This is a genomic window from Zunongwangia sp. HRR-M8 (assembly GCF_027594405.1).
Classification (GTDB): Bacteria; Bacteroidota; Bacteroidia; order Flavobacteriales; family Flavobacteriaceae; genus Zunongwangia.
In genome coordinates this window covers 1795693-1911035 of the sequence record NZ_CP115161.1, presented here as the reverse complement: position 1 = coordinate 1911035, position 115343 = coordinate 1795693, and the positions used below count along the sequence as shown (strand labels likewise).

Sequence of the window (115343 nt, the reverse complement as noted above, 5' to 3'; positions counted from 1 at the left end):
ATAAAAGAAGCCTTAGAAGATCACGGCTTCTACATGCCGGCAGACATACAGGAAATAAAGCTCTATGGTGGGGAAACAGAATTTCCTGTGCGATTAGCCAAGGATATAAAAAAGGGAGAATAATTATTTATCTCCCAAACGATCTTTTACATATTCTACCTCTGTTTTTCCGTGAGGCTTTGGCTTTCCATTTTCGTCTAAACCAACCATAACAATTTTGTCCACCGTAATAATTGTTTCTCTGGTCATTTTATTCCTAACCTCACATTTTAGAGAAATAGAAGCCGATCCAAATTTCACAACTTCGATACCAATTTCAATGATATCGCCTTCTTTGGCCGAACTTTTAAAATCTATTTCACTCATATATTTGGTTACCGTCTTAGGATTTTCAAGCTGAATGATGCTATATAAAGCACATTCTTCATCAATCCATTCTAACAATCGGCCACCAAAAAGGGTTCTATTTGGATTTAAATCTTGGGGTTTGATCCACTTTCTTGTATGAAATCTCATTTTTTTATTTTCAAAATTACGAAGAATTCATCCAAAAAAATAGCTCAGCGATGTCCTATAATGATATTTAGATAGAGTACGAATATTGATCAAATTTGTTAATTCCATATTATAAATATTGATAAGCTGTTTTTATGATCTCATCATGATCAAAAGCTAATTTTGGTAAATTATCAATACTAAACCATCTTGCATCTGCCGCATCACTATCTCCTTTTAATTTTTCTTCTGAATTTATTAAACTTAAGTATACCACTGAAATCATTCGGCCACGCGGATCTCTATTTGGTTTTCCAAAAGTTCCCACCTGTTCGTTATTCTCTACAATCAAACCGGTTTCTTCTTTAAGCTCTCGTTTTGCAGCATCGGGCAAGTCTTCATTTTCCTCTACAAAACCTCCTGGCAATGCCCATTTTCCCTTAAAAGGATCATTTTTGCGCTTTATTAGCACAATTTTAAACCTATCCTTAGATTTACATAATATTACATTATCTACTGTAACAGCTATTTCTGCACTCATAATTTATTTTTTAGGTGGTAAAGTCTTTGGAATCACAATATCGGTTCCAAACTTTTTATTGAACTTTTCAATAAAATATGCTGAAAGTAACGGAGAGGCTTCTTCAAGATTTTGATGCACATAGAAATAAAGCTGCTTTAATCCCTGCTCGTACCACTCTCCTATTCTTTCCAGCCAGTCATCTAACCTTTCATAATCAGATGGGTGATTAGCTCCGTTATATCGAATAAATGCAGTATCATTTGTTAGTCGCATATGCAACAAATCTCTTCTCCCTGCAGCATCTACAATAATGCTCGAAATATTATACTTAATTAATAACGCATTCAATTGATCTGCAACTTCGGCATCGTTATGCCATTCGGTATGGCGTAATTCTACGGCTAATGGGATCTCTTTAGGCCAATGCTTTAAAAAAGGCTCTAATCGCTCTATCCACTTCGGCATAAAATTATCTGGCATTTGCAGGAAACAGCAACCAAGCTTTTCTTTTAAAGGCAGCATATTGGCAACAACATCATCTACTAAACGTTCAGTGTCGTTAAGACGTTTTATATGACTAATGATTCTTGGAACTTTAGGCGAAAACTGAAAATCGTCTGCAGCTTTACCATACCAGGTTTCAAACTGTGTATCTGGAAAGATTCGGTAAAAAGAAGCATTTAATTCAATGGCATTAAATTGCGTTGCATAGAATGTCAATTCATCTTTTGTGCCGCGAGGATAAAAGTTTTTTAGATCCTGTCGATTCCATTTCGCACAACCAATTCTAACATTCTCAAATTTCGAGGTCTTTTGTTTATTTAAAATTTCTTTTGTTTGAGGATGATCTTTTGGAAGCGTGAAATCTACGCTTCCCGGATCATCAACTTTTCCAAATTTCATGGATTGTTCTTTAAATTAATATTTGTTGAAATACACTGTTTTTCTATTCACAAATTCCTGAATTCCGTGAGAAGAAAGTTCTCTACCGTATCCCGAAATTTTAGTACCTCCAAAAGGCAATCTGGGGTCACTTTTTACAAGCTCATTTACAAAGACTGCTCCGTCTTCAAACTCAGAAATAATTCCTTCAGCAAAATCAAAATCTTCCGTAAAAATGGAAACTCCCAATCCAAAATCTGAATAATTTACGAGATCTATAGCTTCCTGATTTTCTTTAAAAGTCGTAACTGAAATTGCCGGGCCAAAAGTTTCTTCATCAAAAACTCGCATACCTTTTTTCACATTGGTTAAGATAGTAGGCTCAAAATAGGCTTTATCGCGCTTACCGCCAAGTACGATTTTTGCTCCTTTTTCTACAGAATCTTTAATTTGGGATTCTAAATCTTCAGCTAAATCTTCACGCGCTAGAGTACCTATGTACGTATCTTCATCCATTGGATCTCCACTTTTTAGCTCTCTAACCTGTTTAACGAACTCTTCCATAAATTGATCTTCGATGCTTTCGTGCAATAGCAAACGTTTACCGGCAATACAACTTTGCCCGGTATTTTGGTATCTTGCCTGCACACAAGTTTCTACGGTTTTTTGAATATTTGCATCCTTAAAAACTACCAGCGCATTACTACCGCCAAGTTCTAAAACCGATTTCTTTATCTCGCTACCAGCTGTAGCGGCTACTGCACTTCCTGCAGGTTTACTTCCCGTAAGCGTCACTGCTTTTACGCGATCGTCCTTTAAAATCTCTTCTATTTTACTACTTGAAATTACTAAGTTTTGAAAACAGTCTTTTGGAAAGCCGGCTTTTTCAAAAACTGTCTGAATATTATTTGCAGAGCGCATCACATTACTTGCATGCTTTAAAAGCCCAATGTTTCCTGCCATTAAAGCTGGTGCCGCAAATCTAAATGCTTGCCAGAATGGGTAATTCCATGGCATAATAGCTAAAACAACTCCAATTGGTTCGTAACTAACATAGCTTTTTTGTGCATCTGTTTCAATCGTTTCGTTTGCTAAGTGATTTTTTGCATTTTCAGCATAATATTCGCAAACCCAGGCGCACTTTTCAATTTCTGCCATGGCTTGTGAAATAGGTTTGCCCATTTCTGTAGTAATATCTTCGGCATAAGCTTTTTGATTCTCACGCAGTTCTTTCGCTGCATTCAGCATTAAATCACGTTTTTCCTCATAACTTACCTTACGCCAGGTTTTAAAACGATTATCAGCTCTTTCGATTGCTGCATTTACTTCTTCCTTTGTATATTCTTTAAATTCCTCTACAACTTCTCCTGTATAAGGATTTTTTGAAGTGATCATAAAACAATTTTTAAATGGTTTTTCTTAAAGGTAACAAGAAGAAAACAGCACAAGCGAACGATTAAGACGATTTTAACTCACTTTGTACCAATGATGAATGTTGATTAGGCAAAATCCAATTACACTTATTATCGCTGGGATAGCGCTGTTTTGTTTATAACCGGTTTACAAGTAAAATTTGCGTATGATTTATGCAGCCTAATAATTAGTATATTAGAGCAAACGCCTTTATTATGAATCCACGTGATTACCAATTAACCCAACTAAGGCCAGAAATCCCTTCAGCTAAAGTTTCGGAAAATATGAGTGCTGAAGAGAAATTTCAAAACGGGACTCTTCGGCCTATTGTAAAACTTCAAAATGATTTACTGGTAGCAGCTTTTAGAAACTACATAACGAAGCATAAAAATGCATTTTATGAGCTGGGCATCGATAAACGTTTGATGTATATAGAAAATGCGATACAGCGAGATATAAAATTTCGTAATAGCCTAAAAGGTATGATAATAGGACAATTCACTATTGAAGAATACCAAAGCTATATCGAAAATTCTTCTGCCTTAAATAAGCGAATGATGAATTTGGTTAGGCAGAGGTTACAGGATAATATTCAGCTTTTAGAACGCGATATGGCGTACTAACAATCCTATTATAATTGTAATCGAAAAACTCATAAGTGTCCCGATAAGCACATACTCTGTTTGTTTACGGGCACTTGCTTCATTTTTATCTGCAAATCTTAAAATAGATTTTGCGGCTATAAGAAAACCGATGGCTGAAAAGTTATCGGTTAAGATTAAAGTTAGCACTAAAATACGTTCAAAAATACCAATATAGCGTCCCGCAGCTTTCAGGCTTAAAGATTCTTTCGTGTTCTTAAGAATCTCATCATTCCATTTTTCTGTCGCTTTACCAATTATAAAACCTACCGGAAAAATGACTAATAGATAAGCGACTAGTATAGCTAAAAATACATTCGATTCTAACAGTGATATTAAATTTGGCACTACGGTATTAAATCCTGAAATTAAATACAGATATGCGATTGTAATGATTACGATATGGAATAATTGATCGAGTAAAAAATAGGTAAGATTATCCCTTTTTTGATTTAATTTCCATAAGTCTATTAAAAAATGGGTAACACTTATAAAAACAGGAACAAGAAATTGCTCCCAATCTCGCATAATTAGATAAGATAATAGACCGGCCAAAAATGCATGAACATAGAGAAATACAGATTTAGATTTTTTCTTCTGCTTTTGCTTAACCCATTTTGTAGTTTGAAAAACAAAATCGGTAAGAATATGTGCTAGAAGAAGTTGTAAAAAAATCATTCTTGTTCTTTAAATGTTTCTGAAATTTTCTCTTTAAAACGTGTCAATAAATCTGAAATAGGGTCCCAGCCCGCAGTTTTTTTCCGTTGATTAACCGCACTTTGACTAATACCCAGAATCTTTGCAATTTCCTTTTCCTTATAATCCTGAAGCAAATAATAAATAACTTCAGCAGACGCGGTACTCCATCGGTCTGCAATAAAATCGAATAAGGCTAGACTAGTATAAAACTCACCATTTAAATCGATGTTAGGCGTTTTCAGCATTAATTTTCGTCCAGTAAATTTCATTTCATCTAGAGTTCTTCCTGAAAGCTGAAAGGCTTTTCCGTTACTTTCAGAAATTTCATCCCGCTTTAAATCAATACTTCCAATCCCTATAGCGATTCTTAAATCTGCTTTGATTGCTGAATCCTTTTCATATTCAAGCTTATTTAAAGCTGTTTTTAAAAATAGAGAAAATAACAAGGCATTTTCTGGATTGGTTAGCATCCCCTGGACGCTATCTCCTCTGTATATCTTAAAATTACTCTTTTCTTCTGAAAAATATTTGGCGAAAAGATCAAATTCTTTTTGCATAGTTTCTATCACCAAATCCAGAAATTCTGTTGGGTAAGATGAAGAATCTATCAAATCTGCGCTAATTACTGCTACCATATTTCCAAAGATATAAAATATAAGTCAAATAACTAATATTTTATAATTATAAGCTTTTAGACTTATAAATTCACATTATAAGCTTTAGGGCTTATTTAATTAAATTTCCAGATTTAGCAGATACTAAACTTTTATTAATTCTTAGAATAGGCAAAAACAGATAAGTATTTTTAGAAAAATTAAAAAAATTACAATGAAAACTAATAAAAAAGAACTGTATTATAATTGCATTGACATGATTAATGCTAAGATCGAACAACATCAAAATCGCATGGACGAAATTAAACAGTCTATGGAAAATAACGATATAAAAACTGATTATGATGAGGATAACAAGGGGCAAATGCTTGGAGATTTCGAAAAACATGCAGGTTATCTAAGCGAAGCTCAAGAACAGAAAGAAGAACTAAGCAAAATAGATCCAGAGCATAAAAATAATATCATAGGATTAGGCAGCGTAGTAGAAACAGATAGAAATTATTATTTTGTCTCTGTTCCTCTAGGTGAAATAAATATGGAAGATGGAAGCCAGATCTTTGCGATTTCTACGAAAGCTCCTATTTATAAGGAATTAGAGGGCAAACAACCCGGAGATAAATTCACCATTAATGATGAAGAACACGAAATAAAAGGAATTGAATAATTCATTATTCGGGATATTCGATACGTAAATGATAGATATTCTTAAGTTTACGCTTAAGAATTTTTTTGATCATTTGAATTTCTTTGAATGTAATATTAGCATTTAAGAATTGTCCATCTTCCATTTGCTTATTGATGATTTTTTCTACAAAACTATCTATAAGTATGGAAGTTGGTTCTTTTAAACTTTTACTGGCCGCTTCAACGCTATCACACATCATTAGAATAGCAGTTTCCTTACTAAAAGGAATAGGACCGGGATATCTAAAATCGTTAGCATCAACTTCATCATCCATCTCTTTAGCCTTCATATAAAAATAATAAACCGTACTCGTACCGTGGTGTGTGCGAATAAAATCGATTACGCGATCTGGTAAATTATTTTTTCTAGCAGTTTCTATTCCCAAAATCACATGATCGATAATAATCTGCGCACTTTCCTGCGGTGCAAGATCGTCGTGAGAATTTACCGAGGAAATCTGATTTTCGGTATAATATGTAGGATTTTCCATTTTCCCAATATCGTGATACAAAGCTCCTACCCTAACTAGCATGGCGTTTGCGTTAATTTCGTTTGCTGCGGCTTCAGCAAGATTAGCAACATTTAACGAATGGTGAAATGTGCCTGGCGCTTTTTCAGAAAGTTGTTTTAATAGTGCACTATTAGTATCAGATAACTCCAACAAAGACATATCTGAAACCATCCCGAAAATCTTCTCATAAATATAGATTAAGGGCTGCACAAATAATGTAGCTAAACCGCCTAATAAAAACGTAAGAAAAACTTCAGCTTTAATATCTTCTATCGTTCCTTCCTGAATAATAGTAAATGCAAAATAAGAAATAATGTAAACCAGTGTAATTTGACCTACAGATATAAAAAGATTTGCTCTTTTATATAATTCTGAAATTGTCAAAATCGTTACTATTCCTGCAATAATCTGCAAGAACATGTACTCGTAACTATTCGGAACGATAAAGCCCAAGAGTAATACTGTAATTACGTGCGTAAACATTCCCAAGCGAGCATCAAAAAATGCTTTTAAACTTAAAGGCAGGATACAAAGCGGAACTACGTATACATAATTCACATCAAAATTTACTACCAGGGTCGTCAACATCACCATAAAAATGATGTTGAAAAAGATGAAAGTAACTTTTACATTATTCTCAAAAATCTCTCTACGATACTTTTGTATAAATAGGAGTAGCATCAATAAAGCCATAGCCACTAGAGCACTATAGCCTACAATTATCCAATTATAATTTGATTTGCTCCAAACCTGTGACTCATATTCAGCTTTTAAGGAACGTAAAATATCATACTTATTACCTTCTACAACTTCGCCTTTAGCAATTACTCTACTACCTTGCTCTATATTTCCACGGGTATAAGAAATGTTATCAAGTTTGCTCTGTAACACACGATCGGTAAATTCGTTATCATAGAACATATTTGGACTAATACTATTAAAGAAAACCTCTAATAAATCATTGCTAAACCTGTCTAAATTAGCATCATAGATCTTTTGATTGATGTAATCTCTAATTTCTCTCTGTTTGAATACATTTTGATAAGGAATTTCGAAAGCCTCATTACCTTTACGCAAATAGATAAGATCGCCTGGTTCCATACGATCATTTTCCTGAGCCAGACCATATCGATAAATATCGTCTAACCTAGAAGTTACAAAATTGGTGATTAGGTTACGATTATTATCTAGAATACTGTCTCCAAATACCTCGTTAATCTCTTCTAAGGCTTTATTTTTAACCCTATCTGCAATTTGTTGATCGTATTCGTAATAAGGAATATTATTGGCAGAAATAGCTTCTCTTTCTAATTTGAGCTCTTCGTCAGATTTTAGAATTGCAAAATCAAAAGGAGCATAAAGACTCTCATGCTGCCATGGTTTTCCTTTAGGAATTTCATATTTGAATTTTCCTCCCTTGGGCAGCAAATAAACAATTAAAACTGCCGTTAGTATGAATAAGAATACCTTGTAAAAAAGCGCCTGATTTTTGTATAGCTTGTTTACGAAATCCACCATATAAGTCGAAGTATTCGCCAAATGTACTAAAAATTAGTGGTCATTAGGGAGGTCTTGTCAAGTTCCTTATAAAATCACTAAATTCGCAAAATAGGAATAGCTAAATTACAAAATTATGAATAATGAAGTAGTAATTGTAAGTGCTGCTCGAACGCCAATTGGTAGTTTTTTAGGTAGCTTATCGAATATACCAGCCACAAAATTAGGATCGATCGCAATTAAGGGAGCTTTGGATAAAATAAAACTTAAGCCAGAGTTAGTAGAAGAAGTTTTAATGGGTAATGTGGTACAGGCTGGTACGGGCCAGGCTCCAGCTCGCCAAGCGGCTTTGGGAGCGGGGATTCCAAATACTGTTCCTTGCACGACTATCAATAAGGTTTGTGCTAGTGGAATGAAAGCAGTAATGCAGGGAGCTCAGTCTATTATGCTAGGCGATGCCAGTATCATTGTTGCCGGTGGAATGGAAAACATGAGTATGATTCCGCATTATCTTCATTTACGCCAGGGTAAAAAATTTGGTGCTGCAGAAATGGAAGATGGCATGCAAAAAGATGGATTAGTAGATGCTTATGATAAAAACGCCATGGGCGTTTGTGCAGATTTATGTGCTCAAGAATATAATTTTAGTAGAGAAGATCAAGATGCGTATGCGGTAAAATCTTACGAACGTTCTGCTGCTGCTTGGAAAGCAGGAAAATTTGATGACGAGATTGTTTCGGTTGAAGTTCCGCAGCGGAAAGGTGACCCTATCATTTTTAAAGAAGATGAAGAATATAAAAATGTCAGAATGGACAAAATTTCGTCTTTACGTCCTGCTTTTAGTAAAGATGGTACTGTCACAGCAGCTAATGCTTCTACAATAAACGATGGTGCGGGCGCAGTTATTCTTATGAGTAAAGCCAAAGCCGAAGAATTAAGTCTTGAAATTTTATGTACAATTAAAAGTTTTGCTGATGCGGCTCAAGAACCAAAGTGGTTTACTACAGCACCTGCAAAAGCACTACCAAAAGCTTTAGCAAAAGCCGGAATTTCGCAAGATCAAATCGATTTTTTCGAATTTAACGAAGCTTTTTCAGTGGTTGGATTGGCGAACATGAAAATCTTGGGCTTATCTGATGAAAATACAAACGTCAATGGTGGTGCTGTATCTTTGGGACATCCATTAGGTTGTAGTGGTGTGCGAATTTTAATTACATTAATTAATGTTCTTAAACAGAACAATGCTAAATTTGGCGCTGCTGCCATTTGTAATGGCGGAGGCGGCGCGTCTGCTATGATTATTGAAAGAAATTAGTCCTAAAAATTGAAATTTACCTTTTAAATGCAATATGGTATTTGCCCTCTAAGCATTGTGCCACTTCGTTTAGCTCCCTCAGATGAAAGCGAAATGGTTTCACAGCTTCTTTACGGAGAACATTTTAAAATACTAGAAGAACGTGCAAAATGGAGCCGAATTCGTGTTGCATTTGATGCTTGCGAAGCGTGGGTGCGAAATAAACAAATTCATAGAATAGAAGAGCAATCTTATATCAAAATAAATTCTGAAGCTCCATTGCTTACTGCCGATTTGATTGAGTTCGTAGTAAACGAAAATCAGCAATTAACTCCGGTTCCTATGGGGTCACAGCTTAATGCCAATTTCTGTCTTCGTAATACATTTGATGGACATACAGTTTCTGGTATTTCAGCAAAAGAAAATATTGTAAAAACGGCGCTATTTTATCAAAATAGTCCGCATTTGTGGGGAGGAAAATCTCCTTTGGGAATAGATTGTAGTGGATTTACTCAAATGGTTTATAAGCTGAATGGTTATAAACTTCAGCGAAATGCCTGCGATCAGGCAAAACAGGGCGAAGCTTTAAGTTTTATTGAAGAAAGCGAGGCTGGTGATTTAGTGTTTTTTGATGATAATGAAGGGATTATAAATCACGTAGGCATTATGATGCAGGATAATTATATTATTCATGTAGATGAAAAAGTAAGAATAGATCGAATTGATCATTCCGGTATCTTCAATACCGAATTACGCCGGCATACCCATAAATTAAGAGTGATCAAAAAAGTGATTTAAAATCCTTATTAAAAAAATAACGCATAAAAAAAAGCCGCTTTAATAGCGGCTTTTTTTATGCGTTTCAATATATAATTATTGCTCTAGCATAGCTTTCATTTCAGCAGCTTTTTCTTTATTTCCAACTTGTGTGTAAATATTCATTGCTGTTCTGATCGCATCTGTATTATCAGGATTTTTCTTTACAGCAGCTTCTAGGTACGGAAGCGCTTCCTGATAAATTTCTTTACGCTGTTCAGATAATTCTTCATAACGCTTATTATCTTCTTTGCTCATTCCAAGACCATTCATCTCTTCAATGATTTCGCGCTCTTTGCTTAAGATAACAGCTGCGATATTCATTCGGGCATTATTCATATCAGGATCAATTTCCAATGCCTTTTTGTAATATTCCACCGCTTGTTCTTGATCACCTAATTCTGCAGTACTAACACCTAAATTGTAATATAGATTGGCATCATTAGGATTTTTCTTTACTAGCTCGTTCATCAATTTATTATACTGCTCCTTATCACCCATTTGGTAATACATATTGGCTTCTGCCTGCAATAATCCCAAATCGTCAGGATTATTTGCTTTAGCATCGTCCATAGCCGCAATTGCTTTATCATTATTTCCTTCTTGAATATAAATTAAAGCAATATTCTTCGCAATTTCACCTCTTTTAGAGGGTTGCTTTTCGTCTTTAGGATCTGTGTAATTGTCTGTTTTGGCCATTAAATCCCTTTGTTCCTTAGAACCAAAAGATTCAGTTTCGCCACTCTCCTTATTTACGGCAGTATAGGATACTGTTGCACCATCAAAATTTAGATCTTTTAATTCCTCGTAATATTTAAGAGCATCATCATAATTTTGACCATTAAGAGAATTTGCTGCAGCATAATATAGATAAATAGTATCTTGCTTATTCAATTCGTAACTCGCTACTAATTTATCTGCGGCACTTTTATATTCCTCAGCATTTTGGTCATCAATAGCACTTTGTACTAATTGATTTCTAAGTTTAGACATTCCTTCCTGAGCTTCGTCGCTACCCATTTCGATAGCTTTTTTGTAAGCATCTCCAGCAGTTTTGTAGTCATCTACTGAAACCCCTTTGCCATCAGCTAAGTAAGCTTGAGCTTTATATAAATAAAATCGCTCTGTCCACTTGCTGTTAGCTTCAGAAAGTTTTTGCTCTGCAGTTGCTAATTCGGTTTTAGCCTTGTCGAAATTACCATCTTCGATAAAATCTTCAGCATTTTTAATTTCATCTTTTTGAGCTATTGCTGAAAGACTAATGAATGACAATAGCGACAATGTCAAAATATTCCTTTTCATTGTATTGGTTTATTTATTTAGTTTATTCTTCTGAATCATCTTGAACAATATCTGTGCCATCCGTAGGTTCCGTTGGATTTTCTAGTTCTTCAGCATCTTCAGCTAAATCTAATTCTTCATCTTCATGCATCACTTTCGCAACAGCGGCTATAGAATCTTTTCCTTTAAGATTTATTAATCGAACTCCTTGTGTAGCTCTACCCATTACACGAAGATTACTAACCTCCATCCTAATAGCGATACCAGATTTGTTGATAATCATAAGATCATCTTCATCGGTTACATTTTTAATAGCAACAAGACCTCCGGTTTTTTCAGTAACAGAAATTGTCTTAACTCCTTTACCACCACGATTTGTTACCCTATAATCCTCTAGGCTAGAGCGCTTTCCATATCCTTTTTCTGATACTACAAGAATATTTGAATCCATATCGTCTACAGATACCATGCCCACAACTTCATCATTGTCGTCGGCTAAAGTAATTCCTCGAACCCCTGAAGCATTTCTTCCCATTGGTCTGGTTTTACCTTCTTCAAACCTAATTGCTTTTCCGCTTCTTACAGCAAGCATAACCTGGCTATCCCCTGTAGTTAATTTAGCTTCTAATAGTTCGTCGCCATCTTTAATAGTAATAGCGTTAATACCGTTAGTTCTAGGACGAGAATATTGTTCTAAAGAAGTTTTTTTAACCTGGCCTTTTTTAGTGGCCATAATCACAAAATGATTGTTGACATATTCCTCATTTTTGAGGTCTTCTGTACATATAAAAGCTTTTACGCGATCATCTGGCTCGATGTTAATAAGGTTTTGGATTGCTCTACCTTTGGAAGCTTTACTACCTTCTGGAATTTCGTAAACTCGCATCCAGAAACATTTACCTTTCTGAGTGAAGAAGAGCATGTACTGGTGATTGGTTCCAGAAAATAAGTATTCTAGGAAATCTTCATTTCTTGTTGTGGAACCTTTCTGACCAACTCCTCCTCTATTTTGTCGTTTATATTCGTTAAGAGATGTCCTTTTTATATAACCCGCATGTGAAATGGTAATAATTACGCTTTCATCTGGGATCATATCTTCGATACTAAGATCGCCTCCGGCGTATTCTATTGTAGATCTTCTGCTGTCGCCATATTTCTCTTTAACTTCAACAAGTTCGTCTTTAATCACCTGCATTCTGCGCTCTTTACGTGCCAAAATGTCTTTCAGGTCTTTAATAGTTTCTATAATCTCATCATATTCTGCTCTTAATTTATCCTGTTCTAGTCCTGTAAGCTGTCTCAATCGCATATCCACGATAGCCCTGGCCTGAAGTTCTGATAATTCAAAACGTTCTATTAATTTATTACGAGCTTCTTCCGCGTTACTAGAACCACGGATAATGGCAATCACTTCATCAATATTATCTGATGCAATGATTAATCCTTCTAATATGTGAGCACGATCTTCAGCTTTTTTAAGTTCGTATTCGGTTCTACGAACAACAACCTCATGCCTATGTTCTATAAAATGAGCAATAATGTCTTTGAGGTTTAACATTTCTGGTCTTCCATTAACCAGTGCAATATTGTTTACACTAAAGGAAGATTGTAGTGCTGTATGCTTAAACAGTGTATTTAAAACAATGTTAGGAATTGCATCACGCTTTAATTGATATACGATTCGCATACCATGGCGGTCAGATTCATCTCTAATAAGACTAATTCCCTCAATCTTTTTCTCATTAACTAGATCGGCAGTTTTCTTAATCATGTCTGCCTTATTCACTTGATAGGGGATCTCTGTCACTACAATACACTCGCGACCTCTAACCTCTTCCAAGCTACTTTTAGCGCGCATAACTATACGTCCACGCCCTGTTTTGAAGGCTTCACGAACTCCATCGTAACCATAAATAATTCCTCCTGTAGGGAAATCTGGCGCTTTAATATGTTGCATTAAAGCATCAATCTCGATATCGTGATCTTCTATATAAGCAATTGTTCCGTCAATAACCTCAGATATATTATGCGGCGCCATATTTGTGGCCATACCTACAGCAATACCACTAGCTCCATTAACCAGCAAATTCGGAATTCTGGTAGGAAGAACTATTGGTTCATTTAAGGAATCATCAAAATTTAATTGGGTATCAACGGTTTCTTTGTCAATATCAGCAAGCATATCCTCACTGATTTTTCTCATTCTAGCCTCGGTATAACGCATTGCAGCTGGACTATCCCCATCGACAGATCCAAAGTTACCCTGGCCGTCAACAAGCATGTATCTCATACTCCATTCCTGCGCCATTCTAACCATAGTGTCGTAAACCGAAGAATCGCCATGTGGGTGATACTTACCTAGAACCTCACCTACAATTCTCGCTGATTTTTTATATGCTCTATTTGATAGTACGCCTAATTCGTACATTCCAAAAAGTACTCTACGATGTACCGGCTTAAGACCATCACGAACATCCGGCAACGCACGTGACACAATGACCGACATTGAATAATCAATGTAAGCCGACTTCATCTCTTCTTCAATGTTGATAGGAATAAGCTTTTCTCCTTCAGCCATATTTCAAATTGTTTAGTTCACAAATCTAACGTGGCAATTTACATATTTTCTATATGTTTCATGGTAGATTACCCTATGTTTTCGTATTTTTTATTAACAAAATTTTATTGGGTAAAAGTTGATAAGTTAACACCGTTACATTTTGATTTTTGAAAGTTATTTTGTCAATTAGCTATAGATTCAGCATTAGGTACAGTTTTTGGTCTATTCTGGATAAAAAATAATAAAGAGAGAAAGGAAAAAAACATGGATGATAATTTTTCACCAAGAGTAAAAGATGTTATTGCGTACAGTAAAGAGGAAGCTTTAAGATTAGGGCACGACTTTATAGGTACAGAGCATCTAATGCTCGGGTTATTGAGAGACGGTGACGGGAAAGCCATAAACATCCTAAATGCTCTGGATATTGATCTAAGCCATTTAAGACGAAAAGTAGAGATTCTAAGTCCTGCTAATCCAAATATGACCGCAGTTTCTAATGAGAAGAAGAACCTGCACTTAACAAGACAGGCTGAACGCGCTTTAAAAACTACGTTTTTAGAGGCTAAATTGTTTCAGAGCCCAAATATAAATACGGCACACCTGTTATTGTGTATTTTAAGGAATGAAAACGATCCCACCACTAAATTGCTTAATAAACTTAAGATCGATTATGATGGGGTAAAAGATCAATTTAAATTTATGATCGCAAACGACGACTCAGATTATACACAAGGTCCAGCAGCAGAATCATTTTCTGATGATGATAGCACAGATGATGCTACCAAGGATAACCCGTTTAGTGGAACAGGTTCTGCCGGTGGCGGAGGTTCTACCGGAAAAACCAATAAAAAATCTAAAACTCCGGTTTTAGATAATTTTGGTAGAGATCTTACAGCAATGGCAGAAGCCGATAAGTTAGACCCTGTTGTTGGAAGAGAAAAAGAAATAGAGCGTGTTTCTCAAATATTAAGTAGACGTAAAAAAAATAACCCGCTTTTAATCGGAGAACCCGGTGTTGGTAAATCTGCGATAGCTGAAGGTTTAGCGCTAAGAATCGTTAAGCGTAAAGTATCTAGAATACTTTTTGATAAGCGTGTGGTGACCTTAGATCTTGCAAGTCTTGTTGCGGGTACAAAGTATCGCGGGCAATTTGAAGAACGAATGAAAGCAGTGATGAATGAACTTGAAAAGAATGACGATATTATTCTTTTTATAGATGAAATTCATACCATTGTAGGAGCTGGTGGCGCAACAGGAAGTTTAGACGCAAGTAATATGTTTAAGCCTGCATTAGCCAGGGGTGAAATTCAATGTATAGGTGCCACTACTTTAGATGAATACCGCCAATATATTGAGAAAGATGGCGCTTTAGAGCGACGTTTCCAAAAAGTGATTGTAGAACCAACATCTGTGGAAGAAACCATTGAAATTCTTAATAATATTAAGGATAAATATGAGGATCACCATAACGTTGAGTATACTCAAGAAGCTATAGAGGCTTGTGTGAAGTTAACTAATCGTTACATGACCGATAGATTCCTTCCAGATAAGGCTATTGATGCTTTAGATGAAGCAGGATCACGTGTTCATATCACCAATATAGATGTTCCTAAACAGATTCTTGATTTGGAGCGTAAACTTGAAGAAGTTCGTGAAAAGAAGAACACTGTTGTTAAGAAACAGAAATATGAAGAAGCAGCTAAACTTAGAGATGACGAGAAAAATCTTGAAAAAGAGTTAGCAATCGCTCAAGAACGTTGGGAAGAAGATTCTAAAAAGCATAAAGAAATTGTTAGTGAAGACAGCGTTGCTGATGTGGTTTCTATGATGACTGGCGTACCGGTTAACAGAATCGCGCAAACAGAATCTAATAAACTGGTTGAGCTTCCTAAAAAGATTAAAGGCAAAGTCATTGGACAGGATGATGCTGTTGCTAAAGTTGTGAAAGCTATACAGCGTAATCGTGCCGGACTAAAAGATCCTAACAAACCAATTGGTTCATTTATATTTTTAGGTCAAACAGGGGTAGGTAAAACACAGTTAGCTAAAGTTTTAGCTAGAGAGCTTTTCGATAATGAGGATACCCTCATAAGAATCGATATGAGTGAATACATGGAAAAGTTTGCCGTATCTAGATTAATAGGTGCACCTCCGGGATATGTTGGCTATGAAGAAGGTGGACAACTTACAGAGAAAGTTAGAAGGAAACCTTATGCTGTAATTCTTTTAGATGAGATCGAAAAAGCCCATCCAGACGTATTCAACATGATGCTACAGGTATTAGATGATGGTTATCTAACAGATAGTCTTGGTCGAAAAATTGATTTTAGAAATACGATCATTATCATGACCTCTAATATTGGTGCAAGAAAACTCAAAGATTTTGGTCAGGGCATTGGATTTGGCACACAATCACAACGTGCACAGGCTGATGAAAACACTAGAGGCGTTATCCAAAATGCGCTTAAAAAAGCTTTTTCACCGGAGTTTTTAAATAGAATTGATGATGTAATTGTATTTAATGCCTTAGAAAGAGAGCATATTCACAACATTATTGATATTGAACTTGCAAAACTTTATGGAAGAATTGGTGGTTTAGGATACGAACTTAAATTATCAGATGATGCCAAAGATTTTATTGCTGAAAAAGGTTTCGATAAACAGTATGGTGCTAGACCATTAAATCGTGCAATTCAGAAGTACATCGAAGATGCTTTAGCTGAAGAAATAATTAATTCTAAAATATCTGAAGGTGATGTAATCGAGATGGATTATAAAGAAGGTGATTCAGAATTGTCAATTAAAGTTCAAAAAGGTAAAGATACAGAGGAATCTGAACCGAAAAAATAAAATAAGAATCTTTAATGATTAAAAAAGCCTCATGTTTCTTCATGAGGCTTTTTTATTGATCTTTAGTGATTAATTCAAATTGCTTTTTATTTGAAATACTATTCTAATAGATTTTTTTAATCGCAGTAAAGAGGAACATATTTCAACATAAATAATCCTCAGAATTGATATATTCTTCCAAAAATATTTTAGATTGTTTAATAAAAGGAGCCATCATTACGTCCTCGGTAACTATCGGAACTTCTTTTCTAAAATTGGTTAAAGTTTCTTGTATTTTTTCTGAAGAATTTAATTCTTTTCTAAAATGTAATGCTTGTGAAGCGTTGAAAAGTTCGATAGCTAATAAAGAATCTACATTTTCCATAACTTTGGTAAGTTTTGTAGCCGCATTAGCTCCCATACTTACATGATCTTCCTGTCCATTTGATGAAACTATAGAATCTACCGAGGCTGGGGTACACAACTGCTTATTTTGGCTAACGATACTTGCCGCGGTATATTGCGGAATCATAAAACCACTATTTAAACCAGGATTCTCGACTAGAAAATTAGGTAAACCTCGCAAACCAGACACTAATTGATAAACCCTTCTTTCAGAAATATTACCAAGTTCGGCTATAGCTATCGCTAGATAATCCATCGCTAAAGCCAAAGGCTGCCCATGGAAATTGCCTCCTGAAATAATTTTATCTTCTTCTACAAAAACATTTGGATTATCGGTAACTGAATTAATCTCTGTTTTAACCGTTTTATGCACAAAATCTATAGTATCCTTTGTCGCCCCATGCACTTGAGGCACACATCTAAAGGAATAAGGATCCTGAACATTTTCTTTTTCTCGACTAGCTAATTGACTTCCTTGTAAAAACTCCCGAATTCTTTTTGCTGTTTTAATCTGACCTCTATGAGGTCTAACCAAATGAACCAACTCGTCGAAAGGAGATAGATTACAATCGAAAGCGTCCATCGATACTGCACTAATCAAATCGGCACAATAAGATAATTTATAAGCTTTTATCAAAGCATGGACAGCGTGAGCACTCATAAATTGTGTTCCGTTTAATAATGCTAAGCCTTCCTTAGATTGCAATTTTACCGGCTGCCAGCCATATTTGTTTAAGATTGTAGCTCCACTAATTACATTTCCTTTATAGTACACTTCTCCTTCTCCAATAAGAGGTAAAGCCAAATGTGCAAGCGGCGCCAAATCGCCAGAAGCTCCTAAAGAACCCTGCTCATAAATAACAGGTAAAATATCTTCGTTAAAAAAATCAATCAGGCGTTCTACGGTTTCTAACGCAACGCCGGAGTTTCCATAACTTAAGGATTGGATTTTTAACAGCAACATCAATCTAATAATTGGTTTTGCTATTTTTTCTCCTGTTCCGCAAGCGTGCGATTTCACTAAATTTTCCTGTAAAACTGTCAATTTTTCAGGAGTTATTTTTATATTACATAAAGCACCAAAACCTGTATTGATGCCGTAAACGGGAACACTGCTTTCTTTTAATTTTTTGTCAAGATAATTTCTAGATTTTTTAATATTTAATCTAGCTTCATCACTAAGTGCTAGTTTTTTGCTACTATCGATGATATCTCGAATATTTTCTAGATCTAAAATTTTTGAAGATATATAATGCGTATTTTCCATTTAATGGATTTGTTTTTTAATAGTATCAATTTGCTGTAGTATGCAAAATTCCATATTCAAAAAATTGAATCCAAATTTTAATAATTTTAATGGGACTTTCAGTTTTAGACTCTCGTAAAGTCAATAAATGGTTTTCTATATTTCAAGCTTAATCGGCAAATAAAGATTGATATGCAGCTCCCATATTTTCAGCAATATCACCAGAAATAAGTGCCTGGTAAGATTTATTTTCAGCAACAATATCGCCGGATAGTCCATGAAGATACACCCCAAATATTGCTGCAGCTAAAGGTTCGTATTGTTGGGAAATTAACCCGGCTATAATTCCTGATAGCACATCTCCACTACCTGCGGTGGCCATTCCCGGGTTTCCACTATTATTTATATAAATCTTCCCTTCTGCACAAGTAAATGTATGAGATCCTTTTAGAACCAAAATTATATTATATGTTTTGGTAAATGTTTCAATTTTTTGAAGCTTATCAAAATCATCCTCCCATTCCCCTATCAAACGCTCTAATTCCTTTGGATGCGGAGTTAAAACTGATTTTTTCGGAAGAAGATTTAGTAATTCTTTGTGCTCTGAAAGCATATTAAGCCCATCGGCATCAATTAGCATAGGTTTATCGATATCTTGAAGCAGCTTTTTAAAAGCTTCAATGGTTTCGGGATCTTTCCCTGCTCCCATTCCAAAACAGATTACAGAAGGCTCCATGCAATGATCGATATTGGTTAATTTTTCTTCGTTTTTATCTGTGATCACCATGGCTTCTGGCAAAGCAGTTTGTAAAACTATATATCCACATTTAGGCACAAAAGTACTAACCAATCCTGCTCCTGTTCTAAGTGCTGCAGTGGTACTTAATACAACACTCCCTATTTTACCATAGCTACCGCCAACTACAAGCGCGTGACCATAATTTCCTTTATGCGAATTTGTTTTGCGAGGCTTATATAAAGCTCGCGCTTCGTGTTTGCTTATAAGATTAGCATTTGTTTTTTCAGAAGTAAGAAATTCTCGGTCTAGGCCGATATCCAAAACCTGTAAATCCCCTACATAATCCATAGTTTGTGGCAAAAAGAAAACAAGTTTAGGTGTTTGAAAACTTATTGTGAAACTGGCTTTAATTAGTTGATCTTCTTTCCCGGGAATTTTGTCTGAAAACAATCCAGAAGGCATATCGATAGCCAAAATAAAAGCTTTCGTTTTATTTATGTGTTTCACTAAATTAGCCACCCAACCTTCTAAAGGTCGATTGAGACCTATCCCGAAAATCGCATCGATAATAAAGTCGTTTGTATTCAATTCAGGGAAATCGCCCTCGTCTTTTATATATTCTGGCCAATCGTTTGTCGTCTCTTTTAAACGATCATAATTCACTAAAAAATCATCAGATCTTTTATCGGTATAATTCACCACAAAAACTTTAACGTGGTAACCTTTTTCAATCAAAAGTCTGGCTATCACTAGTCCGTCTCCACCATTATTGCCTACACCACAAAATATTTTTATGTTTATATCGGCGTTTTGAAGTCGCTTGTGTATTTCTTCAGTAGTTAAACTCGCGGCTCTTTCCATTAATTCCGTAGAAGTAATATTCTGGTTTTTAATGGTAATGTTGTCTGCTTTTTTTAGCTGCGCTGCAGAAAAGATCTTCATAAACGATGATATTTAAAGGTTTTTCTCAAATATAACACATAGTCAAAGTATAAAATAAGGTTTGACATTTCCTTCACAATTTCATGGAATCTATGGTCAGTTCAGGCTTAATTCTATAAATTTGCAAAAATTAAATAATTAAGATGAAAGAAGTAGCACTAGCTGAAAAACATAAAGCTCTTGGGGCAAAGATGGTTCCCTTTGCAGGTTATAATATGCCTGTTTCTTACGAAGGTGTAAATGCAGAACATCAAACTGTTCGTGAACATTTGGGAGTTTTTGATGTTTCGCATATGGGAGAGTTTTTAGTCACCGGCGAACATGCTTTAGAACTTATTCAGTCAGTTACTTCTAACGATGCTGCAAAATTGGTAGATGGGCAAGCACAATATACCTGTATGCCCAATGAAGATGGTGGTATAGTGGACGATTTGATTATTTACAGATTTGATGCCGAAAAATTTTTGCTGGTAGTGAATGCTGCTAATATCGAGAAAGATTGGAATTGGATAAGTAAGCACAATTCTATGGATGCGCATTTAACAGATTTAAGTGATGATATGTCTCTTCTAGCTATACAAGGACCAAAAGCTGCAGAAGCGATGCAATCGCTAACCAATGTAGACTTAAGTGCTATGAAGTTTTATACTTTTGAAGTGGCAACATTTGCAGGCATGGAAAAAGTAATTATTTCGGCAACAGGTTATACCGGTAGCGGCGGATTCGAGATTTATTTTAAAAACGAATGTGCTGAAGAAATCTGGAACAAAGTAATGGAAGCCGGTGCAGATTATGGTATTAAGCCAATAGGTCTTGCTGCTCGTGATACACTGCGATTAGAAATGGGATTTTGTTTGTACGGGAATGATATCGACGATACAACTTCTCCTATTGAAGCAAAATTGGGATGGATCACAAAATTCAATAAAGAGTTTGTAAATTCTGAAGCTTTAAAAAAGGAAAAGGAAGAAGGCGCTAAACGTAAACTTGTTGCGTTTGAACTTGATGAACGAGGCATCCCAAGACAGGGATATGAAATCGTGAATGAAAAAGGAGAGGTTATAGGAAATGTTACATCGGGTACCATGTCACCTTCGTTAGAGAAAGGTATTGGTTTAGGTTACGTAAAAACTGAATATGCAGGTTTTGGAAAGAAAATTAATATTCAGATACGTAAAAAAGCAATTCCAGCTACACAGGTGAAATTGCCCTTTTATAAAGGATAAATTTATTTGGAACGTATTTTAATTTTAGGAGCTAGCGGCTTTATTGGCAATGCCATATATAAAGAGCTACGCTCCTTTTTTGATACCCACGGAACATATTTTAGAGATGATCCCGGCTTAGAAAGTAACAATCAGTTTCATCAATACGATATGGAGACTGATAGTTTAGATCTTTTACTTTATAATCTTAAGCCAAGTATTATCATCTCTGCAGTTCGGGGTAGTTTTGCTGCGCAACTGGCACTGCATTATTCTGCAATTAGTTATATTCTTACCAATCCTTGTAAACTTATTTTTTTAAGTTCTGCCAATGTGTTTGATGCGTTTACCAACTATCCAAGCTACGAATATGATAAGACTTTATCCCAAAGTGTGTACGGTCGATTTAAGATTAAAATCGAAAATGCTTTACTTCGGCTTCCAAATGATAAATACAATATTTTAAGATTACCAATGGTTTTTGGGAAAGGCTCTCCAAGAATTAACGAGATAAAGGCTTTATTAGACTTAGGAGAAGCTATAGAAGTTTTCCCAAACGTGGTTATTAATGTTACCGAAATTAATAAAATTACGCAGCAAATTCATTACATCATAAATAGAAAGCAACAAGGAGTTTTACATCTTGGTAGTAGTGATTTGGTACATCAAAAAGATTTTATACAAGATGTTTGTGAAATTTTGGGTTATGAAAATCCGCTTTTTAAAAATGTATACGATAGCAACGAAGATCGATATTTAGCTGTTTTACCCAAGGACAACCTCTTACCGCCTAATCTTCAGATTAATGTACAGCAAGTAGTAGAAGCTACCATTAAAAAATAGGTTAATCTTATATTAAACCAGCGCTATCATCCTGTTTTCACTTTTAGTATTATTAAATTGAATAACATAATTTAAACATTACAATAATGGAAAAGCTAACCGAAGATCAAATTCATAAAAAACTAGAATCCTTACAGGGCTGGACGTACGCAAAAGATGCCATTCATACTTCTTTTCAGTTTGAAGATTTTAAAGATGCTTTTACAGTGATGACGAGAATCGCTTTTGAAGCTGAAGCTTTACAACATCATCCTAATTGGGCAAATTCTTTTAATGAATTAGAAATTTCACTTTCTACGCATGATGCGGGCGGCGTAACAGCTAAAGATTTTGAAATGGCAAAGGCAATAGAAGATATTGTAGAGGCTAAATAACTTTAAAAAACAGTTAAAAAAAGCAATATTTTAGAAAGCTCCTAATTTGAAATCATTTTAGGAGCTTTTTTTATATTTTTGCCCGGATTTCATTTTTATTATCATGGGAAGAGCATTTGAATTTAGAAAGGCACGTAAGATGAAACGTTGGTCGGCAATGGCCAAAGCCTTTACTCGTATAGGAAAAGATATTGTAATGGCCGTAAAAGAAGGCGGGCCAGATCCAGACGCTAACTCTAAGCTTAGAGCAGTTATACAAAACGCGAAGAGTGTTAACATGCCGAAGGACAATATCGAAAGAGCGATCAAGAGAGCATCAGATAAAAGCCAGGGGGATTATAAAATTGTTCTTTTCGAAGGTTATGCTCCACACGGGATTGCTATTTTGGTTGAAACCGCTACAGATAACAATAACCGTACTGTTGCCAATGTTCGATCGCATTTTAATAAATGTGATGGGAATTTGGGAACTTCAGGATCTGTAGAATTTATGTTCGATCACACCTGTAATTTCAGAATAAATGCTGAAGGACTTGATGTTGAAGAATTAGAGCTTGAATTTATAGATTATGGAGCTGAAGAAGTTTTTGAAGATGAAGATGGAATACACATCTACGCGCCTTTCGAAAATTTTGGAAGTATTCAGAAAGAATTAGAAAATCAAAATATAGAAATTATCTCTTCAGGATTTGAGCGAATTCCTCAGGTTACAAAACAATTAAATCCAGAGCAAGCTGCAGATGTAGAGAAACTTTTAGAAAAATTAGAAGAAGACGATGATGTACAAAATGTATATCATACCATGGAAGAATCTTCTTCAGAAGAATAATATACTTCTTCGAGAAATTGAAAAAGTCTTGTTAGTTGCTAATTAACAAGACTTTTTTATTTATAGATCTCTATTTCTTTTTCTCAGCTTTATGCATAAAATAATGGTCTAGTGAATATTTTCCTGCACCTGTATAAAATAGCAATAGATACGAAAGCAAATACAAAAACGGTAATTCTTGTTTTGCCATACCATCTGGCATATGTACAATTATTGCCGCAATGCCCATCGTAATAATAAGTGGTATCGTAGCTATTCTAGTGGCTAGTCCTAAAATAATCATCACAGAACATACAAATTCGGCTAAAACTGCAATTGTAAACGTTAAAGTTTGGCCGGCACCCAAGGGATCTGCAAAAGTTATTTCATCCTCGGTAAAAAAAGTGATTAATTTCGGTACACCGTGGAAAAGCATCAATATCGATATACCAATTCTGAATATAAGTAATATAAAATCTAGTTTTGGAAGGTTTAAGCTGGTGGTGTAAGTGTTTTTCATAAAGTAGATGTTTTTTCTGATTTGATTTTGGAAATAACTTCTGATACTGTTTCAGGAATCTCTTTATTCACTTCTACCTTAATAGCATTTTTAGGTTCTTCTAAAGTTTCGAATTGAGATTTTAATAATTCGGGTTTAAAATAATGTCCCTTCCTAGCCATCATGCGTTTGTAAATAAGCTCATATTCTGCATATAAATAAATAAACACCACATATTCTTTTAAATTATGGGATAGTGCCGCTCTGTATTTGTTTTTTAAAGCCGAACAAGCTAAAACAGCACCTTCATTATCTTTCCATTTATCGATATTTTCAGCCAAAGATTTTAGCCAGGCTTTTCGATCTTCATCATTTAGGGCTATACCTTTTTTCATCTTTTCAATATTCGCTGGTGGATGATAATCGTCGGCATCAAAAAATGGAATCTCGAGCGTACTGGCGATTTCCCTGCCGATAGTTGTCTTTCCACTTCCAGAGACTCCCATTACAATATATACTTTCATATTTAATATGTGATTTCGAGAATTTCGAGTGTTCGTGTTTCGTTTCCTAATTTAAATTCTGTTGTATCTCCTATTTTTAAACCGGTCACCGCTCTAGCTATAGGTGCTACAAACGCAATTTTTTGTTTTTTTACATCAGCTTCATCAACTCCTACAATTTGAAATTCCTGAATACTTCCATTGGAATGATTTTTCAATTTTAATTTTGCTCCAAAACGTACTTCATCTTCAGGTTGTTGATTTGGATATATAATTCTAGCGGAAGCTCTACGCTCGGCCAATAATTTTAATTTACCATCGATAACTGCCTGCGCCCTGCGCTTTTCGGTCTCATTATCTTCAGGTAATTTTGTACGTTCTCGCTCTAAATCATGTTTTTCATTTTCTAAAGCCTCAAAACCTAATGGAGTAACATAATTAGTTGCTCCTACCGGTAATGCAGCTCTTGGTGGTATTACCGGAGCTTCTTCCTGATCTTCCTCTTTTACAAACCCTCTACTCATTTCATTTCCTTTTTCTAAATATAGAAGATACGAAATTTATCACAATTACTAATTCGTGCACTTCTTTTTAAATCTGTTGTAAAAAAGAAGCTTAATTTTGCTGAAATTGATAGATTTCAAACTTCATGAAGAAATTACTTGTTATTGGATATGTTTGGCCAGAACCAACTTCGTCTGCGGCAGGAAGCCGAATGCTACAATTACTGAAGTTCTTTCTGGAAGAAGATTATCACATTACTTTTGCAACAACAGCCACAACTTCAAAATATGCTTTCCAATTAGAATTATTAGGTATTGAAACCGCTAAAATCGAATTAAACAATTCTAGTTTCGATAAGTTTCTTTTAGCATTGGATCCTAAAATTGTACTTTTTGATCGGTTTATGATGGAAGAGCAATATGGTTGGCGGGTGGATAATCATTGTCCAAATGCGCTTAAAATTTTAGATACAGAAGATTTACATTTTTTAAGAAACGCTCGAAAAAAGCATTTAAATTCTAATCTCACATTAGAAGAAATCATACTAAATTCTGATTTGGCAAAACGTGAAATTGCGTCTATTTATCGTTGTGATCTTAGTTTAATTATTTCAGAATTTGAAATGGAATTACTTAAAACTCTTTTTAAAATTCCAGCTGAAATTATACAATATCTCCCCTATTTATTACCTGAAGCAGAGATCAAAAAAGCAGATTCTTCGCCAAATTTTTCAGATCGTAAAGATTTTATGTTTATAGGTAATTTTCTACATGAACCTAATTGGAATACCGTCCTCTATTTAAAACAAAACATCTGGCCAAAGATTAGAAAAGAATTACCAAATGCCCAATTAAACATTTATGGCGCCTACCCGAGTGAAAAAGTTTTTAACCTTCAGAATAAAAACGAGGGTTTTGTAGTGCATGGTCGTACCGAAAGTGTTGAAGAGGTTATGCAAAAAAATAGAATTTTGCTTGCTCCCATTCAATTTGGTGCCGGTCTTAAAGGTAAAATGATAGATGCTATGCAAAATGGTTTACCGTCAATTACAACGAAAATTGGTGCTGAGGGAATTTCAAAAAACAATGATTGGAATGGATTTATTTGCGACACTGAAGATGAAATTATCCAAAAATCAATTCAACTTTATACCGATCAAAAACTATGGTTGGAGAAACGGAAATGCTCTGAATCCATTTTAAAAGATCGATTTTCAGTATCAAAGTATATTCCTTTTTTGAAAACACAATTGACTAATTTAGAGATAAATATAAACGATCATCGAAATAAAAACTTTACAGGTAAAATGCTGAAATTCCATAATAATAGAAGTACTTATTTTATGTCGAAATTTATCGAAGAAAAAGAAAAGAATAAAAAATCAGGAACAATTTAAGAATATCAAAAAAGCCGCTTGAAAATTATTTCCCAGCGGCTTTTTTTTGCAAAAGAACTAAAATCTAAACCATCTGAGTGGCAAAACCTTCACTAAAAAGTTTTTGATTTAAACTTCTAAGAGTATCAATTTTATTTTGAGTATCAACTAAAATCGAAATATTATTGCTACTTCCGCCATAGCTTATCATACGTACAGGGATATCATTTAGCAATTCAAACAATTTATAAGTAGATTTATCTTCAATTACAGATTCTCCAACAACGCATATTATACTTTGATTACGATCTACGGTAATTTCACCATATGCATTTAATTCTTCAAGAATTTGGTCTAGATTACTCGTATTATCTATCGTTAGCGAAATAGCAATTTCAGAAGTAGTAATCATATCGATAGATGTTTCGTAATTATCAAAAACATCAAAGATTTTACGAAGAAAACCGTGCGCCATTAGCATTCTATTTGATTTTATTTTAATAGCGGTAATATCATCCTTTGCAGCGATGGCTTTTAATCCTTTACTTTTAATTTCTGAAGATATTCTTGTTCCTGTTTTCTCTGGTGTAAATGTATTTTTCAGAAAAATCGGGATTCCCTTACTAATTACCGGAGATACGGTTTGTGGATGAAGAATTTTTGCTCCAAAATAAGCTAACTCCGCTGCCTCTTCAAAAGTCAGTTCAGAAATTGGATGAGTTCCCTCTACATGCCGCGGATCATTATTATGAAAACCATCAATATCGGTCCAAATCTGCACCTCTGTTGCCCGCACTGCAGCACCAAGTATAGTTGCGGTATAATCACTTCCGCCCCGTTTTAAGGTGCTAATTTCGTTTCTCTTATTGATACACACAAATCCCTGAGTAATATAAAGATCGGCAGTTTGATTTGAAATGTAATCGTCCAAAAGTTTCCCAACCTTATCGGTATCTGGATTTTCGAGATTATGAACTTCCATAAATTCTTTAGCATCCAGCCAAACGTTATTTATACCTAAAGATTTAAAATATTGAGATACGATAAAAGTAAGCATGGTTTCACCATAAGTTACTATTTCAGCATAAACAACCTCGGTATGTTCCTTATTTGCAGAAAGTAATAAATCTTGTAAACGGCCCGAAACAAAAGTTTTAGTTTGTTTATTTAAGGTTTCATCATTAATCAATTGATCGATAGCTGAAAAATGGCGATCCTTAAGTTTATCTACGATATCCTGAACTTCTTCAGTTTTATTAGCCTGAACAAGATTAGATATTTCTACGAGCTCATTTGTAACACCACTCATGGCAGAAAGAACTAGTATTTTTCTTCCCTCTTCACCTAGAGTAATATTTTTTACATTCTGAATACTTTGAGGAGTACCAACAGATGTACCTCCAAATTTTAAAACTTTCATTGCTATACTTTTGATGCTGCATAATTAAAAATATAGCAACAGGAATTAAAAAAAATGATTCATTTTATATACATTTGTACAAAATGTGTAATAATTAACAATGAAAACGATAACTACCTGCGTACATGATATAATACGGCATCAACCATTTTTGGACGATGCTATCGCGAGAGATATCATAAATTTTAGCGGACTTGCAGAAGATTTAAGACCTGAAGTTGAGAAAGAAATGCGTAAACCTGTTAAAACAGGTAGTATAATTATGGCATTACGACGCTATGCTCCCAAGCGCACAAAAATTAATAAAAACAGTTTACGCGAATTGGGAGATATAATCGTGAGATCTGGAATAACTGAATATACTTTTCTAAATTCTAAAACTATTATTGCCAACAAATCAAGATTATTAGATGCGGTAAAAGATCAAACGGGTGTCTATCTAAACTACTCGAGCAATTATCAGGAAAGTAACATTTTAGTTTCTTCTTCCTTAACCGATTTGGTTGAAGATTATTTTAAAAATGAAGTAAGGGTTACTATTAAAGAAGAATTATCTTCGATCACTATTGCTTTACCAAAAAATAGTAGTCAATCTGTAGGACTTTATTTCTATATATTCAAATTATTAGCTTATGAAGGAATTCCTGTTTTCGAAATGATTTCGACTTCTAACTATTTTGCGCTATTTTTAGAACGCGAATATGTTAACAAAGCTTTTCTACTTTTAAATGAGATCAAAAAATAGTTAGATTCTACCAGTAATCAAAATACACACCCGTCATAGCAACTGCAGCAATAATAATTACTATTACAATAGCGATAAAGGTTGCCCCAAACTTTGTCTTTTTATTTTTTTGTAGAATGTAATCTTCAGATTTATTATCCTCCTTATCTCTAATTTGCATCTTAGTTTTTTAAATAATATTAAAATGAGTATTATTTTCTCAATCGTTTTTGTTGAAAACTTTGCAAAGTTAAATAAAACTTTTAGTTTTCAATTTGGCTAAATATGTAAATTATTCTTAAAAATAAATAAGGATTTCAAAATACAATGCCGTAATTAGTGTTATATTTTTACAAACTTAATTACGGTTGAGTTGAAGGAAAATCTTTTTATAGATAGACCTAGTTTTTTCATTTATATTCTTTGATTAGATTTTCCCACTCCATACTCTTAAGCATTCTTACCAAAGCAGGATTAATAATTTTTACCAAATCTGAATTTTTAGGAAATGCATAACTGTAATAATCCTTTTTTAAAGTTTGCTCTAAAACTTCAATATCTTTCCCCACTTCCATTTGTTCTATTGTGTAACGCAATATCGGTTCGTCGTAAACTAGCAGATCCAAATCATCATTTTGTATTAATTCTATTCCATCACTAACGCTGTTTAATTTTTCAGACTTAACGTTGTAAAGATCTAAAAGCTCTGCTGCACTACTGCTCACAACTGTTCCTACATTAAATCTATTTAAATCTGAAATTCCGCTAATCTCATCATTAATACTTTTTACCGTTAAGGAAGATGCAATACTTGCTGTAAGACTAGAGATAATGATAATGGCCATAAACATCCAAATTAGACCAACAATTCTACCACCAGTAGTTCTAGGCGATTTATCCCCATATCCAACGGTAGTCATCGTTACAGCACTCCACCAAAAGCCCTCTAACAACCCTCTTCCTTTACCGCCACCAAATTCTTCGGCATTCTTTTTTCTTTCAAAAATCCACACTAAAAAGCCAAAAATAAAAATCGTGCCTAATAGAGCTAATATTGCTGAAATAAACTCCCAACTCCATAAATTCTTCAGGATATTAAACACCTGAGACTCCTTCTTTTTTGCTACACCTGTATGTGATATAAAATAAGGCTGAGAAAAATCCATTCGCTCCATACGGTTATCGGTAACGGTAATAGGATTTATACTAAAATCTACTTCTCCACTTTCTACGGCATTTAACAGCGCTGCCAAACTTTCGTAGGTTTTATATTCAAAATTGTAATCTAAATTTTCGTTAACTAGATTCCAACTTTTAATACTTAAGCCATCAAAATTACCATTTGGTTTTTGAGTCACAAAGGGAGCAGTAAGCTGCACTCCTATTTTGTAAACTTCAGGAGTAGATTTTGTAGAATCCTGAAAAGTTTTGGCGCTAGTTATAGTAGTAAGAAACAGTGAGAAAAGGACTAGGTAGTATTTCATATAAATTTCTGAAATGATTGAAAAGTAAGTAGCGAAAATTAATCAATTACAATCCATTTTCAAAACTGAATTTATTCAGAAGCAACTTCAGCTTTCGTACTATCTTCTGGTTTTTTGTAATAAATCTCGAGTTTCTTTTTTCCAAAATTTTTAGCCCTTTCTATATCATTTCCCATATAAATATCTACGCGCTTTTTCCAGCGGTAATGCATTTTATCCTTCACGACAAAAACCGAATCTAAGCCAGCGATTTTTATCTCATCATTATGGTTTATTCCCAATCCTATAAGATCTCTGGAAATGGCAACCGCATTCATCCCGGGTTTTAGTGTATCGCCCCAGGCGGCTAAATTAGGATCTGATCCTGCTGTTTGATATTGAACTGAGTTAAAAGCAGAAACCGTTACTTTTAGTGTATCCCAATTTTCAGTAGACTTATCAGTTACTTTTTTAGCTGAAGAATTACAAGCAAAAAGCCCTAAACTTAAAAATAGAAATTGACAACACGTTTTTATTGAAATGGAAATAGAGTTCATTTTAATATCTAAATTGAGACCTAATGAGCTTCAATATAAATAATTTCTGTTTATCGTTATAAACTACTTGAAATTCAGATTTATACTTTCTTAAATTAAGTTTATAAGATAATGACCTCAAAATTCATCCAATTCTGTATCACTACTGAAACGGGTACTTAGTTATCAATCTACTAAAAATAGCGTTCAGAATTGAAGAATATTAAATAAGATTATGAATTAATTTGAGTATATCCATCTGTTTTTCAGCTCTTTCGATATTCAAAATGAATAAATAAAAGCTAAAGTTTGTTAAGAAATTACCAAGTAAACCGAATTAAATAGCAATATAGTTGTGAGTGCATTTGAGAGCTGTAACTTTGCAAACTTAATTGGCTGAAACCAAGAAGTAGGCCTTAATTAATCTTTGAAAAACAAATTTATGAGTCAAGTAAAGCAAGATGACACTGTAAAAGTTCATTACACAGGAAAATTAACCGATGGCCAAGTATTCGATAGCTCTGTAGATCGCGGAGAACCAATCGAATTTACTATGGGACAGGGGCAATTAATTCCTGGATTCGAAAAAGGACTTTTAGATATGGAAGTTAACGAAAAGAAAACTATAAATATCCCTAAAGAAGAAGCTTACGGAGAGCCAAGAGAAGAACTAGTTCAAGAAGTTGAAAAAAGCCAACTTCCAGAAGATCTTGAGCCTAAAGTAGGTATGGGACTTGTTTCTAAAACTCCAGATGGTCGCGAAATGAACCTAGTGGTAAAAGAAGTAAAAGAAGATTCTATTGTTGTAGATGGGAATCACCCATTAGCAGGGAAAGATTTAGTATTTGATCTTGAGGTAGTAGAGATCAAATAAGCAGTCTACCACAACAATTATAAAAAATCCCTTTTTGGTCAATTCAAAAAGGGATTTTTTTATGCAATTCATTTCGATTTCAAAAAATACTATTAAATCATTGACTCCAAGACTTAAGCTTTTTATAAAATTCTTTTCAGCAGCTTTTATAGATTGTATCTTTATTTCAAACTAAAACAAAAAATTATTATGATAAGAAAAGCGAGCGCAGTTTGGAAAGGAACATTAAAAGAAGGTAAAGGTAATTTATCTACAGAGAGTGGTGTACTTAACGAAACTCAATATTCGTACAAAACCAGATTTGAAGACGGAAAAGGAACAAACCCTGAAGAATTAATAGGTGCAGCACATTCTGGATGTTTTACCATGCAATTGTCAGCTTTTTTAGCTGAAGAGGATTTTCCTGCTGAATCTTTAGAAACAAAAAGTGAAATCACTTTCAAAGACGGAGTTGTTTCTAAATCACATCTTATTTTAGAAGGTAAAGTTCCAAATATTTCTGAAGAGAAGTTCCTTGAAATCGCTAATAATGCGAAAGAAAAATGTCCTCTTTCAAAATTACTTGATACCGAGATTACTTTAGATGCTAAACTTTTAAAGTAAGATTTAAAATATAGTGCAAAAAAAGTCCGGATAATTTCCCGGACTTTTTTTATGCTAATTATAGCGCTTAAAATACCTTGAAAAATAATTAGAAGTTTCCTACAAACTTGCCTTCAGACTATTTTTTATTTCGAACATTAAAGCTTTAGGAAAAGTATTCCTTTTTGCCATTTTTTGATTCACCTCCAACTCTATCCCAATGTAATTATTGGGAAATTTACGACGAAGATACGTTGTAAAACCATCTGCCCTTCCCAAATAAGGATAATTGAACCTGATTTTAATATCCAGCTCTTTGGTTAAATTAAGTTTCCAGATTTGAGCAAACTTTTTTTCAGCTTTACTCGATGGATCATAAAGCAATCCGATATCTGTTTTTCGCTCTACACCATTAAGAATTGGTGTAAAACTATGTACTGAAATATGTACGACTTCCTCTCCAACTTTAATTATTTCTGAAATACATTTCTCAACTTTATTTCTATATCTTAAATAGTATGAATTGATGAGATCCCCTTTTTCTTGCTTAGATAAAGATTTAGAATATTCTGAAAATAAGTTTGGATGATGCAAAGAGCGGTTTGGCTCGATCAATAATCGACTAAATTTATAGGTGAAACTGAAATCTGAAATTTCTAATAGCTCCTGAAATAATCTAAACGCTCCAGGATCGTAAGCGCGATGTGTTGTCCAAACCGTATCTTGGTCGTTCTTTAAATAAGCAAATTTTTGCGGCAATACATTACTCGCATGCTCGCAACTAAGTATTAGTTTCAAGGTTTGTAGAGCTCATTTTTAGCAAGACATTTCGCGATATCGGCATATACTTTACCTATATTTTCTTCGGAATAATTCCCTCTTAAACCACCTATAATTCGATTGGCAAGTGATCCTTTCTGAATAATATATTCGATTGATTGCTGATGTTTTTCAGAAATGTTATTTTTCACTCTTTCATATATATTCTTCCATACATCACCAATTTCTGAAGTTTCCGTCAATCCAAAAATTTTAAGATAAGCAATATTGCTAATCACACCTCGTTCAGCATCTTTTATAGCCTCATTCAGTATTTTGAGCAAATCGTCCTCTTTCCAACTTTTCTGATCTGCTAGAGAAATAAATTCTTCATTTACCAAAGCTTTTAAAGTTTCTATGATAAAAACTGCAATTGCGATGTCTGCTTTGGGGCATTCCTGTAAATCGATCACCCTAATTTCTATGGCACCACGATCAAATCTTGCGATTGCTCCTCTAGAATTTAGAAAATGATGTTCCAGGATTCCATTTTTATCATGGACTTTTATGGCCTTTTTTATAGGTTCAAAAATACCTCGGTGATATTCTTCTTTATTATAAAGACACTCGGGAATTACTTTCCCGGCCATCTCTGGTATTTCTTTTTGGTTGGTTTTATAAACTTCCATACGGCTATCCATAAAACCGGTTAATTGTCCTTCGAATATTGGTGAGGACGCACTAATCGCCGGGATAATTGGTAAAAGAATTCGTATAGCAGCGTGCAATTTTTCAAATTCAGCATCATCTGCAAATGGCAGATTTATATGCATGCTTTGTACGTTGCTCCATCCATGACCACTACAATCAAAAATTTGGTTGTATAGCTCATAAATATCATTATTATCGTGCTCCCATAATTTAGTTTCCTTTAAGGGATTCATTAGCGGATGTGCAGCTGTAGGCAACAATTGAGCATCTAAACCTTCTAAAAGCTTATTGATCTCAGAAACGTTTTCGGCAAATAATTCATCTAAATTTTCAATATTAGAAATTGGTACAGCTGTTTTTAACTCTACCACATGAGCTACTAACTCGTTACTCCATTCAATTTTACCATTAGCAACATCAGAAGTTAGCTTTCCTGTTTTTTCGATAAAAAGTTTATCAGTGATCGGCACAATTTTTAGCTGGCGATTTACCAGCATATATTCCAATTCTATTCCGTAAACTTCGAAAATATGATATCCCATATTATTTTTTCTCTAGCCTGTTTTTTAAGGCCGTGATGATTAACTTATACACTTCTTCGCCATAAAAACGATCCTCTACACCAAAATCGATATTTGGATTATCATTAATTTCGATCACCATAGCTTCTCCATTAATTTCCTTAATATCAATTCCGTAGAGCCCTTCTCCCATCAATTTAGTAGAGCGTAATGCTAAATCTAATATTTTTTCTGGAACTTCTTCTAAGGCCATCGTATCTGCATTGCCATCTTGATCGTGTTTATTTTTAGCATTCCAGTTGTATATTTGCCAGTGTCCTTTTGCCATATAATATCGACAGGCATAAAAAGCTTTTCCATCTAAAACACCGATTCTCCAATCGTAATCTGAAGGTGTAAATTGTTGTGCAATGATAAGCTCAGATTCCTTAAGCATTTTAGTTACAAGCTCCTGGTATTCTTCTTCGGTTTTTGCTTTTTTAACGCCAAAACTAAATGTAGAATCTGGAGATTTTAAGACTACCGGTAAACCAATTTCAGCCAAAATAGCATCTTTATTCTCTTTATGAATAATCATGGTTTTTGGCGTCAATATTCCGGCATTTTGTAAAGCTTCTGCCATAAATACTTTATTGCAACATTTTAAAATGGCATCTGGATAATCGATGATAGCGATACCTTCCTGTTGTGCTTTTCTGGCAAATGCATAAGCTTCATTGTGAACTTCGGTGCTTTGTCTTATAAAAAGGGCATCAAAAGAGGATAATCTTGATAAGTCTTTTGGGGAAAGAAATTCAACATAAAAATTCATCTTTTCGGCAACTTCTGCAAATTTCTTTAATGCCTTGGCATTACTAGGCGGTGCCGGATCGTCTTTTTGCACAAGAATAGCCAAATCGTAATCATACTGCTGCGGTTTTACAGTATCATACCTTTTTTTAGAAAAGTAATCACTGGCAAAAAAGTACATACTTTCTAAGTGATCTTCTGGAATTTCAGATTCAGATAAAGCTTTTATACTTTTAATATTCCACTTATTACTAAAACTGAACTTTACTTGTAAAAATGGAATCTGAAAATGTCTAAAAAAAAGTGAACTTACTTCTTTATATTTTTGAGCTACATTTTGCCCAAAATAAATACTAAGAACAAATTCCTGAGATTTGATAGATTTTAGTGATTTTTGAATCACATCATCAAATTCTTCAGAAATTACTTTCACCAATTTCGGCTCTCTTAGATCTACAAGATTTTTCACTGTGGGAATAGCCAAATGGCCTCTTGCTTCAGCTAAAAGAGAAACGTAATACCCTCTAGATTGATAATTATAATTTTTGGAAAGATTGAAAATACGTGCGTTTTTTATCTTAGCATATTTAGGATTGGTTAGATAATCCTGAGAAGATATAATATGCACATTTTCAAGTTTAACCGGCCACTTTTCAGGCTGATTTACTATTAAAAATTTATTCATTTATTATAAGAAATAATCAATCAAATGTAGCTGAAAAAATAATAGAAAATCATAAAATTTTGAGAATATATAGATTTCTCTGCAAATAAAAAGCCACCTTAAAACGAAAGTTTAAAGGTGGCTTTTTGATACTAAATTCTTTTTACTTTAGTGAAAAGAATACTGCAAGCCTAAAGTCCAGCTGCCATCATTTTTAAGTTGAATTCCGTTTAAATCCTGATATAATGGAAAAGCATATTCAACACCAATTCTTACATTTTTTAATGTTCCCTGAGGGATATAAAAATTAGCTCCAAAAGCCGAATTTATATATTTTCCACCCTGATTTTGCGTATTTGCGGTTGTTACCATCATTGGATTTAAATCTGCATAAGAATCATCAATCTTCCCTACTGTTTTAGCTTCTACCCTGCCCGAAACACTTAATGAATTTAAAAGTTTAGCAGCAATCCAGTTATTCCACATTAATTGATTCCCAAAGCGATAATCATGATCATTTTTGCCCAATCTTAATACTCCGTTTACTTGAGAACCAAAAGATAAAATTTGCCCTTGTAACAGATAAGTCACTGCAAGTTTTGGGTCCCAGGTGCCGCTACCTATTTGCATTGGATAAGGCAACGACATTTCCATAGGGGCACTCATAGGCGTTACATCTTTTTGATCTATGCTGCCGTTAGGAATACTTAAGCCAGCCGTTAAATGAATACTTTGTTGATTTTGATCATACATTTTAAACATTCCAGACAATTTTAAATCGCCAAATCCGGAAGAATTTGTGGTAAAGCTTTTTCCCATTTTATTGATCAATTGCATATCATTCTCAATAACGTTTGCCATTACCATTAATGTGAAATGATCAGACGGTGCGTACATCGCGCCTAGCATGTGCATTTTCATATCCATACTAAAAGGAGAAACCATGTAATCGTTAAAAACCGATTCCTGAGAAATTTCATCGCTACCATTATTCAGCCCTTCCATATCCATACTCATATATCGGTAGGAAAACATCCATTCGCCTTTGTGATGAACGTGATCGCGCATAACACCAATTGGTGCATGGCCATCTGGCCGGCTAGCGGTCCATTTTTCAGAAGAATTATCGTTTTGAGCAAATAAAGCCACTCCACAAAAGACGCTGGCTAACGCAAGAATTTTTTTTTTCATTTTTGAAGAATAGTTTTGTCTTTTCAGACTTTTGTAATTTATTTTTTTGAATGCTGAGTAGTTCTTCTATTTATGATCCGTTTAATGTATAATCACAATTAGAAAAACCATTGTAGCTTTTATAGCAAACTCATAAACTTGAAGTTTGGGTCTTCAGTAAAAAATTAACTACAACTTGGGGGATGTTCTATTCTTCTGTAATATGGATTGGAAATAAAATGTTTATAAAAAACAATCTTTTTATTTACTTTGAATAGCTCTAATTGGCTAAAATCAATATGCCTTGGAATTTCTAGATATAGAGGAAGAAAAGAATTGGCGATTCTGGCCGAAGTATTTGCTTTCTCCGTTTTGTTAGATTGATTCAGCTGCTGCATTAGATAGCATTTCCCATTGCAGTTAAGTGCCGGCTGATCTTGATTTACACAGTAATTCTCAATAATATAATCCAAATTAAATTGGTAATAAGAAATCTCTCCCATTTGGAAAACCGGGCGGTAAGCAAGAGAAACTAAAATTAAAATCGCTAAAAGTTGTTTCAACATCTGGATTTAAATTCTGCTTGCAAAAGTACGTTGAGAATTCAAAAAAAGAAGAGTTATTTTTAAGTTTTCTTAAAATAATGGATCAAATTTTTCTATTCAATATTCTACCTTTCAGTTCAAAAATTAATTCCTATTTTACCAATCTTAACCATAAATTAAATACATGAAAATAAGACAAATTGGCCTTTTTGCGCTGCTATTTGCGCAAGTAGGTTTCGCTCAAAACACCGAAAATGAAAAGTTAGTTGAAAAAGCAAGAAAAATTCATGAGAATGTAATTACCATTGATACGCACAACGACTTTAGTGTCAATAATTTTACCCACGATCATAATTATACAGAGAATTTAGACACTCAAGTAAATCTTCCAAAGATGGAAGAAGGTGGTATGGATGTTTCTTGGCTAATTGTTTATACAGGGCAAGGTGATTTAAATGCGGAAGGATATAAAAAGGCGTATGATAATGCGATGGCGAAGTTTAATGCGATCCATAAGCTAACAGAAGAAATAGCTCCAGATAAAATAGGTTTGGCTACAACTTCAAAAGAAGTAAGAAAACTGGTAAAAGAAGGTAAGAAAGTAGCCATGATCGGTGTAGAAAACGGCTATCCTATCGGTACCGATATCAAAAATGTTGAAAAATTTTACGATTTAGGAGCACGATATATGTCATTGGCTCATAATGGGCATAGTCAATTAAGCGATTCGAACACAGGAGAAGCTGATGATGTATGGTTGAACAATGGATTAAGTGATTTGGGGAAGGAAGTACTTAAAGAAATGAATAGATTAGGCATTATGATCGATGTTTCACATCCTTCAAAAGAAGCAATAAAGCAAATGTTTGAACTTTCTAAAGCACCGTTAATCGCTTCACATTCTTCTGCCAGAGCATTGTGCGATCATAGTAGAAATTTGGATGATGAGCTACTGGAACTTTTTAATGAACATGGTGGCGTAATCCAAACCGTCGCATTTAGTTCTTATGTAAATACTGAAAAAGATAAAGCTTTTGGTGACGCTAAGAATAAAGTGTACGAAGATAAAGCTGAAAAAATGGGTTTCGAAGTACTTTCTTGGGGAGAAGTTCGTGAACTTGATGAAACCGAAAGAGAATCTTATATCGAAAAATATAAAAAGCTAGTAGCAGATTCTGAAGAGGAAGTTGAAGCATTAAAACAAACCATAAGCCCGGTTAACGTTTCAGATTTCGTAGATCATATTGATTATTTGGTTGAAAAAGTTGGAATCGATCAAGTAGGAATCAGCTCAGATTTTGATGGTGGCGGCGGAATTGATGGTTGGGATGATGCCTCTGAAACTTTCAACGTAACTTTAGAATTGGTGAAAAGAGGTTATTCTAAAAAAGAAATTGCAAAACTTTGGGGAGAAAACTTACTACGGGTTTTAGATGAAGTTGAAGCGGTAGCTAAAGAAATTCAAAAGGCATAAAATCTCGAAAATTTTAAAAATCGTTATTCTAATTTGATGTTCTATAATTGGAATAACGATTTTTATTTCCGAAGAAATTATAAAATGCTGCGAACCTTAATCTTTATTTCGTTTCTTTTTGTCCCAAAAAACGTATAATCCAAAGAGCGCTAAACTTACCAGAGATCCCCACAATAAACCAGATTTTAACTGATCTGTACTTCTACCTAAAACAGCTATAAAAATGGTTAAAGGCGCAATACCAACCAGTGTTGCTCCTATAAATTTCCAATAGGTCATTTTTAAAATGCCGCCTACAAAACTAATGGCATCATTAGACAGAAACGGATTTAGTCTTGTAACGATTACGGCCCAAAAACCATAATCGTCAATAAAATCAGCAATTTTTTGCTCATTCTTCTCTCCTATTAATTTCTCAACGATTACAGGACCAAAATAACGGCCAATAATATACCCAATGCTACTTGCTAGGAAAACGGCCACAAAAACAATTAAACTTCCCCAAATTGGTCCGTAGGCAATAATAGAAACAACCATTAAAGCAACTGAAGGTATTACGATTAAAAACATCTGAACGATCATGGCTAATATTAGCATCAAAGGTCCAAACCAGCCAAATCGCTCTACCCAATTACTTATTTTTTTCTCGTCTCCGCTAGTAAGCACTCTCCAGGCTTCATCCATAAAATCTTGAACAGAAGGAACCAAAAAATAAGATGCCACTATAGCGGCAACAAGTGCTAGTGATACATACAAGGGTGTTTTACTCTTACTAACCGAAGTCGATTTTATTTCATCTTTCATAAATTAGTTTAGATTTACTCTAAGAATATTTGCTGGATCACTATGACCTTCATTTGAAATGAAAAGCTCTCCGTTCTTTTTGAAGGCAATACCCTCTGGCTGATAAAACTTTTCACGCTTTAACAAATAAAGTTTTTTAGACTCTCCATTAGGCGATAAAACCAATAATTTAGGATTTCTACCGTCGGTAATATAAATCTCTCCGGTAACCGGATTAATATTTACTTCAGATGGCATCATAACCATCAATTTATTTTTTCTTTTAACATCAGAAAATATGGGATCTTCAAGATCTATAGCATACGCCGGGGTTTGAAGTAATTTTTTAGTTTCAAGATCAAAAGCATAAATACCCTTTGTATTATTGCTAAGTGGATCACGATCTTTTACGGCGATTAACAATCGGTTATTTTTTAAATCGGCACACAATCCTTCAGCATTATGCTTTGCTTTTATAAACGTTTCGTGTTTAGTGACTTTTTTATTTTCATCTAGATAGTGCTGTACTTCAAATATTACACCATCACTGCGCAATACATAAGCATTATTCCCAATTAAAGCGAGTCCTTCGTAATCACCAGATTTACCAAATTTTATTTCCTGTTCAATTTTTTTAGAAAGAAGATTATAGATAAAAATAATTCCTTCTTCGTCTTGTATTGCGGCCATACGTTCGTCGTCCACAAAATCCATCCCCGATATTTCTTCTAATCGATTGGGAAGATCCCATTTTTGCTCAATTTCATATTCTTCCTCAAAATCTTTTCTTTCCAAACTAAAAGGAAAATCCATCGTAAAATAGATAAAGGCTACCAATCCTAAAATTCCAATTACAATGACTGCTGCAATTTTACTCATATACTTTTTCTTAATCTCTGTATTTATTAAAAGTCTAGGCTATTTTGAAATTATCCAGAATAATATTTATTGCTGAAGATTTCGATTACTTATTAAAGATGTATCATGCTTATATACAAAAATTTAATAGCACTTACTTGAATTATTTATTTCGATCAATAGAAATTTTATAATTCAATTATAACTAATTGATCCTAGATTTAATTTTGATAAATTAGGAATTTAACAAAGATAGAAAGCTTAAAACAAAAGTATACTTTTCACCTTTTAAAACTTTGATAAAAAAAGACACAACAGCAATTATATTAAAGCTCCTATTTATCCCATAGCTATAATGCAGCTAAATTTTCTCTACCAAATTTTCCAATTCTTTTGCGACAGATGTTCCCTTCAATCCAACCTTATTTTCTAAATATTTCAAAATTTCTACAGAAGTGAACTGATAAGTTTCCCGAAGTCCTAAGATAATTTTTTCTAAATAGAACGGATGTGGCGCATTAAGTTCCTCGCTCATAAACTTAGCGTTTGTAAAACTGAAAACCGGCATCTCATCATGAAATCCTAAAAATAGAATTCGGTCATACCAAACTTCGGTGGCCACATCTAAATATCCTTTTTTTATTACCTTTTCAAAATCGATAGACAAATCCCCTTCAAAAGCGATTTCTTGTTTTACCAGATCTACAAACTGGCCTTTAGATATACTATAGATCTTCCCGTAAGTTTTTGCAGTTTTATCCTCATTAGGCCTAATAAAAGCTGCGGCCCCGCCACTCCAAGTTTTGGAACTCTTTGCAAAATATAGTTCATGATTTATAATAAAAGATTTATTTGCTTTTGGTAATGCTTTATCTTCACAGCCAACATATGTTCTTTTCGCACCTTTTGGAGTTCCACCAGCAACATAGCAAAGAAAACGATCCTCCATTAAATTAGAGCCGTAGCAGGCATACCAAATCCTTTCAAAATTTCTCATAATTTGTTTTGAAAGAACTTACTAAAATTTGTTCGGAAATCGCCTAATCTTAACTATTCTTTCATATTTAATTAGATATTAAGAATACTTTGAAGCCAAATACATGCAAGCATAGTATATTACTTCTTTAAAATTACCTTAAAATCAAAAGTTAATATTCTAAGACTTTGTTTCTTTGCAGCTAATTATTTCAATTTTATGCTTTCCAGACTTAAAAAATCTCCCATTTTGAAATGGGCTTTACGAATATTTCTAGGTTTATTTGTTCTATTCATATTATTTTTCACAAGTATTTATTTTGGGATGTGGGGCAAAATCCCGTCTAAAGAAGAACTCAGCCAATTACAGCAAAATAAAGCCACTCAAATACTTTCTAATGATGGAAAATTAATTGGGAAATTCTATATTTTTGATCGGCAGCCTATTCAATTTAAAGACCTTCCCAAGCATTTAATTGAGGCCTTAATCGCTACTGAAGATGTTAGGTTTTACGAACATAATGGAATCGATAATCGTAGTTTAGGACGTGTATTTTTTAAATCTATTCTTTTGCAGGACGAGAGTTCTGGCGGTGGTAGCACAATCACACTTCAACTAGCTAAAAATATCTACGGAAGAAAAGATTACGGAGCGCTTGGGATTGTAGTGAATAAATTTCAGGAAGGCATTATGGCCAAGCGTATTGAAGATATTTACAGCAAAGAAGAAATAATTACGCTTTATTTCAATACAGTTCCTTTTAGTGATAATACCTACGGAATTGAAAGTGCTTCAATGAAGTTTTTTGGAAAGCATGTAAATGATCTTAATGTTGAAGAAGCAGCTGTTTTAGTGGGAATGCTGAAGGCTTCGCATCGCTATAATCCTAGAATTTTCCCTGAACGTAGTAGACTACGTCGTGATGTGGTGCTTACACAAATGGAAAAATACGGATATCTCACTGAAGGACAAAAAGAGAACTACATAAAAAAAGATCTAAAACTGAATTACAAAAATTATAGTAATAAAAAAGGTCTTGCTCCCTATTTTAGAGAACAAATTAGAAAAGATCTGAGTCAGGTTCTGGATACGATTAAAAACAAGGATGGTGAGAAATATAATATTTATAGAGACGGACTCATTGTTCACACAACTTTAGATTACAAATTGCAAAGTATTGCTGAAACTGCTATGAAAGAACATATGGCAAGTTTACAGCAAGAACATGAAGATTCCTATGGAAATCGCGCCCCTTGGTTAATCAACGACGCTATTCTAAAGGATGCGATCCATCGTTCTAAAGCTTATAAAAATTTAAAAGAAGATGGATTTTCTGAAGAAGAGATCATGAAAGAACTTCAGAAGAAAAAGCAAATGGAACTCTTTGAATATGAAGGAACCGTGACCAGGCAAGCAAGCACAATAGATAGCATCCAACACTATTTAAAATTCTTAAATTCAGGCTTACTTTCTGTAGATCCAAAAAATGGAGCTGTAAAAGCCTGGGTTGGTGGGGTAGATTTTAGATATTTTCAATACGATCATGTATCGCAAAGTAAACGGCAGGTGGGTTCAACGTTTAAACCTATTGTGTATACAACAGCTATTGATAAAGGTATTGAGCCTTGTACCTATTATTCTGGTCGTGCCGTAACTTATAAAGATGGATGGAAGCCTACAAATGCTTCAGCAGAGGAAGATGAGGAAGGTATGAATTACAGCATGAAATATGCCCTAAGCCATTCTATGAATACCATTGCCGTGAAAGTTTTATTAGACGCGGGAATCGCCAATGTGATTAAAAAAGCACATCAAATGGGAATAACTTCAGATCTTCCTGAAGTTCCGTCGATTGCCCTTGGTACTGCGGAATTGAATATGGAAGAACTTACAGAAGCCTATACAAGCTTTGTAAACCAAGGTCGACCTTCAAAACCATATTATATAACCAAGATTGAAGATGGATCTGGAAATCTATTAGCAGAATTCAAATCAAAGAGTCCTAAACAACAGGCTTATTCCGAAGAAACGAGACAAATTATGATCAATATGATGCAGGCAACGGTAAATGAAGGAACCGCTACCCGACTGCGTTATACTTACAGATTAAATAATGATATCGCCGGAAAAACCGGAACTACTCAAAACAACAAAGATGGTTGGTTTGTTGGGCTTACGCCAAATCTTCTTACGGTAACCTGGGTAGGAAGTGACGATCATCGTATTGGTTTTAGAAATACAAGAATTGGACAGGGAGCTAATTCAGCTTTACCAATTTTTGGAAGAATGATGCAAAAAATGAATGGCGATTCTTATTTCAATGAGATTACTAACGCTCGTTTTAAAAGACCATCGAGCGAAGTTGCCGAACTTTTAGACTGTGAACCAAAAAAAGAAGACAGTTTCCTTAAAAAGCTTTTTGGCAGCAAAAATGATGATGCACAAGAAATAGATATGGACAAAGCGGTAGAAGAGAAAAAAGAGAAGGAGAAAAAAGGCTTTTTTAAACGGTTATTTGGTGGCAAAAAGAAGGATAATTAGATTCTAAACTATGCTGAAATAGCTATTTTGTTGGAAATACTTTTATATACATAAGTCTTGATATTTTATATAAATATCCCGCAACGGGAAAATATAGACAAATACTGAATTTTTAATTTTAATCTACAATTCAACAGATATAAACCAAAATTATTTGTTCAACGAATTTTTGCTTTTTCGGTCTAATAATTTCTGCGGAAGTTAATTTTACTGCTCTATAAGCTGAAAAACCTAATCTAATTGGATCGTCCATCCCTGAAATACGCTCAAAACTGATAATTTCTAACCTTTTATAAGAACAACCCACTCTTATTCTGTAAAAGTATTATTCAATATTTAAAATTTTGATATACGGTTTATCCGGATTCAAAGAGTATAAAGTGGATTTTGCAAAATCCCTAAAAACGTGCTTTCTAATTTTATCGATCCTAATTTCAATCTAAACTAAAAGCCGCAAAATTTTATAACTTAAAGGCTTCAGCTACTTTTAGTTTCTTGAACATCGTCAGTTTCAAAATATAAATGGTAATGATTACTACATCCAGGATTAAAACTGGCATTACAGACTGGGCAGTTATTTCCCGATTCCATGTATTCGATTATACTAAGTTCGTGGCCACAAACACCGCATAAGATAGCCTTTTCAGAAAACTCATCTTTTGGCCATACCTCATGTCCATGATTCGTTGCTTCTTCATGGCAAGAAAAGCAAGGATAGTACCTATCACAACATTTAAATTTAATAGCTATTACATCTAGCGTACTATGCCAATGTACACAGCGAGTTTGATTATCTATGGATTGCCCGTAAACAGTTGTATTGTTAATCTGGAAAATATTTGTAGATTCTGGTTTCCTCATCTGAGAATAAGTAAAATTGAAATAAAACAAGCATATTAAAGCGCTCAACAAATATCTTGATTTCATCATTGCAAAGTCTTTTTTAAAATGGATTACTCCTTCCAAACTATATTTTTTTGTTTCAAATATACTAAGCATCTTATTAAAATTAGGACGGTTTTCTGAATTTTAAGATAAAAAAAGTACTTTTAAATTGTTGATTTTCATTAATTAAAAAATCAATGAAATAGTTCCAATCAGATATAATCTTCTATAGTAAAATGGCACTCAAAAGGGAACTCATATATCGACGGGAAGGATGAAACCGATAGGATCGAAAAATATTCGTACAAAGCTAACCGATGTGTTATCGTATTCAAAAACAGTAACAGAGAATTTGCTTATGGTAAAAACCGAGCCAAAATTATCAAAACTGCGGTTAGCAACGATGATGCTTTCGAGGTTTTCAAGTATTTAAAAGAAATTGCAGATGCGATAGGTCTAAAATCAGAAACTGGAAAGAATATACTTGCTAAAAGTTATGAGAGTATTTATGCCATTCCTGAAAAAAGTGTGCTTTCCAATTATATCAATGCTAATTTAAATTCGGGAAATTGTGATAGTTTAGATCTCAAATATTTCCCTAAAAGAATTGAACACTCGCAACAGTCTTTAAAAAACTTTTCTTTTGATGAAAAAATGAAAACGTATACAAACTACTGTATCTTTTGTTTGAAGCCGATTTCCATAAACGTTATAAAAAACAGCCAAGGAAAATATATAGTACTATTTATTGAAAGAAATAAAATCAACATCTAAAATCGACAATTTCTCTCAAAAAAAGAGACCCCAACGGGCCTCTTTACATGTAAAATTCACACTCAAAAACTATTTTAAAATGATATATTATTTCAAAATTATCGTTTTTGGCTTCTTAGATAACGGAATTTTATAAGATCCGTTCATTTTATCAAATTGTAGATCAAGTTCTTTGTTGGATCTCAAATATGCTTCCGGGCTATCCGCTTTTTTTTCTTTTAAAACCAATTCTATTTCTCCTGAAGAGGTATCATAAATCAATTTTTTAAAAGTACCAGCGTCTAGCGTTAACCATAACTCCTTTGGTTCAAAATAAATTTTACTTTTAGCAGCGGTGGTAAGCATTACCTTTATTTTATCGTCCTCTTTCTCGATATTTCCACCAAAAGAAAGCCATCCAAAATCTGGATTATCGATAATGTAAGTAGCCGAATTGATTGCATAACCAAAGAAGTTAGATCCATAATCACCAGATAAATAATCGATTCTCATCGTTGATGGATACGAGTGGAAAGCTGCAGATCCAAACCCGTCTTTTGTGATATTGGAGATCGCTCCTAAAGTTCCGCCATAGCCAACTTTCAGTAAATAAAAATCTGGATTATTTCTATACGCTTTCAACACAGGAATCGCATTTAAACCAGAGCCATAATGATGAATTTGGCGTTCTACTCTGGATAATTTACCTCCATAAAGGAAATCCCAATATCTACGTGCGTTACCGTTATACGCCCAGTGCGGCATTGTTGGCATGTACGCCAAAATCGCATTTAAAGTAACGTTTGCCTTTTGCTGATACCCAAAATAATCACTCCACATAAATACTTCTTCCTGCCCGGTAGAATCCCAAGGCATTTCACTACCAAATGGATAATTAAGAGACTTCCAGTGATCGGCTCTTTTCTTCATCGAAGCTTCTAAAGTAGTCGCCATCTCGGTTAATCCTTCCGCTTGTAGATCTTTTAGGATGTTTAGGAACACTGTTCCTTCCATTTGTCCAAAAACAGCATACCAAGGCGCTAATTCTGGCATCGTAACCGAGGTATGATACGCCTGCTCTAAGTACCACTTCCAATCGTGATTATTTACCAATCCTTTGTGATATCTGGATAAACGATACATTACCCAATAAGCGGCAGCAACGTGAGGATAGTTATAAGATCTTCCGGGGTCGTCTGCTCCTTCTTTATTCCATGCAGCCCATGTACTGTAATTTATGGAATCATTATACGTTCCTTTTGGTAACGAATCTGGCTCGTAAAAGAAAACACTTTTTTTAACTCCGTATTTTCTTTTTCCTTCATCATACTGAATACCACCCCAAAGTGTTTCATCAATAAACAATTCCAGTTTTTCGATCTCCGCTTTTTCTGGCTGAATTAGTTGTTTCATCATGGCTCCTAACCAGCTTCCTGCACCACCTTCATCACTTAAACCAGCTACCCATGCACGACTATCCTGAGTAATTTGTTTTTTATCTTCGTAATCGTAAGAGATCACAGAGTTTGTTCTTCCGAAGAATTCATCTGGTTGATCAAACCATTGTTCGGTCATCAAGAAGTGTCCAAAATCATCGACAACTTCGGTTTCTGGCTTAATGACTTTATAGTTGATCGTTTGTTCTAAACCATCTTTATAAGTTACTGTTACGCGGCTTCTACCCCATATTTTTCCTTCTACCTGATATTCGGTAAAACCAGATTCTTTTTTACCAATTTTGGTTATCGCAATCGCTCCTTTTGGTTCTACTAAAATATTTTCTACGTCTTCAGGATAATTAAGGAATAATTTTCCTTCAACATCCATTGGTAATACATAACCAGGGACACCAACTGCTACGGGTCTTTTTTCTTCGATTAATTTATCTTGAATTTTTTTTATGCTTGGTGCCAATACAAATTTCAATGCAAAATTCTGCGTTTCTCCTGCTCCAAGGCTTAGAGACGTTGGTTTATTCCATTGATCTTTATCTTTCCATTCTTTTTCTGCATAAGCTTTACTAAGCGCCATCCACTCGTGAACACCTTCAAAAACAATACTTCTTCTGCTAGGATCATCATTTAATGGCCGATAGGCTTCAAAAGGCATATTGTTTTCTGGTAATACTAATAATGCTTCGCCTTCTCCCGTAAGATGTTTTACTTCTAAATATCCGGCGTCGTTGCCAATATATGGATCAAAAAATACATTATCGGCATGGGTTTCATCCAAATGCTTTCCTTCTAAAATGTTATTGAAAGCCATTGGTGTTCCCAAAGCACCAATTTCAACCGATTTGCTTGTTGGGTTTGTAATTTCAAAACGTAATACCAAACCACCGTCCTTTTTCTCATAGTATCTTTTAATGCTAAGTGGATTTTCTTCGCCTAAAGTATTACTTAGATCGGCTGCTGCTAACACATTACCAGACAATGATAAAGCTTCTACTTTTTTACGATTCTTAGCAGTCGAAAATGATTTCCACTCGCCATCTGCTCCTTTTATTCTGAAGTTTAAATCGCCAATATAATAGATGCCATCTTTATCGCGAATTTCGATACGTTCACCCGGAGTAAAATCGAAATCTGGATCTGAATTTGGATATAATCCGGCTACCGTCTGCGAAGCATTTACCAGTTTTAAAGTAAATTCATCTGTTTTTAGTTCTGTAAAACCTTCATCGATCCCAAGAGTAGATTCCCTTTCTTTAAGGTTATCCCAATAAGTAGATTTTTCCTGTGCACTTGCTGTTATCGTTATCAAAAACAATAAAAGCAACGTCTGTAATTTAGTTTTCATTTTCATTTTTTACTCAATTCTCAAGAATTACATCCAAAAATGGCTAATCCTGACTTCTATTTTTAATGTTTATTTATTTCTTCTGCCGACTTATTTATTCACTTTAAACTTATAGATTCCTGCACTTTCCTTCGGAATTTCTATAGCTTTTTCTGAAATTTCTATCCCAGCTTCAGTAATACTTATTCGCTCTTTATCTTTTTCATCATTAAATACCATATCATTTTCTCCTGAAATAATAAATGATTTTCCTGAAGTGGCTATACTTTCTGAAATTCCGTCTAATTTTAAAGATTGAGTCTCATGCGTAGCGTTAACTACTGAAATTGTAAGAAATTTGCCATCTTCCGTAATCGTAGCGGCAATATCTAGAGGCTCTGGCGAGCCGGTAAATGCAATCGGCTGTGTACCAAATTCCTGTCGATATAATTTTAAAACCAATCCTGTTCCTTCTAACCAAGCATCAGTCTTAGTGGTTTTAATGGCTCCAATTACATTCACGGTTTGCGCATAATTGGCCATATAATAAATATCAGACTGGCGAGAAAATTCATTCAATCCGGCAGCAATACCTAAGGCGTCTCTTAAAAAGTAGCGTGTACCTAGTAAACCGTAAACATGAGGGCCATACCAATAATTCCACTCATCCATCGCTATTTTAATATTCTTTTCTGCAATGCCAGGGATTTCTCTACGAGCACGTCGATGCTCTTCAGCAACTTCAGCAATAATTTCAGGCATTTGGTTTACGTGCGTTAGCAACCCACCGGCATGCCAGTTTTGTTTGTAAAAATGCTCACTAATAAAGGTCATATATTCAGCACTATTCTTGTACATCATATCATTCCATTTACCGGGATAACCAACCGCAATAAGATCGATATGTGGATCCACATCCCACATTGCTTTAGCCACTTTATTATGCTTTTTCACATAATCTTCGATTGGCATGTGGCCTAGTTGCCAATCACCAAACATTTCGTTTCCTACGGCCCAAAGTTTTACGTTATAAGGTTCTGGATGCCCATTTTCAGCTCTCCACTGTCCCATTTTGGTAGAAGCTACTCCGTTAAAATATTCCACTTCGTTAGCAGCAAGTTCTGCCGTTCCGAGTCCGGTGTTTACTGCAATGTTCGCTTTGGTATTTAAAATTTCGCAAAGCTCCATAAATTCGTGAACACCAACATCGTTATATTCTAAACCATTCCAGGCTCGTTCAAATTTTGTAGGACGTTTATCTGGATCGCCAATACCATCTTTCCAATCGTAGCCCGAAACAAAATTTCCACCAGGCCATCTGTAAATTGGTGCATCTAACTGCTTCATTAGTTCGATCACTTCAGGGCGGTATCCTTTAATATTATCCGAAGGCATTAAAGAAACAGCCGCTAATGTTAATTTCCCAGCTCCTTCAAAAGTAATTTCTAAACTTCCGTTATCGCTAGTTTCTTCAGAAGAAAATTCAAAAGCTATTTTCTGAAAATTACTGCCAGAAACATCGAAAATATCCTCATTCCCGTTTAATGCAACAGTAACTTTTTTAATATCATTTCCTTTAAAAACCAATCGGCCTTCATAAGTTTTACCAGCAACAAGCGCTAATTTTTGTTGTTTTAAGCTTAAATTATTTTCTACCTGATACACCGGTAATTTTCCCTGAGAATATGAATACGAACTATCGATACTAACCAAATTGGTATCTACAGCGGTTTCCCAAGGAGATTTTTTTGTACCCGGAATATAATAAAACTTACGATCGTCCAGCATTTCTGCCCACATACCGCCATAAATAGATTTTCCCATATGCTCGATAAACTGCCCATAAATGTATGGCGACATAGGATCTAATTTTTCGTCAAGATTTACGGTGATTTCCGGTCTTAATTCTTTAGCTGAAATTTCTTCTAATTGAAAATTATCAAAATAGATCTTCCCTTTTGCCTTTCCTTTTTTTCCAAGTAAAAGCTCTAGCATAAAACTGTCGTCCATTTTTGTAGAGAATTCCATATCGACTTTTGTCCAATCGGTATCTCCCTTAAAAATAGTGTCTCCCGTAAATTCAAATTTTCCAAGTCGTAATCCGGCACCGCTATTTTCTCTTTCTCCTTCTACACCTTCGGTTCTTACGAAACCAGTTACTTTATAAGTTGCAAAAGGTTTTACATTGATCTTTTTAAACCAACGCTCAACAGTTAAGGTATCTGAAGATAATATAAGTACCTGCGAATCGTATTGATCTGAAGCTGCATCTGTATAATGAGCCGGTGCGCTCCACGGCTCATATTGCCAGCCGCTTTCTTTTACATCTGCATTTTTTGCCGGAGATAATAAATTTTCATTTTTTTCCTTTTCACATGCTCCAAGTAAACAGACCAGAATTAAGAGAAAAAGGATATTTATGTTTTTCATTTGTTAGGTTTTATTAGCGGTATGGTTAGATGTTTCGGCTTAGTTAAAATCGGTTGAGAATTCCCAACTTGCTTTATAATCTTTTGGTATTTTTTTATCCTCCAACAGTAAGCGAAGTACAGCAACCGGCATTATATTTTCTTGCATCACACGATCATGAAATTGCTTTTCTGTCCATCCCATTTCTAAAAGTTCATTACGTAGCGCATAAAACTGAAGTCCACCAATCATATAGGCTAATTGATATAATGGCGGTGTGTACGAGGTTGCAAAAGATCGGCGAACTTCAGCCTCGGCATTAGCATACTCGTGCCCTACTTCTTTTACTAACATGTCTATACATTGTTGCGGAGTCCATTCTCCTAACTGATATTTTAATGAGAAAATGATTCGCGCACAACGGTGAATTCTCCAAAAAAGCATTCCCATTTTTTCTTCAGGCGTTCTTGGAAAATCTTTATTCCACAAATTAATCTCCCAATATAAAGCCCAACCTTCCATCCAAAACGGAGTATCAAACGAACTACGATAAGGTTTGTTTCGCTGGTTCATATAAAATTGAAGATTATGCCCCGGGTGTAATTCGTGTTGCACGGTAGGAAATGAGAAGTTTGGATTGTTACCACGCATACTCATTAATTTATCTTCGTGCTCCATTCCTTCAGTTGGATACGAAATACTAATTTCCCAGCCACCGGTAAAAAACGGATTCACTTTTTGTCTTTCTGGCGTCATCATAATCATTCCCCAAGTTTCTTTTGCCAACTCTGGGATGGTAATTAGATCGCGTTCTTCAATAAAATCTACTGAATGCTCATATAATTCATTAATGGTTTCCGGTTGCATTCCCGGTGCTACATAGGTATTTTTCACATGCTCTAAAGCCGCTTTCCAATCGTCTCCATAGCCCATTTCGTTAGCAGCTTTAATCATTTCAGCTTTACACCAGTCAAATTGTTTCTCCGCAGTTTCGATTAATTCTTCAGGCGTGTACGGAATAAACTCATATTCGAGATTTTTGATGAGTGTTTTTCTTCCCACTGGTTTCCCTATGATTCCGCTTCCATCGTCTTTCTGACTATCTTTTGAATAGTTTTGACTAAGAAATTCAGCATATTCCTTCAATTTTTGATCTAAAGAAGCATACGGCGTCTTCATCCACCAGGTAAAATCTGGATCGTAATCATAATAGAACTTATAAGCTTCTACTAAACCACGTTGAAGTGACGAAATGATCGCTGCAGCTTTTTCAGCCTTCAACCAATCCTCAAATTCGTTGTTTTTAAGCGCTTTTATTTTTTCTGAAATGTTTTTTTCAGCATCATTAAAAGCCATCGCCAAAGCTTTTGCATCTGGCTGAGTTCCTCTTCTTCTTTGCTGAATAAAAGAGTACAAATTATCTGCAAAATCTACTACTGAAGCAACTTCTTTAAAAGCCTCGTAATCCTGATTAAGCAGATATTCTTCTTTTTCGATAAGGTTTCTTAACAGCACATAATCTGCTTTTCCATCTTTCGATAATCCATTAAAATCAATATCCTTTAGTTTGGCTTCCCATGCTGTATAAAATTGATTGTAACGCTCGTAGTATTCTTTAGATTCACGCATGGTATAAGTACGTCTTAACGCAAATTTATCAGCTCTAAAGGTGTTAATTACATCGATCATTTCATTAGCATAAATGCTACTGGAAAAGCTTATAAATACGAAAAGACAACTTAATAATTTCTTCATAATAGGATATTAGATTTGAAAATTTAGAATTCTAATAAAAGCATTAATCAAGATCTACATCCAGATATACAGAATGTCTTCCGTAGGTATCATAAAATGGTTTGTAAATCACGCCGTCGATCTCGAAAGTAAGTTCTTCTGGATTTCCTTTAATTGAACCTCCAATATTTTCAGCATCAAAATTTACTTTACGCCATTCAGTTCTTGGTTCGTCTTCCTGAGCGGCTAATAAAACAGGTCCATAAAATAAACTTGCAATATTTTGCTGATCCATCACAGGATCTAAATGGAAACCAAAAGGCATTTTTAATGCTACCGTATCACCATCTTTCCACTTTCTACTTATTGTTACATAAGTTCCCGGTGTAGCTTCTACGCTTTCTTCTTTACCATTGATTTTAACGACAAATCCTTTGGTAGCCCAACCTGGTACACGTAATTTAAGATCGAATTTCCCATTACCGTTAATCGTTAATTTGGTATGATCTTCTTTAGGGAAATTAGTTTCCTGTGTCACTTTTACTTTTTGCTCATGCCAATGCAAGGTCGATGGCACATATAGATTTACGTATAAAGATTTGTTATCTGCTCCTTTAAAATAGATCGAATTCTGAAGTTTTGTACTGCTCTCTAAAGCGGTACCGTTACAACATGTAAAACCGGTCATATTTGGGTTTCCAAAACTTTTTTTGGAACCTGGGCGCAACGGAACATGATAAGTATTTGCCGGAGAATCTTCAGCTACGGAAGCTAAAATATGATTATACAATCCGCGCTCGTAATAATCCATAAGTTCCGGGCGTTGCTCGTAAAGAAATAAATCACGAGTAAGTTTTAGCATATTGTAAGTCGCACAGGTTTCGTTTTGCCCACCTGCAGATAAACCATTTTCGTATAAAGTGCCCGGTTGTGCTATAAAACATTCGGCATTTGCAGGATTTCTGGCTCCGGCAACTCCGCCAATACTATACATATAATCGTTTGTCGCTTTAACCCAAAAATTATCGGCCACATTAAAATATTCCGGTTTATCAGAATCCCGATACATTTCTAAAGCGCCAACAATTTGTGGAATATGTTGATTGGCGTGTAATCCTCTAAACGTATCTACATTTTTGGCTAAACCATGAGAATGATTGGCATCTCCAAAAAATACTTTGATATTATCAAAAAGTCGGGCGGTTTCTAAATAAGAATCTTTGCCTGTAATTCGGTACAAACGTGCCATAGCTTCATTCATACCACCAAACTCACCAGCGATATACCGATTCCACATGCTAATAAGGGTTTCTGTAGGTAATTGGCTTAAACGAGCATATACCCAATCTCCCATTCCTTCTGCAATAGTTAAAGCTTTTTCATTTCCGCTTACTTCGTAGATATCCATTAATCCGGCAAGGATCTTATGAAGCGTATAATACGGCGCCCAGATTTTTGTTTCTTCTGTACCATAAACTGCTCCGTTTTCAAGCATAATAAACTGGTCTGGTGGATATGCACTAATAAATCCTTCTCCCCAGTTCCAGTAGTCGGTGCGAATACCTTCTTCACTAAGATCGGAGCTGTAAATTTCTTTTCCCGGCCCAACAGGAACTGTTGTTGGATCGGCATTAAATTCACCTCCTTGTTCAGTAGCTTTTCCAGACATTTGCGATAAATCGTATAAAGTATTTACCATATACGCCATTTTATCAGCAAAGTTTTGCTGCAATTTCTTATCGTAACCTGTGCTTGCGTAAGCTTGTGCAATTGCCGTTAAATAGTGACCAGAAGCATGGCCGCGTAATTTCGTTTCCTGCGTATCCCAAACGCCAAGAGGTTTTGCTCCCGCCGGTTGCTCTTGTCCAAATGCATTTCTGAACATGTATAAGAATGAATCGGGATCGGTCTCAGCAAGGGTATTTATAAATTTATCACGATTTTCAATGAATTTTGTGTTTTGGCCATTCGCATTGGCATCTAAACTTACCGCGTCTAAACCAAAAGCTTCTAAGGCTCTAGATGGTTTTTCAGCAGCAATGGTTTGCACTACATTAACGGTAGCTTTTGGTTTTAAATCTGTTCCGGCTACGCTTCCAGTTACGGTATAGGTTCCGGTTTTTAAAACTTCACTATTATCTGTTGGTGCTGGCCAGGTTACTTTTACTTTTGGTCCTTTTAGGCCATTTTTATAAGTTCCTTCTAGTGTTCTTGGTAGTCTTGGTAAAACGCCTACTGCGGTTTGTACTTCAATATCCTCTACGGAAGTTAAAAACTCGTTGTATAGTTGTGGTGTAGTTGCTGAAAACACTGGAAGGTTATCATGAGGTTCTTTACGCTCGTTTACCACACCATCACGTTTTTTTAAGGCATTTTGAAAAATTCCTTTAACCTGATTATCGGTAAGACCTATTCTATAAATTCTAAAATCATGAATACTGGCATCTAAAGCAGGCTTGTCTTCAGCAATAGATCGACCAATATATAATTTGTTTTCTTCGCCAGATTCTACATTAAAAACATCAGACAATTCCAAGTCGATTTCTTCTTCTGAATTTACCTGAACGCCGTTGATATAAGTTTTTATAGCTTTTGATGGAACATCGATCACCAATACCAAATGCGACCAGCGATCTTTTGAAACTTCAGCTACTGAACTCGATAATGTGTATTTTTTGCTTGAATCTTTAGCAACTTCCGCCGTAAAATCTTTAGTTTCTCCATTTCCAAAGGGCGCTAAATAGGCGTGTGTATTTTTATTTTTTCCGAAGTCGAAAAGAATTTGATTGGAATCTGTTGAATTCAACTTGATCCATCCCGCCATACTAACCGACTCTACATTGCTTAATGCGGAAGCTGGTAATGAAATATAGGCTTTTCCTGAGAGAGATAGCACATTTTTAAATAACTCGTCTTTTACAAATTTGGCATCACCTTTAATTGTTGCATGCAGATTATTACGAGACCAGTCTTTGGCATCCTTATCAAAAACATAGCGTGCAATTAAACCTGTTTCTCCAATTCCGTCAAGAATTTGATCGCCTTGAGCGCGGACTTCAACTAATCCTGCGATCATAACGCAAATAAAACAGGTGATAATTTTGTGCAATTTCATATTATAAATCTTTCGTTATAAAAAATTAAGCTTGTTTCTACGATTATTAGTGCATTAGTTGTAAACCTTATCCCATGATGGTGGATCTACCTCTAATAAATGCTTCACGAAAAAGTCTCTCCGTTTACGTTCGCCAAAAACGCCACCAGAAGTATGATTCTCTCCCGGTAAAACCACCAAATCAAAATCTTTATTGGCTTTTATCAAGGCATCTGCAAATTGCATAGTCGATGCAGGATCTACATTATCATCTAGTTCCCCAACGATAAGCATTAAATTCCCCTGTAATTGGGCAGCATTTTCGATATTCGAATTCGCCGCATAATGTGGCCCTATTGGATATCCCATCCATTGTTCGTTCCACCAGATCTTATCCATTCGATTATCGTGACAACCACAAGAAGCGACGGCAACATCATAAAAATCTGAATTAAAAACCAAAGCAGCACCAGCACTTTGCCCACCGGCAGAAGTACCACGAATCCCTACTTTATCGGCATTCATATAAGGATATTTTTCAGCCGCAGCAGTGATCCAAAGTTTACGATCTGGGAAGCCGGCATCTTTTAAATTCTGCCAACATACATCGTGAAAGGCTTTAGATCGGTTAGAAGTTCCCATTCCATCGATTTGTACCACGATAAATCCAAGCTCAGCTAAAGAGCTTAGCGCCCAATAATAACTACTGAATTCCTTCGGAACAAATGAATCGTGTGGACCTGCATAAATATATTCGATGATCGGATATGTTTTTGAAGGATCAAAATTGGTAGGTCTTACGATAATTCCCCAAATATCTGTCTCGTCATCTCTACCCTTTGCGGTAAAAACTTCAGGTTGTTTCCACCCTGTTTTCTCTAATTCTGTAATATCTGCTTCTTCTAAAGTTAAGATTGGCTTTTTCTTACCTGTTTTTTTCAGAACCGTTACCGCCGGCATATCAACTCTGGAATATTGATCTACGTAATATTCTTTATCCGGAGAAAAAGTCACTTTATGGTTTCCGTTTTCAGAAGTAAAACGAGTGAAATTCTTTCCGTCGAAATCAATTCGGCAATAATGGATCAAATAAGGATCCTGCCCTTTATCCAAACCGCTGGCCGTGAAGTAAATTTGACGATTTTCGTCATCAACTTCTACAACTTCTCTAATCGGCCAATTTCCTGAAGTTATTTGATTCTTAACTTTTCCGGTGTTACTATCGTAAAGATAGAGGTGATTGTATCCGTCACGTTCTGAAGCCCAGATAATTTCATCTTTTCCCTTTACATCATGGCGATATTTTTTACCACTATAATCAATAAAAGTAGGGCTGGTTTCATCGATTATAGCTGTAGTCTTTCCTGTTTTTGCGTCAACTTTAATTATTCGGTATGCCTGGTGACCACGCTGATTGAACTCGAATGTAAACGAAGAACTGTCGTCTTTCCATTGATAATTATATAACGAGAACTGAGCATTAAAAAGATCTGTAGATACCGGAATATGCTTTTGAGAAGCCACATCAAAAAGTTGCGGACTCTTAAAATCCAGCTCATCTCCCGGTTTTGTGTAATCTCTGGTATGTAATTTTGGTTGAAGCTGATCGTCTGGGCTAGATTCTACAAAATAGATATCATGCTTTTCGCCTGGTCTAACTTTATAAGCTATAATTTTTTCGCTATCTGGTGACCAGATAATATTTGCAGCATAAAAGAAACCTTTTGTACCGTCGAAACTTAATTGTGTTTCTACTTTTGTTTTATTATCTTTTATATAAAGATTAGAATTCTTTATAAATGCGGTATGTTTTTTATCTGGCGATGGCACAGGATCGCCTTCCCTTTCATTTCCTCTTCTCCCCCAGTATCCTCTGTCCCTTTTTTTACTAGGAACATTTTCGACAACACTAATCTCGTAACCTGCAAGATCTATATTATATTTTATGGTATCTAGCTCAAATTCTAAATTCGATTTATTGTCATCGAATTTTAGATTAGAAATATCGATTTTAAAACTTTCAATTTCCTTATCTAATTTTTCTGAAAGTGCTGCTGCTAATTTTTGATGATCAAAAGCTGATTTTTGCTCTTGTGTTTCAGCATTTACAAAAACATATTCACTACCTGTTTTTGTGTTATTTTTATACCAAAACTCTTTGTCGTTTAACCAGTTAAAGCTGTTTGGCGTATTAAAAACTTTATTTCCAAAAAGAGTATCAAGAGATTCTGCTCTTTTATAATCTTCTACCGTTCCCTGTGCGAATAGTTGCTGCACTACAATTGCAAACAAAAAAAAGGATATATATTTTGTTTCAAATATTCTCATGTTTTAAATATATAAGAAGTAATTATAAAAACTTCGACCAATAGTAGCTGTTTATAATACAATATTGACTTTATACTATAATTTAGGTCATTAAATAATAATTATTATATCATGATTGACAGATAATAGAGAAACCAACAAAGTGGAGATACACTTTGCTGGTTTAAAACTAAACAAATTAATAAAGGCTAATTTTTTAATATCCCGGGTTTTGTTGCAGGTTTGGGTTAGCATCTAAAAAAGTTTGAAAAATTGGGAAGACATTTTTATAATCTGCCCCTGGTTCGGCATCTTTACAGAACCAAGACTTTCCGTTATAAACATTAGTATTAGATCCTGATAGCCTAAATCTTATAAGATCTTGTCTTCGATGATGTTCTCCAACAAATTCCCAAGCTAAATCATCTAGTAAGCCACCTAATTCTATATCGGTACCACCTTCATAAGTAGCTACTAAATCATTGTAATTGGTTGCACCTTCACTAGTATATTCTCTATGTCCGTAATCATAAACACTACCTCCAGTTAAATCTTGCACAGTTCGAATAGCCTCATTTTGGTCTTCAAAAGCACGAGCACGTACTTCACTAACCAAACGTGCCGCTTCAGACTGATCTCTATTTAATCTTAATAAACACTCTGCTTTTATAAACATAGCATCAGACAGCCTAAAGAATGGTACATCATCACCATAAGTTCCATCGACACCCGGTACAATTTCATTTTTTACAAAACGATAACCTTCCATCATATAAGCTCCTGGATTATCTATAGAATGAACTTTTTTTGTATACACTAGATTTACTTCTCCTTGATCATCAGCATTCATTTTTAAAGGCTCTCCACTATAATAATCATATTGTTGGCCATAAGCCCAAGTATCATCTAAGCGGGAATCATTTTCATGATAAGTATCTATAAACTGAGGTATTGCACAGCTACCATTCCATGGTGCACCATCGTAGCCAAAAGCTTTAGCTCCTTCGCTGGTAAGTGCTTTATTTACAAGATAATTTGCATTAGCATAGGTGTAATCTAGTGGAATGGCAAAAATAATCTCGTTATTTCCTGCTAAACTAGCTTTAAAATTGTCTTTATAATTAGCTGATAAAGAATACCCTCCGTTATTTATTATATCATTTACCTGTACTAAAGCGAGTTCAAAGTATTCAGTATTATCATAATCGTTAAACCACGCATTATGATTTAAATACATTTTTGCCAGAATCATTTCAGCTGCATATTTATTAGGATATCCATAAATTTTTTCCGTTCCCAAATCTTCTTTCACAGCATTAAGCTCTGATACTACAAAATCAAAAACTTCTTCTGGACTGGCTTGCTCTGGCAGATAACCACTTTCTACCAGCTGGGTCGTTTCTAAGGGAACATTTCTAAACAAATCGAACAAAATATAATAGTACAATGCACGCATAGTTCGAAGTCGGGCACTTTGTAATGGATTTTCTTGAATTTCTGGAAGATCCAAAATTGTATTCGAATAACCAATACCTGAATAAGCATTATCCCAAATTGTACTTAAGTGACCTATATTGGAATTGAAATCATGTTTATGCATCGAAATATAAAGATCCCCCCAACCTACTCCTATACGTAAAGGTGTCATAATTAAGTCTGAAGACTCTTCCTGAATATCGAATAGTCCATTCCACTCCCAATATGTATAGCGTAAATGATTATATACATATCCCGTTAATCTAGAAATATCCTGTTCGTTATTAAAATCGATATCCTCGTTAGTTAAAATACTATGGGTATCTTCAGAAAGATCTGTACAGGAAAATGATGCCAAGAAAAAAACAGCTACACCTGTTAACTTTATTAATTTATGTTTGAATATATTCATGATGTCTTTTTTAGAAGTTTAATTTGGTACCTATTGTGAACGATTTGATTGTAGGGTATTTATCCCTAAAGTCATTCCCGGCAGCATAAAAATCTCTATTATCCAATTCAGGATCCATTCCGCTATAATCTGTAATTGTTAAAAAGTTTTTAGCAGAACAGTATAGGCGAATATTCGAAATATAATTTGATATTTTTTCAATTTTGAAATTATAGCCCAGCGTGATATTATCCAATTTCACAAAATCTCCTTTCTCTAAATAATGACTTACAAAAGCCTGAGCTTGAGCTCCAGATAATGGACGTTCTCCATAAACTGGGTCTGCAGCAGATTTTAAACGATTATATTGGATCGAGTTATTTTCGTAAAACATGCGTTGCGTATTTAAAATATCGAAACCAAATTGCCCACTAATTAATGCGGTTAAATCGAAATTTTTATACCTAAAAGTATTAGTCCATCCCATATAAACGGTTGGGAATCCATTACCAAGATACTGGCGATATTCGTTTGTATTCAAACTTGTGGAATACGGTATAGCTTCACCGGTATTTGGGTCTTCTACCAAGAATAATCCATTCTCTGTTACTCCAACAGATTTTAATCCCCAAAAATTTCCTATTGCCTGGCCTACCTCAACTCGATGTGTAGGAACATTCACCGGATCCCCTGCGTAAGCAACATCTAAATAATCCTCTGTTTCATATAAATCATTTGATAAGCTTAAAAGTTCATTATCATTATGCGTTATTGTAACTGTGGTTTCCCAAGAAAAATCATCGTTGGTTACAGGAAGCGCATTAATCATAAGTTCAAATCCTTGATTTCTAATTGAACCAACATTCGCTAATGTTTGTGCGTAAATATTTGGGGGTAAGGGCACATTATATGAATATAATAAATCATCGGTATCCTTTCTATACATATCTAAAGAACCACTTAAACGATTGTTCAAGAAAGAAAAATCAAGCCCTAAGTTAATTTCTGAAGTTCGTTCCCATTTTAAATCTGGATTAGGATTTTGGGTGACCATTAAACCAGCAACCCATTCACCATTTTCATTTACAAAATTTCCGTAATCACTATCATAATTATAAGTTGTTAGAGAAAGATAATTATCATTAGGTCGTTGCCCAGTTACCCCATAACCTGCTCTAATCTTTAAATTATTCATCCAGTTGGCAGAAGCTAAGAATTCTTCATTACTAAGTGTCCAGCCCGCAGATACTGATGGAAAAAGCCCCCATTTGTGATTATCACCAAATTGGGATGAACCTTCTCTACGAATACTCGCAAGCAAATTAAATCGATTGTCGTATCCATATTGAATTCTTCCAAAAAAACCTATTAAACGAGAGTCAATTTTTCCACTACCCATTCCGGCATTACCTTCATTCAGCCTAGAACCAACTCCTATATTATTATAGAGATAGCCATCTGTAGGAAAATCTGAATTGCTGGCATAAAAGTTACTCCTACTAAAATAACTGTAACTATATCCTGCTAATGCACTAAAACGATGACTAGTATTAATATCGAATTCGTAATTGGTAGTAAGTTCCAAAAATTTATCTTCTTTTTTCTCATAACTTTTATAAGCACTACCACTAAATCCGGTGGTTTTAGATGAATAATATCTGGAAGTACTATAGGTAGAAATATCGGTGGCCGCTAAGTTTTTTGCGATTAGAAGATTAGTTACCCAGTCTTTTATAGGTTCGAAAGTAACATTACCAGTAATATTGGTTCTGCGTAATTCACGATCTCCAATTAACTCGTTATTCATCGCTACAGGATTGAAATATTGGTACCGCCCAAATTCTTCAAAATAATCGCCATTTTCATCATATATAGGTGAAGTTGGATTACGAATAATTGCTTGACGATAAACATTACTTATTCCGGTATCCTCAATATTATTAGGGGTTCTTTTACGCTGCTCAGAAAAGATTTTAAACCCGACTTTTAAAATATCTTTCAAAAGATATTGTTCTAAATTAAGCTGTAATCGTAATTGATCGTTATTCGATTTTTTAATTGTTCCTTCTTCATATCGATAGGAAATGTTCCCTGAATAAGATGTAAGCTCTGATCCTCCATTAATAGTTAAAGCATGATTATGCATAAATCCTGTTTGTGAAATCTTATCCAACCAATCTGTTTCAAAGCCTCCATCACTATAAGAAGTTAATCCGTTACGAATATCTTCCGGAGTCATAAAATCAGCTTCTTTATAAAAATCGGATACCGATACAAAACCATCATAAACTATACTTGTTTTACGGTCGAAAGTACCGGATTTTGTGGTAATAAGAATTACTCCATTTGCACCGCGAGTTCCGTAAATAGCTGCGGCACTAGCGTCTTTAAGCACGTCTACTGAAGATATATTTTCTGGAGCAACCATTGTTAAATCTCCAGGAACTCCATCTATGAGGATAAGTGGACTTGTACTACCATTTAATGTAGTTACCCCCCGTAACATAATATTCGATTCATTATTTGGATTTCCAGAGCTATTGCTCACTACTAAACCTGCAACTTTCCCTTTAACAAGCTCAGCCGCATCTTGTATTTTTCCAGGATTAAAATCTTTTTCAGAAACACTAGCAACTGCACTGGTCACCTGGCTTTTATCTTGTTTTCCATAACCAATTACAACAACTTCATTAAGTGATTGTAGATCTTCTTTTAAAGTAACTTCTAGTCTAGATTCAGTTTTAGTGACACTAACTTCTTTTTTTGCATATCCTATAAAACTAAAAACAAGAATAGCATCATCCGATGTTGTATTTAAAGTAAATTCACCATCAAAATTAGTGACAGTACCATTATTCGTATCTTTTTCTTTAATAGATACACCAGGTATCGGTAATCCTTTTTCATCCTTTACAATCCCGTTTACTGATAATTGAGCAAATAAAGTTTGTGAAATTATAAGCATTAAGAATAGTGATAAAACCGATATTTTAGGGTTTAAACTATCTTTTAAATAAAATTGTCTTTTTTTAAACATACACACTAGTTTTAATGTTTTTTGATGAATTTAAATCATCTATTATCAAAATAAATTTCAATAATGATAATGTAAAACTACAACTAGACTTAGTTATTTTTTAAGATAAAGTTATCATAAAATGATACTATATTAACAAAGTATACATACATATTAAATTATTTAGTAAATACTATTTATTAAATAAAAAAAATCAGCCAAGTTGGCTGATTTTTATGAATATTAGCGTAGTTTAATTCAGAAACGCTCTAAATCAAATGGCTCTAATAATACTGAAGTATGATTGGCATCAACAATTTCTGAAATTAATTTTCCGGTAATTGGGCCAAGACTCCATCCCATCATCGCATGTCCGGCTGCAACGCTAAGGTTTTTGAATTTTGAAGATTTACCAATAAACGGTAAACCATCTGGTGAAACCGGTCGTAATCCACTCGTGGCCGATTGTTTTTCTTCAGCAGTTAATGTAAAACCCGAGTAATAATTGGAAGCCGCTTTCGCAATTGCTTCAACCCTGTTTGGTAAAATAGTATTGTTATCGCCAGATAATTCCATAGTTCCAGCAAACCTAGTAAAATCTTGCATTGGGGTTACCGCTACTTTAGCTTCAGTAAGAATAGCCGGCAAAGTAATATTGGTCTCCCTAGTAATATTCATGCTATAGCCTTTACCGGGCTGGATAGGAATATTAAGACCTAATTTTTTGGCAAGAGAAAATGTCCAACTTCCGGCCGCCAGAATAAATTCATCTGCTTCGATCGTATTTTTTTCCGTAGAAATAGCTTTAATCGTTTTTCTATCTACTTCTAAACCGGTAACCGTTTCCTCTAAAACAAAATTTACTCCTTTATCTTCTAACCATTTTTTTAGGTTTTTCATAAATAGATTCGGAGTGCTATGCGCATCACATTCATAATGAACGCCGCCAAGAACATCTTCGCTAAACTGAGGTTCCAGATCATGCAATGCCTTTTTTTCCAAAACACTAACATCCAGACCTAATTCTTTTCCTTTTTCAGCAAGTTTGGCTTCGTGCTCTTCGTTCTTCGCACTTTTATAAACCATAAGAAGACCTTTACGCTCCATGTGAAAATCAAAATCTAAAGATGCTAACATCTCAGCATAAAGGTCTCTACTTTTTTCATTTAATTCCTTAAGTACAGGGATAGCTTTCGCTACTTTTTGTTTAGTTGAAGATTTCTTGAAATACCAGGACCACCTGAAGAAATCCATATCCCAACGCGGTTTTATATAAAACGGACTAGAATTATTGAACATCCACTTAATTCCCTGATTAATCATTCCAGGTTCTGCAATGGGTACAAAATGACTGGGAGTCACATAACCGGCGTTAATAAAAGAAGCGCCATCTGTAATATTACCTTTATCTACTATGGTAACATCGTGGCCGGCTTTTACCAAGTAATAAGCCGAGCATAAACCAGTAATTCCACCACCAATAATTGCAACTCTCTTCATAATCTACATTTTTAAAGTACCTGAAATCCGTGAGCATAAGGATCGTCATCATCGATAACGATATTATTATAACCGGTGACCATTGCCCAACCTTCTATGCTAGGAATAATGGCTTTTTTACCGCCTAATTCTGTTTCTTCTTCAATTCTTCCAATAAATTTACTGCCAATAATACTTTCGTGTACAAAAAGATCGCCTTTTTTCAACTTACCTTTTGCATACCAATGCGCCATTCTTGCTGAAGTTCCTGTACCGCAAGGAGAACGATCTATAGCCTTATCGCCATAAAAAACAGCATTACGCGCTGTAGAAGTTTCATCCATCACTGCACCTGTCCATTGGATATGACTTAAACCATGTATCGTAGGATCTTCTGGATGAATAAATTCGTGTGCTTGGTTTAATTTACTTCTTAATTCCCTACTCCACGTAATTAATTCACTAGCCTGATAATGTTCTAAACCTTTAAAGTTTTCCTGAACTTCTACAATAGCATAAAAATTACCACCGTAAGCAACATCAACTTTTAATTCGCCAAGAACATCGCTATCTACACTGATATCTTCTTTCGCTAAATACGATTTGATATTTACAATCTTAACAGATTTCACTTTTTTTCCTTCCTGAACATAACTCACTTTTACGAGTCCCGCCGGAGTTTCCAGCCTAAGCGTTCCCGGATTTTTAGGAGAAACCAAACCTTCTTCAATCGCAACCGTTACGGTACCAATCGTTCCATGCCCGCACATAGGCAAGCATCCACTGGTTTCTATAAAAAGAATTCCGCAGTCATTTTGGGGATCTGAAGGCGGAAACAAAATGCTTCCGCTCATCATATCATGGCCACGTGGTTCGAACATCAAACCACGACGAATCCAATCGTATTCCCGCATAAAATTTTGACGCTTTTCACTCATGTTCTTTCCTTCGATAAACGGGCCACCACCAGCAACCACTCTTACCGGATTCCCACAAGTATGGGCATCAACACAAAAAAAAGTTTTTCTTGCCATTAAAATTTATAAGCTATCTGTTGTGTATTTATTATTGATATTACGTAAAATACCTAAAGGATTTTCGTCTTTTAGTGCCTGCGGAAGCAATGCTTGTGGCCAATCCTGGAAAGAAACTGGGCGCACCCATCGTTGTACCGCTGTTAATCCTACAGAAGTGAATTTAGCATTAGAAGTTGCCGGGAATGGCCCGCCGTGCGTCATTGCCGCACAAACCTCTACACCTGTGGGTACACTGTTATAGATAATTCGACCAACAGTATCGGTTAAGGTGTCGATAATCGTTGCAAATTCACTTAATTCTTCTTCCTCGGAGTTTAATACAGTTCCGGTTAGCTGTCCTTCTAATTGCTGAAGCACTTCGGCCAGTTCGGTTTTATCTTTACATCTTACCACTACTGAAAATGGTCCAAATACTTCTTTATGGAAGTTTTTATTCTGAAGGAAATTAGCACCAGAAACGGTGATTACCTGCTGTCTACCAAAGTTTGGCGCAACTTCGCCCTCATATTTGCTAACTTCGGTATAACCCTCTTGTGCTAGAACTTCAGATTTTGAAGCGTCATATTGATTTTGAATGCCAGGACTCAACATCACTGAAGGAGCAATATTCGATAAATTCTTCCCTAATTTTTCAACAAAACTATCTAAAGCAGCGCTCTCAATTCCTAAAATTAGTCCGGGATTTGTACAAAATTGTCCGCATCCAGCAGTGATCGAACCCGCATATTGCTCGGCCCAAAAATCTCCTTTAGCTTCTAAAGCAGATGGTAAAGCCAAAACAGGATTAATACTACCCATTTCTGCATAAACCGGGATAGGCTCTGGACGATCTGCAGCTAATTTAGTCAGTGCAGTACCTGCTTTATAACTTCCGGTAAATCCAACCGCTTTTATTTTTGGATGTTTTACCAGCCACTCACCTACTTCAATTCCTTTACTGTTTAAGTTAGAGAAAACACCATCTGGCATTCCGGTTTTCTTAGCGGCTTTAATGATCGCTTCAGCAACCAATTCTCCTGTACCAGCATGTAAAGGATGAGATTTTACGATAACCGGAGAACCAGATGCTAATGCACTGGCAGTATCTCCACCGGCTGTAGAAAATGCAAATGGGAAATTACTTGCGCCAAAAACAGCTACCGGACCAAAAGGCACTTGCATTCTTCTAATATCAGGTTTTCCTTCAGGATTACTAATAATCGCTTCTACCCAGCTACCTTCTTTAAGCATTTCGGCAAAAGCTCGTAACTGGTTACAAGTTCTAGCAAATTCTCCATTAGAACGTCCTTCTGGCAAGCCAGATTCTGCTCTATAGATTTCTTTTAAGGCTTCAGCATTTGCCTCTAATTCATCAGCAATTGCTTCTAAAAATCTAGCTTTTTCAGCATCAGATTTTTGTTTGTACACTTTAAAAGCGGCTGTCGCTTTTTCTACAGCAGCATCCACCTCCTGTGTTGTTGCTTCAGTAAAAATAGCGGCAGTTTCTTTATTTTCTTTTGGATCAAAAGTTTTAAAGGTAACCTCACCTTTACTGGAAAGCTCCTCACCAATATAATTTTTTCCTGTAATCATGCTTTCTGTTTTCTTGATTTATAAAGATTTGTAATCTACTAATTCTGGCCTTACAGCCATCGCAGTATCAATAATTCCCTGTACTCTTTCTCTTTCTACTCCCTGTAATACTAATCTTGGTGCTCTTACATACTCGGTTCCTAAACCAGTTGCAACTTCAGCCAACTTGATATTTTGTACTAATTGCGGAGAGATGTCCAATTCTAATAATGGCATAAACCATCTGTAGATTCTTAAAGCTTCTTCAATATTACCAGCTTTTACTAATTTATAGATTGCCACAGTTTCTGCCGGATAAGCGGCTACCAATCCAGCAACCCAACCATCTGCACCAGCAACCATACTTTCTAATGCTAATGTATCTACACCACATAAGATCTTGATACGATCACCAAACTTATTTTTTAAACGTGTAACATTACTAATATCACGAGTAGATTCTTTTACTGCTTCGATCGTAGGACAATCTGCTAAAAGTTCTTCGAACATCTCGATAGTTACTTCTATTTTGTAATCTACAGGATTGTTGTAGATCATAATTGGCAGTGAAGTGCTTTTTGCGATCTCTTTAAAATACACTACGGTTTCGTGATCTGTTGCTTTATAACGCATTGGTGGTAACAACATTAATCCTTGTGCTCCCCATGCTTCGGCATTTTTTGCGACCTCGATTGCTTCTTTAGTAGACTGCTCGGCAATATTAATGATTACCGGCACCTGTCCTGCTGTAATTTCTAAAGTTTTCTTTACAAGCGTTTCCTTTTCTGCCGGTGTAAGAGTACTAGCTTCACCCAAAGTTCCTCCTAAGATGATTCCGTTTACACCTGCTTCCAGTTGTGCGTTAATGTTCTTTTCAAAGGTTACTAAATCCAGTTCATCTTCTTTTGTGAATTTAGTGGTTACTGCGGGCATTACCCCTTCCCATTTAATTGCCATGTGTTTATTTTTTTAACAAAAATATGGGCATTAAATCGCTTTCAATTTGTATTGATTATCTAAACATGATACGATATTATCATATAAATTGACTAATTCGGTTTTTTTTAATAATATTTACAAAAACTCACACTAATGAAAGTCCTTCCGTTTAAAATCCCAAAACCCGAAAAAGAAGCCCTTGTATATCAGGAAGATCATGAAATTATATTTTATGATAAACTTCACCAGCACGAAGAGATACAAATTAGCTATATTATGGAAGGTAGCGGCTCCCTAATTGTTGGTGACAGTATAAACGAATATCATCCGCACGATATCCTGATTATAGGCGAAAATATTCCTCATGTTTTTCGGAGCGATGCCGAGGCGCATCCAAATTCGATAATGTACACGCTTTTTTTTACCAAAAAGTCCTTCGGAAAAGAATTCTTTAATCTTACTGATCTTAGTGGAATACAGAAGTTTTTTGATGAATCTGAATACGGAATGAAAATTAAGGCTGATGAAAAAAAGTTTCATCTTTTTAATAATCTTAAGCGACAAAGTAAAATTGAAAGAGTTGCCACTTTGTTATTACTACTGAATGAACTTACGCATGCCGAGCGGCAACCATTATCTTCTTTCGTTTACCAGAAAAAATATACAGAGGATGAAGGAAAACGAATGAATGATGTTTTTCAATATGCTATGGATAACTTTCAGGATAATATTTCTTTAGATGATATTGCAGATATTGCTTTTATGAGTAAAAATGCTTTTTGCCGATATTTTAAGAAAAGAACCAATAAAACGTTCTTTCAGTTTTTAATTGAAATAAGGATAGAACACGCCTGCAAGTTATTATATAAAGATCAGGACTTATCGGTATCGGCGATCTCTGAACTTTGTGGATTTCAGAATATCGCCAATTTTAACCGAAAGTTTAAAGAATTAAAAGGAATTACGCCTACACAATACAGGCAGCAAACCGATTAATATTCATCTTCTATATTATTTCAATCCGTTATGCTCCAAGAAATAATTAGTAATCAAAGTATACAGGTGAATCGAAGTGTTTTTTCCTTCGTAAATATGATGCGCCCTGTTAGGATAAGCCATCATATCGAATTGCTTGTTATTTCGAATTAGCTCATTCACCAAATATTCCATATTCTGATAATGCACATTATCATCTCCGGTTCCGTGAATTAGTAATAAATTTCCTTCCAGATTTTTAGCATACGTTACCGGCGAACCTTCAATAAACTTTTCTTTATCTTCACTCGGCAATCCCATATAACGCTCCTGATAAATATTGTCGTAGAATAACTGATTGGCAACTCCGGCTACAGCCACTCCTGTTTGATAAACTTCAGGATATCTGAACAACAAATTCTGAGTCATAGAGCCTCCGCCGCTCCAGCCCCAAACATTCACGCGTTTTTCATCCAGAAAATCGTAAGTTGCAAGCACTTTTTTAGCTGCCGCCGCCTGATCGTTGGTATTAAGTACGCCCATATTTTGGTAAATACTTTTTCGCCAATCACTGCCTTTTAAAGTTGGTGTTCCGCGATTGTCAATACTTATCACTACAAATCCCTGTTGCGCCATGAATAGCTCGTATAAACCAACCCATTGATCGGTTGCGACAACACCCCACGGTTCGCCATAAACATGAAAAAGGACCGGATATTTTTTAGCCGAATCAAAATTTAATGGCTTCGTCATTCTAGCATCCATTTCGATTCCGTTCTCAGTCATGACTTTAAAAAATGACGTTTCTGGTAAGGCTAATGAACTTAATTTGTTTTTTAAACGCTCATTATCAATTAAATTTTTAACCGATTTATGTTTGGGCAAATTAACTAAATTCACCGTATTTGGTGTGCTAACATTCGTAAATTTATGGATAGCATATTTTCCATTAGGCGAAACATCATACGTATTTACGCCTTCAAATTGTTGCGGAGTAACTTTGGTTAGTTTTCCATTTCCATCTAATGGTACCCTGTATAAATAGCGTTGCGTAGCATTATCTGGTGAAGCTACAATATATAAATTCTTATCATCAGTTTGGTAATATGTGGCTACATCATAATCTCCTGGCGTAAGCAATGTTTTTTCGCCAGATTCCAGGTTAACTTTGTAAATATGGCGCCAACCATCATTTTCTGTCATTCGTAAAAACGATTTCCCGTTGTCTACAATTAGCTGATCGTTATTTCCCCATTGGTTCGAAGAAATATCCGGATAACGCAAATCTACCCAGGTTTCTTCAGTTTCGGTATACACTTTTTTTAATGCTGAAGTTGAAGGTTTATACGTAAAAATATTGAGCTTGTTTTGCTTTCTATTCATTTGCTGAATAAGCACCAAATCTTCATTAAGCCATTGCATCGCCGGTAAATAATGCTGAACAGGATCGCCCGGCATCGGTATCCATGTTACTTCGGAAGTTTTTGTATCTACAATTCCAACTTTTGCTGAAGAAGGATTGAATCCTGCTTTTGGATATTGCAGCGCAATCGGTTCAGAATAGACTGAGTCGGTATTGTTGATCATGTAGAATGTGCCAATCTCTGAAGCATCTAATTGCCAAAACGCAATTTTTGAAGCATCCGGACTCCACATAAAACCATCGCGCATTCCAAATTCTTCTTCATAAACCCAATCGAACGTTCCGTTAATAATATCTCCTGTTCCATCTTCGGTTAGCTGAGTAAGCTCTCCCGTTTTAAAATTCTCTTTATAAATATTGAAATCGTGCACATAAGCCACAAATTGATTATCTTCTGAAAATTTCGCAAACATCAACGAGGAAGATGGAAAATCTTTTCCTAATTGCTTTAGTTTTTTCGTATCAAAATCGTACACCCAAAAATCACCTTTGGTATTCGATCGCCAAACTCGGCTGGAGTTTGTAAAAATTAAAACCTTGCTAGCATCGGGAGATAATGAAAAATCTTCTATTGTCAGGTTTTTACCATTTATATTAAGATTATTGGCTGCTAAATAAGTGCTTGATTTGTAGTTTTTACTCTCGTAACGAATAAGTTCATCATTACCTGCTTTATCTTTTTCGATACTTACAAAAGCATCGCCATCTTCTATCCAGAAAATAGGACGCTGGTAATCACTACTAAATTCTGAAGAAGAAAAAATACGCTCTAAGGTTAATAAAGAATCATTTTCTTGTGCACTACTAGAAAATGGAAAAAATAATAATAAAATTATTCCAACTAAGTTTAATTTGGTCATTTTGTTATAATTGGTTTATGGTTTTTTTGCTATTAACTATAGGCGCTTAGCTATCAGTATTTAATACTATATTGATTGCATTTTCTTACCAACGTAATCCAGAACGTAGTAAAGGTATCTATATGAGATACATTTTCTCGAATTCGTTACGTCATTCCGTGCTTGACACGGAATCTCATCCTGCTATTCAGAATCTGCGAAGCATGATGGGATGCTGAATCAAGTTCAGCATGACGATCAAAGAAGCATTCTGACTGCCAACTATTCAAGTTTCAGCATTCAAAATTTGAAATTGATCATCTCTCAATAGCTCAAAATTTTTTTCAAATCAGCACAGTATCAAATCAAATCTATTTTCTATGTTCTAACAGCAAAGCCATCTAAAATCTAACTTCTCAATACTCAATTCTAACTACTCACTAATCGGTTCTAAAAAATAAGTATAGCTGTAATTCTTAGGTTTTAGCTGATATTTTTCCCAGGTTTTGGCACCCCAACTATTATCGCCACCAACGCCCATTTGTTTGTAATCAATATTTAAATAAATCGCATCTCTTGGTTTAATATCATTAGTATGTCGTTGTGCTTTTTCCATACCGGCATCAAAATCTGAAGTCGGGTTTCTAAGCGCACTAAACGAAACTAGTGGCATACCGCTGAATTTGATTCCGTTTCCTTCATTATCAGTAAGTTTTACCCAACGATTATCGGTTCGATAACCATTTTCTTGCGGACGTATATAGGCTACATACAAATCTTCTACAGTCGATTGATATATGCCAACAAAAGCCGATGTTTTTCGATCCCAATAATTTTCGTAAGGTCCGCGACCGTACCATTCAACTTTGTCATAATCTAACGGAATCACCATCGTATTTCCAAATCTTGGCAACGAGCTTATTTTTTCTGGATCACCGTTGAATTCAAAATTATTGCCGACTTCAATAACACCATTTTCGTAAATTTTATAGGTAATTTTTAAAGTTGAAGAAACCGAATCTAATTCAAAATTGGTATTCACTTCAACATAGCGGTCTTGTTTTTCCGAAGAAAAATTAACCAATTTTGGATTATTTGTAGCTTCTTTCCATGCTTTTGCTCGCTTCTGAAAGCTATTTCCGAAGTCATTATCGGTTGGCGCTCTCCAAAAATCGGATTTTGGCCCTTGTTTGATCAATTGTTTTCCATTAAAAGTATATGTTGAAAGTTGACCGCTCTCTTTATTGAAAATAATTTCAAAATCTGTATTCGAAATTGTAAGATTTTCACCCTTATTTTTTGTCTTTAATTTATCTGAAGCTGTAATTGGTAATTTAACCTCATCACCTTCCTGAAGCTGAATTTGCTTTTTGGCAATAATATGCCTACTAGGAATTAAATTAGTCGAACTCGTTGTTTTTACATAAAAATTTATAAAATACTCGGCATTTTCATCAAATTCAAAATCCGAATTCCAAGTTGTTACTCTTTGCGGTTCTAGTTCAATTTCATCAAGCGTTTCCTTCTTGATAACTTTACCCTCTTTCAGCAGCTCATAAGAAATTTCGTATTCATTTAAATCGGTAAAAAAGAAGCGATTTTCAATTTCAAAACTAAAATTTTGGTTCTCTTCATTTTTTAATCGAAAATCTACATTCTTATAGACATCTTTTACCTCATAAAGTGCAGGATGAGGCGTACGATCTGGATTTACCAGTCCGTTAATTACAAAATTTGCATCATGCCGATAGCGGTCTGGCCCATAATCACCGCCATAAGTCCAATAATCTTCGCCATTTTCATCGGTTTTTACAAATCCCTGGTCTACCCAATCCCAAATAAATCCGCCCTGAATTTGTGGATTTTCGTATACAAAATCCCAAAGATCAACTAAATCTCCCGTACTATTGCCCATGGCATGAGCATACTCACACCAAATAAAAGGGCGATCGGGATAGTTGCCCAAATAATTATCTTTTATATAATCGACGCTGGCATACATCCAAGGAATAATATCGGTATGTGGTTCCTGAAAACTCTTGCCACGTTCGGCTCTTTCATATTGCACCGGGCGGCTAGGATCGTTTTTCTTTAACCAATGGTAATTTTTTATAAAAGCAGGGCCATCTCCTGCCTCGTTCCCCATCGACCAGATAATAATCGAAGGATGGTTTTTATTGGTTTGCATCATTCGTGCAATACGATCGTGATGCATTTTCTCAAATTCGGGTTTATTGGCGGGCGTTTTATCCTCGTCGTAGCCAAAACCATGACTTTCAAGATTGGCTTCATCGATCATATAAATTCCGTATTCATCACACAGCTCATACCAATACGGATCGGCAGGATAATGTGAATTTCGAACCGCATTGATATTATATTCTTTAAAAAGTTTGATATCCTGAAGCATCGATTCACGCGAGATCACATGACCAGAATTTTGGTCGTGTTCATGGCGATTCACCCCTTTCAACAAGATTGGTTTCCCATTTACCAAAAGTTGGCCGCCTTTAATTTCTGAAGTTCTGAAACCTATTTTTGCTGAAGTAGCCATCAGTGTTTTCGTGCCATCCTTCAAGCTTAAACTTAATGTATATAAATTTGGTTTTTCAGCCGACCAATGTTTGATATCTAATTCTGAAATTTGAAAGTTTAGCGTATCATTTTTAGCTTCAACAATTGATTTTGATATTTCTGAAATGATCTTCTCTCCATCCCAAATTCTAAGATCTAACTGAAGTTTTTTGTTTTCTGAAGCAATTACCGCATAACCATCAAGAATTCCTTTATCGTAGTTTTCATCCAATCCCGGAGTCACAAAAAAGTCTTTGACCCGAGATTTCGGAGTTTTATACATATACACATCACGCTCGATGCCGCTTAAACGCCAAAAATCCTGATCTTCTAAATAACTTGCAGAAGACCAACGATATACTTCTACCGCAATGCTGTTTTTACCCGGTTTTAGAAACTGAGTGATCTTAAATTTTGATGGTGTTTTGGTTCCTTCTTTGTAACCGACTTTCTCACCATTTATCCACACATAAAAAGCACTGTTTACAGCTCCAAAATGTAAAAAATAGTCGTTATTTTTATTCATTTTGGACTCAGCCAAATCGAAAGTTCGTTTATATGATCCTACCGGATTGTAGGTAGAATCGACAAATGGCGGATTAATTTTAAAAGTAAAACCAGCACTTACATATAGCGGAAAATCATAGCCCTGCAATTGCCAATCGCCGGGAACTTGAATATCGTCCCAGTCTTTTGTATCGTAATCGGTTTTATAAAAATCTACCGGTCGTTTTTCTGGAACTTCAGCAAAGTGGAATTTCCAATTTCCGTTTAAACTTTTATAGTTTCCAGATTTCTTATAGTCGCCGGTTAGCGCTTCGGCTTCAGAATCATAAATATGAAAAGTAGCGCGAGAATCTTCAGTATTAACTGATAAAACATCTAATCGTTGCCATTCGGGATTTTCTTGAGCTTGTATTGAAAAAGAAAATGCTATGAACAAAAGGCTAAAATATTGGAGAAATTTAAAGGAGAGAAAGTGGTTCATAGCATTTCTAGATTTTATGTTGTTAGGAGTTTTTAAGTTCTTCTATTTCGTTTATTGTTTTGGCGAGCGGATCACCCAACAGCTCTTTACCATTTTTGGTGATTACAAAGTCTTCTTCTACACGCATGCCGCCAAAAGTTTTAAATTTTTCGACTTCATCATAATTCACAAAATCGGTATATTTTCCTTGTGCTTTCCAGGAATCGATCAAAAACGGATTAAAATAAATTCCGGGTTCTACGGTAAGCACATTTCCTTCTTCCAGTTCTTTTCCTAATCGAAGCGATTTCAGACCAAATTCGGTACTCTTTTTAACATCATCCGTATAGCCCACTAATTGTTCTCCGAAATTTTCCATGTCGTGTACATCCATTCCCATAAAATGGCCTAAGCCACATTGAAAAAACAAGGTATGTGCGCCTGCATTTACGGCATCCTGAGTATTTCCTTTCATTAAACCAAGACCTTTAAGTCCTTCTACAATTCGGCTACAGGCCAATAAATGGGCATCTTTAAAACGATAACCCGGTTTTAGTGCCGCAGAAGAGGATTCGTGCGCATCTAGAACAATCGAATAGATGTCTCGTTGAATATCGGTAAACCGTTCCGCTACCGGAAAAGTACGCGTCATATCCCCGGCATAATTCATAGCGGTTTCTGCACCACAATCACATAAAACGATATCTCCGTTTTCAACCACAGCTTGTGTAGCATGATTATGCAGATATTGGCCATTTTTGGTTAGAATTATCGGGAAAGAAATATTCCCACCACCGGCAATAGCAATCGCTTGTAATTCTCCTGCAATCTGTTTTTCGGTAACACCGTGCTTTGTCCATTTAATAGCATGACGATGCATAGCTGCGGTGATATTTACCGCTTTATTGATTTCTGCAATTTCTTCAGCAGATTTTATGGCACGCTGCGCGATCACGGCTTTGGTGAATGCTTCCGATTTATTCGCATCAACTTCGTTTACAGGAATCCCGGTAAGATTGCTAATTTCAATCGTTACTTTATTTCTATACGGTGGCAAATAATGCAGCTTTTGGCCTTTTTGCTGTGCGTTTTTAATATAACCTTCCAGCTTCGCCATGGGCTGAACTTCAGCAACACCACATTTTTCAGCATAAGTTGATAAAGGTTCTACCGCACCAACCCACACAAAATCTTCCGGAGTTAGATCATCTCCAAAAAGAATTTCTTTATCATTATCTAAATCGATAAGTACATAAAGATCGGGAAGGTTTATTCCGAAGTAATATAAAAAACTACTATCCTGACGAAACGGATACCAGTTGTCCTTGTAATTCATTCCGGTTTCCTTATTTCCTGGGAAAATAAGGATTCCCGATTTCATTTTTTTCTTTAATCGCTCTCTTCGCGCTACATAAGTTTCTTTTGAAAACATCTATTCTTTCATTTTATATTGAACAACCTAGGGCTTAAATCATTAAATTTTTATCAGAAATTATCTTCTTCTTCAAGGCAAGCCCCTAAATATTTAATCTCGATTATCAAGCAATTCTACATCTACATAATACATATGCTCTATCCTCCATGGCGTAAATAAATACTGATTTTTATGCTGAATAGCAACACTTTTCCATTCTGCTGAAGGGATAATCTTTATTTTTTCTTCGCTACCTTTTAAAACTAACGGCAAATTAAAACCATCTACAATATTGGTGTATCTATAAAAAATCTTGCTGTTTGGCGCATCAATGTATAGCTGAAGCTTCGGAATTTTTATCGTGGTTAAATATTGCTCAAACACTTTTGAATAATCGTACCCCGCTTTATCTGATATGTATTCCTGAATTTCTGAACCGTCTACCGTTTTATTATGAAAGGTCATATTTAAACCAGTAAGAATATTCTTAAATAGTTTATCATCGTCCATACTATGCCGAATCGTATGTAACATATTTCCACCTTTTGGATACATATCACCACTTCCCTGTGCATTTACACCATAAGGCGCAATAATAGGTTTATCGTTTTGAATACCACTTCTGGTTCCAAAATTATAATCATTTGCAGCTTCTTCGCCATACACATAATCCAAAAACAAAGTTTCGCTGTAATTGGTAAAACTTTCGTGAATGTACATATCTGCCAAATCGTTGGTGGTAATGTTATTCCCAAACCACTCGTGTCCACTTTCATGAATTATGATAAAATCCCAGGTTAAACCTAAACCTGTTCCAGAGCCATCTCTACCACGATATCCACCAGCGTAATAATTTCCGTAGGAAACATTAGATTGATGCTCCATCCCGGTATGCTCGGTTTCTACCAATTTATAGCCATCTTCATAAAAAGGATACGGACCAAACCAGTACTCAAATGCATTTAAGAGATTATGAACTTCTTTAGGCATATAATTTTTAGCCTTTTCCAAATTATAATCCATAACCCAGTAATTAAGGTCTAAATCGCCTTTTATGCCGGTATAAACTTCGGAAAAGTTTTTGTAGTGCCCGATATACGGAATGATAGTATAGTTACTAATCGGGTTTTCTACGCCCCATTTATAGGAAATTGTTCCGTCTTTATGTTCCGTTTTATCCAGCATTCTACCATTTGCCACCGCCATTAGTTCGTTTGGAACCCGCATAGTTAGCGAAGCACCACGATCGGGCTCGTCACTTTGGTGATCTTTATTAGGATACCAGATAGAAGCACCAAGCCCCTGGCAGGTCACCGTCATCCACGGTCTACCTTTTTCATCTTTGGTAAACGTCCAACCACCATCCCATGGAGCACGAATAGCTTCGTGTGGTTTTCCGCTAAAATAAATTTTTACTTCATGCTCAGATTCGAGCTTCTGCGGCGGCGTTTCTACGTAATATACATTCTCTTCTCTACTAAAACTTAAAGATTTTTTTTTGTCGTAAATAATACTATCGATCACCAATGGTTTCTGAAGGTCGATTTGCATTAAATTTGGATGCTCTTTTTGCACCACTTTATAAGTGATATTGTTGAATCCTGAAGTATATTTTTTATCGAAATCTGGTGTTACTGAAATATCGTAACGCATCACATCCCACCAGGCTCTTTCTGGAGTGATACTTCCTCTAAGCGTATCGGCGTGAGTAAATTGAGTTTCTTGAGCCTGAAGCGAAAATAATGGCAGTAACAATAAAATTAGTAGGGAATTATATTTAAGCATAAATTTAGAAGATAGTTTCCCGTAAAGTTGTAAAATATTTGTGCAATAACCAACGAAAACTACATTTATGGTTAATATAGTATTAGTTAAAGTTAAAATATGCTGAATGAATTAGTCTGTGTTAAAACAGCACTGTCAAACATTCGGGATCAGCTTCTTTACTCGATAAGCTTATGATTACATCATATAAAGAAAAAAGCGCCCTAAGAATTTAGGACGCTTTTGTTTTTCTAAGATATTTTGGGATAGCTTAAATTACTCATATTAATTAAATATCAAGGATTTGGGTTCTTAATGTTTAATTATGAAGCAATATAAAATATATAATTTGATCCCACAAATATTTTTTTTATAAATATTTAAAATAGAGGTTATTAGACTCGTGCTTTCCAAACCGAATTCTGAGTGTTAGTCGGCCGTCAGCACTAAAAATTCACAATCAAATTGAATCTTGATTTTTTTCATTTATTGTTACAACTTCCAGCTCAACTTTAATTTTATATCTTGAATTTCTTATTTTAGTTCCGATTATAATTCTATTTTTCAATAACGAAAGCACGCCTTTCACTACCTGTAGCTATCCTTCGGCAATGTTACACAAAGAAAATTTTTTATAAGAATTTGTTTCTGTAAAGATAAAATTCACTCAAAACAGTTACTTAAATGAAATTAAAATGATGATTTTTAGAAAAGATCTATGTTATAATCAAGTAAATGAATTATTTTTCAAATAAATCAATTGGCACGTTTCAATTTTTAAAGATTAAATGAATAGAAAGAATTTTATAAAAAATATAGCCATCATCTCTGCCGTAGCTGGTATTCCTGGGTTTTATGCCTGGAAGGTAGAGCCTTTTTGGTTAGAATTTGTATATCAAAAGATGCCAATAAAAAATCTTCCTTCAGCATTAGAAGGGAAAATGCTAATGCAAATTAGCGATATTCATATTGGTGATTTTTTCGATTATCAATATATAATTGATTCTTTTAAAAAGGCACAACAGCTACATCCAGATTTTGTGGTTTACACGGGTGATTTTGTGACTTACGATGAGCCTAGAAATCTAGATCAGCTTGCTGAAGTTATTCCGTTCTTCCCCAACGGAAGTCTGGGAAGTATAGGTATTTTGGGCAATCATGATTATGGAATTGATTACAAGGAAGACCATGTTGCTAAAAACATAGTAGATCAATTGGCTTCGAGAGATATTCAGATTTTAAGAAATGAAGCTGTGATTACCAACGGAATAAACTTTATTGGGATAGATGACTTTTGGGGAACTAATTTTCATCCTGAAAAAGCTACTAAAAATTATGATTCTCAGATGGCCAATATTGCCTTATGCCATAATCCCGATGTTTGTGATCTAGACGTTTGGAATGAGTATAAAGGGTGGATTTTAAGCGGGCATACACACGGTGGGCAATGCAAACCTCCTTTTTTAAGAGCACCGATTTTACCAGTAGAAAACAAGCGTTACGATGCGGGGATAATCGACCTTTACGACGGGAGAACTTTGTATATAAATCGTGCACTAGGCTGCTTACGTCAAGTTCGTTTTAACGTACGACCAGAAATTACTTTATTTGCATTAGAGTCGGCTTGAAAAAATCGCAGAAATGAAAATTGCCTTAGCACAAATAAGCTCAATACCCGGAAATATTAATGAAAATCTCAAAAAACATCTTGATTTTATCACAAGAGCTAAAGATGCAAAAATCGACTTAATTGTTTTTCCTGAATTATCATTAACCGGTTACGAACCTACTTTAGCAAAATCCTTAGCTTTTTCTAAAAGTGACGATAGATTGAATTTGTTTGAGGACTTTAGCTCTAAAAACAATATTTCGATCGCTTTGGGCTTGCCTTTAGCACTAGGTTCTAAACTGCATATTGCAATGGCCATTTTTGAACCTAATAAAGAGATTCGCTTTTATTTCAAACAATTTTTGCATCCAGATGAACTTCATTTTTTTCAGCCTAAATCAAATTCTTCTATAATTAAAATCCAACAGAAAAAAATAAAAATCGCTATTTGTTATGAGGTTTTGGTTGAGGCACATCTCAACAATATTAATTCAGAAAAAATTGATTTCTTTTTAGCAAGTGTAGCAAAACATCAAATAGGAATGAAAAAAGCTGAAAATGCATTGAAAATGATTTCAGAAAAATATAAAATTCCGGCGCTATTAGTAAATAGTATCGGAAAAGCAGATGGAATGACCTGCTACGGAAAAAGTTTGGCATTAAATAAATATGCCGAAAAAATAAGTTGCCTGAATCAAGAAGAATCCTTGCTAATAATTAACCTCGAATAATGACAAGTTAAGCTTAAATTTAGCTACATTGCTTTTAATTTTTCAGAAATATGGAAGTAACAATTAGGCAAGAAAAACAAGAAGATTATAATGATGTCTTTAAGGTAATTAAGGCATCATTTTTAAACGAATCTAATAGCGATCACCAAGAACAATTTCTTGTAAATCGCATACGTAATTCTTATGCCTTTGTTCCTGAACTTTCTATGGTAGCCGAAGTGGATAAAAAAATTGTTGGCTACATTATGCTTAGTGAAATTACCATCCAAAACGACAAAAATAAATTTCCTGCGCTTGCACTGGCTCCGGTCGCAGTGCTTCCAGAATTTCAGCACAACGGTATTGGATCCAGTTTATTACAAACTGCGCATGATAAGGCTAAAGAACTTAAATATGAAATTGTATTAGTTTTAGGACACGAAGAGTATTATCCAAGATTTGATTATGAGCCAGCTATTAATTTTGATATACAGGCTCCTTTTGAAGTTCCAAAAAAGAATTTTATGTTGAAGGAATTAGTCCCAAATGCAGCCAAACACATTTTTGGTATTGTTGTTTATCCTGAAGAATTTCACATTTAATAAATCAAAATATAATCATTGATTGCAATTAATAATACTTTTTCCAAACCTTTAGTAATTTGTCGGTTCTCTTTTTAAAGTATGGTACTTTAATTATCCAATATCACCTGTCTATCACGTAAGTGGTCATTTTAGCAATCTTATCTCCTGCCTGGCAAAATTCGTAAACATCACAAAAAGAAAAACTTAATGATTCACCGTTTGGAGTCTTAATTTTCATATTGCCATTTACACATCCCTTGTTACCATGGCTAATAACATCTACAAGTTCAAGATCATCGGTTACATGGTCCTCCATTTCAAGTAATGCTTCAGCAAAGCTTTCCTTACCTTTAACTTCTTTTTTGCCAATCATAATCCAATGAAAATCCTTAGTAACATGATCTAGCATAAACTGATTATTTCCGCTAGCAAACGCCTCATTAAAATCTATTAAGAGTTTTTCTTTTTTATTTTCCATTCTCTGATGGTTTCTGTGAAAGATGTTTCAAAATACTATAAATTTTTAAAATACCTAAACCGAAATTAGTATTCAGTCATTTTAATAGTTTAAATTGCTATAAAACACAACAAGACCTATAAATGGAAGCTTTGCAGACAAATCCCGGAAGAAATCTAGAAACCTACAGAATTCTTTTTATCATAAAAGCTGTCTTAAATTTAGCTTTTACGTTATTTGGGCTTATATACATTATTATTGGCTTTGTAATACCTTCACAAGCAATGCCAAATCATTTTTTTAACTTATTTAATGTAGTGTTTTTTATAGTTGGTAGTGTGTTCATCCTTTTATCTATAATACTAGCCGTTATTACCTTTTTGGCTGCTAAATATTTGAAAGAACGCAAAAATTGGAGTTTTATAGTTGCTGTTTCCGTAGTGAATTGTTTGACTGGTGTTTTAGGAATTGTACTTGGAATTTTGACCATTATTGAATTACAAAAGCCTGAAGTAAGAGCGCTTTTTGATACCAATAAATTTAAAGAATAAATTATGAAAAAATGGCTTATAGTAAGTTCTAGCCTTGTTATAATATTGCTAATCCTAACCTTTACAACCACAAATTTAGGCACACATATTTTTAATTTTGCTGAAGTTTATGCCGATGAAGCACTTTATGAAAACGCCATACATTTAGCCAACCAAAATGAAGAAGTGAAAAACAACTTCGGAAAAATAGACATTAAAGATAATCTATCACTATTAAATGGCGATGTTCAATATTCAGAAAATCATGAGAAGGTTAGTCTCACATTTAAAGTCACAGGAACTAAAGCTAATGGCGTAATGGCTATTGAGGCACATAGACAAGATGAAGCATGGCAATACGATCATATTCAGATAAGAACTAAAAATTCTCTAAAGGTTACCATTGAATAAAATTGCGGTTGGATTTAAAATAATCTAATCTATCATCGAGATTTAAATACACCCAGAATTGTCTCGTACTAAAAATTATTGTTCAAATTAATGATTTTCGGCATTCCCTCTAAATAGTCTATTTTGCCTGAAGATTAAATAAAAAAGCCATTCCTAAGAATGACTTTTTTTAATTGTTTTAAATGCGATAATTATCTGTTAACAGACACTTCTAGCAATTCGCAATCATCAGAGCTTATTTCAACTTCATTATTTTCTGCAGGAATTAATAATGTTTGCCCCTGCTCTATTACTTCAATATTTCCGGCAACACTAATAGTCGCTTTACCACTTACCGCCATATAAATTATAAAGCTATCAACATCAGAATAATCTTTGGTAATACTGCCTTTTACCGGTAAATAGTTGGTGGTGAAATATTCACAATCGGCAATATTAGAGGATTCATTAGGAGTTTTATCATACTCCATTTTAAAATCGTCTTTCTTCTCAAAGTCTATCGCATCTATAGCCAAAGCGGTATGTAATTCTCTTGAATTTCCTTCATCATCAACTCGGTCCCAATCATATATTCTATACGTAATATCTGAAGTTTGCTGAATTTCAGCTAAAAGAACGCCTGCGCCTATGGCATGAACTTTCCCTGTGTTTATAAAGAAGCTATCTCCTTTTTCAACTTTTTCAAAATTCAATACCTCAGTAATCTTACCTTCTTCAAGATGTTTTATATAATCTTCTTTGCTGATTGTTTCTTTAAAACCTACATTAATATCGGCATTGTTATCGGCTTGCATAATAAACCACATCTCTGTTTTTCCAAAACTATTATGGCGCGTTTTAGCAAGATCATCATGAGGATGAAGCTGAACTGACAGCGCAGTTTTAGCGTCGATATATTTTATAAGTAAAGGGAATTCTGCACCAAAATCGGCATAAACTTTGGCTCCTAAAAATTTATCTTTGTATTCTTCTAAGAGCTCATTTAATGTTTTTCCTTTAAGTGCTCCATTTTCTACGATAGAGATATCACCTTTTACTCCTGAAATTTCCCAGCTCTCACCAAGATTTTTAGCATCTGAATTTTTATTTAGAATGGTGGCTAATTTTTCACCTCCCCAGATTTTCTCTTTGAGAATAGGTGTAAATTTTATTGGGTAATTAAGCATTTTGATATTTGTTAGAATTTAATTTAGGCTAAAAATAAGGAAAAACTTTAAGAATGCATTGTAATATGATATTTTCAAATTTTAGCATAAAAAAAATGAAACCACTAACTATTTGTATTTCAGCATTAAAACATTCCGATTAAATAAAAAGCTAATTTTTCTTAAAAAAAGGCTTGTTTTAAAATAAAAAGAGATTATATTTGCAACCGCAAAAATGGTCTCGTAGCTCAGCTGGATAGAGCATCTGCCTTCTAAGCAGACGGTCACAGGTTCGAATCCTGTCGAGATCACTTTAAAAACTCAAAAGCCCTGTAAACACAGGGCTTTTTTAATGCTTAATTTTAAATGATACGACCATTGGCCGACGGAAATTATACTGCAATATTATTCTCGAAGAACAAAAAAACGGGAATCTCAAATCAGAAACAGATGCTAACATCTTAGGAAAATATTTAATTAGTATTTGGTGTGGCATTAATTCCTTACGAAGAATTTACCCGGAAGAAAAAATCTTAAAAAAACAGATCGAACTACAATTAGATATAAGCAACTAATTTTTTTGATCATTTATTTAACGAACATTACAAAATAAAATGGATTTAAAATTAAAAGGCAAAAAAGCATTCATTAGCGGTTCAACTCAAGGCATTGGTTTTGCCATTGCCCAACAACTACTCAAGGAAGGCGCTTCGGTTACAATTAATGGTTGACAATCGGAAAAAACCAATAAAGCCAAAGAAAAGCTACAAAAGCAATTTCCTGACTCCGATATTTCCGCGATATCGGCAGATTTTACGAATAAATCAGAAGTAAACAAACTTTTAGAAGAACTTACCGACATTGATATTTTGATTAATAATGTCGGAATTTTCGACATATCTGACTTTGAAAATATTTTAGATGATGATTGGTATAAATATTTTGAAATTAATGTAATGAGTAGTGTTCGCTTATCGAGACAGTTATTCCCACAAATGCTTACCAAGAAATGGGGCCGAATCATTTTTATAAGTAGTGAATCAGGTGTTAATGTACCACCAAATATGATTCATTATGGAATGACAAAAGCTGCCTTATCGGCTGTAGCGAATGGGCTATCAAAATTGACTAAAGGCACAGAGATTACAGTTAACACAGTTTTAGGAGGCCCAACGTATTCTGATGGTGTCGCAGAGGTAATTGAACAAATTGCTGGTGCTCAAAACATCGAAATAGACGACATGAAAAGTTCAATTATTCAACAATCAAATCCACACATCTTGTTACAGCGATTTATAGACCCTAAAGAAATCGCAAATTTAGTATCTTATTTATCCAGTCCTTTGTCTATCGCCACAAATGGAGCATCCTTAAGAGCAGATTCAGGAGTGCTAAAAACCATATAGGTACTATCGAAGGGGAAATTAAAAATTGCGGTTTGAGTGCAAATTCCAAGCGGAATTCTAATTGAGCATCTTGCAATTTTGGAAGAAAGTTTAGTATATCAAGAACTGCGTTTATAAAAAAATTGACGGTAATTCTGCTCCATCTTGAAATTAGGCAGTAAATTTTAATGATTATAACCAAAAAAAGTCAGACCTAAAAATGGATAAACTTTTGATAAACTGAATTTTCAATTTCAACATATTATATCTAATATTTCCAAGAGTCACTAGCCTACCCAAAACTTCAATCCAATTATGAAACATTCCTATAACCCATTTATTCTAGCTCTAAAAGCACGAAACCTGACCGTAAAAATTCATCATCATTCAGCGTATCAGATTGTACTGTCTAACGACCTGTCCAAGTTTTGCGTCTCAATCAAAAAAGACCATTTTTGATTTGAACCGGGCGATGTCCTGCTGCCCTACTCCCCTTTTAAGTCCTTATTAATCTATTAAATTGAATAGAGTAGATATCAATAAAAGGATAACAGCAATATGGCTCTAAAGAAATTAATTAAAAAGCAGAATAATATTAGGCCATTAAAATTGATACGAATTGAATATTATATGGTATTGATTGCTTACGTTTCAACCTGAATTGTCCAAAATGCAATTCAAAAGGTCAACAAATTATTGTTTATTGAGAAATGCTATTTGAATAATATGATTCTATATTAGTTCAAATTCTCCTTAAATATCTACATCAAATCACAGCATTGGCTGGATTATGTTTTTGGTCTCAAGCTTAAATATCAGTTTACTTTTTCTTTTCTATGATTTTTAACACTTAATCGTCTTCCATAGAAACGACTAATTAATTATTTTTATATTCTATAAATCAACATTTTATGCCCTAGGATTATGAACAAATCGATAACTCTTATTCCACTTATCCATCGTGGAAGAAAGCAAATTGCTATAAAATTTGGAAATGACAGTAAGACTCGATCTTTTATCAAGTCTTATAAAGCTATAAAGTGGTCTCAATCTAATACTACTTATTACGTTAGTTATTCTCCTTTTCAATTTATCGATTTAAAGCTTTATTGTCTAGATGCGGGATTCGTGCTAAATAGAGAGGCTTTTAAGAATGACGAAATTCCTGAATATCTTTATGATGCAATAAAAAAGAATTCTGACAAAAAGCCAACAATGAAGAAATTATACAAAGCCTTACCAAAAGAACATCGGGCTTTACTTAAAGACTATATTGGCTACTTACGTGGCAAAAGATTAAGCGAAAGCACTTTAAAAAGTTATGGCTTTTTTGTATTGAGATTCATAGATTTATTAAAAAATAAAGCCATTGATGACTTCGCTAATGTTGATTTGGATTATTTTATGACCAATGTATTGGCAAAAGAAAACTATAGCATTAGTAGCCATCGGCAATGCGTTAGTGCTTTAAAATATTTAACTGAATTTTGTAATGTTGAAAAATTTGATGCCAGTGAATTTAACCGCCCCAAGAAAAGTAAATATTTACCCATTGTGCTCTCTGATCATGAAGTATTAAAATTGATACAAGTTACACGTAATTTGAAACACCGAGCAATTATTGCCTTGTTGTATTCTGCCGGTCTTAGAATTGGAGAGTTAATTAATCTAAAGGTAAGCGATATTGATTTCTCTAGAAATGTAATTCATATCAAACAGGGAAAAAATAGGAAAGATCGTGTGGTTAATTTGAGTGAAACTGTAAAACCACTTTTGAATAATTATTTGATGACTTATGAGCCTAGAAATTTCTTAATTGAAGGAAGGGCTAACAGTGCTTACACCCCTAGCTCTGTTAGAAATTTTCTTAAAATAAGTTGTAAACAGGCGGGTATTTTAAAACGAGTAACCCCACATACTTTAAGACATAGTTACGCGACACATATGCTGGAAAACGGAGTTGACATTCGATATATTCAAGAATTATTAGGTCATTCTAAACCAGAGACAACAATGATCTATACCCATGTAGCCCAAAAAGATTTAAATAAAATCAAGAATCCTTTAGATTTGGCTATAGAGCGTATAACAAATATCACAAATAGAGACGAAAAAGTGTTGATATCCGGAAACTGAATCGGATAAAAGCGTATTTTTATGATGATATAACGAGTTGGCATACATTTGACAAAAATTGAGCAGATTAGATAAAATTAAACTTGAAGGAGCAAAAATAAATTTAGTTCATACTAATGATTTCTTGACGAACCTATTTTCCAAGAAAGAGTTCATTATTAAAAGTAAATATCCAACTATAAACACAATAAAATGTTCTCTAGAAAAAGGGAAAAGGTGCTTTAAGTATTCCGCAGGAGAAATATTACTTGAAGGTCCACCTGTCAAATATCAACATAAAAGTTATGGTTACCAAGAGCCATTTGAGCTAATTAATGATGAACTTCATTTTAGTGCTTATAATGGTGCAGGTTTAATTAACTTAAAAATTGGAAAAGGATTTAAATCAACTGGAGAAATTAGAGAATTAAAGTCAAATTCATTTAATAACTCTGCTGGAATTCATAGAGCCATAATACCTAAACCAAAATTTCATAAACTTCCAATTAGATATATAAAATCAGAAGGTTTCAATGTCGGTTCTTCAATTAGGGTTGCAGGTTATTTAAATATTGTAATCAAGAACAAGCGAATTGGAATTTTTGACTACAAGGTTAATGAAGTTGAATCTTTGGTAATTGAAAGCTATGACAAAATACAAAGCAATGATTTTGAAAACTATATTTCAGCAATTACTTATTGTTTTGGTTTAGTTAGTGGACATCTTTTTAGAGATGAAATTATAATTTTAAAGTATGATGATTCTAGATTTGAAAAAATAAATTCTTTCAATTATAAAAAGTTAGAAAATTCAATATCTGGAATTCCAGCGTTAGACCCTCAATTGTATTGGGAATTATCTGAATTTAATAAAGTTAGACCATATTTGGAAAAAGAAGTTTTTCAAAATTTAGTAAATAAAAGTCTTACGGATTTAAGATTATTCAGAGCTATTAGAATAATGTCGGAAAGCTGTCAATACCCAATAGAAATAAAGGCTTCCACATATTCAGTTGCTTTAGAAACTGTAAAAAATATAATTATAGAAGAAAATGAAGAAAAGATAAATCCATTCAAAATAAAGAAGAAAGCTAGTAATACAATCAAAGAATTAAAAAAAATAGTAGAGACTATTCCGGATTCTGAATTTAATAGCAAAAAAATGGTTTTAAATAAATTAGAACAAATAAATCAAGTCGGGAACAGAGACAGTTTTTTACTTTCTTTCAAACTATTAAACATAAACTTGAGCGAAGATGATGAAAGGTGCATAAATATGAGAAATGATTTTCTACACGGTAGAATTCCTTTTGATATTGAGAATGATACAAAAGCATATGAATTGCATCACATCGTTTATAAACTTCATTTGTTAGTTTGTTCATTAATTTTAAAATATTCAGGCTTTTCTGGACTATTACTTAACAATATAAAATTAGCGGATTTATTACATTTTGATAAGAAATTAAAAGAACCGTTATTCCGAAAAATATAAAAACGTATGCCAACACCGTATAAAATTAATTGCTAGTTGTAGCCTACTTACGAAAGTCCTCGGGGACTTTCTATCTGTGATTTATTTTATAACTTTAGTGCTTAAAACACGCAACTAATCTTATACAAAAACGTTGTGCAACATATAGAAAAACTGAAATTGTGAAATTAAAAATTGGAATATTAATTATACTTCTTTGCCAAATTGCAAAAGCACAGCAATCGGAAATGAGTGTGAATCAAAACCAGTATAATTCTGATTTTGTTGCTAATTCCGAACTTAAAGAACAATTTGATACAAAAATAAAATCCAAAAAAGAATTTGAATTAATTGCTTTACCGAATACTGATGGAAAAATTTCAGTATTTATTAAAAATAATTCTTCTGATACAATTTCAATCTCTCATCAGGACTTTAAAATTTACATTCTACAAGAAGCTATGGACGAAAATGGAATTTGGAAGCCAATAGAATATTGGGAAAGTTCTGATTGCGGAAACAGTTTTGGAAAAATTAAAATTGAGCCAAATGGAATAATTGAGACTAAATCGACAAAATATAATGGAAATTTTAAAACCAAAATTCGATTTAAGTTAAGTGAAAATAATAAAGTGTATTATTCCAATTCAATAATTGGAAATATTAATCCGAATAAATTGATTTTGCCAACTGATTTCAGTTTTACTTGGCCTTTAGCAATAATGGAAAACTTAGGAAATAAAACACCAATGGAATTGCAAAAAAAAGTAGTTTTCCTAGAACCTAATGGAATGGAAGCATTTAATGAGTTTTTTGAGAAATCAATGAGCAAAAAAAATTGAAAAATACGTTGCACAACAATGCGTATAGCCAATTGCGGCTAAATACTTAGTCGATATTCGATGTTTTTAGCTATATTTATTTTAAGCGGACAAAATCTGGAAATCCAGCCCGCAACTGTCCATACTCAAGACCGTTGTAAAAAATAGCTCCGGAACTAATCTCCCGCTGAAAAAAGAACTGATCGAAGATGACTAAAATTCGATAAAATCGGACAAAATTTTTAAAATAAAACTAACAAAATCACGCTCTGAAAAACTATGTGAAAGCAGAATAATAATACTCGAAAATCAATGAAGTTTGACTAGATTCTTTAAATCATAAACCGACAGAATCGCTCTCTTAAATTCCAGTAAAACAAATTTCTGACTTAATGAATGAGCAACTCCGCAGACTAAAAATTAGAAAAAATAGTAGTGAAATTGTACAAAATAAGCTGCCATTTTATTAGTTTCAGCAACAACGAATAAAGCTTCTTGCCGCAAACAGAATTAAAAAAAATAATTGAAAATTTAAAAGCTAATAATTACGCTGAAACCAATCGCTCTCAAAAATTATGATTAAAAAATTCAACTTAAATTAAAAAGCAACCCTGGAAAAACTTTCGAAAGCTTCTCTCCCACTCTGTAAAATACTAAATAGATAAAAGCTCCTAGAAACGCATATTCCATAATCCTGACTATCATTTTTAGTTTGATAAAAAAAGTAGAAAATAAATATCAGAACGTGTCGCTACATTTTACAACAACGTATAACAACAATTGCGGTTTTGTGTCCTGCGGACACAACCGCGCAAGCATAAAAGTCGGGAATTTTAGCTATCTTAGTTTCCAAACAATCCGCAACTGATTGTTATACAAAACCGTTGGCAACAAGCTGAAAAATGAAAACGACAATCAAAATATTAACAATAATTCTATTCTTTGGAATTTTTAGTTGCGATTTAAAGAATGAAAATCAAGAATATGCCGAAATGTTAATTGAAAAAGTTGAAACATTTAAAAAGAAAAATAAAAGACTGCCAAAAAACGTGTCCGAATTTGGATTTACTGAATTTATAGACAGTCCAGCCTTTTATGAATTGGAAACCGATTCAACATACATAGTTTGGTATGGATTAAGTGTAGGAGAATCCAAAATATATAGGTCGTCAACTAAAAAGTGGTCTGAAGAAGGATGAAAAAAATAATTCTTATTTGTTTTTGTGTGTTAGTAGCTTGTGGACCAAAACAAATGGAATTTGAACGATCCAAATGGAATAAAAGCTTTGACGGATTTTATGAGTATCGTGAAAATATGGTTCAAGATTTAATGGCAAATCACCTTGAAAAAGGAATGAAAATAAAAATTGGTTGAATTGTTAGGCAAACCTGAAAACTATCAGAACAAAAAAGAAAACGAAATCACTTATGAAATAATGGTTGATAATGGTTGGAACATTGACCCAATAAAAGGAAAAGAATTATATATTAAATTTGACAAAGACTCTATAGTAATAGATTTTAGATTAGAACATTGGGGGAAATAAAAAAAGCCAGTTGCCAACAACGTATAACAACAATTGCGGCTTTGTGTCCTGCGGACACAACCGCGCAAGCATAAAAGTCAGTAATTTTAGCTATCTTAGTTTTCAAACAATCCACAACTGATTGTTATACAAACACGTTAGCAAACATTTGAAATGAAAATTACGTCAAGAAAAATAATTGGAAAAAATGGTAAAGTACTAGAGCATATTATCAATGAATTTAATCGTGATGGAATAAAAGAGAAAACTGATTTTTTCGAGGAAAATGGAGATTTAAGATATTCAGTAAGATTTAAATATGACTCGAAAGGCAATTGCATTTCTGTACGCCAATTCGATTCTGAAAATAATTTTGTTGGCTCAATCGAATGGAAATTTGATGAAAAAAACCGTGAAATTGAACAAATTGAAAAGTCGGATGATGGAGAAATTTTGGAATGGTATGAAAAACAGTTTCCTGAAGAAAATATTATAATTTATCTATCAAAAAACAAAGTCGGAATTATTGAACATAAAACTATCTTCAATAAACTTTCGGGAATAGAAGAAAAATTTGATTCAAATGGAGATTTATATGCAAAAGTAATAACTGGATTTGATGAAAATAATCGAATTGTAAACCGCAAAACATTTGATACAAAAGGAAAAGTTACGCAAGAAGATGTTTACGATTATATTGGAAAAACCGAAAAATGGACTTTATTCATTGATGGAAAATTCACAAAAACGGAAGAGAGAACAAAAGATGATAATGGAAATGAATTATTGTATGTAAGAAAAGATGATTCTGGAAAATCGACTGAATATGTAAAATGGACTTATGACAATTTTGGAAATGCAATCAAAATTGAAAACGGAATTGAATTAAACAAACCGACAAACATTTCGGAAGTAAAAATTGAGTATAGGAAAGAAAAAACGTTTGCTAACAACGTATAACCGCAATTACGGCGGATTCGACTACGTCCGAATCCACTCGGAATTGCTAACGCCTGTGTTGAATCGAAAATTAATATCTTTAAATCCGTAACTGACGGTTATACAAATCCGTTGGCACACATTTAAAACGAAATCTATAATTAGCAAATTGAAGAAAAATAAAACAGCCGAAGAAATTGAGAATGAAATTAAATTGAAAAAAACTGATGACAAAAGAAAATTAAAAGCATTAACAAAAATCTGACACTATCCCGTAAAGTGTGTAAGTTTTAAATAAGGGGGTTTGGCTTTATTACTTAAAGTCGAACCCTTTCTTCATATATAGTTAAGAACTGATTGAGGATAATTCCCCAGTTTCTAACCGGCATAGTCCACTTTTTTGTGGCTTCCCTTAATGCCAAATATACTGATTTCATAACAGCATCATCTGTTGGGAAGGATAATTTATTCTTGGTGTACTTCCTGATCTTACCGTTTAAATTTTCAATCAGGTTGGTGGTGTAAATGATACGCCTGATCTCGAGTGGGAATTCATAGAAAACTGTAAGATCTTCCCAGTTGTCTCTCCAGCTTTTAATAGCATAGGAATACTTGTCATTCCAATTGCGTGCAAAATCCTCTAGGGCAGCTTCTGCGGCCTGTTTGGTCGGAGCATCATAGATGAGCTTCATATCCTTTGTAAAGGCTTTTTTATCTTTCCAGACCACATACCTGCAAGCATTCCTGATCTGGTGGACTACACATATTTGCGTTCTGGATTCCGGGAATACGTTTCTAATGGTATCGGTAAATCCATTCAGGTTATCTGTAGCGGTGATCAGAATATCCTCCACACCACGGGCTTTCATATCAGTAAGTACGCTCATCCAAAAAGCCGCAGATTCATTCTTACCCAGCCATAGGCCAAGAACCTCTTTCTTTCCATCCCTCCTAAGACCTACTGCGATATAAATCGTTTTGTTGACTACCTTGGAGTTCTCTCGTACCTTAAACACAATCCCATCCATCCAGACAATAAGATAAACCGGCTCTAAAGGGCGGTTCTGCCAGGCGACAATATCATTGCTAATCCGGTCAGTTATTCGGGATATGGTGGAAGTAGAAACATCAAAACCATAGACTTCAGAGATCTGTTCTTCGATATCACTATTGCTCATTCCTTTGGCATAAAGAGAGACAATTACATTCTCGATTCCATCAACCATATTCTGCCGCTTTGGAACAATCATGGGATTAAAGGATCCGTCCCTGTCTCTTGGAACCTTTATAGAATCTTCTCCATAGGAACTGCGAACCTTCTTCTGGGAATAGCCGTTGCGGGTATTACCTTCTTTAGATCGCTGGTTTTTCTCGTAATCAAGGTGACCATCAAGCTCACCTTCCAGCATTTTTTCCAGACCACGCTTTTGGAGTTGTTTTAGGAAATTACTGAGTTCTTCTCCGGATTTGAACTGCTTTAAAAAATCATCGTCAAATAAATCTTCTTTTTTCATTACTGTGTAAATATTAGAGGCCTGAAATTACAGGCAAGATTAAAAAAATATCGGGGTTTGCAAACCCCGATATTTTCTACTTACACAGTTTTTGAGATAGTCCCAAAAATCTCTATAATCACGTTATCACTAAGAATTTTTATTTACTTTTTACCTTTTGAAATTGGCGGACTTTTAATAGAGATTTTATGGATTCCACCATTATTATTGATTATTTCAATACCATTTTATGGATTTGAAAAACTTTTAGATAAATTCAAAAAATAACAAACAGTCTTAATCTAAATTTTACTTTAAACTTGTAAATGGAATTTTATCTAATCATATTATTAGCTATAATTGGACTAATTGTCGGACTTATAGTTTGGATAATTAGACTATTCCGACTCTACAAAAAAGGAAATAAGAAATCATTCGTGATTCAAGTCTCCATTTTGACTATTATTCTATTTTTTTTGACTTGGGAACTTCAAATATTTCCACTTTCGAAAAACTTCTATATACAAGACCGAACAACTGAATTGACAGGAAAGCAATTTTGGAGTTGGAACGAATTCGATTACGAAGAAATTAGTGTTCGTGGAGAAGGCTACGCATTGGATATTTATAAGTTCAATGAAGAAACTGCCGAATATTTTAAGAATCCTGATAAAGAATTTTTGAACAGCCTTCCAAAAAAAGAACTCGCTGACATTAAATGGACAAAAACACCAATAAAAGAAAACGAATCCGGAATTTTAGAATTCGTAACACCAACTTACGGAGGTTGGAAAGGAGAAATAGTTGACCGACAAAATTTTATAAGACAAATAGCAAATCAACCAGGAGCATATTACTCCTATCAAAAAAGCGGAAGTACGAATTTCTATTTAATTGTACCTGAAAAAAGGTTAGTTATTTTGATTAACCATAATATGTAATTAAAAAAAAACGTGTGCCAACAATGTGTATAATTCATTGCTAGTTAGAGCTTACTTACGAAAATTCCGCTGGAATTTTCTATCTGTGATTTCTTTGCTAACTTTAATGCTTAAACACGCAACGAAATCATACACTAGACCGTTGTAAACAAGAGCTCCTGAAAAAATGATAAACAAAGACTTAATAGATAAATTAAATTTTCTTTTCGAACAAAAAGATAGATTTTTGGATTATGATGGTTTAGTTGTACAATTTAAAAAGAAAGAAGGTGCTCTGACCAAACATCTTGATATGATAAAATCTAAAAGCAATTTAAGTTTACCACCAGAATATTTAAATTTTCTTAAATATACAGATGGATGTTCATTGTATAAATATGAAGATATAGGCGGTTTTGAATTTTTAGGAACAAGAGAACTTAATCAACAAAATGAACTTCAAAAAGATACTTATGAAGAAGATTGGGATGATAACCTAACTGTTTTTTGTAATGTTATTGGTGATGGAGATTTTATTAGCTTTAGAAAAAATCCCAATTTTATTTATGACATTCTTGACTGTTATCATGATGATTCTCCGCATAATTGGAAAATAATAGATAATTCGTTTGAAAGTTTTATGGAAAAATTAATTGAAGCAAAAGGAGAAAGATATTGGTTACGATAAATAGGTCCAAATTATAAACATAAATAATAGAAATAAAACTAAAAAAAATCAGGATTTAAAAGCATATATTTTTGCTTATGAAAAATACCTATAAAAAGATATGTACTACTGTCGCTCCAGTTTACAACATCGGTTATAATTCATTGCGGCGGAATTTTCTGCCGAAAATCCCAGGAATATTTGGTAAATTACAACCGTAACCGAAAAGTCCTAGCGGACTTTTCCGCAACAAATCATAACCGGAGCCGTCAGACTGTCTCAAAACCTAAGAATTCCGTATCTTTAGGATATGGAATATCAACAAGGACAAGACCGCGAACAGCTCAGCCTTTATTCGACCTGTTTGGATGATATGATCCCCCAGGATAATAGCGTAAGACTCATCGATCAATTCGTAAACTTGCTAGATTTATCCCAAATGGGCTTTCAAAACATAGCTTCTCAGGGAAGACCGCCCTATCATCCAGCAGACCTGCTCAAACTCTTTATCTACGGCTATATGAATAGGATGCGATCTTCCCGAAGATTGGAGAAAGAATGCCAGCGAAATATCGAGGTGATCTGGCTGCTTAAAAACCTGAAACCCGATCACAATACCATTGCCCGCTTTAGAAAAGAAAACCCAAAGGCCATCCGAAAGGTATTCCGCCAAAGTGTGTCCATTGCCCGCAACTTCAACCTGATCGGGGGAACCCTTATCGCTGGGGATTCTACCAAACTAAGGGCACAGAACAGCAAAAAGAACAACTACAACAAAAAGAAAATCCAGCGGCATCTCGACTATATTGATAACAAGCTCAAAGAGCATAACCAGGAACTAGCCATAGCTGATGGCGACCAGAAAAAGACCGAAGAAATTGAAGAGCAAATTAAAGGACGTAAAGAGCAACAGACTAAATACTGGGCAATACAAAAAGAATTGGACAATGATGTTTCTTCTGAAAATCCACAACGATCAACCTCTGATCCTGATAGTAGGCATCAAATTGTAAGGGGAACCGTTACCGAGGTATGCTACACCGCGCAAACTACCGTAGATGCCAAACATAAGTTCCTCATTGATTACAAACTCACCAATCAAAATGATAAAAAAGCAATGGGTACCATGCTTAGAAGAGCTAAAGCTATTTTAAGAACCAATACCTTTACCGCGCTTTATGATAAAGGCTACCATACCGGAAGCGAGTTTTATATTGCCGATAGTCTGGGTATCAATACCCTGGTGGCCATTCCGGCCATTGGACGTAAAAGCCAGGCACCAGATCCTCGTTATAACGCTGAAAACTTTACCTATAATACTGATGAGGATACCTATACCTGCCCCCAGGGAAATACTTTATCCAGCAATGGCTCCTGGTACAAAGCTAGAAACTATACCTTTAAACAATACAAGACCAAAGCCTGCAAACAATGCCCGGTAAGAAGCCACTGTACCACAGCTAAAGCCAACGGTAAAATCATCCAGCGTACTCAATTTACCAAAAGCATCCAGGGCAATGCCAAGCGCATTGAACAAAGCGGAGAGCTTTATAAAAAAAGACAGGCACTGGTCGAGCATCCTTATGGCACCATGAAACGACAATGGGGCTTTGACCATATCATGACCAAAAGAGGCATTAAAGCAGCTTCAGCCGACTTTGGACTCATCGCACTGGCCTATAATTTAAGAAGACTCTTCAACAGTAAAATCGACCTTAACGAACTAATATTCAACCTCTTTTTAAGCTTAAAAAAGCTTATAAAAGCCGCTATAAGAAGAAATAAAGCTTTAACCGAGCCAAAACAGAAGGAAACAGAAAGTAGTGCATTTGTTTTCAATCCTAATTTCAACTATTTTTAAGACCAAATCAGGTAGTTTTGAGACAGACTGCCGTTGGCAACAATAAAAGAACTCACCATAAATGAAAGAACAAATCAGAAAGTATTTCAGCCGATATGTTGAGTTTAGTAATTCTGAAATAGACGATATTTATTCTAAATTAACATTCAAAACAATTCAAAAAAAAGATTACATACTTAAGGAAGGACAAGTATGTAAAAACAACTATTTTATTATAAATGGATTAGTTCGTTCTTTTTATATAGATAATAAAGGGAATGAAAAAATAACTCAATTTGCTCTTGAAAATTGGTGGATAACGAATATGGAAAGTTTTATCAACCAAACACCTTCTCTTTCATCTATTCAAGCTCTTGAAAAAACCCAAATATTAATATTTAACAAAGAAGACATAGAAAATCTCTACGTTTCTATTCCAAAACTTGAAAGACTATTCAGAATAATTACCGAAAATATGTTAATTGCTATTCAACGTAGAAATGACATTTATTTACAAATGAAAAGTAAGGATAGATATGACAATTTGATAAGCTATTTTCCTGATTTCACTCAGAGAGTTCCTCAATATATGATTGCCTCATATCTGGAAATTACACCTGAATATTTAAGTGAGCTGAGAAAAACTAACTGATTTTCATTTCTTAAGATATCTTAATTTTCAAGATACAGGTATACAATAAATTTGTTACATAATTAAAACAATATAAATTATGGAACGAATTACATTTAGCCAAATCCCTAAAGGAATGGTAGAGAAATTAATGGGAATTGAAAATTACATAAAAGAATCAACATTAGATTTACAACTTTTAGAGTTAATGCGTTTACGAGTTGCTCAAATTAACAAATGTGCGTACTGTATTGATATGCACTACAAGGAATTAAAACATACTGGAGAAACCGAATTGCGTATGTCAACCCTTAGTGTTTGGAATGAAACTTCTTTCTTCACCGAAAAAGAAAAAGCAGTACTTCAATTTACAGAAGCATTGACAGAAATAAGTGAAAAAGATATTTCAAATGAAATTTTCAATTCTCTAACTAAATTCTTTGACACGGAAGAAATTTGCAACTTAACTTTTGCTATTTCTCAATTAAATACTTGGACAAGATTAGTGAGAACGTTCAAATTTACCGCAGGAAATTATGAAGTAAAAAAATAATACTGTTGCCAACACAGTATATAAAAAATAGCAGTTAAGATCTAAACTTAAAGTTTATTTCTTTTCTGCTATCTTTGTTTTTAAACAGAAAATTATCACATATAAATCTGCTACTTTTCATATACAAACACGTTGTGCAACATATGACAAAAACTGTAACTGAAATAGAAAAAGTTGTAAAGCAACTGGCCAAAAAAATTAATTCACCAAGATATTTACTTCCGACATTTAGCTCACCAATTGGAGATGCAACACCAAATATTGAAGTTGATAATGTGGGACTTTACAACTATGTGATTTCGGAACGAGGAAACGAATATGAAAGAAAATTGACTTCTGACTTGAATGAATTACTATATTGGATATTTTCTCCTGTAACTTTCTCTATGGCTTGTGATTACGAATTGAAAAACAGAATTGAGGAAAAAGACTGTAGAAGAATAATATTCGAAAAACAGGAAAAATTACTAGGAATTTTGGACAAAAAGTGGGAAGAAAAAGAAAGGAAAGAACATCAATCTATTCTTGTAAATAATCCATTTGATGATTTAGCTAGTTTAAGAGCAAAATATTGTCGAGAATTAAGGACAAAAGGATTATCGGAAACTAAAATTGAAAAACTGGCCTACGAAAAATATCCTGAATAAAATACGTTGCACAACAACGCGTATGGTCAATTGCGGCTAAATACTTAATCGATATTCGATGTTTTTAGCTATATTTATTTTACACGGACAAAACCTGGCTAACAAAACCGCAACTGGCCATACTCGAAGCCGTTGTAAAAAATAGCTCCTGACCCAATCTCTCCCGAAAACAGAACTGATAGCAGAAAAATCAACACTCGAAATTCGATAAAAACGAAGAATTTTTTTAAAAAGACAAAAGGAAAAACTTACTGATACAACCGATCTGGCCGCAAAAAAATTATATTCAATATTCAATAAAATCGGACACTATTTTTAAAGATTTAAAGGATAAAAACCAAATAAAAGAAATCCGATATTGTATAAAATTGACTGGTATTTTTAGAAGCTAAAACTGACTTTAAACGGACAAAAAATGAAAAAACTCAAAACCTGAATTTTTAAATCAAATCGGAACTCCGCAATCATCAACAACACAAAAAGCATTACGCAGAATCAATCTCTCCCAAAAGTTATAATTGAGAAATTCAGCTAAAAATTAAAAAGCAAGGCTGGAGAAATTTAAAATTGTGAATTTTTACTATAAATTTCAAACTTGAAAAACCTCTCTCCCCTTTTTTGAAAAAAAGAAAAATCTGATCAGAGCTAATATTCGATAAATCTGACAATCATTTTAGAGCAAGGAAAAACGGATAATTTTATATCAGAACGTGTCGCTACATTTTACAACAACGTATAATAGCAATTGCGGCATTATGTCCTTCGGACAAAAACGCGCAAGCATAAAATTTGATGTTTTTTTGCTATCTTTATTTTAAACCAACCCGCAACTGACTATTATACAAAGCCGTTCTACAACATGTAAAACCAATAAAATGAATAGAAAAACTACTTTACTAATTTTAATTTTCTTGACTTTCTTGACAAATGTAAATGCACAAGAGAAAGTTGACCCTTCTGACGATTTAATTTCAAGCATAGGTTTCAGACCTGTTGACCCAATTAATTATGTTTATCCAATAGCTTATTATAAATTTTCGGATTCGTATTATCAAAAGATGATGATGGGTCAATCTTCAAAAGAAGAATTAATGAAAATTGCTTCAAAAGACGATAAATGTTTTATAAGAGAAGATAGGAATATATACTTTAGTGATATTCCTAATAATAAAATTGTTGACTTATTACCAAACGAAACAGTCGAAATCCAAATTTCAGAAATTACAAAAAAAGGAGGTCTTTCATTAAAAGGAGCTGCTGCTATTTCAGCGAAAAACACCAGTTACCAAGTTACTATGGATTACGTCAAATTTGTAACAATAAATGTGGTTGATACAGTAAGTTTTGGAAAAAATAATCAACTAGAAAACTTAAGTATTTTCTCATATGCAAGAGTTGGAGTTGGTCTTCGTGTAGTTGCATCAATTGAAACTAAAAAGAAAGGCATAAATTTAGGAGACTTATTTGCAATAGGTTTTGCAGCGAGCAGAAACGAAGTTAGCGGCTCGTTAAGCGTTAATATTTTAGGTGTTGAATCTCAAGAAATCACTTCACTACTTCCAATGCCTTCCGAAATCAGTTCATCTTCTATTCAAAATGCAATGCAAGCCATGGCAACTATTAAATCAAAAATATATGATGAAAATGTCGAAATTAGACCTCAAATAATTTCCATACGTTCAGTAAACCCTTTAATCACAACTGATGATTTAGTTTTTAATACTTCCAGAGTATTAGGTCTTGGGAGAACAAGTAATATCCTTTCGACTAAAAATGAAGTATTAAAATATGCACCACAATTAATGAAATGTGAGGAATAAAACGTTGTAGAACAACGTGTATAATTAATGGCTAGTTCAAGCTTACTTACGAAAATCCTCGCGGATTTTCTATCCAGTTTTTATTTGCTAAATTAGGTGCTTAATCCCGCCACTAATCATACACAAAACCGTTGTAAAACATTTGAATGAAAATCCTGCTAACCACTTTACTACTACTGAATTTTGGAGTTTCTAACTCACAAAGCTTCATTGATGGAATAATTTCTTGTGCCGAACATCGAGTTGAAGAGAAACTTAAATTTATAGTTGATAAAGACATACTGGAAACAAACTTTAAATTTGATGAATCAAAAACAATAGTAGAAATTCATAATCCCGAAAAAGGACTGGAACGCATAAGTTTGGCTGAATTCAAAAAATCTGATTACCCAGCGATACAGTTTTGGCTGAATTATAAAATAACTTGTCAAAACCTCGAATTGACGGAATTATTGATTCCATTCAACCTGAATTGCAAAACACCTTGGAGCAAAAAAGACACTCAAGGAATTTTAGAGCCTTATTTAAGAGTCTTGCAGAATAAGACAAAAATTGACTTGAAAAAAGCAATTGAAATCGGAAATGAATATGGTCTGAATGAAATATATTTATGGGACATTGATTTTGAGAAAAAGAAACTGATTTGGACTTTGAAAAGTAAATTAGAAAATAATCAATCGAAAGTGATAAAAATAAATTCTAAAAACGGAAAAATATTATCGGAATTTATTGAAATCCCAATTGATTAAAAAACGTTTTACAACACCGTGTATAGCTCATTGCGGCTGAATTCCTAATCGGAATTCATTGCAATTTGCTATCTTTGGTTTACGGCGGAAAATCCTTGCGGATTTCCCGCAACGAGCCATACACAAAACCGTTGGCAACAAGCTGAATAAAAATTCGAAAATCATAAAAGCAACTGAAAATGATAATTTTGTACCTTTGATAAAAAGCTAATAAAATGGATTTACAAACGAGAAAATTAGAACTTATTCAGGAATTTTTGAAAATTCAAAGTGAAGATGTCATCTCACGTCTGGAAAAGATTTTAAAAAAAGAAAACAAAAAATCTGGACACGAAGATTTTAAGCCAATGACAATTGATGAGTTTAATTCTCGAATTGACCAGTCTATGGAAGATTCAAAAAATGGTCGATTAATCGAAGCGAGTGAATTAAAAGCCAAAATTGATAAATGGAACTAAATTTATTCTGGACTGATTTTTCTCAAAAAGAGCTCGAAAAAATCTATGAATATTATCGAGAAAACGCAGGAATAAGAGTTGCTAAAAATCTCGTTAACGGAATTTATAACGAAACACTAAAATTAAAAATTCAGCCGAGAATCGGACAAGAAGAAGAAATTTTAAAGAACAGAAAACAAGAATTTAGATATTTAGTTTATAAAAATTATAAAGTCATTTATTGGATTAAAGAAAAAGAAAACCGAATTGAAATCAATGATGTTTTCGATACTCGACAGAACCCAACAAAAATCAAAAGAACAAAATAAAGCCAGTTGCCAACAACGTATAACAACAATTGCGGCTTTGTATTCTGCGGACACAACAGCGCAAGCATAAAAGTCAGGGATTTTAGCTATCTTAGTTTTTAAACAATCCGCAACTGATTGTTATACAAACCCGTTGCCAAAAATAGCTCCGAAACCAAATCAGAAGTTTAAATCATTGAATTTATTGAAACTTATCAATCTTTCGGGAAAAGCAGAAATGAAAAAACGGAATGGCTAAAAGTGACGTAAGCAATACGCGGACTTAAACTCACTCGAATAGAAAAAGAAAAAGGATGAATTGTTGCGGATAAAATTTTATCAGCACTACTCTATTTTCTAATCTTTGCGGATAAAAGTTCAATTTATAATTCATTTTCAAAATAATAATTTAATCTAAATGGACTAAAAAGCTCAGGGACGATAAACAGGAATCGCTTAGCAGTTCGTAATCAGCAGAACGTGTCGCTACATTAGGCAACAACGTATACCAGCAATTGCGGGTTTGTGTCCTGCGGACACAATATCGAATGCGTAAAATTCGTGGATTTTTTCTATCTTAGTTTTCTAAAAACCGCAACTGACGGGTATACAATACCGTTGTGCACAATTTTGACTCGTCCTGAATAAAGGCTACATAATTTCAAACATTATGTATAAAAATGACAAAGTAATCAGACGGTATTCCGAATCCTTCAAACTAAAAATTTTAGACGAACTTACGGCAGGAAAACTAAACAAGTATCAACTAGGGAAAGCTTACGGTATTGCTCCAACAACTATCAACGAGTGGATCAGGAAATATAACCGTAAAGACCTAATGAACACCAGAGTGACTGTGAAAACAAAAGATGAGATAACACGTATCAAACAGCTTCAAAAAGAAATTGAACAGCTGAAGAAACTTCTTTTGAAAAAAGATATGGATGCCCTTATAGAAGATTCTTATCTTGAAGTGGCGGCAGAACAGCTGGGCTATAAATCAGTGCTTGAACTTAAAAAAAAAATAAGTATCAAGCCTTAATAAAGGCCAAGGAAAAATCTAGAGGATCTGCATCTCTTTCAGCCATAACAGCCTATTTTGGTCTTAAACGTGATGCCTACTATAAAAACAAGCGTAGAGAAGGTCAACGTTCAGAAATAGAAAATAAGGTTGTTGCCATTGTCAAGAAAAGGCGCAGATCCCTTCCTAGAGAAGGAGTTAGAAAACTGACCAGATCACTGAGCAAAGAGTTTACAAATGCCGATTTTAAAATAGGCAGGGATACCTTATTCAACATTCTTAGAAAACATAATATGCTTACACTTAGAAAAAAATACAGTTCCAGAACCACCAACTCATTGCACAGGTTCCACAAATACAAAAACATTATCAAAGACCTCAAAGTAACAAAAACCAACCAAGTCTGGGTAAGTGATATTACCTATATCAGAACTATAAAAGGCTTTTGTTATCTGGCACTCATTACAGATATGCATAGTCGTAAAATTGTTGGTTATGACATCAGCAATAGCCTAGAACTTAAAGGATGTGAAAGAGCTTTGAATAAAGCTATATATCAAGCTAAAAATACTACCGGACTAATACACCATTCGGACAGAGGTATTCAGTATTGCAGCAATGTATACACACAAATCCTTAAAAGAAACAACATAGGAATCAGTATGACCGAACAGAACCACTGCTACGAAAACGCGATGGCAGAACGTGTAAATGGCATATTGAAAGACGAATTCTATCTCGACCAGACCTTTGATAGCCTCCAACACGCTAAGAGGGCTACAAAAAATGCAATTAATTTGTATAATGAATTAAGATTACATTTATCTTTAGATTATAGAACACCAAATATGGTATATAAATTAACAGCCTAAAATCAGTTTTAACCTGTAGCCATATTTTAGGACAAGACATTTTATAATAGATGAAAATAACTTATTTAATAATAATTTTTTCTACAATTTCTACATTTAGTCAAGAAATTGAATACGAGCTTATTTTTAAAGATTCTTGTTCTGAAAAAATTATTTTAAGTGATTTATACCATCTTGAAAAGAATGGAAAATCCTATTCGACATTTGAATCAGATGAAGGAACAATTAAACTTCCCGAAAAAGGAGTTTACAAACTTTTTGCATCAGAAATAGCAGAAGTTCATCTAGTGGAATTAAACCAGGAGATAAATTCAGATACTTTATATATACCTAAAATTAGAGAATATCTTATAACTCATACTCAACCGAATTATATCTTTAGAAAGTGTAACAAAAAATGTGAAGGTATTGAAACAGGATATTACTCAAATGGTTCAATTCGGTTAGTTGCGGAATTTAAAAATGGACTCGTAGTTGGAGAATTAAAAAGATTTTATCAAAACGGAAAAATAAAAGAGATTTCTATTTATAACAAACGTGGCTTTCTAACCAAGAAAACTGAATTTGATCAAAATGGTGAAATAATTAAATAAAACTGTGCACAACAACGCGTATGGTCAATTGCGGCTAAATACTTAATCGATATTCGATGTTTTTAGCTATATTTATTTTAAGCGGACAAAACCTGATTAATTAACCCGCAACTGTCCATACTCGAAACCGTTAGCCTTAATTTAAAAAATGTACGTAAAACACGAGGATTTAAGAACAGAAAATACTTCAGAACTTCCACTATGGAGATATATGGACTTATGGAAATTCTTAAAGATAATTAATTCATCAAGTCTGTTTTTCCCATCGGTAGGATTACTCGGCGACCAAATGGAAGGTAAGATTCCTGAATTAGTTTATTTAGGAATGAAAGAACACGATAAACAAAATGGTAGAGATGACAGTTTCGTAGATGTTTTCAAAAATTTTATGGAAGACTATTCACGGAATAAAACACTTGTTTTATCTTGGAATGCCGCTAAAACCGAATCTTTTGCATTATGGAAAATGTACGCTAAAGATAAATTAGGTGTTGCCATTAAAACTGACCTTAAAAGTCTCAAAAAATGTTTTAATAATACCAAAGAAGAAATTTTTATTGGAGAGGTCTCTTATTTCGACGAAAACAAACCTGAATATAATATTGGTCAGTTTTCAACCCTATTAACTAAACACATTTACTATAATTACGAAAAGGAAGTTAGGTGCCTGACTCGAATGAAAGATGATGAAAATCTTACGTTTAAAAATATTTCAGTCGATTTGAACGAATTGATAAGAGAAGTTTATATATCGCCTTTTGCATATGAATCAGGACTTTTAGAAATAATTGAATTTTTAAGAGAAAAGCATAAACTAAATTTCGAAATTAAAATGTCTGGAATTAATGATTCTTGGTTATAAAAAACTAAGGCTAACAACGTATAACAACAATTGCGGCTTTGTGTCCTGCGGACATAACCGCGCAAGCATAAAAGTCGGGAATTTTAGCTATCTTAGTTTCAAAACAATCCGCAACTGATTGTTATACAAAACCGTTACCCCTAATATGAGAACAAAATACTTACTATTAATATTATTATTTTCAATTAAAGGTTTTGCTTGCAGTTGCGATACTCCAAAACCAGCTGTAGAATTTTATGAATCTGCTTATGTTTTTGAAGGGCAAGTCATCAAGGAGAAATATGCCTCAGATTCACTTACTAAAACAGTTACATTCAAAATAAGTAAACATTATAAAAATGGAGATAACCCAAAATATTTAGATTTTAAACTTAATTCAGAAGCAGAAGTCACTGGTCGTTATTCCTCATGTTATTGGACTGCTAATTTAGGAGAGAAATGGTTAGTATATGCAAAGAAAAGAGATGGCCAATTAAAGTTTCACTTCTTTTGTTCAAATAGTGAGTATTTAGATGAATCAAAAATATCTTTAACAGAGCAAAAAGTACTAGACAATGGAAATAAATTAAAATTGACCGATTATCGATACCAATTTTTTCAAGCCAAACCATTAACTAATGTAGATTCGATATTAAAACCATATAAAAACAAAAGGTTTGATCCTTCTGGCTTCGCACCATTTTGGGTAGACGTAAACGAAAATGGATTATTAGAAACAGTGAATTTATCACCAAGAAGAAAACTTAACTATGAAGTCATCGATACGATTTTTGGTATGAACCAATTTAAAAATGAGTATGAAAAACCTCGATCAAATTTCGAAAGAGTTGCTTTAAAAATTGCAAGGAAAATTAAAGAATGGGAAAAATACTATTATTTAGATTTAAAAGAATCTGTAAATTATAGAACATACTTCAAGTTATTTATTGATAAAGATTCTATTATACAATTTGAGAAATAGAACTCATACTAGGGCTAACAACGGTTCATCGCCAATAAGCGGCACCGTTAGTAAGAAAATATTTAACTTGACCAACGAACCAATACTAAGCCGACAAATCCGCGTCCCCTACTCCGCAAACTGGCGATAACCGAGACCGTTAGGTGCAATTTTCTACAAAATTCTCACTTAATACCTAAAATCTTAATCAAATATTTAATTAAAATCTTTAATTTTTTAAGAGGTATTATATATTAGCAATTTTAGGAATAAATTCAATACTATATGGCTTTTCACGAAATATCTCAAACCCAATTTGAAACATATAATGTACAAAAATCGCCATTTGTTTTCACTATCGCAGAAGAAGTACAGTGGTTCATAGATCAAGAATATAACCTACTGGGAACTGTAATTCGTGACAAAATTGACAGAGATTGGAGCTACGTTTTGATGGCGCTTGACAGCGATGGTGAATATCGAGCAATTGATGTTAATGTTTCCTACGAAAGCATAGAAATTGCAAATAGTGAAATTAGAAGCAATGCAAGAAGAATAGCTGAGAACGGAAAATTCAAAGAAAAACTTTATGAAGATTTAGAGAATAAAATTGATCTTGAGATAACCGATATAAACAAGGAAGTTAAAAGTTACTTTAATAAACATCCTGAAAAACTATACATTCTGAACCCTAGAAAATTTGAGGAATTAATAGCAAGTATTTTAGAGGATTTAGGATTTGATATAGAACTTACAAAAGCTACGAGAGATGGTGGTAGCGATATAATTGCAAGAATTAAAAATGCAGTCACTAGTTTTCTAATTCTAGTAGAATGTAAAAGGTATTCACCAAATAATAAAGTTAGTGTTGACATTGTTAGACAAGTTGCCGGAGTCCATACTTTAAAAAATCCTTCAAAAAGTATAATAGTAACAACATCCACTTTTACAAAAGATGCAATTAAAGAAGCAGGAAAACTTAATGAAAAATTAGATTTGAAAGACTATTACGATTTAAAAGATTGGCTTAAGAAGTACTAAGAAAACTGCACCTAACAACGATTCATCGCAAATAGCGGTTTTTAGCTAAAAAAAAAGTAATTTTAGATTCAAAGCAAGAAAAGATTAAGCTGACAAATCCATGTCCCTTACTCCGCTACTTGCGATAATCGAGACCGTTGGCAATAATTTGAACTCAATGAATAAAATAGCCTCAAAAATAATTGATAATTTACCTGATGTCATCAAAAATGTCGCTGACTGGACAAAGAATAATTTTGATGAAAATGCTCAAGAAGTATTAGACAATTCTACTGGTACTGCTGGAATAATAATTAAGTTGTTTGGTAAAACTCTGATAGATAAATACTTTGATAAACTTGAAAAAAATAAGCTCAAAGATTTTGGAGAAAAAGTATATCTTAAGTCAGCCTTTATTCAAGCAAATAATTCAATTGAAAAAATTGAAGATGATTTAACTAGCTCCTTAACTACCAATGATTTTTCTTTGATTTATGAATCCGTAGTAGACGGAGAAATTAAAACGTTTCATTCTTCCAATGTTCTACTAATATTTCAACCCGAATATCATCCATCTATAAACTTTGTAAAAAATAATTATGTAAGTATTCTTAAGAAACTTGGTACTAAAACAAGTGTAATTAATAAGTTTCTTTTAGATTTTAACTTAAATATCAGCTCTGAAGTTGAAAAAACATTCGGTAAAAGTTATGAGGAGCATTTAAAACAAATTTCTGAATATGCATTAGAAAAAAACGAGACTAAATTACTTTGGGATACCTCAAAATTAGGAGTAATAGGATTTACTTCTGATGAAAATCTAAAATATGAGCAAACATATGGCATATGGCAAGATGTAAATACATTCAAAAGTTTTGAAAGCGAGAATGAGAATTTATATGAAGAAAATGATGAAGAAAAAGAAAAAAAATTATTTCCTGTATTAGAATTGATTGAAGAATATTTTAAAATCAATTCAGAAAACAACCTCGACAAAATTTTATTTATAGTGGCAGATTTTGGTAAAGGTAAATCGGTTTTTCTTAAACATTATGCTTCTGAACTTGCTAAAAAATACATTAACACTAGAGAGGGCGAATTTCCAATCTATTTTAATCTGCGAAACTTTCATAATTATTCACACAATACAAAACTTGGTGTAATAGAGGATTATTTATTAACTGACTATGCAATTGATATTGAATCAGACAAATTTGCTAAAAAGAAATATGTGTTTTTAATAGATTCATTAGATGAAAGTGGTGAGTTAAATAAAGTTAGTATTGAAAAAGTTATTAACTCTATTCAACAGATACAAAACATTGACAAACAAAAATATAGGACTAATGAAATTTTAATCACTACAAGACCTTTTGACGATGGTTTAGACCAACATTTAAAATGTCATAAACCCAAAACCAGATTAAATAAAGCAAAAAGAGAAATTCCTCAATTTATTTCGATATATGGTTTCAAAAAAAATCAGTTCAATGATTGGCTAAATTCCTCAATAAAAAATGCACCTAGAATCGATATATCAAAAACGAGTGGAATTATAAATAAAATATTAACAGCTGTTTATGAAGATGGAGAATATGACATTTACAAAGCATTAGTTGAAAATAAAACATTGTCAAAAAGTGAATTGAGAAGACCCATTTTTGCTTATATGATTTATCAACTAATCTTGAATAATGTAAATTTTCTTGAGGTTGGTAAAATAGGAGTTTATTTATCATTTCTAAATCTTCTTTCGAAAGACGCAAAGCATATTAACGATCCTAGCTATAACGTAAACTTAAGTGAAGAATTTGAGTATCGAAATTTGCTTCATTCAATATCAGCATTATGGATGTTTGAAAGACATCAAGGTAAGCAAGGTTCATTAAAAAAAGCTGACATATGTAGAGTTCTTGATGGAGATAATCGCCACGAATCTGACAATGAAATATTAGAACGCTATAAAAACAAAAATGTTACTGAAATTGAATTTTTATCTCATTCATATTTTGGTGAGAATGATAATAAATTACATTTTCAACATCAATCCTTTGCAGAGATACTCTTGGCGGAGTATTATTTAAAAGTATTTATTAAATATTCATTAGACAAAGATTTCAATATTGCAGAAGCCAGAGCAAAACTTCTTCTGGGTTTTCCAACTGAACAAACAATAAGATTTTTAATTGACCTATTAATTTTATTAAAGGATTCAACCAATGATACAAAAGCTTCAGAAACAATTGAAAAAAGAAAACTCCTGTTTCCATTATTAGCTACATTGGCTACAGAAAAAAACAATAACCTATTTTGCAATAGCTTATACTACGAGTGGTTTAACAAATACCCTATAAAACCAGATGAAACGGAATATCCGATAGAACTAATTGAAGATTGGGCTTTTAATAAATCTAAAATTGATAAGATTCTTAACTTATGTAAAGAAGTTATAAACTCCAATAACACTTACCTACTTACAAAAAGTGATTTAAAATCATCGTTATACGACAATGAATTAACGTTAATCCAGAATGCCTCAATTAATGAATTACCTCTTGATTTTGATAAATGGATAGCTTTACTAGTTGGTAACAAACTTTGTAATGACTTAAGCGATGTTAACAAACCTATATTATTTAATAAAGAGTATAGTATAAACCCTAAGAAATTATTTGATTTAATAATTCAATCTACCAATAGAAGAATAAATGAGAATAATATTCCCGAATGGGGTAGAAATTTATTTAAAGGAATTGATATGAGTCAAATTAACGAACCTACTTCTTTATATGCCGTTTTGAATCATCTAGATTTCTCATTTAGCTACCTTAAGAACATTGATTTTAGTGGTTGTTTATTAGGCGATACTAAGTTTAATCATATAACTTTAGTCGATGTGAATTTTTCACATAGTTATATGTGGAGCACTAGCTTCAAGAACATAAATCTCATTGAAAATTGTAGATGTAGGAATGCAGTTATTTCGGGTTTACTTATTCCTTTTAATTTAATGCCAAATAAAAGAAAAGAAATTAGAAAGAATGTAATGTTTAATAACATTAAAATCCCAAACATCCCTGATAATAAAAAGGGTAAATTTGAATTCAGCTATTTTAGAAATGTTACACTGATTACAATTGAACTATTTGCGTATTTCTATGCTAAAAAGGATATTTCAATTAGAAAAATAAATGAGCTTATTAAATTTCAAGCACCAGAAATGAAAAAAGAATATTTGAATGAAATAAAAACTATTGCCAACAAAGAACTGAGGTAAAAACCAAGTTTTTTCTACATTAAATTTGAGACATAAATGATCCACGCTAAAACCTGTATCATCAGATCTTAACTGTTTCATTTTTTGTTTTTTCTTGACCTATACTTTTGCTAAAACAGACACATGGTTTTCATCGTAGGGTAAACCTGATTTAGCAATAGCAAAGGCTTGTTTTAAAAGCTTATTGGCCACGGCGATCAAAGCAAGTTTCTTGCTCTTGCCCTTGGCTACAATACGATCATAAAGAGCCTTACACGCCCTATTGTGCTTGCAAGCATTGAAGGCACACAAAAACAGAAGATTCCGGAGCTTCTGGTTACCTACTTTACTAATCCTGCTTTTGCCTCTTACACTACTCCCTGATTCACGGATCGTTGGGGTAATTCCTACATAACTACAGAGTTCTGATGCCTTCTCAAACTTAGTGAAGCCATCGGTAATCACTACTAAAAATAAAGCAGTCTTGATTCCTATTCCAGGGATACTGGTAAGTAAACTCAGTTGCTGTTGCTGCTCCTGTTTGACAAGCGCAAGTAGACGCTCTTCAATACCCTTGACCTCTTTGTTTAAATGCTTGAGATCTCGCTGTAAAGACCTATAAACATATTTAGAGGGAATACCCAATGATTCTTCTCCGTGAAGTTTATTCTTGGTAGCCGTACGCTTCTTAAGATAACTATCCATAAGTCTGAAGAGTTGCAAGCATTCTGCCTGTACCTCTGTAAGAGAATTATACAGTGGAACTTCAATGGACAACCCATAATGACAGATAGCCTTGGCATCGCTTTTATCTGTCTTTACTTTGGCCAGTTTCATCTGGAGAAAACGCTTGACTGACAAAGGGTTTACTACCGATACCGGTATACTGCTTTTGTAAAGAAACTGTGCAAGTCGATAGTGGTAATAACCTGTGGCTTCCATCACTACAAGACTATCTTGAGATAATGACTTTAGAAATAAATTAAAGCCGGAAGTGTCATTCTTAAATTGAGAATAACCACAAACACTACCATTAACATCAAAGACATCCTTACTGATGTCAACTCCAAAAGTTTCTTTATATTTATTCATAAGAACTGATTTATGAAAGAGCATACTACCTTTTGCACAACAACTTGAAAACGAGGTCTGGCCTCATAGAACTGAACGTGTTTGAAGTAGTTAAAGAGAGGGGATTATCATTGTTGACGAAGTCTAACGCTTCCACGTATATCTTAACCTTAATCCTCTCTTTGTTCTTTCTGATTTATACTATAAAATTAATGAGAATCAAACTTAAGACGTGTATAATTAATTGCTGGTTCTGTGTGTACTCGGAAAATCCTAGCAGATTTGCCTCTGGTTCGTTTTCTTTTATTAATTTAGTTGCTAGCCATCGCAACTAACCATACACGAACACGTTACCCAAAATAGCTCAAGACAAAACTGGCCGAAAAAAATTTAGAATCAAAATTGGTTAAATTCAGAGTAAATTATTTTAGAAATTCAAGAAATAATCAAGCAGTAAAATCGCGCGCTATAAAACCTTTGAATCAAAATTCTAACTTAAAAGGATTAGCAACTTCGCGGACAAATAATTAGAAAGATATAAATAAAATTATAAAAATCTGCGCGGTAATTTTTGGTATTTAAAGCATTGCGAAAGACCAGTTTTAAAATAAGTTCAATTTAAAATTTAAACTTAAAAAGCTAATGTTGTGCGGAACCAATCGCTCTTAAAATTAAATTAGAAAAATTCAACTTAAAATTTCATCGCAACGCTGGAGAAACTTCAAATTGTAGAATTCTATCATCAATTTTGAAGCTCAAATCCTTCTCTCCCACTCTGAAAAATTTAAAAAGTAAAATCACATCAAAACAAATATTCGATAAATCTGAAAACAATTCTAAAAAAGGATAAGAACAAAAAACAAATCAAAGCGTATCGCTACATTGGGTAACATCGGTTATAATTCATTGCGGCGGAATTTTCTGCCGAAAATTCCAGGAATATTTGCTAAATTACAGCCGTAACGAAAAGTCCTGGCGGACTTTTCCGCAACAAATCATAACCGGAGCCGTTGGCTGTAATGCGAATGAAAAAAAATCATTACATATTTTTAGTAATTTTAAACCTAATTATTGTTAGTTGTGATCCGCCACATTCTATTGATATAATTAACAACAGTAACTCTGACTTAAAAGTTAAATTTAAATTAGATACTTCGTTAAGTTATAACGAGTACTCAAGTTTTGAAAACTCAAACTCGGACTCTCTTATTTCAAATATTAAACCAAAGGATACTTTAAATTTATTTTTTGGAATCGGTACTTGGTCTGATAACGAGATAAGAAGAAATATAAAGTGTCTAAAAAGCCTAGAATTTGAAAATGAAGAATTGAAAACTATATATAAAACTAAAAATAAAATTTTCGAATTATATCGAACGAACCGAGAAAAAGGTCTTGGTTGGAAGACTCTTATTGAAATAAAAATTAACTGATGCAAAAAACACTATTTATTTTATTAGCGATTTTTTCCATTTGGACTAAATCTTATAGTCAAGGAGAACCTGAAAGAAATTATATTACTAAGATTATTTCTGATTTTAAAAAACAAGAAAAGATTTCCGAAAATCCTGTATTAGTTATAAATGAGACTATAATTGATAATAAAAAAATTGATTCTTTAAAACTGACAAAAGATGATATTATAACTCTGAGAATTTTCGAGAAAGGTCAAAATTCATTAATTGAAATTTACGGTAAAAATAGCAAAAATGGAATTATATTTATTGAACGAAAACCTTTAAACAAAGAATAAAGCACTACAGCCAACACCGTATAACAACAATTGCGGCTTTGTGTCCTGCGGACACAACCGCGCAAGCATAAAAGTCGGTAATTTTAGCTATCTTAGTTTCCAAACAATCCGCAACTGATTGTTATACAAAACCGTTACCCAAAATAGCTCAAGACAAAACTGACCGAAAAAAATTTAGAATCAAAATTGGTTAAATTCAGAGTAAATTATTTTAGAACTTCAAGAAATAATCAAGCAGTAAAATGGCGCGCTATAAACCCTTTGAATCAAAATTTTAACTTAAAAGGATTAGCAACTTCGCGGACAAATAATTAGAAAAATATAAGTAAAATTATCAAATCTGCGCGGTAATTTTCGGGATTTAAAGCATTACGGAAGACCAGTGTTAAAATAAGTTCGATTTAAAATTGAAACTTTTAAAAAAAAAGCTAATGTTGCGCGGAACCAATCGCTCTCAAAATTAAATTAGAAAAATTCAACTTAAAATTTCATCGCAACGCTTGAGAAACTTAAATTAGAGAATTCTATAATCAATTTTGATGCTCAAATCCTTCTCTCCCACTCCCGAAAACTTAAAAAGTCAAATTACATTTAAATTAATATTCGATAAATTCGAAAACATTTTAAAAAAGGATTGGAACAAAAAATAATCAAAGCGTGTCGCTACATTGGGTAACATCGGTTATAATTCATTGCGGCGGAATTTTCTACCGAAAATTCCAGGAATATTTGCTAAATTACAGCCGTGACCGAAAAGCCCTAGCGGACTTTTCCGCAACAAATCATAACCGGAGCCGTTAGGCAACATATGAAAAAAACATTCGGAATATTATTTACAATTTGCCTTTTGATGTTTAGTTGTACTAAATCAGCAGATAATACCGACCGCAAAAGTGACCTGTCGAATTATAACTTTAATGGACAAATAAAATCTGTAAAATCTGAACTTTTCGACCTAATTGTTGAGAAAGACACTTTTAAAATCGGAGAGAAAATAAATTCCCTTGCATTTGACCGAAATTCTTTGCTCGAATTTAATGAACTCGGAAATCTGACTTCAATAAAAGAGTTTCTTTACAATGGCAAAGTAATTAAAGAAGATATCTATACTTATGATAAAAATGGCTTATTAATTAAAAGAAAGGAAATTGACAATTATGGTAAAGGTTCCTTTTTAGACTTCGAATTTAAATATGATTCTAAAGACAGCTTGACTAGCGTTTTAATATCTAGCGATGGATTTAAGAGAACTCTAAAAATTGAGCGAGATAGTAATAATCGACCAAAAAGAAGAGAAACTATTCAAAATGACACAGTTCAACTGACTTACAGTGTAGAATATGACCAAAACGACAATTTGATTTCCGAAAGCCAATTTAGATATAAAAACATACCAGTAAAATTATTCGAAAGAAGTTTTAACAGTAAAAACTCAAAAGAAAAAGAAAAGATTATCGAATACAGAACTTGGGATACAATCATAGTAGAAAACGAATATCTTTATAACAATAACAATCAATTAGTTGTTGAGAAATTTAACGTAGAAAACGACTCAACTTTTGACGAAACAAAAAACAAATATCACAAAAACGGAAAACTAAAAGAATCAATTACAGTAATGGGAGAAAATGAATTCGCCATTACTGAAAAAAATTTATACAATGAAAATGGGGATTTAACTCAAAGAACAGTTAAAACCGATGACGGAAAAACTAACGATGTTTGGAGTTATGATTTTAAATATGATTCAGAAAATAATTGGATAGAAAAAAAAGAATTTAAAAACAATGAACCGTTGAGAATTGTAAAACGGACAATTGAATATTATAAATAAAATACGTTGCCTAACAATGGCTATAAGCAATTGCTAGTTCTCGCCTACTTCTGAAAATCCTCGCGGATTTTCAGTTTGGTGTGTACTTGCAAAGTTAAGGGCTAAACCACGCAACTACTCATAGCCGAGACCGTTAGCCAAAATAACTCCTGACATAAACACCTCCTGAAAACTGAGCTGACCGTAGAATAATCAAAATTCAATAAAAAGAAAGAATATTTTTAAACGGAAAAACTCGCTGATAAAACCGATCTGGCCGCAAAAAAAATTTATAATTAAAATTCGATAAAATCGGACTCTATTTTTAAAGACTTCAAGAATAAGAAACAAAATAAATAAAAGCTAATATTGGATAAAATTAACTGTTATTTTTAGAGAATAAAACTGACTTTAAGAGGACAAGCACGAGAAAAATTTCTGAAAATTTGAACTTTTAAATGAAATCTGAACTCTAGAATCATCACGCAGAACCAATCTCTCCCTAAATTTGAATTTAAAATTCAGCTAAAATTGAAAAGCAACACTGGAAAAACTTCAAATTTTAAAATTTCACTTTAAATTTTAAACTTCAAAACTCCTCTCCCACTCTGAAAATCATTAAAATTTAATCTAAGCCGATATTCGATAAATCTGATAATATTTTTTAAAAGAATAAGAACTAAAAACAAAATTTGGCGTGTCGTTACATTGGCTAACAACGTATAATAGCAATTGCGGCATTTTGTCCTGCGGACAAAACCGCGCAAGCATAATATTCAGTAATTTTAGCTATCTTAGTTTTAAGCAACCCGCAACTGACGATTATACGAAGCCGTTGGCAAATATTTGAAAATAAATAATGAATTTAAATATACCTGACAAATTTCATAAATTATTAGTTCTTTTAGGATTACTATTAGTAGGATATAGTTTTTTACAAACCGAAAAATCTCAAAAAAATTATTTTTCAAAAATTGATGAGTACAGAAAAAT

The 115343-nt window shown here is 33.9% G+C and carries 96 protein-coding genes and 1 tRNA gene (2 of these 97 only partly in view); 51 read left to right on the top strand and 46 right to left on the bottom strand.

Annotated features, from left to right (window positions below; translation table 11 throughout):
• On the top strand, window positions 1-123 hold the 3' end of the coding sequence (locus tag PBT89_RS08200; RefSeq protein WP_270058145.1) for a mechanosensitive ion channel family protein. 789 nt of this gene lie to the left of the window's left edge; 123 of the gene's 912 nt are visible here — the last part of the coding sequence; the start codon falls outside the window, past its left edge; its stop codon occupies window positions 121-123.
• Here the strand turns inward: PBT89_RS08200 and PBT89_RS08195 are convergent, their stop codons facing one another.
• From PBT89_RS08195 to PBT89_RS08180, 4 genes are all read right to left on the bottom strand, one after another.
• Window positions 124-516: an acyl-CoA thioesterase gene (locus tag PBT89_RS08195; RefSeq protein ID WP_270058146.1), complete on the bottom strand. Its 393-nt coding sequence runs from the start codon at window positions 514-516 to the stop codon at window positions 124-126.
• Window positions 517-625: 109 nt separating this feature from the next.
• The gene (locus PBT89_RS08190; protein WP_270064217.1) at window positions 626-1036 is read right to left on the bottom strand and encodes an NUDIX hydrolase; all 411 of its coding nucleotides are present in this window, start codon (window positions 1034-1036) and stop codon (window positions 626-628) included.
• Between the two features lie 3 nt (window positions 1037-1039).
• A complete protein-coding gene (locus tag PBT89_RS08185) occupies window positions 1040-1921 on the bottom strand; it encodes a DUF72 domain-containing protein (protein WP_270064216.1) in 882 nt (293 codons plus the stop codon).
• Window positions 1922-1936: 15 nt separating this feature from the next.
• Window positions 1937-3295: an NAD-dependent succinate-semialdehyde dehydrogenase gene (locus PBT89_RS08180; protein WP_270064215.1), complete on the bottom strand. Its 1359-nt coding sequence runs from the start codon at window positions 3293-3295 to the stop codon at window positions 1937-1939.
• 233 nt (window positions 3296-3528) lie between these two features.
• On the opposite strand from PBT89_RS08180, the gene PBT89_RS08175 reads away from it, so the two are divergent.
• Window positions 3529-3936: a glyoxalase gene (locus PBT89_RS08175; protein ID WP_270058150.1), complete on the top strand. Its 408-nt coding sequence runs from the start codon at window positions 3529-3531 to the stop codon at window positions 3934-3936.
• On the opposite strand, the gene PBT89_RS08170 is transcribed toward PBT89_RS08175, so the two are convergent.
• Both PBT89_RS08170 and PBT89_RS08165 read right to left on the bottom strand, forming a co-directional pair.
• The gene (locus PBT89_RS08170) at window positions 3913-4632 is read right to left on the bottom strand and encodes a DUF3307 domain-containing protein (RefSeq protein WP_270064214.1); all 720 of its coding nucleotides are present in this window, start codon (window positions 4630-4632) and stop codon (window positions 3913-3915) included. The genes PBT89_RS08175 and PBT89_RS08170 overlap by 24 nt on opposite strands.
• The gene (locus PBT89_RS08165) at window positions 4629-5288 is read right to left on the bottom strand and encodes a SatD family protein (protein WP_270064213.1); all 660 of its coding nucleotides are present in this window, start codon (window positions 5286-5288) and stop codon (window positions 4629-4631) included. Before PBT89_RS08165 ends, PBT89_RS08170 begins: the two co-directional genes overlap by 4 nt.
• Before the next feature lie 193 nt (window positions 5289-5481).
• On the opposite strand from PBT89_RS08165, the gene PBT89_RS08160 reads away from it, so the two are divergent.
• Window positions 5482-5931 carry a transcription elongation factor gene (locus tag PBT89_RS08160; RefSeq protein ID WP_270064212.1) on the top strand — a complete coding sequence of 150 codons (450 nt, stop codon included), beginning with the start codon at window positions 5482-5484 and terminating at the stop codon, window positions 5929-5931.
• Between the two features lie 4 nt (window positions 5932-5935).
• Here the strand turns inward: PBT89_RS08160 and PBT89_RS08155 are convergent, their stop codons facing one another.
• On the bottom strand, window positions 5936-7981 hold the full coding sequence (locus PBT89_RS08155) for an HD family phosphohydrolase (RefSeq protein ID WP_270061445.1): 2046 nt from the start codon (window positions 7979-7981) through the stop codon (window positions 5936-5938).
• A 115-nt stretch (window positions 7982-8096) separates the two neighbouring features.
• Here PBT89_RS08155 and PBT89_RS08150 point away from each other — a divergent pair, with 115 nt between their 5' ends.
• Together PBT89_RS08150 and PBT89_RS08145 are read left to right on the top strand one after the other, a co-directional pair.
• The gene (locus PBT89_RS08150) at window positions 8097-9275 is read left to right on the top strand and encodes an acetyl-CoA C-acyltransferase (RefSeq protein ID WP_270064211.1); all 1179 of its coding nucleotides are present in this window, start codon (window positions 8097-8099) and stop codon (window positions 9273-9275) included.
• Between the two features lie 27 nt (window positions 9276-9302).
• Entirely contained in the window at window positions 9303-10052 is a 750-nt protein-coding gene (locus PBT89_RS08145; protein WP_270064210.1) for a C40 family peptidase, read from the top strand.
• Between the two features lie 75 nt (window positions 10053-10127).
• Here PBT89_RS08145 and PBT89_RS08140 read toward each other — a convergent pair whose 3' ends face one another.
• Window positions 10128-11372: a tetratricopeptide repeat protein gene (locus PBT89_RS08140; protein ID WP_270064209.1), complete on the bottom strand. Its 1245-nt coding sequence runs from the start codon at window positions 11370-11372 to the stop codon at window positions 10128-10130.
• Window positions 11373-11394: 22 nt separating this feature from the next.
• Window positions 11395-13929, bottom strand: coding sequence for a DNA gyrase subunit A (gyrA, locus tag PBT89_RS08135; RefSeq protein WP_270064208.1), 2535 nt, complete (start codon window positions 13927-13929; stop codon window positions 11395-11397).
• Between the two features lie 246 nt (window positions 13930-14175).
• Here gyrA and PBT89_RS08130 point away from each other — a divergent pair, with 246 nt between their 5' ends.
• Complete coding sequence (locus tag PBT89_RS08130; RefSeq protein ID WP_270064207.1) at window positions 14176-16761, top strand: ATP-dependent Clp protease ATP-binding subunit; 2586 nt, start codon at window positions 14176-14178, stop codon at window positions 16759-16761.
• A gap of 142 nt (window positions 16762-16903) precedes the next feature.
• On the opposite strand, the gene hutH is transcribed toward PBT89_RS08130, so the two are convergent.
• On the bottom strand, window positions 16904-18412 hold the full coding sequence (gene hutH, locus PBT89_RS08125) for a histidine ammonia-lyase (RefSeq protein ID WP_270064206.1): 1509 nt from the start codon (window positions 18410-18412) through the stop codon (window positions 16904-16906).
• 148 nt (window positions 18413-18560) lie between these two features.
• Window positions 18561-20072 (bottom strand): NAD(P)H-hydrate dehydratase, encoded by a 1512-nt coding sequence (locus PBT89_RS08120; protein ID WP_270064205.1) that lies wholly within the window; start codon window positions 20070-20072, stop codon window positions 18561-18563.
• A 143-nt stretch (window positions 20073-20215) separates the two neighbouring features.
• Here PBT89_RS08120 and gcvT point away from each other — a divergent pair, with 143 nt between their 5' ends.
• From gcvT to PBT89_RS08100, 4 genes are all read left to right on the top strand, one after another.
• On the top strand, window positions 20216-21298 hold the full coding sequence (gcvT, locus tag PBT89_RS08115) for a glycine cleavage system aminomethyltransferase GcvT (RefSeq protein ID WP_270064204.1): 1083 nt from the start codon (window positions 20216-20218) through the stop codon (window positions 21296-21298).
• Between the two features lie 6 nt (window positions 21299-21304).
• Window positions 21305-22120 carry a sugar nucleotide-binding protein gene (locus PBT89_RS08110; protein ID WP_270064203.1) on the top strand — a complete coding sequence of 272 codons (816 nt, stop codon included), beginning with the start codon at window positions 21305-21307 and terminating at the stop codon, window positions 22118-22120.
• 86 nt (window positions 22121-22206) lie between these two features.
• Window positions 22207-22494 (top strand): 4a-hydroxytetrahydrobiopterin dehydratase, encoded by a 288-nt coding sequence (locus PBT89_RS08105; RefSeq protein ID WP_270058163.1) that lies wholly within the window; start codon window positions 22207-22209, stop codon window positions 22492-22494.
• A gap of 103 nt (window positions 22495-22597) precedes the next feature.
• Window positions 22598-23323 (top strand): YebC/PmpR family DNA-binding transcriptional regulator, encoded by a 726-nt coding sequence (locus PBT89_RS08100; protein WP_270064202.1) that lies wholly within the window; start codon window positions 22598-22600, stop codon window positions 23321-23323.
• A 70-nt stretch (window positions 23324-23393) separates the two neighbouring features.
• On the opposite strand, the gene PBT89_RS08095 is transcribed toward PBT89_RS08100, so the two are convergent.
• Genes PBT89_RS08095 through PBT89_RS08085 form a run of 3 tightly spaced genes read right to left on the bottom strand, consistent with a single transcriptional unit; the run spans window position 23394 to window position 24828 of the window.
• Window positions 23394-23822: a DoxX family protein gene (locus tag PBT89_RS08095; RefSeq protein ID WP_270064201.1), complete on the bottom strand. Its 429-nt coding sequence runs from the start codon at window positions 23820-23822 to the stop codon at window positions 23394-23396.
• Window positions 23819-24325 (bottom strand): gluconokinase, encoded by a 507-nt coding sequence (locus PBT89_RS08090; RefSeq protein WP_270064200.1) that lies wholly within the window; start codon window positions 24323-24325, stop codon window positions 23819-23821. The genes PBT89_RS08095 and PBT89_RS08090 overlap by 4 nt, the downstream gene beginning before the upstream one ends.
• 2 nt (window positions 24326-24327) lie before the next feature.
• The gene (locus tag PBT89_RS08085) at window positions 24328-24828 is read right to left on the bottom strand and encodes a GreA/GreB family elongation factor (RefSeq protein WP_270064199.1); all 501 of its coding nucleotides are present in this window, start codon (window positions 24826-24828) and stop codon (window positions 24328-24330) included.
• A gap of 125 nt (window positions 24829-24953) precedes the next feature.
• Between PBT89_RS08085 and PBT89_RS08080 the strand changes: the two genes are divergently transcribed.
• Complete coding sequence (locus PBT89_RS08080; RefSeq protein ID WP_270064198.1) at window positions 24954-26204, top strand: glycosyltransferase; 1251 nt, start codon at window positions 24954-24956, stop codon at window positions 26202-26204.
• Window positions 26205-26268: 64 nt separating this feature from the next.
• On the opposite strand, the gene PBT89_RS08075 is transcribed toward PBT89_RS08080, so the two are convergent.
• A complete protein-coding gene (locus PBT89_RS08075) occupies window positions 26269-27603 on the bottom strand; it encodes an aspartate kinase (protein WP_270064197.1) in 1335 nt (444 codons plus the stop codon).
• Window positions 27604-27703: 100 nt separating this feature from the next.
• On the opposite strand from PBT89_RS08075, the gene PBT89_RS08070 reads away from it, so the two are divergent.
• Complete coding sequence (locus tag PBT89_RS08070; protein WP_270064196.1) at window positions 27704-28348, top strand: hypothetical protein; 645 nt, start codon at window positions 27704-27706, stop codon at window positions 28346-28348.
• Between the two features lie 7 nt (window positions 28349-28355).
• Here PBT89_RS08070 and PBT89_RS08065 read toward each other — a convergent pair whose 3' ends face one another.
• The 3 genes from PBT89_RS08065 to PBT89_RS08055 form a co-directional block, all read right to left on the bottom strand.
• Entirely contained in the window at window positions 28356-28508 is a 153-nt protein-coding gene (locus PBT89_RS08065) for a hypothetical protein (protein ID WP_270064195.1), read from the bottom strand.
• A gap of 229 nt (window positions 28509-28737) precedes the next feature.
• Window positions 28738-29811: a transporter substrate-binding domain-containing protein gene (locus PBT89_RS08060; protein WP_270064194.1), complete on the bottom strand. Its 1074-nt coding sequence runs from the start codon at window positions 29809-29811 to the stop codon at window positions 28738-28740.
• A 71-nt stretch (window positions 29812-29882) separates the two neighbouring features.
• Window positions 29883-30347: a 3D domain-containing protein gene (locus tag PBT89_RS08055; protein WP_270064193.1), complete on the bottom strand. Its 465-nt coding sequence runs from the start codon at window positions 30345-30347 to the stop codon at window positions 29883-29885.
• Between the two features lie 421 nt (window positions 30348-30768).
• Here PBT89_RS08055 and PBT89_RS08050 point away from each other — a divergent pair, with 421 nt between their 5' ends.
• Together PBT89_RS08050 and PBT89_RS08045 are read left to right on the top strand one after the other, a co-directional pair.
• Window positions 30769-31200 carry an FKBP-type peptidyl-prolyl cis-trans isomerase gene (locus PBT89_RS08050; protein ID WP_270058174.1) on the top strand — a complete coding sequence of 144 codons (432 nt, stop codon included), beginning with the start codon at window positions 30769-30771 and terminating at the stop codon, window positions 31198-31200.
• Between the two features lie 189 nt (window positions 31201-31389).
• Entirely contained in the window at window positions 31390-31803 is a 414-nt protein-coding gene (locus PBT89_RS08045) for an OsmC family protein (protein WP_270058175.1), read from the top strand.
• A gap of 99 nt (window positions 31804-31902) precedes the next feature.
• Here PBT89_RS08045 and PBT89_RS08040 read toward each other — a convergent pair whose 3' ends face one another.
• The 5 genes from PBT89_RS08040 to PBT89_RS08020 all read right to left on the bottom strand — a co-directional run bounded on the left by PBT89_RS08040 (window position 31903) and on the right by PBT89_RS08020 (window position 36962).
• Window positions 31903-32580, bottom strand: coding sequence for an N-formylglutamate amidohydrolase (locus PBT89_RS08040; RefSeq protein WP_270064192.1), 678 nt, complete (start codon window positions 32578-32580; stop codon window positions 31903-31905).
• Window positions 32577-33794, bottom strand: a complete 1218-nt coding sequence (locus PBT89_RS08035; RefSeq protein ID WP_270064191.1) for a carboxylate-amine ligase — start codon at window positions 33792-33794, stop codon at window positions 32577-32579. The genes PBT89_RS08040 and PBT89_RS08035 overlap by 4 nt, the downstream gene beginning before the upstream one ends.
• A 1-nt stretch (window position 33795) precedes the next feature.
• On the bottom strand, window positions 33796-35247 hold the full coding sequence (locus PBT89_RS08030; protein WP_270064190.1) for a RimK family protein: 1452 nt from the start codon (window positions 35245-35247) through the stop codon (window positions 33796-33798).
• 147 nt (window positions 35248-35394) lie between these two features.
• Complete coding sequence (locus PBT89_RS08025; protein WP_270064189.1) at window positions 35395-36417, bottom strand: transporter; 1023 nt, start codon at window positions 36415-36417, stop codon at window positions 35395-35397.
• Between the two features lie 164 nt (window positions 36418-36581).
• Window positions 36582-36962: a hypothetical protein gene (locus PBT89_RS08020; protein WP_270064188.1), complete on the bottom strand. Its 381-nt coding sequence runs from the start codon at window positions 36960-36962 to the stop codon at window positions 36582-36584.
• Between the two features lie 163 nt (window positions 36963-37125).
• On the opposite strand from PBT89_RS08020, the gene PBT89_RS08015 reads away from it, so the two are divergent.
• On the top strand, window positions 37126-38415 hold the full coding sequence (locus tag PBT89_RS08015) for a dipeptidase (RefSeq protein WP_270064187.1): 1290 nt from the start codon (window positions 37126-37128) through the stop codon (window positions 38413-38415).
• 96 nt (window positions 38416-38511) lie between these two features.
• Here PBT89_RS08015 and PBT89_RS08010 read toward each other — a convergent pair whose 3' ends face one another.
• From PBT89_RS08010 to PBT89_RS08000, 3 genes are all read right to left on the bottom strand, one after another.
• Window positions 38512-39219, bottom strand: coding sequence for a TVP38/TMEM64 family protein (locus PBT89_RS08010; protein WP_270058182.1), 708 nt, complete (start codon window positions 39217-39219; stop codon window positions 38512-38514).
• A 3-nt stretch (window positions 39220-39222) separates the two neighbouring features.
• A complete protein-coding gene (locus PBT89_RS08005; RefSeq protein ID WP_270064186.1) occupies window positions 39223-40077 on the bottom strand; it encodes an SdiA-regulated domain-containing protein in 855 nt (284 codons plus the stop codon).
• A 340-nt stretch (window positions 40078-40417) separates the two neighbouring features.
• Window positions 40418-41053, bottom strand: a complete 636-nt coding sequence (locus PBT89_RS08000; protein WP_270064185.1) for a hypothetical protein — start codon at window positions 41051-41053, stop codon at window positions 40418-40420.
• 198 nt (window positions 41054-41251) lie between these two features.
• On the opposite strand from PBT89_RS08000, the gene PBT89_RS07995 reads away from it, so the two are divergent.
• Entirely contained in the window at window positions 41252-43573 is a 2322-nt protein-coding gene (locus tag PBT89_RS07995; protein ID WP_270064184.1) for a penicillin-binding protein 1A, read from the top strand.
• Between the two features lie 477 nt (window positions 43574-44050).
• Here the strand turns inward: PBT89_RS07995 and PBT89_RS07990 are convergent, their stop codons facing one another.
• The 12 genes from PBT89_RS07990 to PBT89_RS07935 form a co-directional block, all read right to left on the bottom strand.
• The gene (locus tag PBT89_RS07990) at window positions 44051-44434 is read right to left on the bottom strand and encodes a CHY zinc finger protein (RefSeq protein ID WP_270064183.1); all 384 of its coding nucleotides are present in this window, start codon (window positions 44432-44434) and stop codon (window positions 44051-44053) included.
• 885 nt (window positions 44435-45319) lie between these two features.
• Complete coding sequence (locus PBT89_RS07985; protein WP_270064182.1) at window positions 45320-48010, bottom strand: DUF5695 domain-containing protein; 2691 nt, start codon at window positions 48008-48010, stop codon at window positions 45320-45322.
• A gap of 90 nt (window positions 48011-48100) precedes the next feature.
• Window positions 48101-50419 carry an alpha-L-arabinofuranosidase C-terminal domain-containing protein gene (locus PBT89_RS07980; protein WP_270064181.1) on the bottom strand — a complete coding sequence of 773 codons (2319 nt, stop codon included), beginning with the start codon at window positions 50417-50419 and terminating at the stop codon, window positions 48101-48103.
• Window positions 50420-50458: 39 nt separating this feature from the next.
• The gene (locus PBT89_RS07975; RefSeq protein ID WP_270064180.1) at window positions 50459-52153 is read right to left on the bottom strand and encodes a DUF885 family protein; all 1695 of its coding nucleotides are present in this window, start codon (window positions 52151-52153) and stop codon (window positions 50459-50461) included.
• Between the two features lie 43 nt (window positions 52154-52196).
• Window positions 52197-55247, bottom strand: a complete 3051-nt coding sequence (locus PBT89_RS07970) for a beta-L-arabinofuranosidase domain-containing protein (protein ID WP_270064179.1) — start codon at window positions 55245-55247, stop codon at window positions 52197-52199.
• A gap of 54 nt (window positions 55248-55301) precedes the next feature.
• Window positions 55302-57518 carry a S9 family peptidase gene (locus tag PBT89_RS07965; RefSeq protein WP_270064178.1) on the bottom strand — a complete coding sequence of 739 codons (2217 nt, stop codon included), beginning with the start codon at window positions 57516-57518 and terminating at the stop codon, window positions 55302-55304.
• 232 nt (window positions 57519-57750) lie between these two features.
• Entirely contained in the window at window positions 57751-59421 is a 1671-nt protein-coding gene (locus PBT89_RS07960; RefSeq protein WP_270064177.1) for a RagB/SusD family nutrient uptake outer membrane protein, read from the bottom strand.
• 10 nt (window positions 59422-59431) lie between these two features.
• Window positions 59432-62437 (bottom strand): SusC/RagA family TonB-linked outer membrane protein, encoded by a 3006-nt coding sequence (locus PBT89_RS07955; protein WP_270064176.1) that lies wholly within the window; start codon window positions 62435-62437, stop codon window positions 59432-59434.
• A 237-nt stretch (window positions 62438-62674) separates the two neighbouring features.
• Complete coding sequence (locus tag PBT89_RS07950) at window positions 62675-63916, bottom strand: NAD(P)/FAD-dependent oxidoreductase (RefSeq protein ID WP_270064175.1); 1242 nt, start codon at window positions 63914-63916, stop codon at window positions 62675-62677.
• Between the two features lie 11 nt (window positions 63917-63927).
• The gene (locus PBT89_RS07945; RefSeq protein ID WP_270064174.1) at window positions 63928-64929 is read right to left on the bottom strand and encodes a 4-hydroxyproline epimerase; all 1002 of its coding nucleotides are present in this window, start codon (window positions 64927-64929) and stop codon (window positions 63928-63930) included.
• 6 nt (window positions 64930-64935) lie between these two features.
• On the bottom strand, window positions 64936-66504 hold the full coding sequence (locus tag PBT89_RS07940; RefSeq protein ID WP_270064173.1) for an aldehyde dehydrogenase (NADP(+)): 1569 nt from the start codon (window positions 66502-66504) through the stop codon (window positions 64936-64938).
• 18 nt (window positions 66505-66522) lie between these two features.
• A complete protein-coding gene (locus PBT89_RS07935; protein ID WP_270064172.1) occupies window positions 66523-67440 on the bottom strand; it encodes a dihydrodipicolinate synthase family protein in 918 nt (305 codons plus the stop codon).
• Window positions 67441-67575: 135 nt separating this feature from the next.
• Here PBT89_RS07935 and PBT89_RS07930 point away from each other — a divergent pair, with 135 nt between their 5' ends.
• Window positions 67576-68418, top strand: coding sequence for a helix-turn-helix domain-containing protein (locus PBT89_RS07930; RefSeq protein WP_270064171.1), 843 nt, complete (start codon window positions 67576-67578; stop codon window positions 68416-68418).
• A gap of 15 nt (window positions 68419-68433) precedes the next feature.
• Here PBT89_RS07930 and PBT89_RS07925 read toward each other — a convergent pair whose 3' ends face one another.
• The 4 genes from PBT89_RS07925 to PBT89_RS07910 form a co-directional block, all read right to left on the bottom strand.
• Window positions 68434-70680, bottom strand: a complete 2247-nt coding sequence (locus tag PBT89_RS07925) for a S9 family peptidase (RefSeq protein WP_270064170.1) — start codon at window positions 70678-70680, stop codon at window positions 68434-68436.
• 412 nt (window positions 70681-71092) lie between these two features.
• Complete coding sequence (locus PBT89_RS07920) at window positions 71093-74176, bottom strand: glycoside hydrolase family 2 TIM barrel-domain containing protein (protein ID WP_270064169.1); 3084 nt, start codon at window positions 74174-74176, stop codon at window positions 71093-71095.
• Window positions 74177-74243: 67 nt separating this feature from the next.
• Window positions 74244-75632, bottom strand: a complete 1389-nt coding sequence (locus tag PBT89_RS07915) for an aminopeptidase P family protein (protein WP_270064168.1) — start codon at window positions 75630-75632, stop codon at window positions 74244-74246.
• A gap of 93 nt (window positions 75633-75725) precedes the next feature.
• Window positions 75726-77399 carry a M1 family metallopeptidase gene (locus tag PBT89_RS07910; protein ID WP_270064167.1) on the bottom strand — a complete coding sequence of 558 codons (1674 nt, stop codon included), beginning with the start codon at window positions 77397-77399 and terminating at the stop codon, window positions 75726-75728.
• A gap of 767 nt (window positions 77400-78166) precedes the next feature.
• Between PBT89_RS07910 and PBT89_RS07905 the strand changes: the two genes are divergently transcribed.
• From PBT89_RS07905 to PBT89_RS07895, 3 genes are read left to right on the top strand one after another with little or no spacing between them, the layout of a single operon-like run.
• Complete coding sequence (locus tag PBT89_RS07905; RefSeq protein ID WP_270064166.1) at window positions 78167-79006, top strand: metallophosphoesterase; 840 nt, start codon at window positions 78167-78169, stop codon at window positions 79004-79006.
• A gap of 13 nt (window positions 79007-79019) precedes the next feature.
• Window positions 79020-79718 (top strand): carbon-nitrogen hydrolase family protein, encoded by a 699-nt coding sequence (locus PBT89_RS07900; RefSeq protein ID WP_270064165.1) that lies wholly within the window; start codon window positions 79020-79022, stop codon window positions 79716-79718.
• A gap of 50 nt (window positions 79719-79768) precedes the next feature.
• Window positions 79769-80299, top strand: coding sequence for a GNAT family N-acetyltransferase (locus PBT89_RS07895; RefSeq protein ID WP_270064164.1), 531 nt, complete (start codon window positions 79769-79771; stop codon window positions 80297-80299).
• A 103-nt stretch (window positions 80300-80402) separates the two neighbouring features.
• Here the strand turns inward: PBT89_RS07895 and PBT89_RS07890 are convergent, their stop codons facing one another.
• Window positions 80403-80759 carry a nuclear transport factor 2 family protein gene (locus PBT89_RS07890; protein ID WP_270064163.1) on the bottom strand — a complete coding sequence of 119 codons (357 nt, stop codon included), beginning with the start codon at window positions 80757-80759 and terminating at the stop codon, window positions 80403-80405.
• Window positions 80760-80881: 122 nt separating this feature from the next.
• On the opposite strand from PBT89_RS07890, the gene PBT89_RS07885 reads away from it, so the two are divergent.
• Window positions 80882-81289, top strand: coding sequence for a hypothetical protein (locus PBT89_RS07885; protein ID WP_270064162.1), 408 nt, complete (start codon window positions 80882-80884; stop codon window positions 81287-81289).
• Between the two features lie 3 nt (window positions 81290-81292).
• Window positions 81293-81679: a cytochrome c oxidase assembly factor Coa1 family protein gene (locus tag PBT89_RS07880; protein ID WP_270064161.1), complete on the top strand. Its 387-nt coding sequence runs from the start codon at window positions 81293-81295 to the stop codon at window positions 81677-81679.
• A 191-nt stretch (window positions 81680-81870) separates the two neighbouring features.
• Here the strand turns inward: PBT89_RS07880 and PBT89_RS07875 are convergent, their stop codons facing one another.
• Entirely contained in the window at window positions 81871-82845 is a 975-nt protein-coding gene (locus PBT89_RS07875; protein WP_270064160.1) for a type I phosphomannose isomerase catalytic subunit, read from the bottom strand.
• 216 nt (window positions 82846-83061) lie between these two features.
• Between PBT89_RS07875 and PBT89_RS07870 the strand changes: the two genes are divergently transcribed.
• The 9 genes from PBT89_RS07870 (at window position 83062) to PBT89_RS07830 (ending at window position 91105) form a co-directional block, all read left to right on the top strand.
• A tRNA-Arg gene (locus tag PBT89_RS07870) sits at window positions 83062-83135 on the top strand.
• A 480-nt stretch (window positions 83136-83615) separates the two neighbouring features.
• Window positions 83616-84230 carry an SDR family oxidoreductase gene (locus tag PBT89_RS07865; RefSeq protein WP_333474152.1) on the top strand — a complete coding sequence of 205 codons (615 nt, stop codon included), beginning with the start codon at window positions 83616-83618 and terminating at the stop codon, window positions 84228-84230.
• A 903-nt stretch (window positions 84231-85133) separates the two neighbouring features.
• Window positions 85134-86345 (top strand): site-specific tyrosine recombinase/integron integrase, encoded by a 1212-nt coding sequence (gene xerA, locus PBT89_RS07860; protein WP_270064159.1) that lies wholly within the window; start codon window positions 85134-85136, stop codon window positions 86343-86345.
• A gap of 58 nt (window positions 86346-86403) precedes the next feature.
• Window positions 86404-87819, top strand: a complete 1416-nt coding sequence (locus PBT89_RS07855) for a hypothetical protein (protein ID WP_270064158.1) — start codon at window positions 86404-86406, stop codon at window positions 87817-87819.
• 161 nt (window positions 87820-87980) lie between these two features.
• Complete coding sequence (locus PBT89_RS07850; RefSeq protein ID WP_270064157.1) at window positions 87981-88640, top strand: hypothetical protein; 660 nt, start codon at window positions 87981-87983, stop codon at window positions 88638-88640.
• A gap of 881 nt (window positions 88641-89521) precedes the next feature.
• Complete coding sequence (locus PBT89_RS07845) at window positions 89522-89818, top strand: hypothetical protein (RefSeq protein ID WP_270064156.1); 297 nt, start codon at window positions 89522-89524, stop codon at window positions 89816-89818.
• Window positions 89819-89871: 53 nt separating this feature from the next.
• Window positions 89872-89994 (top strand): hypothetical protein, encoded by a 123-nt coding sequence (locus tag PBT89_RS07840; protein WP_270064155.1) that lies wholly within the window; start codon window positions 89872-89874, stop codon window positions 89992-89994.
• A gap of 1 nt (window position 89995) precedes the next feature.
• Window positions 89996-90166: a hypothetical protein gene (locus PBT89_RS07835; protein ID WP_270064154.1), complete on the top strand. Its 171-nt coding sequence runs from the start codon at window positions 89996-89998 to the stop codon at window positions 90164-90166.
• A 153-nt stretch (window positions 90167-90319) separates the two neighbouring features.
• Entirely contained in the window at window positions 90320-91105 is a 786-nt protein-coding gene (locus PBT89_RS07830; RefSeq protein WP_270064153.1) for a hypothetical protein, read from the top strand.
• A gap of 296 nt (window positions 91106-91401) precedes the next feature.
• On the opposite strand, the gene PBT89_RS07825 is transcribed toward PBT89_RS07830, so the two are convergent.
• Window positions 91402-92598: an IS256 family transposase gene (locus PBT89_RS07825; RefSeq protein ID WP_270061650.1), complete on the bottom strand. Its 1197-nt coding sequence runs from the start codon at window positions 92596-92598 to the stop codon at window positions 91402-91404.
• Between the two features lie 521 nt (window positions 92599-93119).
• On the opposite strand from PBT89_RS07825, the gene PBT89_RS07820 reads away from it, so the two are divergent.
• The 17 genes from PBT89_RS07820 to PBT89_RS07740 all read left to right on the top strand — a co-directional run bounded on the left by PBT89_RS07820 (window position 93120) and on the right by PBT89_RS07740 (window position 109734).
• Window positions 93120-93518: a hypothetical protein gene (locus PBT89_RS07820; protein WP_270064152.1), complete on the top strand. Its 399-nt coding sequence runs from the start codon at window positions 93120-93122 to the stop codon at window positions 93516-93518.
• A gap of 166 nt (window positions 93519-93684) precedes the next feature.
• Entirely contained in the window at window positions 93685-94185 is a 501-nt protein-coding gene (locus tag PBT89_RS07815; protein WP_270064151.1) for an SMI1/KNR4 family protein, read from the top strand.
• 289 nt (window positions 94186-94474) lie between these two features.
• Complete coding sequence (locus PBT89_RS07810; protein WP_270061606.1) at window positions 94475-96025, top strand: IS1182 family transposase; 1551 nt, start codon at window positions 94475-94477, stop codon at window positions 96023-96025.
• 61 nt (window positions 96026-96086) lie between these two features.
• Window positions 96087-96656 (top strand): Crp/Fnr family transcriptional regulator, encoded by a 570-nt coding sequence (locus PBT89_RS07805; RefSeq protein WP_270064150.1) that lies wholly within the window; start codon window positions 96087-96089, stop codon window positions 96654-96656.
• A gap of 79 nt (window positions 96657-96735) precedes the next feature.
• Window positions 96736-97188, top strand: coding sequence for a carboxymuconolactone decarboxylase family protein (locus PBT89_RS07800; RefSeq protein ID WP_270064149.1), 453 nt, complete (start codon window positions 96736-96738; stop codon window positions 97186-97188).
• Window positions 97189-97331: 143 nt separating this feature from the next.
• Window positions 97332-97835 (top strand): Imm63 family immunity protein, encoded by a 504-nt coding sequence (locus PBT89_RS07795; protein WP_270064148.1) that lies wholly within the window; start codon window positions 97332-97334, stop codon window positions 97833-97835.
• Window positions 97836-98710: 875 nt separating this feature from the next.
• The gene (locus tag PBT89_RS07790) at window positions 98711-99655 is read left to right on the top strand and encodes a hypothetical protein (RefSeq protein WP_270064147.1); all 945 of its coding nucleotides are present in this window, start codon (window positions 98711-98713) and stop codon (window positions 99653-99655) included.
• 146 nt (window positions 99656-99801) lie between these two features.
• The gene (locus PBT89_RS07785; protein ID WP_270064146.1) at window positions 99802-100404 is read left to right on the top strand and encodes a hypothetical protein; all 603 of its coding nucleotides are present in this window, start codon (window positions 99802-99804) and stop codon (window positions 100402-100404) included.
• Between the two features lie 215 nt (window positions 100405-100619).
• Window positions 100620-100862: a hypothetical protein gene (locus PBT89_RS07780; RefSeq protein WP_270064145.1), complete on the top strand. Its 243-nt coding sequence runs from the start codon at window positions 100620-100622 to the stop codon at window positions 100860-100862.
• Complete coding sequence (locus PBT89_RS07775; RefSeq protein WP_270064144.1) at window positions 100853-101170, top strand: type II toxin-antitoxin system RelE/ParE family toxin; 318 nt, start codon at window positions 100853-100855, stop codon at window positions 101168-101170. The genes PBT89_RS07780 and PBT89_RS07775 overlap by 10 nt, the downstream gene beginning before the upstream one ends.
• Before the next feature lie 649 nt (window positions 101171-101819).
• Window positions 101820-102191 carry a transposase gene (locus PBT89_RS07770; RefSeq protein WP_270064143.1) on the top strand — a complete coding sequence of 124 codons (372 nt, stop codon included), beginning with the start codon at window positions 101820-101822 and terminating at the stop codon, window positions 102189-102191.
• Window positions 102191-103042, top strand: a complete 852-nt coding sequence (locus tag PBT89_RS07765; protein ID WP_333474151.1) for an IS3 family transposase — start codon at window positions 102191-102193, stop codon at window positions 103040-103042. The genes PBT89_RS07770 and PBT89_RS07765 overlap by 1 nt, the downstream gene beginning before the upstream one ends.
• Window positions 103043-103092: 50 nt before the next feature.
• Entirely contained in the window at window positions 103093-103635 is a 543-nt protein-coding gene (locus PBT89_RS07760; protein WP_270064142.1) for a hypothetical protein, read from the top strand.
• A 148-nt stretch (window positions 103636-103783) separates the two neighbouring features.
• Entirely contained in the window at window positions 103784-104497 is a 714-nt protein-coding gene (locus PBT89_RS07755) for a DUF2971 domain-containing protein (protein WP_270064141.1), read from the top strand.
• Between the two features lie 145 nt (window positions 104498-104642).
• Window positions 104643-105458 carry a hypothetical protein gene (locus PBT89_RS07750; RefSeq protein ID WP_270064140.1) on the top strand — a complete coding sequence of 272 codons (816 nt, stop codon included), beginning with the start codon at window positions 104643-104645 and terminating at the stop codon, window positions 105456-105458.
• A 264-nt stretch (window positions 105459-105722) separates the two neighbouring features.
• On the top strand, window positions 105723-106478 hold the full coding sequence (locus tag PBT89_RS07745; protein WP_270064139.1) for a restriction endonuclease: 756 nt from the start codon (window positions 105723-105725) through the stop codon (window positions 106476-106478).
• A 157-nt stretch (window positions 106479-106635) separates the two neighbouring features.
• Window positions 106636-109734: an NACHT domain-containing protein gene (locus tag PBT89_RS07740; RefSeq protein ID WP_270064138.1), complete on the top strand. Its 3099-nt coding sequence runs from the start codon at window positions 106636-106638 to the stop codon at window positions 109732-109734.
• Window positions 109735-109833: 99 nt separating this feature from the next.
• Here PBT89_RS07740 and PBT89_RS07735 read toward each other — a convergent pair whose 3' ends face one another.
• Window positions 109834-110805: an IS110 family transposase gene (locus PBT89_RS07735; protein ID WP_270064036.1), complete on the bottom strand. Its 972-nt coding sequence runs from the start codon at window positions 110803-110805 to the stop codon at window positions 109834-109836.
• Window positions 110806-112216: 1411 nt separating this feature from the next.
• On the opposite strand from PBT89_RS07735, the gene PBT89_RS07730 reads away from it, so the two are divergent.
• The 3 genes from PBT89_RS07730 to PBT89_RS07720 all read left to right on the top strand — a co-directional run.
• Window positions 112217-112537, top strand: coding sequence for a hypothetical protein (locus PBT89_RS07730; RefSeq protein WP_270064137.1), 321 nt, complete (start codon window positions 112217-112219; stop codon window positions 112535-112537).
• Window positions 112538-113345: 808 nt separating this feature from the next.
• Complete coding sequence (locus PBT89_RS07725; RefSeq protein ID WP_270064136.1) at window positions 113346-114371, top strand: hypothetical protein; 1026 nt, start codon at window positions 113346-113348, stop codon at window positions 114369-114371.
• A gap of 838 nt (window positions 114372-115209) precedes the next feature.
• Window positions 115210-115343 carry the 5' portion of a zinc ribbon domain-containing protein gene (locus tag PBT89_RS07720; protein ID WP_270064135.1) on the top strand. 658 nt of this gene lie beyond the right edge of the window, so only the first 134 of its 792 coding nucleotides appear in the window; its start codon is at window positions 115210-115212; its stop codon lies off the right edge, out of view.

Excerpts from the sequence above, each read along its gene's own strand:
- PBT89_RS07905 (WP_270064166.1), top strand. The coding sequence starts at position 78,167 with ATGAATAGAAAGAATTTTATAAAAAATATAGCCATCATCTCTGCCGTA.
- PBT89_RS07735 (WP_270064036.1), bottom strand. The coding sequence starts at position 110,805 with ATGAATAAATATAAAGAAACTTTTGGAGTTGACATCAGTAAGGATGTC.
- PBT89_RS08035 (WP_270064191.1), bottom strand. The coding sequence starts at position 33,794 with ATGGGATATCATATTTTCGAAGTTTACGGAATAGAATTGGAATATATG.
- PBT89_RS07780 (WP_270064145.1), top strand. The coding sequence starts at position 100,620 with ATGGATTTACAAACGAGAAAATTAGAACTTATTCAGGAATTTTTGAAA.
- hutH (WP_270064206.1), bottom strand. The coding sequence starts at position 18,412 with ATGGAAAATACGCATTATATATCTTCAAAAATTTTAGATCTAGAAAAT.
- PBT89_RS07745 (WP_270064139.1), top strand. The coding sequence starts at position 105,723 with ATGGCTTTTCACGAAATATCTCAAACCCAATTTGAAACATATAATGTA.
- PBT89_RS08150 (WP_270064211.1), top strand. The coding sequence starts at position 8,097 with ATGAATAATGAAGTAGTAATTGTAAGTGCTGCTCGAACGCCAATTGGT.
- PBT89_RS07800 (WP_270064149.1), top strand. The coding sequence starts at position 96,736 with ATGGAACGAATTACATTTAGCCAAATCCCTAAAGGAATGGTAGAGAAA.
- PBT89_RS07810 (WP_270061606.1), top strand. The coding sequence starts at position 94,475 with ATGGAATATCAACAAGGACAAGACCGCGAACAGCTCAGCCTTTATTCG.
- PBT89_RS08065 (WP_270064195.1), bottom strand. The coding sequence starts at position 28,508 with ATGCAAATTAGAGATAAGGAGGATAATAAATCTGAAGATTACATTCTA.
- PBT89_RS08170 (WP_270064214.1), bottom strand. The coding sequence starts at position 4,632 with ATGATTTTTTTACAACTTCTTCTAGCACATATTCTTACCGATTTTGTT.
- PBT89_RS08005 (WP_270064186.1), bottom strand. The coding sequence starts at position 40,077 with ATGAGTAAAATTGCAGCAGTCATTGTAATTGGAATTTTAGGATTGGTA.
- PBT89_RS08090 (WP_270064200.1), bottom strand. The coding sequence starts at position 24,325 with ATGAAAGTATATATTGTAATGGGAGTCTCTGGAAGTGGAAAGACAACT.
- PBT89_RS07985 (WP_270064182.1), bottom strand. The coding sequence starts at position 48,010 with ATGAAAACTAAATTACAGACGTTGCTTTTATTGTTTTTGATAACGATA.
- PBT89_RS07875 (WP_270064160.1), bottom strand. The coding sequence starts at position 82,845 with ATGCTTAATTACCCAATAAAATTTACACCTATTCTCAAAGAGAAAATC.
- PBT89_RS07955 (WP_270064176.1), bottom strand. The coding sequence starts at position 62,437 with ATGTTTAAAAAAAGACAATTTTATTTAAAAGATAGTTTAAACCCTAAA.
- PBT89_RS07895 (WP_270064164.1), top strand. The coding sequence starts at position 79,769 with ATGGAAGTAACAATTAGGCAAGAAAAACAAGAAGATTATAATGATGTC.
- PBT89_RS08185 (WP_270064216.1), bottom strand. The coding sequence starts at position 1,921 with ATGAAATTTGGAAAAGTTGATGATCCGGGAAGCGTAGATTTCACGCTT.
- PBT89_RS07755 (WP_270064141.1), top strand. The coding sequence starts at position 103,784 with ATGTACGTAAAACACGAGGATTTAAGAACAGAAAATACTTCAGAACTT.
- PBT89_RS07930 (WP_270064171.1), top strand. The coding sequence starts at position 67,576 with ATGAAAGTCCTTCCGTTTAAAATCCCAAAACCCGAAAAAGAAGCCCTT.
- PBT89_RS08195 (WP_270058146.1), bottom strand. The coding sequence starts at position 516 with ATGAGATTTCATACAAGAAAGTGGATCAAACCCCAAGATTTAAATCCA.
- PBT89_RS07940 (WP_270064173.1), bottom strand. The coding sequence starts at position 66,504 with ATGATTACAGGAAAAAATTATATTGGTGAGGAGCTTTCCAGTAAAGGT.
- PBT89_RS07840 (WP_270064155.1), top strand. The coding sequence starts at position 89,872 with ATGGAATTTGAACGATCCAAATGGAATAAAAGCTTTGACGGATTTTAT.
- PBT89_RS08155 (WP_270061445.1), bottom strand. The coding sequence starts at position 7,981 with ATGGTGGATTTCGTAAACAAGCTATACAAAAATCAGGCGCTTTTTTAC.
- PBT89_RS08060 (WP_270064194.1), bottom strand. The coding sequence starts at position 29,811 with ATGAAATACTACCTAGTCCTTTTCTCACTGTTTCTTACTACTATAACT.
- PBT89_RS07775 (WP_270064144.1), top strand. The coding sequence starts at position 100,853 with ATGGAACTAAATTTATTCTGGACTGATTTTTCTCAAAAAGAGCTCGAA.
- PBT89_RS08165 (WP_270064213.1), bottom strand. The coding sequence starts at position 5,288 with ATGGTAGCAGTAATTAGCGCAGATTTGATAGATTCTTCATCTTACCCA.
- PBT89_RS08025 (WP_270064189.1), bottom strand. The coding sequence starts at position 36,417 with ATGAAAAAAAAAATTCTTGCGTTAGCCAGCGTCTTTTGTGGAGTGGCT.
- PBT89_RS07960 (WP_270064177.1), bottom strand. The coding sequence starts at position 59,421 with ATGAATATATTCAAACATAAATTAATAAAGTTAACAGGTGTAGCTGTT.
- PBT89_RS07970 (WP_270064179.1), bottom strand. The coding sequence starts at position 55,247 with ATGAAATTGCACAAAATTATCACCTGTTTTATTTGCGTTATGATCGCA.
- PBT89_RS07750 (WP_270064140.1), top strand. The coding sequence starts at position 104,643 with ATGAGAACAAAATACTTACTATTAATATTATTATTTTCAATTAAAGGT.
- PBT89_RS07995 (WP_270064184.1), top strand. The coding sequence starts at position 41,252 with ATGCTTTCCAGACTTAAAAAATCTCCCATTTTGAAATGGGCTTTACGA.
- PBT89_RS08105 (WP_270058163.1), top strand. The coding sequence starts at position 22,207 with ATGGAAAAGCTAACCGAAGATCAAATTCATAAAAAACTAGAATCCTTA.
- PBT89_RS08190 (WP_270064217.1), bottom strand. The coding sequence starts at position 1,036 with ATGAGTGCAGAAATAGCTGTTACAGTAGATAATGTAATATTATGTAAA.
- PBT89_RS07945 (WP_270064174.1), bottom strand. The coding sequence starts at position 64,929 with ATGGCAAGAAAAACTTTTTTTTGTGTTGATGCCCATACTTGTGGGAAT.
- PBT89_RS08095 (WP_270064201.1), bottom strand. The coding sequence starts at position 23,822 with ATGAAAAACACTTACACCACCAGCTTAAACCTTCCAAAACTAGATTTT.
- PBT89_RS07725 (WP_270064136.1), top strand. The coding sequence starts at position 113,346 with ATGAAAAAAACATTCGGAATATTATTTACAATTTGCCTTTTGATGTTT.
- PBT89_RS08010 (WP_270058182.1), bottom strand. The coding sequence starts at position 39,219 with ATGAAAGATGAAATAAAATCGACTTCGGTTAGTAAGAGTAAAACACCC.
- PBT89_RS07910 (WP_270064167.1), bottom strand. The coding sequence starts at position 77,399 with ATGCTTAAATATAATTCCCTACTAATTTTATTGTTACTGCCATTATTT.
- PBT89_RS08160 (WP_270064212.1), top strand. The coding sequence starts at position 5,482 with ATGAAAACTAATAAAAAAGAACTGTATTATAATTGCATTGACATGATT.
- PBT89_RS07925 (WP_270064170.1), bottom strand. The coding sequence starts at position 70,680 with ATGACCAAATTAAACTTAGTTGGAATAATTTTATTATTATTTTTTCCA.
- PBT89_RS07975 (WP_270064180.1), bottom strand. The coding sequence starts at position 52,153 with ATGAAGAAATTATTAAGTTGTCTTTTCGTATTTATAAGCTTTTCCAGT.
- PBT89_RS08175 (WP_270058150.1), top strand. The coding sequence starts at position 3,529 with ATGAATCCACGTGATTACCAATTAACCCAACTAAGGCCAGAAATCCCT.
- PBT89_RS07785 (WP_270064146.1), top strand. The coding sequence starts at position 99,802 with ATGAAAATCCTGCTAACCACTTTACTACTACTGAATTTTGGAGTTTCT.
- PBT89_RS07805 (WP_270064150.1), top strand. The coding sequence starts at position 96,087 with ATGAAAGAACAAATCAGAAAGTATTTCAGCCGATATGTTGAGTTTAGT.
- PBT89_RS07830 (WP_270064153.1), top strand. The coding sequence starts at position 90,320 with ATGAAAATTACGTCAAGAAAAATAATTGGAAAAAATGGTAAAGTACTA.
- PBT89_RS07825 (WP_270061650.1), bottom strand. The coding sequence starts at position 92,598 with ATGAAAAAAGAAGATTTATTTGACGATGATTTTTTAAAGCAGTTCAAA.
- PBT89_RS07885 (WP_270064162.1), top strand. The coding sequence starts at position 80,882 with ATGGAAGCTTTGCAGACAAATCCCGGAAGAAATCTAGAAACCTACAGA.
- PBT89_RS07880 (WP_270064161.1), top strand. The coding sequence starts at position 81,293 with ATGAAAAAATGGCTTATAGTAAGTTCTAGCCTTGTTATAATATTGCTA.
- xerA (WP_270064159.1), top strand. The coding sequence starts at position 85,134 with ATGAACAAATCGATAACTCTTATTCCACTTATCCATCGTGGAAGAAAG.
- PBT89_RS08000 (WP_270064185.1), bottom strand. The coding sequence starts at position 41,053 with ATGAGAAATTTTGAAAGGATTTGGTATGCCTGCTACGGCTCTAATTTA.
- PBT89_RS08120 (WP_270064205.1), bottom strand. The coding sequence starts at position 20,072 with ATGAAGATCTTTTCTGCAGCGCAGCTAAAAAAAGCAGACAACATTACC.
- PBT89_RS07845 (WP_270064156.1), top strand. The coding sequence starts at position 89,522 with ATGAAAACGACAATCAAAATATTAACAATAATTCTATTCTTTGGAATT.
- PBT89_RS07990 (WP_270064183.1), bottom strand. The coding sequence starts at position 44,434 with ATGAGGAAACCAGAATCTACAAATATTTTCCAGATTAACAATACAACT.
- PBT89_RS07950 (WP_270064175.1), bottom strand. The coding sequence starts at position 63,916 with ATGAAGAGAGTTGCAATTATTGGTGGTGGAATTACTGGTTTATGCTCG.
- gcvT (WP_270064204.1), top strand. The coding sequence starts at position 20,216 with ATGAAAGAAGTAGCACTAGCTGAAAAACATAAAGCTCTTGGGGCAAAG.
- PBT89_RS08130 (WP_270064207.1), top strand. The coding sequence starts at position 14,176 with ATGGATGATAATTTTTCACCAAGAGTAAAAGATGTTATTGCGTACAGT.
- PBT89_RS08080 (WP_270064198.1), top strand. The coding sequence starts at position 24,954 with ATGAAGAAATTACTTGTTATTGGATATGTTTGGCCAGAACCAACTTCG.
- PBT89_RS07935 (WP_270064172.1), bottom strand. The coding sequence starts at position 67,440 with ATGGCAATTAAATGGGAAGGGGTAATGCCCGCAGTAACCACTAAATTC.
- PBT89_RS08045 (WP_270058175.1), top strand. The coding sequence starts at position 31,390 with ATGATAAGAAAAGCGAGCGCAGTTTGGAAAGGAACATTAAAAGAAGGT.
- PBT89_RS08015 (WP_270064187.1), top strand. The coding sequence starts at position 37,126 with ATGAAAATAAGACAAATTGGCCTTTTTGCGCTGCTATTTGCGCAAGTA.
- PBT89_RS07795 (WP_270064148.1), top strand. The coding sequence starts at position 97,332 with ATGACAAAAACTGTAACTGAAATAGAAAAAGTTGTAAAGCAACTGGCC.
- PBT89_RS08145 (WP_270064210.1), top strand. The coding sequence starts at position 9,303 with ATGCAATATGGTATTTGCCCTCTAAGCATTGTGCCACTTCGTTTAGCT.
- PBT89_RS08020 (WP_270064188.1), bottom strand. The coding sequence starts at position 36,962 with ATGTTGAAACAACTTTTAGCGATTTTAATTTTAGTTTCTCTTGCTTAC.
- PBT89_RS08050 (WP_270058174.1), top strand. The coding sequence starts at position 30,769 with ATGAGTCAAGTAAAGCAAGATGACACTGTAAAAGTTCATTACACAGGA.
- PBT89_RS08100 (WP_270064202.1), top strand. The coding sequence starts at position 22,598 with ATGGGAAGAGCATTTGAATTTAGAAAGGCACGTAAGATGAAACGTTGG.
- PBT89_RS08085 (WP_270064199.1), bottom strand. The coding sequence starts at position 24,828 with ATGAGTAGAGGGTTTGTAAAAGAGGAAGATCAGGAAGAAGCTCCGGTA.
- PBT89_RS07770 (WP_270064143.1), top strand. The coding sequence starts at position 101,820 with ATGTATAAAAATGACAAAGTAATCAGACGGTATTCCGAATCCTTCAAA.
- PBT89_RS07730 (WP_270064137.1), top strand. The coding sequence starts at position 112,217 with ATGCAAAAAACACTATTTATTTTATTAGCGATTTTTTCCATTTGGACT.
- PBT89_RS07890 (WP_270064163.1), bottom strand. The coding sequence starts at position 80,759 with ATGGAAAATAAAAAAGAAAAACTCTTAATAGATTTTAATGAGGCGTTT.
- PBT89_RS07900 (WP_270064165.1), top strand. The coding sequence starts at position 79,020 with ATGAAAATTGCCTTAGCACAAATAAGCTCAATACCCGGAAATATTAAT.
- gyrA (WP_270064208.1), bottom strand. The coding sequence starts at position 13,929 with ATGGCTGAAGGAGAAAAGCTTATTCCTATCAACATTGAAGAAGAGATG.
- PBT89_RS07760 (WP_270064142.1), top strand. The coding sequence starts at position 103,093 with ATGAAAATAACTTATTTAATAATAATTTTTTCTACAATTTCTACATTT.
- PBT89_RS07915 (WP_270064168.1), bottom strand. The coding sequence starts at position 75,632 with ATGTTTTCAAAAGAAACTTATGTAGCGCGAAGAGAGCGATTAAAGAAA.
- PBT89_RS08070 (WP_270064196.1), top strand. The coding sequence starts at position 27,704 with ATGAAAACGATAACTACCTGCGTACATGATATAATACGGCATCAACCA.
- PBT89_RS07790 (WP_270064147.1), top strand. The coding sequence starts at position 98,711 with ATGAATAGAAAAACTACTTTACTAATTTTAATTTTCTTGACTTTCTTG.
- PBT89_RS07740 (WP_270064138.1), top strand. The coding sequence starts at position 106,636 with ATGAATAAAATAGCCTCAAAAATAATTGATAATTTACCTGATGTCATC.
- PBT89_RS07815 (WP_270064151.1), top strand. The coding sequence starts at position 93,685 with ATGATAAACAAAGACTTAATAGATAAATTAAATTTTCTTTTCGAACAA.
- PBT89_RS07980 (WP_270064181.1), bottom strand. The coding sequence starts at position 50,419 with ATGAAAAACATAAATATCCTTTTTCTCTTAATTCTGGTCTGTTTACTT.
- PBT89_RS08075 (WP_270064197.1), bottom strand. The coding sequence starts at position 27,603 with ATGAAAGTTTTAAAATTTGGAGGTACATCTGTTGGTACTCCTCAAAGT.
- PBT89_RS08055 (WP_270064193.1), bottom strand. The coding sequence starts at position 30,347 with ATGAACTCTATTTCCATTTCAATAAAAACGTGTTGTCAATTTCTATTT.
- PBT89_RS08030 (WP_270064190.1), bottom strand. The coding sequence starts at position 35,247 with ATGAATAAATTTTTAATAGTAAATCAGCCTGAAAAGTGGCCGGTTAAA.
- PBT89_RS08180 (WP_270064215.1), bottom strand. The coding sequence starts at position 3,295 with ATGATCACTTCAAAAAATCCTTATACAGGAGAAGTTGTAGAGGAATTT.
- PBT89_RS08140 (WP_270064209.1), bottom strand. The coding sequence starts at position 11,372 with ATGAAAAGGAATATTTTGACATTGTCGCTATTGTCATTCATTAGTCTT.